The 115343-nt window shown below is 42.7% G+C and carries 103 protein-coding genes, 2 tRNA genes, 1 pseudogene and 1 riboswitch (1 of these 107 running past the window's edge); of the genes and pseudogenes, 41 read left to right on the forward strand and 65 right to left on the reverse strand.

The features are described from left to right. Positions 1 to 250 (forward strand): IS3 family transposase (locus tag B9T26_RS06645; protein ID WP_143222996.1); only part of this gene is annotated, 250 nt, incomplete at its 5' end. Positions 251 to 429: 179 nt separating this feature from the next. Here B9T26_RS06645 and B9T26_RS06650 read toward each other — a convergent pair. After that, a complete protein-coding gene (locus B9T26_RS06650; RefSeq protein WP_086198949.1) occupies positions 430 to 1845 on the reverse strand; it encodes an NAD(P)/FAD-dependent oxidoreductase in 1416 nt (471 codons plus the stop codon). Positions 1846 to 1894: 49 nt separating this feature from the next. Continuing rightward, the gene (locus tag B9T26_RS06655; protein WP_205666410.1) at positions 1895 to 3196 is read right to left on the reverse strand and encodes an APC family permease; all 1302 of its coding nucleotides are present in this window, start codon (positions 3194 to 3196) and stop codon (positions 1895 to 1897) included. A gap of 127 nt (positions 3197 to 3323) precedes the next feature. Between B9T26_RS06655 and B9T26_RS06660 the strand changes: the two genes are divergently transcribed. Continuing rightward, positions 3324 to 3683 carry a helix-turn-helix domain-containing protein gene (locus B9T26_RS06660; RefSeq protein WP_086198951.1) on the forward strand — a complete coding sequence of 120 codons (360 nt, stop codon included), beginning with the start codon at positions 3324 to 3326 and terminating at the stop codon, positions 3681 to 3683. Between the two features lie 308 nt (positions 3684 to 3991). On the opposite strand, the gene B9T26_RS06665 is transcribed toward B9T26_RS06660, so the two are convergent. From B9T26_RS06665 to B9T26_RS06675, 3 genes are read right to left on the reverse strand one after another with little or no spacing between them, the layout of a single operon-like run. After that, positions 3992 to 4384, reverse strand: coding sequence for a DUF4870 family protein (locus B9T26_RS06665; RefSeq protein WP_086198952.1), 393 nt, complete (start codon positions 4382 to 4384; stop codon positions 3992 to 3994). Between the two features lie 29 nt (positions 4385 to 4413). Then, positions 4414 to 5037, reverse strand: coding sequence for a DUF1294 domain-containing protein (locus B9T26_RS06670; RefSeq protein ID WP_086198953.1), 624 nt, complete (start codon positions 5035 to 5037; stop codon positions 4414 to 4416). A 14-nt stretch (positions 5038 to 5051) separates the two neighbouring features. Then, entirely contained in the window at positions 5052 to 6002 is a 951-nt protein-coding gene (locus tag B9T26_RS06675; protein WP_086198954.1) for a homoserine kinase, read from the reverse strand. Between the two features lie 110 nt (positions 6003 to 6112). Between B9T26_RS06675 and hisF the strand changes: the two genes are divergently transcribed. After that, positions 6113 to 6874, forward strand: a complete 762-nt coding sequence (hisF, locus tag B9T26_RS06680) for an imidazole glycerol phosphate synthase subunit HisF (protein WP_319823184.1) — start codon at positions 6113 to 6115, stop codon at positions 6872 to 6874. A gap of 393 nt (positions 6875 to 7267) precedes the next feature. Here hisF and B9T26_RS06685 read toward each other — a convergent pair whose 3' ends face one another. Beyond that, entirely contained in the window at positions 7268 to 7864 is a 597-nt protein-coding gene (locus B9T26_RS06685; protein WP_086198956.1) for a sterol desaturase family protein, read from the reverse strand. A gap of 104 nt (positions 7865 to 7968) precedes the next feature. On the opposite strand from B9T26_RS06685, the gene B9T26_RS06690 reads away from it, so the two are divergent. Next, on the forward strand, positions 7969 to 8970 hold the full coding sequence (locus B9T26_RS06690; protein ID WP_086198957.1) for an AraC family transcriptional regulator: 1002 nt from the start codon (positions 7969 to 7971) through the stop codon (positions 8968 to 8970). A 132-nt stretch (positions 8971 to 9102) separates the two neighbouring features. After that, a pseudogene (gene aqpZ / locus B9T26_RS06695) lies at positions 9103 to 9785 on the forward strand (aquaporin Z). Positions 9786 to 9853: 68 nt separating this feature from the next. Here the strand turns inward: aqpZ and B9T26_RS06700 are convergent. Both B9T26_RS06700 and B9T26_RS06705 read right to left on the reverse strand, forming a co-directional pair. Next, entirely contained in the window at positions 9854 to 10099 is a 246-nt protein-coding gene (locus tag B9T26_RS06700) for a hypothetical protein (protein ID WP_086198958.1), read from the reverse strand. A gap of 69 nt (positions 10100 to 10168) precedes the next feature. Next, positions 10169 to 11284 (reverse strand): DNA/RNA non-specific endonuclease, encoded by a 1116-nt coding sequence (locus B9T26_RS06705; protein ID WP_086198959.1) that lies wholly within the window; start codon positions 11282 to 11284, stop codon positions 10169 to 10171. Positions 11285 to 11539: 255 nt separating this feature from the next. Between B9T26_RS06705 and B9T26_RS15805 the strand changes: the two genes are divergently transcribed. Continuing rightward, on the forward strand, positions 11540 to 12361 hold the full coding sequence (locus B9T26_RS15805; RefSeq protein WP_227518782.1) for a hypothetical protein: 822 nt from the start codon (positions 11540 to 11542) through the stop codon (positions 12359 to 12361). Positions 12362 to 12445: 84 nt separating this feature from the next. Here B9T26_RS15805 and B9T26_RS06715 read toward each other — a convergent pair whose 3' ends face one another. Beyond that, positions 12446 to 14326, reverse strand: a complete 1881-nt coding sequence (locus B9T26_RS06715; RefSeq protein ID WP_086198960.1) for a potassium transporter Kup — start codon at positions 14324 to 14326, stop codon at positions 12446 to 12448. 121 nt (positions 14327 to 14447) lie between these two features. Here B9T26_RS06715 and B9T26_RS06720 point away from each other — a divergent pair. Further along, positions 14448 to 14537 (forward strand) — tRNA-Ser (locus tag B9T26_RS06720). A gap of 259 nt (positions 14538 to 14796) precedes the next feature. On the opposite strand, the gene B9T26_RS06725 is transcribed toward B9T26_RS06720, so the two are convergent. After that, on the reverse strand, positions 14797 to 15057 hold the full coding sequence (locus tag B9T26_RS06725) for a hypothetical protein (RefSeq protein ID WP_086199079.1): 261 nt from the start codon (positions 15055 to 15057) through the stop codon (positions 14797 to 14799). Between the two features lie 106 nt (positions 15058 to 15163). After that, positions 15164 to 15373, reverse strand: coding sequence for a hypothetical protein (locus tag B9T26_RS06730; RefSeq protein WP_086198961.1), 210 nt, complete (start codon positions 15371 to 15373; stop codon positions 15164 to 15166). 395 nt (positions 15374 to 15768) lie between these two features. Here B9T26_RS06730 and B9T26_RS06735 point away from each other — a divergent pair, with 395 nt between their 5' ends. After that, positions 15769 to 15996 carry a hypothetical protein gene (locus tag B9T26_RS06735; RefSeq protein ID WP_086198962.1) on the forward strand — a complete coding sequence of 76 codons (228 nt, stop codon included), beginning with the start codon at positions 15769 to 15771 and terminating at the stop codon, positions 15994 to 15996. 140 nt (positions 15997 to 16136) lie between these two features. Further along, positions 16137 to 16212: transfer RNA gene (locus tag B9T26_RS06740), tRNA-Thr, on the forward strand. Positions 16213 to 16305: 93 nt separating this feature from the next. Here B9T26_RS06740 and B9T26_RS06745 read toward each other — a convergent pair. The 3 genes from B9T26_RS06745 to B9T26_RS06755 form a co-directional block, all read right to left on the reverse strand. Beyond that, positions 16306 to 17127 carry an SAM-dependent methyltransferase gene (locus B9T26_RS06745; RefSeq protein WP_086198963.1) on the reverse strand — a complete coding sequence of 274 codons (822 nt, stop codon included), beginning with the start codon at positions 17125 to 17127 and terminating at the stop codon, positions 16306 to 16308. Positions 17128 to 17130: 3 nt separating this feature from the next. After that, on the reverse strand, positions 17131 to 18429 hold the full coding sequence (locus B9T26_RS06750) for an FAD-dependent oxidoreductase (RefSeq protein WP_205666408.1): 1299 nt from the start codon (positions 18427 to 18429) through the stop codon (positions 17131 to 17133). A 427-nt stretch (positions 18430 to 18856) separates the two neighbouring features. Then, positions 18857 to 19744 (reverse strand): pirin family protein, encoded by an 888-nt coding sequence (locus B9T26_RS06755; RefSeq protein WP_086198964.1) that lies wholly within the window; start codon positions 19742 to 19744, stop codon positions 18857 to 18859. Positions 19745 to 20057: 313 nt separating this feature from the next. On the opposite strand from B9T26_RS06755, the gene ycaC reads away from it, so the two are divergent. Both ycaC and B9T26_RS06765 read left to right on the forward strand, forming a co-directional pair. Continuing rightward, on the forward strand, positions 20058 to 20684 hold the full coding sequence (ycaC, locus tag B9T26_RS06760; RefSeq protein ID WP_086198965.1) for an isochorismate family cysteine hydrolase YcaC: 627 nt from the start codon (positions 20058 to 20060) through the stop codon (positions 20682 to 20684). 124 nt (positions 20685 to 20808) lie between these two features. After that, positions 20809 to 21732: a LysR substrate-binding domain-containing protein gene (locus B9T26_RS06765; RefSeq protein WP_086198966.1), complete on the forward strand. Its 924-nt coding sequence runs from the start codon at positions 20809 to 20811 to the stop codon at positions 21730 to 21732. Between the two features lie 72 nt (positions 21733 to 21804). Here B9T26_RS06765 and ahpC read toward each other — a convergent pair whose 3' ends face one another. Together ahpC and B9T26_RS06775 are read right to left on the reverse strand one after the other, a co-directional pair. Beyond that, complete coding sequence (gene ahpC, locus B9T26_RS06770; RefSeq protein ID WP_086198967.1) at positions 21805 to 22368, reverse strand: alkyl hydroperoxide reductase subunit C; 564 nt, start codon at positions 22366 to 22368, stop codon at positions 21805 to 21807. A gap of 157 nt (positions 22369 to 22525) precedes the next feature. Beyond that, complete coding sequence (locus tag B9T26_RS06775; RefSeq protein ID WP_086199081.1) at positions 22526 to 23158, reverse strand: TetR/AcrR family transcriptional regulator; 633 nt, start codon at positions 23156 to 23158, stop codon at positions 22526 to 22528. 139 nt (positions 23159 to 23297) lie between these two features. On the opposite strand from B9T26_RS06775, the gene B9T26_RS06780 reads away from it, so the two are divergent. After that, a complete protein-coding gene (locus B9T26_RS06780) occupies positions 23298 to 23762 on the forward strand; it encodes a hotdog fold domain-containing protein (RefSeq protein WP_086198968.1) in 465 nt (154 codons plus the stop codon). 78 nt (positions 23763 to 23840) lie between these two features. On the opposite strand, the gene ssb is transcribed toward B9T26_RS06780, so the two are convergent. The 3 genes from ssb to B9T26_RS06795 form a co-directional block, all read right to left on the reverse strand. Beyond that, a complete protein-coding gene (gene ssb, locus B9T26_RS06785) occupies positions 23841 to 24434 on the reverse strand; it encodes a single-stranded DNA-binding protein (RefSeq protein WP_086198969.1) in 594 nt (197 codons plus the stop codon). Positions 24435 to 24485: 51 nt separating this feature from the next. After that, positions 24486 to 25850 carry an MFS transporter gene (locus B9T26_RS06790; protein ID WP_086198970.1) on the reverse strand — a complete coding sequence of 455 codons (1365 nt, stop codon included), beginning with the start codon at positions 25848 to 25850 and terminating at the stop codon, positions 24486 to 24488. Positions 25851 to 25998: 148 nt separating this feature from the next. Continuing rightward, the gene (locus B9T26_RS06795; protein WP_086198971.1) at positions 25999 to 27084 is read right to left on the reverse strand and encodes a DUF475 domain-containing protein; all 1086 of its coding nucleotides are present in this window, start codon (positions 27082 to 27084) and stop codon (positions 25999 to 26001) included. A gap of 234 nt (positions 27085 to 27318) precedes the next feature. On the opposite strand from B9T26_RS06795, the gene tenA reads away from it, so the two are divergent. After that, positions 27319 to 27990 (forward strand): thiaminase II, encoded by a 672-nt coding sequence (gene tenA, locus B9T26_RS06800; RefSeq protein ID WP_086198972.1) that lies wholly within the window; start codon positions 27319 to 27321, stop codon positions 27988 to 27990. A gap of 377 nt (positions 27991 to 28367) precedes the next feature. Here tenA and B9T26_RS06805 read toward each other — a convergent pair whose 3' ends face one another. Both B9T26_RS06805 and B9T26_RS06810 read right to left on the reverse strand, forming a co-directional pair. Then, positions 28368 to 28709, reverse strand: coding sequence for a GlpM family protein (locus B9T26_RS06805; protein WP_086198973.1), 342 nt, complete (start codon positions 28707 to 28709; stop codon positions 28368 to 28370). Positions 28710 to 28769: 60 nt separating this feature from the next. Continuing rightward, positions 28770 to 29126 (reverse strand): DUF1304 domain-containing protein, encoded by a 357-nt coding sequence (locus B9T26_RS06810; protein ID WP_413772762.1) that lies wholly within the window; start codon positions 29124 to 29126, stop codon positions 28770 to 28772. Between the two features lie 244 nt (positions 29127 to 29370). Here B9T26_RS06810 and uvrA point away from each other — a divergent pair, with 244 nt between their 5' ends. Both uvrA and B9T26_RS06820 read left to right on the forward strand, forming a co-directional pair. After that, positions 29371 to 32202: an excinuclease ABC subunit UvrA gene (gene uvrA, locus B9T26_RS06815; RefSeq protein WP_086198974.1), complete on the forward strand. Its 2832-nt coding sequence runs from the start codon at positions 29371 to 29373 to the stop codon at positions 32200 to 32202. A 59-nt stretch (positions 32203 to 32261) separates the two neighbouring features. Continuing rightward, positions 32262 to 33656 carry an anti-phage deoxyguanosine triphosphatase gene (locus B9T26_RS06820; RefSeq protein WP_086198975.1) on the forward strand — a complete coding sequence of 465 codons (1395 nt, stop codon included), beginning with the start codon at positions 32262 to 32264 and terminating at the stop codon, positions 33654 to 33656. Positions 33657 to 33716: 60 nt separating this feature from the next. On the opposite strand, the gene B9T26_RS06825 is transcribed toward B9T26_RS06820, so the two are convergent. Next, positions 33717 to 35420, reverse strand: a complete 1704-nt coding sequence (locus tag B9T26_RS06825; protein ID WP_086198976.1) for a sensor domain-containing diguanylate cyclase — start codon at positions 35418 to 35420, stop codon at positions 33717 to 33719. Positions 35421 to 36801: 1381 nt separating this feature from the next. Between B9T26_RS06825 and omp33-36 the strand changes: the two genes are divergently transcribed. Beyond that, entirely contained in the window at positions 36802 to 37680 is an 879-nt protein-coding gene (omp33-36, locus tag B9T26_RS06830; RefSeq protein ID WP_086198977.1) for a porin Omp33-36, read from the forward strand. Positions 37681 to 37739: 59 nt separating this feature from the next. On the opposite strand, the gene betT is transcribed toward omp33-36, so the two are convergent. The 4 genes from betT to B9T26_RS06850 form a co-directional block, all read right to left on the reverse strand. Beyond that, entirely contained in the window at positions 37740 to 39710 is a 1971-nt protein-coding gene (betT, locus tag B9T26_RS06835) for a choline BCCT transporter BetT (protein ID WP_086198978.1), read from the reverse strand. A gap of 174 nt (positions 39711 to 39884) precedes the next feature. Next, complete coding sequence (locus B9T26_RS06840; protein ID WP_086198979.1) at positions 39885 to 40577, reverse strand: ion channel; 693 nt, start codon at positions 40575 to 40577, stop codon at positions 39885 to 39887. Between the two features lie 193 nt (positions 40578 to 40770). Beyond that, a complete protein-coding gene (locus tag B9T26_RS06845) occupies positions 40771 to 42486 on the reverse strand; it encodes a cation acetate symporter (protein ID WP_086199083.1) in 1716 nt (571 codons plus the stop codon). Positions 42487 to 42490: 4 nt separating this feature from the next. Beyond that, positions 42491 to 42820, reverse strand: a complete 330-nt coding sequence (locus B9T26_RS06850) for a DUF485 domain-containing protein (protein WP_086174667.1) — start codon at positions 42818 to 42820, stop codon at positions 42491 to 42493. A 184-nt stretch (positions 42821 to 43004) separates the two neighbouring features. On the opposite strand from B9T26_RS06850, the gene B9T26_RS06855 reads away from it, so the two are divergent. Together B9T26_RS06855 and B9T26_RS06860 are read left to right on the forward strand one after the other, a co-directional pair. Continuing rightward, entirely contained in the window at positions 43005 to 46496 is a 3492-nt protein-coding gene (locus B9T26_RS06855) for a PAS domain-containing hybrid sensor histidine kinase/response regulator (RefSeq protein WP_086198980.1), read from the forward strand. A gap of 415 nt (positions 46497 to 46911) precedes the next feature. Continuing rightward, the gene (locus B9T26_RS06860; RefSeq protein WP_086198981.1) at positions 46912 to 47679 is read left to right on the forward strand and encodes a hypothetical protein; all 768 of its coding nucleotides are present in this window, start codon (positions 46912 to 46914) and stop codon (positions 47677 to 47679) included. A 96-nt stretch (positions 47680 to 47775) separates the two neighbouring features. Here B9T26_RS06860 and B9T26_RS06865 read toward each other — a convergent pair whose 3' ends face one another. Beyond that, a complete protein-coding gene (locus B9T26_RS06865) occupies positions 47776 to 48426 on the reverse strand; it encodes a response regulator (RefSeq protein WP_086196617.1) in 651 nt (216 codons plus the stop codon). Between the two features lie 376 nt (positions 48427 to 48802). Between B9T26_RS06865 and msuE the strand changes: the two genes are divergently transcribed. The 6 genes from msuE to B9T26_RS06895 all read left to right on the forward strand — a co-directional run bounded on the left by msuE (position 48803) and on the right by B9T26_RS06895 (position 54100). Continuing rightward, positions 48803 to 49537, forward strand: coding sequence for an FMN reductase (gene msuE / locus B9T26_RS06870; protein ID WP_086198982.1), 735 nt, complete (start codon positions 48803 to 48805; stop codon positions 49535 to 49537). Between the two features lie 36 nt (positions 49538 to 49573). After that, positions 49574 to 50680 carry a dimethylsulfone monooxygenase SfnG gene (gene sfnG / locus B9T26_RS06875; protein ID WP_086198983.1) on the forward strand — a complete coding sequence of 369 codons (1107 nt, stop codon included), beginning with the start codon at positions 49574 to 49576 and terminating at the stop codon, positions 50678 to 50680. 382 nt (positions 50681 to 51062) lie between these two features. Next, positions 51063 to 52478 carry a PQQ-dependent sugar dehydrogenase gene (locus tag B9T26_RS06880; protein ID WP_086198984.1) on the forward strand — a complete coding sequence of 472 codons (1416 nt, stop codon included), beginning with the start codon at positions 51063 to 51065 and terminating at the stop codon, positions 52476 to 52478. 814 nt (positions 52479 to 53292) lie between these two features. Further along, positions 53293 to 53508 (forward strand): cold-shock protein, encoded by a 216-nt coding sequence (locus tag B9T26_RS06885; RefSeq protein WP_086198985.1) that lies wholly within the window; start codon positions 53293 to 53295, stop codon positions 53506 to 53508. A 98-nt stretch (positions 53509 to 53606) separates the two neighbouring features. Further along, the gene (locus B9T26_RS06890; RefSeq protein ID WP_086198986.1) at positions 53607 to 53834 is read left to right on the forward strand and encodes a hypothetical protein; all 228 of its coding nucleotides are present in this window, start codon (positions 53607 to 53609) and stop codon (positions 53832 to 53834) included. A 68-nt stretch (positions 53835 to 53902) separates the two neighbouring features. Then, a complete protein-coding gene (locus tag B9T26_RS06895; RefSeq protein ID WP_086198987.1) occupies positions 53903 to 54100 on the forward strand; it encodes a hypothetical protein in 198 nt (65 codons plus the stop codon). Between the two features lie 404 nt (positions 54101 to 54504). Here B9T26_RS06895 and B9T26_RS06900 read toward each other — a convergent pair whose 3' ends face one another. Next, a complete protein-coding gene (locus B9T26_RS06900) occupies positions 54505 to 55686 on the reverse strand; it encodes an acyl-CoA dehydrogenase family protein (protein ID WP_086198988.1) in 1182 nt (393 codons plus the stop codon). A 131-nt stretch (positions 55687 to 55817) separates the two neighbouring features. Then, positions 55818 to 57761: an acetate--CoA ligase gene (acs, locus tag B9T26_RS06905; RefSeq protein WP_086198989.1), complete on the reverse strand. Its 1944-nt coding sequence runs from the start codon at positions 57759 to 57761 to the stop codon at positions 55818 to 55820. A 289-nt stretch (positions 57762 to 58050) separates the two neighbouring features. On the opposite strand from acs, the gene B9T26_RS06910 reads away from it, so the two are divergent. Continuing rightward, a complete protein-coding gene (locus B9T26_RS06910) occupies positions 58051 to 58632 on the forward strand; it encodes a DUF805 domain-containing protein (protein ID WP_086198990.1) in 582 nt (193 codons plus the stop codon). A 110-nt stretch (positions 58633 to 58742) separates the two neighbouring features. Continuing rightward, a complete protein-coding gene (locus B9T26_RS06915) occupies positions 58743 to 59720 on the forward strand; it encodes a mechanosensitive ion channel family protein (RefSeq protein WP_086198991.1) in 978 nt (325 codons plus the stop codon). On the opposite strand, the gene B9T26_RS06920 is transcribed toward B9T26_RS06915, so the two are convergent. The 5 genes from B9T26_RS06920 to prfB all read right to left on the reverse strand — a co-directional run bounded on the left by B9T26_RS06920 (position 59703) and on the right by prfB (position 64762). After that, a complete protein-coding gene (locus B9T26_RS06920) occupies positions 59703 to 60416 on the reverse strand; it encodes a 16S rRNA (uracil(1498)-N(3))-methyltransferase (RefSeq protein WP_086198992.1) in 714 nt (237 codons plus the stop codon). The genes B9T26_RS06915 and B9T26_RS06920 overlap by 18 nt on opposite strands. Before the next feature lie 209 nt (positions 60417 to 60625). After that, positions 60626 to 61906: a 3-deoxy-D-manno-octulosonic acid transferase gene (locus B9T26_RS06925; RefSeq protein ID WP_086198993.1), complete on the reverse strand. Its 1281-nt coding sequence runs from the start codon at positions 61904 to 61906 to the stop codon at positions 60626 to 60628. Positions 61907 to 62015: 109 nt separating this feature from the next. After that, the gene (locus tag B9T26_RS06930; RefSeq protein WP_086198994.1) at positions 62016 to 63092 is read right to left on the reverse strand and encodes an alkene reductase; all 1077 of its coding nucleotides are present in this window, start codon (positions 63090 to 63092) and stop codon (positions 62016 to 62018) included. A 39-nt stretch (positions 63093 to 63131) separates the two neighbouring features. Next, the gene (locus B9T26_RS06935) at positions 63132 to 63434 is read right to left on the reverse strand and encodes an ArsR/SmtB family transcription factor (RefSeq protein WP_086198995.1); all 303 of its coding nucleotides are present in this window, start codon (positions 63432 to 63434) and stop codon (positions 63132 to 63134) included. A 232-nt stretch (positions 63435 to 63666) separates the two neighbouring features. Further along, positions 63667 to 64762, reverse strand: a protein-coding gene (prfB, locus tag B9T26_RS06940; RefSeq protein ID WP_143222999.1) for a peptide chain release factor 2 whose coding sequence is annotated in 2 segments (ribosomal slippage) — positions 63667 to 64689 and positions 64691 to 64762 — 1095 coding nt in all. Because the reading frame shifts where the segments join, the coding sequence is not laid out codon by codon here. A 418-nt stretch (positions 64763 to 65180) separates the two neighbouring features. Here prfB and B9T26_RS06945 point away from each other — a divergent pair. Both B9T26_RS06945 and B9T26_RS06950 read left to right on the forward strand, forming a co-directional pair. Further along, positions 65181 to 65969: a putative porin gene (locus B9T26_RS06945; RefSeq protein ID WP_086198997.1), complete on the forward strand. Its 789-nt coding sequence runs from the start codon at positions 65181 to 65183 to the stop codon at positions 65967 to 65969. A 183-nt stretch (positions 65970 to 66152) separates the two neighbouring features. Continuing rightward, the gene (locus B9T26_RS06950) at positions 66153 to 66953 is read left to right on the forward strand and encodes a putative porin (protein ID WP_086198998.1); all 801 of its coding nucleotides are present in this window, start codon (positions 66153 to 66155) and stop codon (positions 66951 to 66953) included. A 42-nt stretch (positions 66954 to 66995) separates the two neighbouring features. Here B9T26_RS06950 and recJ read toward each other — a convergent pair whose 3' ends face one another. From recJ to B9T26_RS07000, 10 genes are all read right to left on the reverse strand, one after another. Further along, positions 66996 to 68699 carry a single-stranded-DNA-specific exonuclease RecJ gene (recJ, locus tag B9T26_RS06955; protein ID WP_086198999.1) on the reverse strand — a complete coding sequence of 568 codons (1704 nt, stop codon included), beginning with the start codon at positions 68697 to 68699 and terminating at the stop codon, positions 66996 to 66998. After that, complete coding sequence (gene pdxH, locus B9T26_RS06960) at positions 68699 to 69355, reverse strand: pyridoxamine 5'-phosphate oxidase (protein WP_086199000.1); 657 nt, start codon at positions 69353 to 69355, stop codon at positions 68699 to 68701. Before pdxH ends, recJ begins: the two co-directional genes overlap by 1 nt. Before the next feature lie 9 nt (positions 69356 to 69364). Further along, the gene (gene glmM / locus B9T26_RS06965) at positions 69365 to 70696 is read right to left on the reverse strand and encodes a phosphoglucosamine mutase (RefSeq protein ID WP_086199001.1); all 1332 of its coding nucleotides are present in this window, start codon (positions 70694 to 70696) and stop codon (positions 69365 to 69367) included. 125 nt (positions 70697 to 70821) lie between these two features. Beyond that, positions 70822 to 72288 (reverse strand): IMP dehydrogenase, encoded by a 1467-nt coding sequence (gene guaB, locus B9T26_RS06970; protein ID WP_086174690.1) that lies wholly within the window; start codon positions 72286 to 72288, stop codon positions 70822 to 70824. Between the two features lie 173 nt (positions 72289 to 72461). Continuing rightward, a complete protein-coding gene (locus B9T26_RS06975) occupies positions 72462 to 72827 on the reverse strand; it encodes a YkgJ family cysteine cluster protein (protein ID WP_086199002.1) in 366 nt (121 codons plus the stop codon). Positions 72828 to 72923: 96 nt separating this feature from the next. Next, entirely contained in the window at positions 72924 to 73721 is a 798-nt protein-coding gene (locus B9T26_RS06980) for an MBL fold metallo-hydrolase (RefSeq protein ID WP_086199084.1), read from the reverse strand. 179 nt (positions 73722 to 73900) lie between these two features. After that, positions 73901 to 74479 carry a TMEM165/GDT1 family protein gene (locus tag B9T26_RS06985; protein ID WP_086199003.1) on the reverse strand — a complete coding sequence of 193 codons (579 nt, stop codon included), beginning with the start codon at positions 74477 to 74479 and terminating at the stop codon, positions 73901 to 73903. A 75-nt stretch (positions 74480 to 74554) separates the two neighbouring features. Further along, positions 74555 to 74699, reverse strand: a riboswitch (yybP-ykoY riboswitch). Between the two features lie 187 nt (positions 74700 to 74886). Further along, positions 74887 to 76911 carry a 2-oxo acid dehydrogenase subunit E2 gene (locus tag B9T26_RS06990; protein ID WP_086199004.1) on the reverse strand — a complete coding sequence of 675 codons (2025 nt, stop codon included), beginning with the start codon at positions 76909 to 76911 and terminating at the stop codon, positions 74887 to 74889. Positions 76912 to 76913: 2 nt separating this feature from the next. Then, positions 76914 to 79628 (reverse strand): pyruvate dehydrogenase (acetyl-transferring), homodimeric type, encoded by a 2715-nt coding sequence (gene aceE, locus B9T26_RS06995; RefSeq protein ID WP_086199005.1) that lies wholly within the window; start codon positions 79626 to 79628, stop codon positions 76914 to 76916. A 283-nt stretch (positions 79629 to 79911) separates the two neighbouring features. Then, entirely contained in the window at positions 79912 to 80601 is a 690-nt protein-coding gene (locus B9T26_RS07000) for a M23 family metallopeptidase (RefSeq protein ID WP_086199006.1), read from the reverse strand. 107 nt (positions 80602 to 80708) lie between these two features. Here B9T26_RS07000 and B9T26_RS07005 point away from each other — a divergent pair, with 107 nt between their 5' ends. Then, complete coding sequence (locus B9T26_RS07005) at positions 80709 to 81149, forward strand: DUF721 domain-containing protein (RefSeq protein WP_086199007.1); 441 nt, start codon at positions 80709 to 80711, stop codon at positions 81147 to 81149. 97 nt (positions 81150 to 81246) lie between these two features. On the opposite strand, the gene lpxC is transcribed toward B9T26_RS07005, so the two are convergent. From lpxC to gshB, 8 genes are all read right to left on the reverse strand, one after another. Then, a complete protein-coding gene (lpxC, locus tag B9T26_RS07010; protein WP_086199008.1) occupies positions 81247 to 82149 on the reverse strand; it encodes a UDP-3-O-acyl-N-acetylglucosamine deacetylase in 903 nt (300 codons plus the stop codon). Positions 82150 to 82273: 124 nt separating this feature from the next. Next, the gene (gene ftsZ, locus B9T26_RS07015; protein WP_086199009.1) at positions 82274 to 83464 is read right to left on the reverse strand and encodes a cell division protein FtsZ; all 1191 of its coding nucleotides are present in this window, start codon (positions 83462 to 83464) and stop codon (positions 82274 to 82276) included. 159 nt (positions 83465 to 83623) lie between these two features. Further along, positions 83624 to 84886, reverse strand: coding sequence for a cell division protein FtsA (ftsA, locus tag B9T26_RS07020; RefSeq protein WP_086199010.1), 1263 nt, complete (start codon positions 84884 to 84886; stop codon positions 83624 to 83626). A 71-nt stretch (positions 84887 to 84957) separates the two neighbouring features. Further along, a complete protein-coding gene (locus tag B9T26_RS07025) occupies positions 84958 to 85812 on the reverse strand; it encodes a cell division protein FtsQ/DivIB (protein ID WP_086199011.1) in 855 nt (284 codons plus the stop codon). Positions 85813 to 85815: 3 nt separating this feature from the next. Beyond that, complete coding sequence (locus B9T26_RS07030) at positions 85816 to 86745, reverse strand: D-alanine--D-alanine ligase (RefSeq protein ID WP_086199012.1); 930 nt, start codon at positions 86743 to 86745, stop codon at positions 85816 to 85818. Positions 86746 to 86801: 56 nt separating this feature from the next. Next, the gene (gene murC / locus B9T26_RS07035) at positions 86802 to 88250 is read right to left on the reverse strand and encodes a UDP-N-acetylmuramate--L-alanine ligase (protein WP_086199013.1); all 1449 of its coding nucleotides are present in this window, start codon (positions 88248 to 88250) and stop codon (positions 86802 to 86804) included. Between the two features lie 12 nt (positions 88251 to 88262). Next, positions 88263 to 89360 carry an undecaprenyldiphospho-muramoylpentapeptide beta-N-acetylglucosaminyltransferase gene (gene murG, locus B9T26_RS07040; RefSeq protein WP_086199014.1) on the reverse strand — a complete coding sequence of 366 codons (1098 nt, stop codon included), beginning with the start codon at positions 89358 to 89360 and terminating at the stop codon, positions 88263 to 88265. Between the two features lie 335 nt (positions 89361 to 89695). Continuing rightward, the gene (gshB, locus tag B9T26_RS07045; RefSeq protein WP_086199015.1) at positions 89696 to 90640 is read right to left on the reverse strand and encodes a glutathione synthase; all 945 of its coding nucleotides are present in this window, start codon (positions 90638 to 90640) and stop codon (positions 89696 to 89698) included. Between the two features lie 202 nt (positions 90641 to 90842). Here gshB and B9T26_RS07050 point away from each other — a divergent pair, with 202 nt between their 5' ends. Together B9T26_RS07050 and B9T26_RS07055 are read left to right on the forward strand one after the other, a co-directional pair. Next, the gene (locus B9T26_RS07050; protein ID WP_227518783.1) at positions 90843 to 92282 is read left to right on the forward strand and encodes a hypothetical protein; all 1440 of its coding nucleotides are present in this window, start codon (positions 90843 to 90845) and stop codon (positions 92280 to 92282) included. A 98-nt stretch (positions 92283 to 92380) separates the two neighbouring features. Next, the gene (locus tag B9T26_RS07055) at positions 92381 to 92572 is read left to right on the forward strand and encodes a DUF3565 domain-containing protein (RefSeq protein WP_086199016.1); all 192 of its coding nucleotides are present in this window, start codon (positions 92381 to 92383) and stop codon (positions 92570 to 92572) included. A 361-nt stretch (positions 92573 to 92933) separates the two neighbouring features. On the opposite strand, the gene B9T26_RS07060 is transcribed toward B9T26_RS07055, so the two are convergent. Next, positions 92934 to 93401: a MarR family winged helix-turn-helix transcriptional regulator gene (locus B9T26_RS07060; RefSeq protein ID WP_086199017.1), complete on the reverse strand. Its 468-nt coding sequence runs from the start codon at positions 93399 to 93401 to the stop codon at positions 92934 to 92936. A gap of 792 nt (positions 93402 to 94193) precedes the next feature. Then, the gene (gene pyrE / locus B9T26_RS07065; protein ID WP_086199018.1) at positions 94194 to 94844 is read right to left on the reverse strand and encodes an orotate phosphoribosyltransferase; all 651 of its coding nucleotides are present in this window, start codon (positions 94842 to 94844) and stop codon (positions 94194 to 94196) included. Between the two features lie 40 nt (positions 94845 to 94884). Here pyrE and B9T26_RS07070 point away from each other — a divergent pair, with 40 nt between their 5' ends. Then, positions 94885 to 95703: an exodeoxyribonuclease III gene (locus B9T26_RS07070; protein WP_086199019.1), complete on the forward strand. Its 819-nt coding sequence runs from the start codon at positions 94885 to 94887 to the stop codon at positions 95701 to 95703. A gap of 467 nt (positions 95704 to 96170) precedes the next feature. Next, positions 96171 to 96518, forward strand: coding sequence for a Spx/MgsR family RNA polymerase-binding regulatory protein (locus tag B9T26_RS07075; RefSeq protein WP_086199020.1), 348 nt, complete (start codon positions 96171 to 96173; stop codon positions 96516 to 96518). A 75-nt stretch (positions 96519 to 96593) separates the two neighbouring features. Here the strand turns inward: B9T26_RS07075 and B9T26_RS07080 are convergent, their stop codons facing one another. Beyond that, a complete protein-coding gene (locus B9T26_RS07080) occupies positions 96594 to 97031 on the reverse strand; it encodes a DUF2147 domain-containing protein (protein ID WP_086176384.1) in 438 nt (145 codons plus the stop codon). A 155-nt stretch (positions 97032 to 97186) separates the two neighbouring features. On the opposite strand from B9T26_RS07080, the gene B9T26_RS07085 reads away from it, so the two are divergent. After that, positions 97187 to 98098, forward strand: a complete 912-nt coding sequence (locus tag B9T26_RS07085) for an alpha/beta hydrolase (protein WP_086199021.1) — start codon at positions 97187 to 97189, stop codon at positions 98096 to 98098. 83 nt (positions 98099 to 98181) lie between these two features. On the opposite strand, the gene B9T26_RS07090 is transcribed toward B9T26_RS07085, so the two are convergent. Continuing rightward, positions 98182 to 98748, reverse strand: coding sequence for an FMN-dependent NADH-azoreductase (locus B9T26_RS07090; protein WP_086176386.1), 567 nt, complete (start codon positions 98746 to 98748; stop codon positions 98182 to 98184). A gap of 258 nt (positions 98749 to 99006) precedes the next feature. On the opposite strand from B9T26_RS07090, the gene B9T26_RS07095 reads away from it, so the two are divergent. Next, the gene (locus B9T26_RS07095; RefSeq protein ID WP_086199022.1) at positions 99007 to 100206 is read left to right on the forward strand and encodes a GGDEF domain-containing protein; all 1200 of its coding nucleotides are present in this window, start codon (positions 99007 to 99009) and stop codon (positions 100204 to 100206) included. Here B9T26_RS07095 and B9T26_RS07100 read toward each other — a convergent pair. The 5 genes from B9T26_RS07100 to B9T26_RS07120 form a co-directional block, all read right to left on the reverse strand. Further along, positions 100203 to 100883 carry a glutathione S-transferase family protein gene (locus B9T26_RS07100; protein ID WP_086199023.1) on the reverse strand — a complete coding sequence of 227 codons (681 nt, stop codon included), beginning with the start codon at positions 100881 to 100883 and terminating at the stop codon, positions 100203 to 100205. The two genes, B9T26_RS07095 and B9T26_RS07100, sit on opposite strands and share 4 nt — an antisense overlap. Positions 100884 to 100887: 4 nt before the next feature. Further along, positions 100888 to 102738 (reverse strand): protein-disulfide reductase DsbD, encoded by a 1851-nt coding sequence (dsbD, locus tag B9T26_RS07105; RefSeq protein WP_086199024.1) that lies wholly within the window; start codon positions 102736 to 102738, stop codon positions 100888 to 100890. 18 nt (positions 102739 to 102756) lie between these two features. Further along, positions 102757 to 103527 (reverse strand): transporter, encoded by a 771-nt coding sequence (locus B9T26_RS07110; protein ID WP_086199025.1) that lies wholly within the window; start codon positions 103525 to 103527, stop codon positions 102757 to 102759. A 15-nt stretch (positions 103528 to 103542) separates the two neighbouring features. Continuing rightward, a complete protein-coding gene (locus B9T26_RS07115; protein WP_086199026.1) occupies positions 103543 to 104085 on the reverse strand; it encodes an ankyrin repeat domain-containing protein in 543 nt (180 codons plus the stop codon). Between the two features lie 176 nt (positions 104086 to 104261). Then, positions 104262 to 104639: an HPF/RaiA family ribosome-associated protein gene (locus B9T26_RS07120; protein WP_086199027.1), complete on the reverse strand. Its 378-nt coding sequence runs from the start codon at positions 104637 to 104639 to the stop codon at positions 104262 to 104264. Positions 104640 to 105131: 492 nt separating this feature from the next. On the opposite strand from B9T26_RS07120, the gene B9T26_RS07125 reads away from it, so the two are divergent. Both B9T26_RS07125 and B9T26_RS07130 read left to right on the forward strand, forming a co-directional pair. Then, complete coding sequence (locus B9T26_RS07125; protein WP_086199028.1) at positions 105132 to 105881, forward strand: outer membrane protein OmpK; 750 nt, start codon at positions 105132 to 105134, stop codon at positions 105879 to 105881. A gap of 111 nt (positions 105882 to 105992) precedes the next feature. Next, a complete protein-coding gene (locus tag B9T26_RS07130; protein WP_086199029.1) occupies positions 105993 to 106499 on the forward strand; it encodes a GNAT family N-acetyltransferase in 507 nt (168 codons plus the stop codon). A gap of 57 nt (positions 106500 to 106556) precedes the next feature. On the opposite strand, the gene parE is transcribed toward B9T26_RS07130, so the two are convergent. Together parE and B9T26_RS07140 are read right to left on the reverse strand one after the other, a co-directional pair. Further along, positions 106557 to 108437, reverse strand: coding sequence for a DNA topoisomerase IV subunit B (parE, locus tag B9T26_RS07135; RefSeq protein ID WP_086199030.1), 1881 nt, complete (start codon positions 108435 to 108437; stop codon positions 106557 to 106559). 14 nt (positions 108438 to 108451) lie between these two features. After that, positions 108452 to 109036, reverse strand: coding sequence for a YqiA/YcfP family alpha/beta fold hydrolase (locus B9T26_RS07140; RefSeq protein WP_086199031.1), 585 nt, complete (start codon positions 109034 to 109036; stop codon positions 108452 to 108454). A gap of 248 nt (positions 109037 to 109284) precedes the next feature. On the opposite strand from B9T26_RS07140, the gene B9T26_RS07145 reads away from it, so the two are divergent. Beyond that, entirely contained in the window at positions 109285 to 110616 is a 1332-nt protein-coding gene (locus B9T26_RS07145; protein ID WP_086199032.1) for a hypothetical protein, read from the forward strand. Between the two features lie 61 nt (positions 110617 to 110677). Here the strand turns inward: B9T26_RS07145 and B9T26_RS07150 are convergent, their stop codons facing one another. After that, entirely contained in the window at positions 110678 to 111202 is a 525-nt protein-coding gene (locus B9T26_RS07150; RefSeq protein WP_086199033.1) for a disulfide bond formation protein B, read from the reverse strand. A 21-nt stretch (positions 111203 to 111223) separates the two neighbouring features. Further along, on the reverse strand, positions 111224 to 112801 hold the full coding sequence (gene gshA, locus B9T26_RS07155; protein WP_086199034.1) for a glutamate--cysteine ligase: 1578 nt from the start codon (positions 112799 to 112801) through the stop codon (positions 111224 to 111226). A 225-nt stretch (positions 112802 to 113026) separates the two neighbouring features. Here gshA and B9T26_RS07160 point away from each other — a divergent pair, with 225 nt between their 5' ends. The 3 genes in view from B9T26_RS07160 to B9T26_RS07170 are tightly spaced (at most 50 nt apart) and all read left to right on the forward strand, a layout consistent with a single transcriptional unit that may run on beyond the window. After that, positions 113027 to 113566, forward strand: a complete 540-nt coding sequence (locus tag B9T26_RS07160; protein ID WP_086199035.1) for a DUF924 family protein — start codon at positions 113027 to 113029, stop codon at positions 113564 to 113566. A 50-nt stretch (positions 113567 to 113616) separates the two neighbouring features. After that, entirely contained in the window at positions 113617 to 114168 is a 552-nt protein-coding gene (locus B9T26_RS07165) for a CC0125/CC1285 family lipoprotein (protein WP_086199036.1), read from the forward strand. Between the two features lie 30 nt (positions 114169 to 114198). Beyond that, positions 114199 to 115343 carry the 5' portion of a DUF445 domain-containing protein gene (locus B9T26_RS07170; RefSeq protein ID WP_086199037.1) on the forward strand. Its footprint extends 163 nt past the window's final position, so the window shows 1145 of its 1308 coding nt (coding positions 1-1145); its start codon is at positions 114199 to 114201; its stop codon lies beyond the right edge, outside the window.

The following is a 115343-nucleotide window of genomic DNA, read 5'->3' on the forward strand; positions in this document are numbered from 1 at the left end:
CATGTCTAGACGAGGCAACTGCTGGGATAATGCGGTGACGGAAAGCTTCTTTCATACATTGAAAGGTCATGTGGTACACGGGAGTGTGTTTACTACCCGAAAAGAAGCCAATGCTGTCTTGTTTGAATATATTGAGATTTACTACAATCGAATTAGACGGCATTCTGCAAATGGCTGGTTAAGTCCAGAAGCTTTTGAACAGAATTATTTTAAGAATTTAGAGGGACCGATTGTCCACGATACTGTCTAGGATCACTTTCTTCTTCATATTTCTCTAAAGCAGATCCCCTCCTTCCAAAAGGGGTTAGGGGAGGTCAATTAAAAAACCAATGAGAAATTAGAATTTTTACTGAACATGTTGCCCTCTCCTCAATCCTCTCCCAGAGGGAGAGGAAGAATCCTTCTCCATTTTTGTTAAAGGAATGATATTTAAAACGACACCATCTTCCCCGGATTAATCAATGCACCCAGCCCATAGGCGCTTTTTGCCACTGGAATCACCACGGGTGCCAGTGCACGACCAAATAAAATGTCCTGATGATGAATACGGGTCAGCATATTGAAGTCATCCGCTTTGCCACAGAAATCATCAGCAATCGCCTTACCGATCCGTACCGTTTGCGCCACACCATGACCGCTCCAGCCCTGTACCGCATAGATTGGGAATTTGTTGCCAAACTTGCGGCTATCTGCCGCGCCATTCATGGTCAGGTCAGTGGTTCCGCTCCAGACAAAATCCAGCTCGACACTTTTTAACTGCGGAAACACATGTTGAATCCGGCCCAGTAAATATTGATGGGTTTTTTCAGGATTCCAGCATGAACCTGTCCCCTCACCGCCAAACAGTAAGCGGTTTTGAGATACACCACGGTAATAGTCGATCTGGAATTGTGTGTCATATACCGGTGCATCTGTGGGCAATAATTCTTTTAAATCAACTTCTAATGGAGCAGTAGTACACACATAGGTATAGAACGGAATCGTGGTCTGATTGTTCTTTTGCAGCAGCTTAAAGGAAGCATGATGCACCCCCATCACCACACTTTTACGTGCCTTAATCACTCCACTGGTGGTGGTCACATAAATACCATCTTCCTTTTCTTCTACTGCAGTGACTTCAGTTTGCTCATAGACCTTGCCACCATTTTTACAGAAACCATAAATGAGGCCGCGGTTTAAAGCCAGGGGATGAATATGTCCACCCAGAGCATCTAGCAAACCACCACAATAATTGTCAGAGGCAATGTGTTCTTTCAGCTCATGCTTGCCCACCACTTGAGTGTGGGCCTCGCCCAAAAACTTGCGCGCATCGGCACCTTGGGTTAAACCGACCAGATGCCCTTCGTGTACAGCAGCAGTGATATGTCCACGTTTACGCTGCAATTCGAGCTCATATTTGGCAGCGATTTCGTCAATTAAGGACATCGCTTCGGTTGAGGTAAAGTGCCAGAGTTTTTTGGCATCTTCATGGCTGAAATGTTCAATCATCTCTGCCGCCTCCCAGCGTGCAAGTCCGGGGGTGAGTTGTCCTCCGTTCCGACCTGATGCTGCACTAGCGATGCGGTTTTTTTCCAGCAAAACCGTATCAATGCCTTGTTCTGCTAAATGCAAAGCGGTTGAAGCACCCAGTAACCCCCCACCAATCACCACCACATCACATTCAATATCTGTATCCAAGCTTGAAAATTGGTGCCAGTCGGCTAACGAGCTTTCATAATAATTGGCAGGATGTTCGAAGTCGCCATGTTTAGGATTGATCCAGTTCCACTCTTTGCCGCTCAAGGCATTGCGGCTGGCTTTAAATTCAACATCTGGTACAAACGCAGGTTTTGTCATTTTCATCATGTTTCTCTCCATATTTTAAATTCAATTTTTGAGTGATCTGGGTTCAAACTTAGTAAGCATTGCTGATGACAATGCTTTGCTTTCTGAGTTTTTTATACATGAACAGTAGTACCCCCAAACCTAACCAGATGCAGCCACACGTCAATGCCGACATTTCCAGATTCACCCACAGCCCCATCATCACCATTACAGATAACCAAGGCAGCACCAGGTTAAGCGCGATATTTTTGAAACCGCTACGTTGCTTGTCATGTACATAGAACTTCATAAAGACCGAGAAGTTCACTGCGGTAAAAGCGATCAGTGCACCAAAACTCACCATACTGACCACCGTTGCCAAATCCAGGGCAATCGCAGTCAATGAAATGAAACCGATGGTCAGCACGGCATATAAAGGCGTACCTAGTTTGCGGTGGACTTGCCCAAAGGTGCCTTTATGGAAAATGCCATCACGTCCCATAATATGAATCAGGCGTAATGCACTGGCATGTGTGGCCAGACCTGAAGCGAAGGTATTCATGATTTGTGCACACAGGAATACCGACTGAAACAGCGCCCCACCGACATAAAGCACGATTTCAGGCAAGGCTTCATCCGGATTGTTAAAACGGATATTGCTTGGAAAATACAGTTGAATAAACCAGGATGCGGTCAGGAAAATGATGCCGCCAGCCAGAGTAGTCAGCATCACCGCACGTGGAATGGTCCGTTTCGGATCTCGGGTTTCATGCGACATAGTAGTCACGGCATCAAAGCCCAGAAATGAAAAACACAGGATGGATGCACCTGCAATCAAGGGCATAATGGAACTGTCACCATTGAATAACGGTGCAAGAGTCAGAACATGCTCATAACCTTGTCCCTCACCTACACCGCGAATGACCAGATAGATGAATAGCAGCATCAGCAATAAAGGGGCAACCACAAGAACCAGACTGAGATTGGCAAGAAAATGAATGCGGAAACAGTTAATGAGTGTGACCAGTCCTGCAAACAGCGTGACCCACATCCAGTAAGGTACGCTGGGAATAACCGCTTCCAGATAAATCCCGGCCAGCAAGGCATTCACTAAAGGCAGCAAAATATAGTCGAGCAAGGAACACCAGCCCACAAAAAAGCCAGCTTTGGCCCCGCAAGATTCTGCGGTGTAAGTATAGGCCGAGCCCGATTTTTCAGTTTTCCGGCTAAAGCGTGCATAGCTAAATGCAGTCAGCAACATCGCCAGCAAAGCCAGAATATACGCTAGCGGTACCCGACCATCAGTGATTCCCGAGACAATGCCAAAAGTGTCAAACACCACCATTGGGGTCATATAGGCCACACCAAGGATGACGACTTGCCATAACGACATTTTTTTGAAACAGACTTGCGCTTTCTCCACAGCTGTCACCTGAACATTATTTATTTGAGTTATTTGTTCATTTGCAACGACTATGCCATATAATAAAAAAATAAATATTTAATTCAGGCGTGAGTAAATGCCAAAGTACAGTTTAGAAACTCGAAAAGCAGCCATTCAAATGTATAAAAAAACTGATTACAAAGTTGCGGTATGCAAAGAATTCAACATTTCTCGTGTGACGCTAGATGCATGGATTAAGCTGGAAGAAGAAACCGGAGATTTACTGCCAAAACCGGCCAAAACCCGTGGCGCACCGAGTCATATTAAAGACTGGAATGAATTTCAAGTATTTGTAAAAAATACAAAATTTCAGAATATTAGCGACCTTGTCGCATTATTTGAACAACGTTTTGGCTATACCGTCTCATATGCCGTTCTGGTACGTGCAATTCATGTTTTAGGACTACGCCGTCGTCGTGGTCGGTTTTATTCTTAAATCTAAAACCAGCCAATTTTAAAATAAAAATATAAATTAAATTTATATAAATAACTATACATTAATGTAAAGTTATTTTATTAAAAACATAAGTCATGAATATTAAAAAAGTAAATTTATTAAAATAAAAAGGTAAATTTAAAATATTAAAAATGTAAATAATATTAACTAAAAAAGTACGCTATAAAAATTAAAAAGGTAAACTGTTTTTTATAAAAGAATTAAATCAATGCATCTATTTAAACAGATGATCCATTATAGCGCATAAAAAAGGTGGCTATTGCCACCTTGATTTTTTAGATTCATGCTTATTGATACATCGGCTGATTGTCATTCAAGCGGATAATACCGCGAATTGCACGATACACAATCCAGACCCAGGAAATTCCCATCACCACCAGACAGAACGCACTCGCACCCAAGGCTACCCCGGTAAATACATCTATGTTTTCACCCGTGAAGAACAGGAAAATAAAGGGGATAAAGGCAATAATATTCCAGAACAAATACCACCAAAAGGTACGAATTTGCCAGCTAAAGTGACTTTCAAAAATGGAACCGCGCACGTCATTGCGTTTGATATAGTTAATGACAAGTGCAATCAGGGCAAGCAAGCCACCAGTAAAAATGGCAATGATATACAGGATATAAAGGACTAAAGTGAGGGTGCGGTTGGGATCTTGATCAATAGAATAATTCATTGTTATGCCTTATAAAGTCATTGTTCTCCTTAAAACTTCAGTACATTAAAAGGAGAAATCAGCCATAAAATCAAAAGTATGTTTAAGGCTATAGTACAAAAATAAATCTTTCTAAAGGGTTGTTTTTGTGTTTTATGACGCAGCTTTTCTTGTGCCAGCCATGCTGTCGGCCAGCCCCCCAGAAAAGATAACAGGTGCAGGCTCTGCTCAGGTACACGACGACTGCCCTGTAATGCCGCCTCTTTATCTTGCGCGTACATCCAGTAAGTTATGGCATTAATCACGCTAATAAATAACAACACCATGCCACTTAATAATCCGGCCATGGTAAATACCACCAAAGCCAGAATATAACCAACACAGGCAATTTGCATCGGTTTCAATTTCTGTGCAGATTGATTAGATTTTTTCGGCTTGCTGGTTAATTTTTGTGTTTGCGAGGCTTTAAGATAAGTCACTTGCTGGGCGCGATAACGGCCATCACCATCCAGCAATACCGTATATTCAAGCGCACAACCGACAATCGGCCGTGGCCCCTGACGCATAAAATCCTTGATGTGTAAAAACACGCGATCTTTCGAGGCATCATTCGGCTGAATAAAGCCGTAGCCTTTATCATCAAACCATTCAACTAATCGCCCCTGATCACGCATTTTTATATCCTATCTCAAGCCGTCACAAATTTTAGTCGTTCCACAAGCATATTGCGCATTTCCAAAGGATTTTTCTGAAGAATATCATCTCCAGTACGTCCTTGTTGTGCATTTTTTTGTGCGACTTGTAAACGCATCAGCCAAAAACGCGCTGCTGCCATAGCCAGATAAATTTCCAGGCAGGATTTTTCATCCTGAGTCAGTGGACGTACAGTTTCATAGGCTTCTAAAAAGGCTTGGGCTTTTGCTTCATTTAAATGAACCTCGGGATATTCAGTACAGAAGTCATTTAAGGTAATCGCAATATCAAACAGGAATTCATCTTTGTTGAGTTCGTAAAAATCCAGAATACCTTTTAATTCACTACCCTCAAACAAGGTATTGTCACGGAACAAATCGGAATGAATAAAGCCTTTGGGACGGTTTGGATATACTGCCGTAAGCGCTTCATACAACCCCAGCACTTCACTAAGCAAAATAGAATCTGCCGGATTCAAAGTGGGCTTTAATTCCTTAGCCACTTGCAACCAGTAATCATGGTTACGATATTCGGCACGTTCCAAAGGGAAATCCTGTAAGGCAATATGGATTTTCGCCTGAGCAACGGCAATCGCCTGTGCCTGTTCTAGGGTTGATGGCATGGGATGTTTACCCAGCATGCGTGGCGCAATCTGCGCAGGCTTCTCTTTTAAAGTATGAATGGCCTTGCCCGCATAATTTAATGGCACTGGCACAGCTAAACCCTGTTTACCCAAATGCTCAAGTACCGGAACCAGCTCGCCTGCACCTTGCTCATCCATTTCTTCAAATACGGTCAGTACATATTGCTTTGCATTTTCACAGACTAAAAAATAGTTTGTATTCTGAATACCTCCTTGAATCGGAATCAGCTCAATCACCTCTAATCCATAAGGTGCTGCAAAAGCCTGAACTTCCTGTAAAGTCAAAGTGGTATAAACCGACATAGAAAACCTGCGAAAAAACTTACATAATTTTGATAGAATACCTGCTACTACTACCAAGGTGTAGCACCTTCGTGGCGAAGTTTCATAATCGGCTGTTATTTTTGGAAAAAATTATGCTTGCTAAACGTATTATTCCTTGCCTTGACGTAGATAATGGTCGAGTGGTGAAAGGTGTACAGTTCCTTGATATTCGTGATGCAGGCGACCCGGTTGAAGTGGCTCGCCGTTATAACGAACAAGGTGCCGATGAAATTACCTTCCTGGACATTACCGCAACCTCAAGCGGCCGCGATACCACTTACCGTACCGTTGAACGCATGGCAGAAAGCGTATTTGTACCTTTAACTGTAGGTGGCGGGGTACGTAAAGTTGAAGATATCCGCCTGTTGCTGAATGCCGGTGCCGATAAAGTCAGTATCAACTCGGCTGCGGTATTTAACCCTGAATTTGTTCAGGAAGCTTCGCAACGCTTTGGCGCCCAATGTATTGTGGTCGCGATTGATGCCAAGAAAACCGGTGACAACAAATGGGAAATTTTCACCCATGGTGGCCGTAAACCGACCGGGATTGATGCGATTGAATGGGCAGTGAAAATGGCCGAGTATGGCGCGGGCGAACTTTTAATTACCTCTATGGATGCCGATGGAACCAAAGCCGGTTATGACCTGGCCCTAATGCGTAATATTAATGACCGTGTCACCATTCCAACCATTGCCTCTGGTGGTGTAGGTAACTTGCAGCATTTAGCCGATGGCATTTTAAAAGGCGGTGCCGATGCGGTACTTGCAGCCTCTATTTTCCACTTTGGTCAATATACTATTCCAGAAGCAAAACAATATCTTGCAGCACAAGGGATTGAAATGCGTCTTTAAGTGATGAAGACTTGCTAATCTCAAAAAGAGTGGTTTCCCCACTCTTTTTTATTTATAGATGAACTTTTTTATAGATGAACTCTGAAATCAAGCCTGCACAAAAATTGCAGATAAAAAAAAGGAGTCTTGAAGACTCCCTATAAACCAAGAAAACTACAGCGCGGTTTCTTGAAATTAACAACAATAAAATGACATATCCAGTGACTCGTCAAGTTAACTAGGCCAACCTGATTTCGAAAACAAATATATAACAAAAAAGTAACAAAAACATTGACCATTAATGCCGAAAATATTGACAAATTGCGACAAAACCTCAGCAGTCGTGACTTCTGGCTATTTTATCGCGATATCTTTCTGAACAATAAAATTGACAATCCATTTACAATAAAGTGATCATTTACCCTGTTTTTCCACCCATTTTGCCGGGAAATAACGCTCAGTTATGCCGTTCAACACCTTGGAAACTGTACGGGGAAGCTGGATTCCTAGAGGGTTTTTCTCCTGCAATTCTGACGATGAAATAACCCGAGTTCCCAGAATGTAATCAAACCAAGGTTTGGTCACGCACCAGTTGGCATCCTGATTGGAATTCATATGATGATCATAATGCCAGGGAATTTTTTTCATGGCCCATTCTGGCTCTAAATGGGCACGGCGGTGAATATAATAATAATTACAGGCACTATATACCGTAGACAGTGCCATACCTTTAGATACGGGATAAAACAGCGTACCAAAAACGCCCGCAACCACCACTAAAGATGCAACTTCATTTTTAGTGCGCCAATTGGTAAGACCTTCGACATAGCCATGGTCATGAAATGCCGTTTTTCTGACTTCGCGATGATGTTCCCAATGCGATTTCATGCTGTCGGGCACAGGACTATAGCGGGGTTTTCCACTACGATGTATGCCATGCAAAATATATTTGTGTGCTACCCATTCAAAACCATTGGCCACCACCAGCCCAACCAAAAAACCTTTCCACATATCTATTTTCTCCCTATTTTATATTGAATATAGGTTATAAAATATGCTAAACATTGACCATAAAATAAAATTTAATTGACAATTACGACAATAAAAAGATCAATATGCCACATTCTAAAGAATACACAGGCTCGGTATATGGTGGACTTGGACATTTGCTTTATGCATACAGCCAAGCCAAGGGCCTTCCCATTTCTGAACGACTTGAAAAGGTTCAGAACTTGGAACGCTTTGACTTTAGTCTTTGGCGCGAGCTATTGACAGAGGTAGACCAACATCTGCAGATCCCGGCATTGGGGCTGGATATTGCCGAATATGTGCAGCCTAAGCATTTAGGTATCATTGCCTATATTGCCCTCTCCTGCAATACCTTGGGGGAAGCCTTATACCGTTATCATGATTTTCATCGGCTGGTCTATGACGGCAGTGCCTTAGAGGTCAGTATACAGGATGAATATCTGGCAATTGGCTGGGGATATATTCCCATACATTTGATTACCCAAGTCTGCCATGAAACTGCTATTGCCTTAATGCTTCAGTTTCTTAAACACTTCATGGAATTTGACGATATTCATCTACATGAAGTGCACTTTGTTCATCCAGCTCCAAAAAATGTGGCCATCTATGAACAATACTTCAATTGCAAAGTCCTGTTTTCACAGCCTAAGGCCCAAATTATTACCCCCATTCATCAGCTGACTAAACCTATACGTCAAGGGGATCAGACCTTGCAGCATTTGCTGATGCAACAAGCCCATGCCCTATTAGATAAGCTGCCCAATTCCACCCAACTCGATCATCGTCTGCAACAAGCCATTCTTATCGGGCTGCAAAAAAACCAGTATCAAATCGAGCCTATTGCCAAACAGTTACATATGTCGGTACGCCAACTGCAACGCCATTTGCAACAACAAGGTACGACTTACCAACAGCGTATACAGGAAGTTCGTCATCTGCTGGCAGAACAATATTTAAAAGACCGACATCTCAACCTGCAAGAAATTGCCTTATTGCTCGGCTATTCCGAGCAAAGTGTCTTCCAGCGTGCGTTTAAGCAGTGGACAAGCATGACACCGCAGCAATGGCGACAACAACAATATGCATAAAGCTGGACCCAGATGGTCATGTGAATGTCATGTCTGTTCATCATATTGTGATTAAGAAACAAGTAGTTTCTCAATAAATATAAAATATACTGAATGATTAAAAAAAATAAATAGCAGCATCTGGAGAATAAAATGAATAGATACCTTGCCGAATTGGTTGGAACATTCTAGTTAGTCTTTGGTGGTTGCGGCAGTGCCATACTTGCAACAGCCTTTCCTGACTTGGGCATTGGCTTTGCCGGTGTGTCCTTGGCTTTCGGCCTGACAGGAGTGTATGCCTTAGGTCATATTTCAAGGGGTCATTTCAACCCTGCAGTGAGTGTAGGCTTATGGTTCGGTGGTCGTTTTGATGCCAAACACCTGATTCCTTATATTATTTCTCAAGTGATCGGCGCGTCTTTAGCTGGGCTGGTATTGTATCTGATCATACAGGGGTTTAGGCCGGTTTTTCCGGTACAGCAGGCTTTGCCAGTAATGGTTTTGCCGAGTTATCGCCTGGGCACTATTCCATGACTTCGGCACTGATCATTGAAATTGTATTGACTGCATTTTTCCTGATTGTGATTATGGGTTCTACGGATCAACGTGCACCGGCAGCTTTTGCACCGATTGCCATTGGTCTGGCTCTAACCCTGATTCATTTAATCAGTATTCCAGTGACCAATACCTCGGTAAACCCAGCACGCAGTACCGGTGTGGCCTTTTTTGCACAAACTGCCGCATTAAGCCAACTCTGGTTATTCTGGGTAGCCCCTATTTTTGGTGCAATTCTGGGTGCACTCATTTATAAAGTGGTTGCCCCTGAAAAAGACTAAAAATTCTAATCATAAAAAAGCTCACATCAGTGAGCTTTTTTATGTTCCACATGGAACATGAATGCTGCTTATAAGAATGGATTTTCAATTTCCTGTTGATCTTGACGATCAATTTTTTCCGGAAGATTGGGTTCATTTTCCAAAGCACTGACCACGGCATTGACATAATTCTGCAAGGCTTTAGCGGCCTCTAAACCGGTCTGATCTTTGGTAAGCTGCAAATTGCCATAAATACTGACACAGTCTTCTTGGTTTTCTAAGGTTAAGTCGTGAATAGCGTGCGATTCGTTACCATTTACAAAAGGCTTGAACATTGTATTCTCACTGATCGTTGTTGTTATTTAAAAAGTAGGATGATTACCATCATCCTACCTAAAAAAAGCTTATTTCAACAACTGCAAAATGTACTGTAAAAGTCCTTCAATCAATTGTTTAACAATCGCATCTTGGGTATTTGGGTCGATAGTAGGCGTACTGTTCTTGCTCTCACCCGATGCTGCTTGAGTTGAAGAATTTGGGCTAACCGATGAAGATTTAAACTGTTTTTGCAAAGCAGTCAGCTGATCGGTACTCACTTCCTCAGCACATTGGCTTTCTGCATCCCAATGTGAATAAGTGATCTGTTTATTGGCTTTCACAGCCGTTGCGGTTAATGGCAAATTATAAGTATTGCGCTTTTGGTCTTCGGTTAACTGCGGGAAAATATTAATTCCAGTGAGATCTTCCAAAGCACATATACTGATCACCTGTACTTTTGGTGCAGTATCCTTGAGGGTATTGTCGGCATAGTAGACACCTGCCGCCCCGGTTTTAGGTATGTAGATGGCTTTGTAGGTCGCTGTTGGAACAATCACGCCCTTACCAATCATCTTTAGCTTTTTAGCCGAATATACCGGACCAGTAACAAGATAAACATCCTGCTTTTGCTTGGTCACAATGGCACGAGTCGCCTCTTCTAACTCTCGCCACACCTGCTGATTATTCTTCGGTGCCTGTGGCACCATGTTGGCCAATGAGAAGCTGTCAAACTGCGCCGCTTTATTTGGCATATCGGCATTCGGTGCCATGTGCCCGCGGTCATAGCCTGATGCTTTGTAATCTGACAGGGTTGCCCGATGTTCCGCTTTTACGCTGCTTTCTTCATGGAAGCTGTCTTCACGTGGAATTTTTTGGCTCAAGCGCTGCGGAGTCAAGGCTTCAGCTACCCATAACGGGGTTTTGGATACCCCCGAGTACATCACATTAAAACCGTTAAAACACAGCGGATAGGTATTTTTATTCAGGCTTTCTTTGGCCAAATAAGGCGGAATATCACGATAAAACTGGTCCAGACAAGCCGAGTTTGATGAAGAGGGTAAGGAGACCAGCTGTTGAATTTTTTCCTGTCCAAAGGCAATTGCAAAACTGCTGGTCGCGACTACGCCCAAAATAATTTTTAAACTATTCTGATTTAAAATTTGCATCAAAGATTGACCAGTTTTACGTTTCTTAATTGCCATTGTTAGACCAACACCCATTTTTCACGAGCTTAACAAGCAGGGAAAATGAAGTATATGTAGCAAAATTTATTTGCTTAACATTTAGGCTGAAATTGGTTAACAAAAGCACAGTTGTTGTAACAGTATGTCTAATTTTCTAAAGCTTTTCTAACAAGTCTTAATAGCTTTACGTATGTTTGATTGAAAAACCGATCATGCTTATGACAAGGTAAAAATACGCAAAAATTCTAGATAATTATTTCTACGGAGTATTTTATGCATTTTAAGCTTTTAGGTTTGAGTCTAGTTACAGGAATGATGAGTGCAACGGCATTCGCAGAACCCGCCATTCAACCGGGTGATACTTTAGAAAGTCTATCTCAAGTCAAAGTTAACACTACGGTCAATGGTCAAGCCGGTTCCATTCAAGATTTAGTGGCCAGCGGTCAAATCCGTATTGTTGATGCAGGCCAAGTTGCTGCTGAACCTAACCCAGCTGGTGCTGAAACCGAATTGCAAAGCAATGCTGCTGCGGATACCACTGCAGCCCAAGCCGCTCCACAAACTGCCGAGCTCAATACCACAGCACAAAATGCTGAGGCCACCCAAGCTGCATCTGAAACCGAAGCGCAAACCACCTCCGCTTCAGATGCAACTGCAGCTCAAGGTACTGAGATGAATACCGCGGCACAGGCCGTTGACCCAACTATAGAACAGGCAAATGCACCTGCTACCGAGCAAACCGCTCAGGCTGCACCTGAAAATGTAGATCCAATGCAACCAAATACCGAATTGGCAGCACAACAGGCAGAGCAAGGTGCTGGTCAAGAGATCGCAGCTGCACCAGTCAGTGAGTCTCCTGCTGATGCACGACAAGTGAATGCAGCGAATATGCCTCAAGCAGATGTAACCAATCAATCTGCTGCTTTAGTACCGGCAGACACTACTGAAGCGAATGCACCCCAAGAAGCCTTTGCAGCAACACCTGAAGCTACACAGCCAACTGACGCAGTACAGGCAGCTCCTGAAACCGATGCTACAGATGCACCAGTCAATGCATCTCCTGAAGCGCCAGTGACTGAAGCAACAGAGAACTAATCACACTCTTTTTCAGGCTTTCATCCTCCAAATAAAAAACCAAGGCTTTTCCACCTTGGTTTTTTATTGCCTATCAAATTTGATCTAAATTTCGATCTGGCTGCCCAGCTCAACGACACGATTGGGTGGAATTTGATAAAAATCACTCACCGGACTGGTATTGCGCTGCATCGAAATAAACAGCTTTTCACGCCATGGCGACAAGCCCTCGCCCACCGTATGAATTAGTCGATCACGGGAAATAAAGAAGCTCATTTGCATCATGTCAAATTCAAAACCCAGCTCCTGATAAGCCTGTTCTAGCGCTTCAGGAATGTTAGGTTGATCTTTAAAACCGTAATACAGTGAAATACGATAGAAACGGTTATCCAGTTTTTCAATTTTACTGCGTTCTTCCTGTGCCACATAAGGAATATCACGCGTATTCACGGTGACCATAATATTGAGTTCGTGCAGAACCTTATTATGCTTAATATTATGCAACATGGCATGCGGCACAATATTCGGGGTTCCGGTCAGGAATACGGCTGCTCCTGGAACAAATTGTGTTTCAGCACTCATGCCTATACTTTTGATAAACAGATCGATCGGCAAGGCATCTTTTTCCAAACGCGCCAGTAAGATTTCCCGCCCGGCTTTCCAGGTCATCAGAATGGTATATACCGCAGCGCCGATCAGAATTGGCACCCATCCTCCAGAAATGATTTTCAATGAGGTTGAGGCCACAAAGATCAAATCAATCAACAGGAATGGCACGGCAAACAACAACACTTTCCATACCGGCCAACGCCAAAAACCATAGGCCAGGAATGAAATTAAAATGGTACCGCAGAGCATGGTCATGGTGACAGCAACGCCATAAGCACTGGCCAGATTGGCACTGTTCTCAAATAATAAAATCAAGATGACCACAGAGATAAACAGCACCCAGTTAATGAACGGCAAATAAATTTGTCCCTGTTCAACATCCGAGGTGTGATGCACGGTTAAGCGGGGTAGGTAGCGCAACTGAATGGCCTGATTGGTCATGGAAAAAACGCCAGTGATCACGGCTTGCGAGGCAATCACTGCTGCCGCGGTTGCCAGGCCAATCATCGGGTATAATGCCCAGCCGGGAACCAGCATATAGAACGGATTTGCAATCGCATCCGGGTTACGCAGTAATAATGCCCCTTGTCCTGCGTAGTTCAAAAGCAGACAAGGCAGGACAATAATGAACCAGGCCAGACGAATCGGTAAGCGGCCAAAATGCCCCATATCCGCATAGAGCGCTTCCCCACCGGTCATGGTCAGAATCACCGCTCCCATGGTCAGGAAAGCCACATAGGGCTGATGCACCACAAAATTAAACGCCCAGTGTGGACTGATCATGGTCAATACAAATGGGGTCTGAATAATGCTCCATATACCCACGGCACCAATGGATAAAAACCACGCCAGGGTTAAAGGGCCAAAGAATTTGCCCATGGTGGCGGTACCATGCCGCTGAATAATAAACAGACCAGTTAAAATTCCAATGGCCAAAGGCATGAGCCATTGGTTAAACATCGGTGTTGCAATACTTAAACCTTCAATTGCCGATAACACAGAAATAGCAGGAGTAATAATGCCATCGCCAAAAAATAACGAAGCACCGATAAAACCCAATGCAATCAGATAAATTTTCTTGTTGTCAGCAATACGTGTGGTACGCAGGTTCAATGCCAGTAATGACATAATCCCGCCTTCACCATTGTTATCTGCACGCATAATGATGGTGACGTATTTGAAACTGATCGTCAGCATGATGCACCAAAAAATCAGTGACAAAATTCCAAGGACTGATGCTTCAGTAATAGCGAGATGCGCAGTCAGGAAACATTGTCGAAGGGCGTACAATGGACTGGTGCCAATGTCCCCAAATACCACCCCAAGCGCTGCAAGGGTAATCACAGGCAAGGCGGCTTTTTGTGCAGTACTTTGCATATTTCGTCTTCGTTTTAGACACTATTTTTTCGCAATCATATCACTGAGCAAAAACTTTTGCTCTAAATCAATTGTTTCAACTTGGCAGAGGGGGTTTTTTTCGCTATTATCGCGCTCCAATGGTGAGGTGTCCGAGTGGCTGAAGGAGCACGCCTGGAAAGTGTGTATACGTTTGCGCGTATCGAGGGTTCGAATCCCTCTCTCACCGCCATATTGAAAAGAACTGCAATCTAAAGCAGTGAAGAAAGGCTTAAATCTAAAGGGTTTAAGCCTTTTTTGTTGTCTTACCCTATTAAACAAAATACTTAAAACTGTTTGATATCATTCATTAATGTTTGAATTTTTAGTGAAATAGTTAGTAAGTTAGCCGCTGAAATTCTCCAGATACAGTTGATCAAATCACGACCATTGCTGTGGGAAAAAGTGAACTGAAAAAACAGGTATGTCTATTTCAGCGCATTTTGAACCGTTTATTTATGTTCAAAATATTTCAGACATCCTTGAAAAAACTCCTCATTGAAATTCATGGATGGATCATCTTTGTCATCATCGCATTGATCTACCGACTTGAGATTATCTTGTGCATAGCGATAACCATAATACTGCTCTGTACCTTCCTGAAAGCCGCCAAATTCCTCCTGCTGCCTAGTGGATTGGAAATAAAGAAATGCGGCGATTGCAATAATGCTGAGTATCACCAAAGTCAGGATACTTTTGATTTTTTTTGACATTGTATTGATACTCCCCATGCATACTGATCATAAAAATACGCCATGCTTTTTGAAAAATATTCAAATGCTCCACCTTATAAATTCCATGGTTTAAGCTACATGAAAGTTATTTCTGTTGTCTGACCGGATTCTCCGGTTCCTCATTCGGTTGTTTTTGCGGATTCGGCCGTTTTTGTGGATTTGAACTTGTAAGATGTTGATCAGGTTGGTCAGGTTGAGGACTGGGCTGATCGGGTTGTTCCTGCACGTCAGGATGTTGAATAGCAGGTGCTGGCCGTTTCTGTTGGTCAGGCTGAGAATTATCTTGATGAACCATGATCTGCCCCCTCTGCTTCTAGCATTTATGACTCACTATCACAGTCCTAATCTACGCCTTAATTTTTATTATCCAATACCGCATCTGTTTCAATTCCCCCTCAATGTAAACCCATATATTTATAGATGATTGATCTTCAACACCAGCTATAGCACGGCATTCACATACATTACCAAAAACCTGATGACTCGCATGATCCATTCACATGTGCTTACCAAGCAATGAGGTATCTTCGAGGATTTTTGCATGAAAATTCAGCGCAAATAACTATTGAAAAATGATTCTATAAATGCAATATTTCCATCATAACAATCATATAACCTTATAACAGAGCCCTGAACCCAATTATAAAAGCGTATTGAACACATAGAGAAAACTGCTATTCGGGAGTGAATATGAATACCAGCACTAATTATGTTAAACAGATCAAGAATGCTAAACGTGGCGGTTATACTCCAACTCTTGCAAAGGATATTAATAAGCATAAAATTCAAAAAGCGATTCGTCTGATTGAACAGTGGCGAAAACTTGCCAATGAACTTAAACCACAAATGCAAATTGATATGGCTTTAACCCTGGAAGAATGTGCTCAAGACCTGGATCAGATTTTAAGGAGCAAATAGTCGGCGCACTTGAAACAGCATATGAATTTGAATGGTGAAAATAGCGGGTGATTGAACATATCCAAATCAATTCACCCTATTCAACCGCTCATTTTTTGGCTTGCGTTTTCAACAAAATTCGCTATTATTCTCTGCACGTTGCCGGCATAGCTCAGTTGGTAGAGCAACTGACTTGTAATCAGTAGGTCCACAGTTCGAATCCGTGTGCCGGCACCATTTTATACTTAGCCTCGCTTTTTTAGTGAGGCTTTGTTGTTTTTAGATGATGATTTTTAAAACTAAAACCTAGAATATTCAACAGCCGATTCTTTAGGGTTTGTGCGCCGTGATTTGCACATATTTGACCAGACCATCTACATACAGCTTGTGGCATAGTTTTGCAGTCATACGAATTTTAAAGGCATCCAGATCGGAATTGTGCTGGGGTATTTGCTGAATGTAATTTGCAAAGCCCTTCAAAACGGCAGGCGATAAATCCCGAATGGTTATATCGGTAAAAGAATGCTGCCGGAATGTCTGTTCTAATCCTGATGCCGTCATTAAATTATCTAAATGCACATCGGCAGCTTTTAACAGCCATTTATATTTCTGCTTTTGCACTGCGCTTAAATTCAGCCATTGCTCGGACAACATTAAATAATGCATACCCAAGCGGCCTTTTGCATTTAATACCGGGCTAACGGCATAAAGAAATGAATTTAAATTACAATGATAAGCAGCATCGATACACAGCACCACATCAAAGTTCTGCTTGAAAGGAATCTGGTTTAAATTTAAAAATGATTGCTGATAAATGGCAGCAAGTTTAGGAAGATGCTGTTGAATTTGCTGCACGCAGCTGGATTGTAACTCTACTGCTTCAATATGCCGAACCTGATAGTGCTGTTGCCAGTGCAACAGACTTGCCCCCTGCCCACAGCCTAGGTCCAGCAAACAGTCATTTGCATTTAAAGCGACCGCTTGCGCCAATTGATCTGCCAATTGGGCACAAGCTTCAGGATAGGAGGATGTTACATCCTCCCAATAGCCCAGATTGCTCCAGGCGAGTTCGGCATTATCCCCTAACTGTTTTGCATTAATCGCGTATTTATGTTTTGGAAACTGCTGACGAATCGCTTGAAGCCATTTCATGTATTAGTAGCCGAGTTGTGGGGCAACCTCAACTTTAGGTTTTAATCCTGCAAACGGCAATGGTGCACCTAAAATTTCCGCAATATTCATTGCTGAAGTCACTGCCGATTCTAAAAGTGGCAAACCGTCACAAGACCAAGAGCCACAATAGTACACTTTACGGTTTAGATCTTTATGACGTTCTTGCAGCTCTTTATTTAACGCCACTGTTTGTGAGTCCACCACAGCACGAGTTAACGTAACGCTAGAAATGATTTTTTTAGGATCAATATCAGTGACCGGTTGCCAGGTTTGAAATACCGGCGATTTGCCGACCAAGCTTGGCTCAACCGAATTCAGCCATACGGTAAACTGTTGACGGGTAAATTTACGGTCCATCATATAACTGAGTACAGCCCAATCTTTACGTTTGGGTGGCATGACGGTTTGGTCAGTGTGAATCACCAATTGACCCTGTTCAAATTTAAATTGCTTTAACAGTGCAATATCGTCTGCAAATTGTTCATTATTTAAAAATGTTTCAATTTTATTGGTCGGTGTTGCCACAATGACACGATCAAAAATGCGTTGTTCACCCGATGCATTTTCAACTACAACCCCCTGGTCTTGTTCTTTGACTTGGGTAATGGCAGAAGTGTTATGAATTTCAATGCCTTCAATCAGCTTGTCGACCAGTGCCGGAGTACCGCCCTGTAAACGTAGCAAGGCATCGCCATCAGTCAATTGACGCAAGAACGTCAATAAAGGTTTTGCCGGCCATTCGCCAATGGTTTTCGGGTTACAGGTACAAATGGTATAAAGCACTGGCATCACTGCGCCATGCCAGAACACTTCTTCAATATCATTATTATTAATAAATTCAGCCAGAGTAATATCCTGGTTCTTTGATTTGAAGAATCGAGTGATGGCCGCTTTCAGTTGCAACATGCCTTTGACCAGGCGCCAACCGTATTGTTGCAGTCCTTTCCGGTTATTAATAATCGGGAAATTACCAATACGGCTGCGTGATGTGGTCAGCCAGGTTTCGATGCGGTCTTCAAACAACCAGCTGCATGCCATATAAGTACGAACAGGAAAAGTGGGTATACCCAAATAGGTCGCCAAACTCAGGGTATTTTTCCACAAATGCGGATTCATGACGCGTAAGGGCGCATCAATCAGGCCACCTTCGAATTTAATGCTATGGCTATCCATACCACGACCAGGTAGCGCTTCAAAAATAGTGATGCTATGACCTGCATCTTTAAGAATTCTTGCGGTAGCTAGCCCAGCCATGCCACTGCCAATAACTGCAATATCCAAAATTATTATCCGTCAGTTACACATAAGATTATTGAAATTATGAACCAAGCCTGCTTAAAAGGTGGTATTAAAATATTCCAGAATGTATCTTTTTAACAAAACTCATCATGATGTATATGTAGCCGATATTTTCATTTATTTAAACCGATAACAATTCCGAATAAATACAAGAAATAATTAAATTTATTTCCACATAAAAAATAAAAACCCTTTAAAAAAAGCACTATATATTAACCAATTTTATAACAAACGTTTTACAAAATCCTCCAAAATTATTATGATAGGTAAAGTAAAAACCTGATAACTCCATTACATTTTCATCAGCCACAACTATACAAATATGCTGACAACAACAAAATTCAGTTCGCAAAAAAGCCCTTAAATTTTTAAGGGCTTCTTTTTTAAGGCCTAGATTTAAAAACCAGGCTTAAGCCAGCACCGGTATTTCACCAAACTTGCCGCTATTAAAATCATTAAATGCTTGAATGATTTCATCTTTACTATTCATGACAAAGGGGCCATAACCTTGAATAGGCTCATTCAGTGGCTGGCCGGTCAGCAGCAGAAATTTACTGTCAGTCAGGGCTTCCAGCTGAATCTCTGCCTCGCCGTCTTTGGCAAACATCACAATAGAACTGTCCTGAACATGATGTGTGCCATTCAGTTGCATTTCACCTGCCAGTACCACCAGCAGCACATTGTGGTCGACCGGCACATGAATATGCTGCACATGCTCTGCCTTCAGTTCACCATCCCAGACATTCACCGGACTATGGGTTGCAGCGGGACCAACATGCTCTGCCTGATCGTCCATATAGCGGCCGGCAATCACCCGGATATGCCCTGCACCGTGTTCCAGCTCAATCACAGGAATGTCTTGTGCTGCAATGGCCTGATATTTAGGTGCGGTCATTTTGTCGGCTGCTGGCAAATTCACCCAAAGCTGGACCATTTCAAACAGGCCACCATTTTGAGCAAAATCTGGTGAATGAAACTCTTCATGCACCAAACCTGCACCGGCAGTCATCCATTGCACATCGCCGCTTTGAATGGTGCCACCGCCGCCGGCTGAATCTTTGTGGCTGACTTCGCCTTGATAAGCAATAGTCACGGTTTCAAAACCGCGATGCGGATGCGAACCGACACCATGCTGCTGCGTCGTCGGACTAAAATGATAGGGTGCAGCATAATCCAACAGTAAAAATGGACTAATCGCCTGGCCTAGGCGGTCATAGGAAAACAGGTTTTTGACCGGAAAGCCATCTCCGACCCAATGCATATTTTGATTGCGATAAACACCAATGACTTTTTTCATCTTTTAACTCCTATATTCTCGATAGGATGAACATGGACTTATGCTAGTGCTTTTATCGGTCTGGATATATAGCGATATCCATACACAGTGTCCTATAAACAAGATAAAATGATTTTATAAAGCGACATCTCCGCTTAAACCGTTAAAAAAAATGCTCTTATTTATAATTATCCTATTTTTATGATTAATCTTCTCGTAATCAACACTTCTATTGTCCCATTTTCACACTTAGCATAATAAACATCACGACATCACCACACTTCTAGTTTAGGTTGATGTCAGTATGTTTTTCATCACAACGAGGAATAGAAAAATGGGCAAACCTTATATTCGTTTAGATAAAGATAATGCAGCGGTTCTTCTGGTCGATCATCAAACCGGTCTGTTATCCCTGGTACGCGACATCGATCCTGACAAATTTAAAAATAACGTACTGGCACTTGCCGCAGCAGCCAAATATTTCAATCTTCCGACCATTTTAACCACCAGTTTTGAGCAGGGCCCCAATGGTCCCTTGGTTCCTGAACTGAAGGAAATGTTCCCGGATGCACCGTATATTGCCCGTCCAGGTCAAATTAATGCCTGGGACAATGAAGACTTTGTTAAAGCAGTTAAAGCAACAGGCAAAAAGCAGTTGATTATTGCCGGTGTGGTGACAGAAGTCTGCGTGGCTTTCCCTGCACTTTCAGCGCTTGAAGAAGATTTTGAAGTTTTTGTGATTACCGATGCATCCGGCACCTTTAACCACTTAACCCGTGATTCTGCCTGGGACCGCATGTCCAATGCCGGTGCGCAACTGATGACCTGGTTTGGGGCTGCCTGTGAATTGCATCGTGACTGGCGTAATGATGTTGAAGGTTTGGGTGCATTGTTCTCGAATCATATCCCTGATTATCGCAACCTGATCAACAGCTATAACCAGCACAGTGGTCAAAAATAATCATGGTCTTTTAAAATAAGCGGTCTTCGGATCGCTTTCTTGTTTTTGCAGTTGTATCCTATCGTTTATCCATTTGATTTTCAGATAGAATGATAAGGATCTAACCCTGTTCTGAGCGTGATGTATGCATTCATTTGATGATTATTATTACTTTTTCCTGGTGGTCAAACACGGCGGATTTAGTGCAGCAAGTGAAGCCAGCAATATCACCAAATCAAAACTCAGCCGCCGCATTTTAGATCTGGAAAGCCAGTTTAATGTCAACCTGATTCAACGCTCCACCCGTCATTTCAAGGTGACGGCACTGGGACAGGAATTTTATGAGGAATGCTGTAAAGTCATTGCTCAGGTGGAATGTGCCAATAATGTCTTGCTGAAACAAAAAAGTGAGCCACAAGGCCTGATCAAAATCAGCTGCCCTGCGCTGATGATGCAGTTTCAAATTCGCACTTTACTCAATCAATTTCTCAAAGATTATCCCAAGGTACAGATTGAACTGGAGCTGACCAGCCGCCGAGTTGACCTAATTCATGATGATATTGACCTGGCGATTCGTACCAATTTTCAGGCCAATGAAGATTCCAGTTTAATTGTCCGTGACGTGATTAAAACCACGCATTGTCTGGTGGCCAGTCCGGAACTGTTACAGGGACGGAAAATCCAGAATTTTACCGAACTGCATGACTTTCCCAGTGTAGTGCTCGGTACGCAAAAATCACAATATTACTGGCATTTGCACAATCGCGAACATGATGAAGCCATAGATATTCCGCTACAACCGCGGATCAAAAGCAATGATCTGGCAGGCGTGTATTATGCGGTACGTGACGGTTTAGGCATTGCCGACCTGCCCTATTTAGCTGTTGAACAGGAGATTCAACAAGGCCAACTGATTCATGTGTTACCGGAATGGTGCTCGAATTTAGGTATGGTGCAACTGGTGTATGCCTCGCGTAAAGGCCAGCGCCTGGTGATGGAAAAACTGATTGATTACTTGATTGAAGGTTTAAGGGATTTAGCCAAAGATCACCTCGGCTATATGGCTTAATTTTCATCCCCTAAAAATAAAAAATCCAGAACTGAAGTCCTGGATTTTTTGGGAGATCATCTCGATATGAGATTAGATTTTACCAATCAGGTCGATTGAAGGAGCAAGGGTCGCATCACCTTCTTTCCATTTTGCCGGGCAAACTTCACCTGGGTGTGCATGGACGTATTGTGCTGCTTTGACCTTACGTAGAAGTTCTTGCGCATCACGACCAATACCGCCAGCGTTAATTTCGATAATCTGGATTTTGCCTTCCGGGTCAATCACGAAAGTACCACGGTCAGCCAGGCCTTCAGCTTCGATTAATACTTCAAAGTTTTTCGCCAAAGTCCAGGTTGGGTCGCCGACCATTGCATACTGGATTTTTTTGATTTCTTCAGAAGAATCGTGCCAAGCTTTGTGGGTGAAATGTGTGTCCGTTGATACTGAATAAATTTCTACGCCCATTTTTTGGAATTCAGCATAGTTATCCGCCAAATCGCCTAATTCTGTTGGACAAACGAAAGTGAAATCTGCAGGATAGAAGAACACCACTGACCATTTCCCGATCATGTCTTGTTCAGACACTTGAATGAATTCGCCATTTTTATACGCTGTTGCGTTGAATGGTTTCACTGCAGTATTAATTAAACTCATCAGATATTCCTCTAGCTCGTTTCTGGGATTGCTTATCTTGTGAAGCTAGAATACGAAAATTATCAAAATAGGTAAAACCGTACTTTTTTATAAAAATTATCGGATTTTTAGATTTAACAATTCTATCCTGTTTTACTGTTTAATTGCCGTATCCGATTTAAGCTTGAGAAGAAAACTGCACAATGGATTGCCAGGCGGCATCAATCAAGGCCTGCTTATATGCACTTGGATTAGTACTGACTTTGTGCGACAACCAGGCTCGACAATAACTTTCAGTTGCACCCAGCATTAAAGACAACAGCAATTCACGCGGAATTTTTGCAAGTTGCGCAAGCTCTTCATCAGGCTGCTTTTTCAACCAGTCAAATACCGCCTGATTACGTTGCTGGTTTTGAACGGCAACTGCGGCATGCTGTTCTGCACCTAAACCCATGCGCGCCATAAACAGGAACCGGGCAAAATCGGGGTTCTGCACCACCCAATCGATATATTGGCCAATGATGACAGTCACACCCTGTTGCACGTCTTGAGCTTGCTGTAAGGCTGCTGTGCGCTGCTGCATCTGATCTTGCAAGGCCGCACTAAACAGGGCTCCCACCATGCCTTCCTTGTTTTTAAAATGATGATAAATCGCACCTACACTACTGTCAGCACGCGCACGAATCATTTCAATGCTGCTGGCTTCAATACCGAATTCAGCAAAGCAATCCAGGGCATGTTGCAGCAAAATACGCTTCAGTTCGGCACGGCGTCCGGGATAAATACGCTGGAGTAAATCGGCTTGCTGCATATTCATATGCTTCGATACATGATGAGACCAGGCAAAATCATAGACCATTTTTTATCAAAAAGCAGTCAGTTGTGCCACATAACAGAATAATATTCTGTATTAGAATAATACTCTGCGAACTAAAATATGGACAATTCTGATGAGCCAAGCACTAAAAGTATGGAAAGCCTTAGAAAATAAACCGGCAGGCAAATGGACATTTTCGAAAATGCTGTGCTTAAAAGCCCCTTATTTCAGCAGTATTTCTCCGCTGTTTGAAAGACTGGAATCGGAATACTGCGAAATCAAGATGAAAAAGCACCGCGCTGTGCTGAATCATCTGGGCACGGTACATGCCATTGCCATGTGCAATATGGCAGAGCTTGCCGGAGGAACCATGACCGATGCCACCGTACCTGCTACGCATCGCTGGATACCCAAAGGCATGCAGGTGGAATATCTGAAAAAAGCCAACACCGATTTAATTGCAGTTGCCACACCGTTGCAAGCCCATTTCCCGTGGAATGCAGGCAGTGATTATCTGGTGCAGGTTGAAGTCAAAGACACGGCTCAGCAGGTTGTGTTCCGTGCCGTTATCACCATGTGGGTTTCTGCCAAGAAATAAAAATTACTAATCATTTGCCCATTAAAAAACCCTCCGCAAGGGGAGGGTTTTGAAGACGACTTGCCGTTTTAATTGCGATTAAAACGGTAGATCATCATCTAAATCTGCCGGTGCAGCCGCTGCTGGCGCTGGTGCAGGCTGTTGTTTTGGCGCAAAACCACCTGGGTTGTTGTTGCCATAACCACTACCCTGATTGTTTTGGTTGTTGTAACCACCTTGGTTAGCACCGCCATAACCGCCTTGGTTATTGTTGTTATTGTTATAGCCGCCACCTTGGTTATTGTTAAAACGGGGTTGGTTAAAACCGCCGTTGTCTGCACCTTGTTCACCTTGCTGACGGTTGCTGTCCAGCATTTGCATTTGTTCACCACGAATTTCCGTAGTGTAACGTTCTTGACCGCTTTGATCTGTCCACTGACGGGTACGCAATGAACCTTCAATATAAACTTTAGAACCCTTACGTAGATATTGCTGTGCAATTTCACCTAGGCGGTTATGTAACACAATACGATGCCACTCAGTTTGCTCTTTACGCTCACCGGTATTTTTGTCAGTCCACGAATCACTCGTTGCAATCGAAAACTGAGTAAGAGAACCACCATTTGGAAAGGTTTTTGTTTCAGGATCTTTACCTAAAGTTCCAACTAAAATAACTTTATTAACACCACGCATCAGACGTACACTTCCTATTTATTTCTGTATTTTACTTTATAAGAGTTATGCTTAAATGGCTACCTCTTTACCCAACAACTGCGTTAAATCTTGTCGCGCAGCTTCATCTATAAGCTGTTTATCAATTTTAACATAAGCAAATTGCTGATCGGGCATTACCACAACCTCTTCAATACCACGAATTGCCAAAAGTTGAGAAGTCCACTCATCCGTTTGTTTCGCCTCTGGTAAAGGCAATACCAATGAGGAAAGATAACGAGGCTGGGCTAAACCAAAGCTGATCAATAACCAGACAATTGCGAGTGCTGCCAAGATACTCCAACCCACTGAAGTATTATTGAGTAACAAGAGTTGACCACCAATCATGCCACCAAAAAATGCACCTAAAAACTGGCTACTGGCATTGACACCCATGGCAGTTGCCTTGGACTGAATCGGGGCAGATTTGGATAGCCACGATGGCAATAAAGCTTCCATCACGTTAAAAGCAATAAAGAAGCATCCCAAACCTAGCAGTAAAATATATTTGGACTCATAACCAAAAATCAGTACCAGCAAGCCTAAAATAATACCGCCAATCGCAGTCAGGAAAATACCGCGCATTTTGCGATATTTTTCCGCCAAAATAATGCTCGGGAAGGCAAAAAATAAGCTAATGATCAGCAGTGGCAAATACACCAGACCATGACTGGCCAATGGAATATCGGCGAACTGAATCAGTTGTGAAGGCATATATACAAACATCGCGGTGAGCAATAAATGCAGCGCAAATACCGAAACATGCAAGCGGTTTAAATCGCCCATTTTCAGCACCTGTTTCAGTTGCGCGAGATAACCTTGCTGGTAATTTTTATGATGACGGGTCACTTTCGGAACCAAAAGCAACATCGAGATTGCTGCCAGCCCCATAATGGTCGTGACCCAAAACAGGCCGGAAATTCCCACCAGACTGGTGAGCCAAGGCCCCAGACTGAATGCCACCATGAACGATACGCCAATACTCATACCCATCACAGCCATGGCTTTGCTGCGCTGTTCTTCACGGGTCACATCGGCCAATAATGCCATGACTACAGCAGAAACCGCACCACCACCGGCAATGGCACGACCTACAATTACGCCATAAATGGTTTCAGACATTGCGGCAATTGCACCACCCAAAGCAAACAGCAACAAGCCCAGAATGACCAGAGGCTTACGGCTAAAGCGGTCTGCCAGCAAACTAAATGGAATTTGTAAAATGGCCTGCGTTAAACCATACACCCCGACCGCCAAACCAATCAGCGCAGGTGTAGCCCCTTGATATGACTGTCCTGCTACTGAAAATACAGGAATAATCATGAACAGGCCCAACATACGCAGTGCAAAAATACTGCTTAAGGCAAAGGTTGAACGGCGTTCTAAAGCATTCATCATATCAATTGGCTTGGATCTATAAGTTTCATTTCGATGGATTATCCTACAACATTCATTGTTACAGATGCTGATTTTCAGGAATAAACCACCATAAAAAAAGGGCACATTTTCATGCGCCCCTATTGTACTCGGTTTTCTTAAAAAACGATTAACCGATTCGTTCTTGACGTTTGCTATATTGAATGGAAGCAATGACCGCCCACACAATAAAGGCTACACCAATTAAACCGGTGACCACTTCCGGTATATGTACACCTGTACCACTGGCCAGCATAATGAAGGCTAAGGCACCAATGGCATAATGCGCGCCGTGCTCAAGGTAAATGTAGGCATCCAAAGTACCTTTTTCCACCAGATAAATGGTCATGGAACGCACGAACATCGCACCAATCGCAAGACCGAGCATAATGATGACTACATCCGAAGTAATCGCAAAAGCACCAATTACCCCATCAAAACTGAACGATGCATCCAGCACTTCCAGATAAATAAAACCGCCAAAACCGGCTTTAATCACGCCTGTTGCAGCGCCACTGGCATCATGACCGACCGCATTACCTTGTTCATCAATTTCAGGTTCACCGCCTAACAGGTGGCTCAGTACTTGAACCCCAATGTAGATCACAATCCCCCAGATACCGGCCATAGTTACGGCTAGACGTGTGGCTTCTTCTACATTTGCTGCCATAATCAGCAAACCAATTAAAGCCAGGAATACTGACATTGCAGGTACGTTGGCCAGATTAGACAAACGCGCTTCAAGCCATCTGAACCAGTGGGTATCTTTTTCGCTATCCAGAAAGAAATTCAGAAACACCAGCAACAGGAATGCGCCACCAAAGGCTGCAATTTCCGCATGATGAGCCATGAGCTTTTCGGAATAGCTGATTGGATCATTCAGCGCCATTTTCACGACTTCCATCATGCCCATGTCGGCAGTCACGGCAACAATCACAATCGGGAAGACTAAACGCATGCCGAATACAGCAATAACAATACCGACGGTTAAGAAAATCATTTTCCAGAAATGATCCCAACCGCGTAGTACCGAGGCGTTGACCACAGCATTATCGAAAGAAAGTGACACTTCCATGACTGCTAAAATGGCAGTAATGGTGAGCGCCGTGAACATGGTCTTTAAACCTGCTTCCGGGCCATGCGTAAAGCCCCAGTATGCAGATATAGCCAGACACACGATCGTAAAAATGATTGAGAAACCAAAATGTTTCATCATGATAGATCGACCTATAGATATTTATATCGAGTAAATTCAGTAAAACTTAAAAATAGAAGCTTAAGATTTTATGCGCATAATTATGACGGCTTTTTGATATTTATCCAAAGTTCTTCGTATGATTTTTTTTGGGTACAAATACACTATTTTTTCTGCTGCATATCTTGAGCTGAAAACTCTTGTTATAGTCCCGCTTTCTGTAAATTCTTCTTTTAATATCGACAGGATGATGACATGAGCTTTTCTCAAGATGTATGGCAGCGAAATTTAGCTTTATATCAAAAAACTTTAGGCCTGCCATTTAACCAGCAACTTGCTCAAGGCACATTGAATAAAGATGTATTCAGCCATTATGTCATTCAGGATGCCCATTATTTACTAGCTTATGGCCGTGCGCTTGCAGTCTGTGCAGCAAAAGCCTTTACCGCTGAAGATGTAATTCAGTTTGCCGATGCCGCCAAGATTGCCATTGTGGTTGAACGCAGCCTGCATGATGACTTTATGCAGGAATTTGCCATCAGCAAAGATGAGTTTAGAACCACGCCACTGACTCTGGCTTGTCATCATTACACTTCATTTTTAACGGCCACGGCTTGGTCAGAAAGCTATCCGGTGGTACTGGCTTCATTACTGCCGTGTTTCTGGATTTATGCCGAAGTGGGTAAAGCCATTGTCGATCATTCCGTGCCAAATAACCCTTATCAGGCATGGATCGATACCTATTCAGGTGAAGAATTTAATCAGGCAGTTCGTAACGTGATTGAGACGGTTGATAGAGTGGCCGCTCGTTGCGATGCAGATACTCTGGAGAAAATGCATCATGCCTATACTACGGCGGCTAAACTGGAATGGCTGTTCTGGGATAGTGCCTATGATCAACGCCAGTGGTTGGGTTTGGATGAATAGACTTCTGTTATAAGTCATTTCTCAATCACTACAAGTTTCTCCTAACACCAAAATAGAAAATAAATTTAGCAAGTATTTGATTCATGAGTGTGGCATGGATGCCACACGTTTCCCATCTCTTGCGCTGCATTTTAAAGCAGTGCTTAAAACTAGCTCAGGATGTCGTGTATGGGAAACAAAAGGTTTTTCTTGAGGACTCAAAATATATTTTGAGATCCTCATTTTGACCTCTCAAAAGTAGAGGTAATGCCTACGCAAAGGCATAAAAATTGAATCAGTTAAATGAGGCAGTGCTGATTTTTAAAAATCTAATATTGAACGTTTTGTGATTTTTACAAGTTAGCTAATTACTAATCATAAAAATGGATTGTTTGTTTTTAATTCTGAAACATCTGCCAGCCATAAATCAGCCCTGCCGCAGCCACAATCCAGCAAAACGTAGCCACGCCCAAACACGACCACATCGACATCTTGGTTGCCAGTACATAGACCATCAACAAGTAGAAGGCATAGGGAATCAAAGACCATAAACCGAATAAGGCAGTTTTCTGTAAAGCTGCCGCACCCTGCTGCTGTGACACAATCACATGGGCAATCAGGGCAAAAGTCGGAAATAACGGCACCAAGCCTGCAATATAAAAAGCTTTACTCTTGGAAAGTATGGAAATTAGCAGCACTACAACAGCGCCCAAGATACATTTCAAAAATAAAGACAACATATGCAAATAGATCCAACAGACAAAGGTTTTATGCCATAAATTCTATGCCAATCTGTCCATTTACAGGACATTTAACGCAATCAATGCAAGCAAGGCAGGTAGCGCCTGAATATAAATAATCTTTTTACCCACTGTGATGCCACCATAAATGCCTGCAACCAATACACAGCCCAAAAAGAAATTTGCCAATGCCGCGGCATAGGTTTCAGGTGCAAGCAGCGACCAGATCAGTCCTGCCGCTAAAAAGCCATTATAAAGCCCCTGATTTTGCGCCAGCAGCTTGGTTAGTTTTGCCTTTTCTAGGGTATTGCCAAAGGCTTTCATGCCTAGCGGCTTATCCCAAAGAAACATTTCCAGAATTAAAAAATAAAGATGTAATAGCGCAATCAAGGCAATCAAAACTTTTGTAATAATCATGAGATTTCCATTTTTTATTCTTTACAGGGTATTTTACATTTTAACGATGAATCGGTCGAAATACTGAATTTCAATATCTAAATGTATGACTTACAGGTACAGAGAAGAGCCATTCCCATGCATTCAGTTTAAATCCTTAAACAATCCGTCACAGTCTGACGTTTTATTTTTATTAAATACAGCTTGAACATTTTTCATGCGCTATCATATATAAGTTTTTTGATGAATTTTCTAGGATCATTGCATGAGCCAAAGTCACATCCGTATTCGAGGTGCACGTACCCATAACTTAAAAAATGTGTCTCTCGATATTCCACGCGACAAGTTTGTGGTGATTACGGGGCTTTCGGGTTCAGGTAAATCATCCCTTGCCTTTGATACCTTATATGCCGAAGGTCAGCGCCGTTATGTGGAATCACTTTCTGCCTATGCACGCCAGTTCCTTTCGCAAATGGAAAAACCTGAAGTCGACTCGATTGAAGGTTTAAGTCCCGCGATTGCCATCGAGCAGAAATCGACCAGCCATAACCCGCGTTCAACTGTGGGAACAATCACGGAAATTTACGACTATTTACGTCTGCTGTATGCACGTGTGGGTACGCCCTATTGCCCTGAGCATGATTTACCCATGGTGGCACAAACCGTATCGGAAATGGTGGATGCGGTTAAAAGTCTGGAAGAAGGTACCGCTTTAATGCTACTTGCGCCAGTGGTGCGTGAGCGTAAAGGCGAATACAGCAACCTGTTTGAACAGCTGCAAAGTCAGGGTTTTGTGCGTGCCCGTGTCGATGGCGAAATTATTGAAATTGATACGCCGCCCGAACTGGACAAAAAGAAAAAGCACACCATTGAAGTGGTGGTTGACCGCTTTAAAGTCCGTGATGACTTGGGCAATCGCATCGCTGAATCATTCGAAACCGCGCTGCGTTTAGGCGGCGATATTGCCATTTTGGCCTGGATGAAGGGCGAGCAACCTGAACGGGTATTCTCAGCCAAGCACTCCTGCCCTGAATGTGACCGTGCCGTAGCGGAACTGGAACCACGTTTATTTTCATTCAACAACCCTTTCGGTGCCTGCCCGGTCTGTGATGGCTTGGGAACCCGTAGCCATTTCAGCGCCGACAAACTGATTCCGAATACTGACGTTTCGATTAGCCAGGGTGCAATTCGTGGCTGGGACAGACAGCGTCCTTATTACTACAGCATGATTGAAAAAGTCGCGGCACATTTTGGTTTTTCTTTAGATACGCCATGGCATGAACTGGATGCCGATACCAAAAAGAAATTTCTTTACGGTACAGGCAAAGAAAAAGTCGACTTAAGTTATGTCGATGAACGCGGTCGCAAACACAATCGTGTGCAACCTTTTGAAGGCATTTTGCCGCATCTGGAACGTCGCTATCGTGAAACAGAAAGTAACTATGTCCGTGATGATTTGGCCCAGTATCTTTCCAATGCCGCCTGTGATGCCTGTGGCGGTTCACGACTGAATGAAATTTCCCGCAATGTCCGGGTTAAAGACAAGACCATCGCCCAGATTACAAAAATGTCGATTGGGGATGCCGAAAGCTATTATCAGGATTTAAACCTTGAAGGTGCCAAAGGTGAAATTGCCGACAAGATTTTTAAGGAAATCCGGGAACGTCTGCACTTCCTTGTTTCAGTGGGTTTGAACTACTTAAGCCTTTCGCGTTCTGCCGAAACCTTGTCAGGTGGTGAAGCACAGCGTATCCGTCTGGCTTCACAAATTGGTGCCGGTCTGATGGGCGTAATGTATGTACTGGATGAGCCTTCAATTGGTTTGCATCAACGCGATAATGACCGCCTGCTGGAAACGTTAGTTCGCTTACGCGACTTAGGCAATACCGTACTTGTGGTTGAGCATGATGAAGATGCGATTCGTGCTGCTGACCATATTATTGATATTGGTCCGGGTGCAGGCGTGCATGGTGGATATGTGATTGCCGAAGGGACTTATGACGAGCTGGCGGCCAATGAAAATTCGCTAACGGGTCAATATCTGTCAGGAAAACTCAAAATTGAAGTTCCAAAAAAACGTGTTGAGCCACCCAAACCAGAAGAGCAAATCAAGCTGATGGGTGCTGCTGGCCATAACTTACAGAATGTCGATTTAACCATTCCTTTAGGGGTAATGACCTGTGTGACCGGGGTTTCAGGTTCAGGTAAATCGACACTGATTAACCGTACCCTGTTACCGCTGGCCGCAACGCAATTGAACGGTGCAACCACCCTCACCGCAGAAAAGTTTGATTCGATTGATGGTTTGCAATTTCTCGATAAAGTCGTGGATATTGACCAAAGCCCGATTGGACGTACCCCACGTTCCAACCCTGCGACCTATACCGGACTGTTTACCCCGATTCGTGAATTATTCGCGCAAACACCCGAAGCTAAAGCCCGTGGTTATGCCGCAGGTCGTTTCTCGTTTAACGTGAAAGGCGGTCGCTGTGAAGCCTGTGAAGGTGATGGCATGATCAAGGTGGCTATGCATTTCTTGCCGGATATGTATGTGCCGTGTGATGCCTGTCATGGCAAGCGTTATAACCGCGAAACTTTGGAAGTCGGCTATAAAGGCAAAAACATTTCTGACGTGTTAGAGATGACCGTTGAAGATGCCATGCATTTCTTTGATGCCATTCCGGTGATTCATCGCCGTTTGGAAACCTTGACTCAAGTTGGCTTGGGTTATATCCGTTTAGGTCAGTCAGCGACCACCCTTTCAGGTGGTGAAGCGCAACGTGTGAAACTGGCGCGTGAACTGGCAAAACGGGATACAGGTAAAACCTTGTATGTATTGGATGAACCGACTACGGGTCTGCATTTCCATGACATTGCCAAGTTGCTGGATATTCTGCATCAGCTTCGTGATAAGGGTAATACGATTGTGGTGATTGAGCATAATCTGGATGTGATTAAAACGGCCGACTGGGTGATTGACCTAGGTCCTGAAGGCGGTGCCGGTGGTGGTCAGATTATTGCTGAAGGTACACCTGAAGAAGTGGTGAAATCTAAGGTTTCACATACTGCGAAGTTCTTGAAGCCGTTGTTGAAATAAAACTCAATGTTCAGTTAAGAGTATGTTAAATTAATAATTTCATTTTAATCATACTCTTAATGAACACAGAAATTAAATCATCAGTTTGGGAAGAACGTTTAAGCTATCAAGAAAATTTCCCAAAACCAGATAGTGGTTTTGCTTCACCTTACTCTCAAGATAGAGCTAGAATTATTCATAGTGCTTCCTTCCGTCGTTTACAGGCTAAAACTCAAGTCTTAGGTCTAGGTGATAGTGACTTTTATAGAACACGTTTAACTCATTCAATGGAAGTAGCTCAAATTGGTTCTGGTATTTGTGAAAGACTTAGAAATAAATATGAAGGACAAATGTTTGAAGAATGGATTCCTTCTTTACATTTAATTGAGGCAATCTGTCTAGCACACGATATTGGGCATCCTGCCTTTGGACATGGTGGTGAAATTGCTCTCAATTATTGCATGCAAAATCATGGTGGCTTTGAAGGAAATGGACAAACTTTAAGAATTGTTTCTAGATTAGGTGAGTTCGATTCGAAACATGGTCTAAATTTAACTAGAAGAACAATCTTGGGACTTATTAAATATCCAGCAATATATGAAGATGTGACCAATAACAATTTTAAAAAAATTCAAGAAAAAACAATAAAACTCAACTTAGATTGTTATAAGCCACCCAAATGTATCCATAAAGAAGAATCAAAAATTCTAAAATGGGCATTAGAACCATTTTCTGAAAAAGATAAGACTTTATATCAGTCAATTAAAAAATGTGATATTCAACTTAAAGAAGATTTAAGTAATCAGGCTGATATCAAACACTATAAAACACTTTATAAGTCATTCGATACATCAATTATGGAATTAGCTGATGATATTGCTTATGGCATACATGATTTAGAAGATGCTATTGCTTTAAATTTAATCACTAAAGATTTATGGACTGATCCCAAGAAGGGAGTTCACAATATTCTTGTGCAAAATTTAGATACAAATGCTTTAAAAGTACTTAAGTTAGATTCTGCTGAAAAATTAAGTGACTTACTTTTTGCAGGCGATAAAAATTCAAGGAAACATGCTATTAGTAAACTTGTAAGATTACTGGTACAAAATATCTCAATTCATGAAAATCATAATTTTGAACATCCTCTTTTAAGTTATCAAGCACAATTGCCCGAGAATATAGAAGTAATATTAAAAGCATTAAAAAACTTTGTTTTTAATATTGTTGTTAAATCTCCAGAAGTTCAGTTACTTGAATATAAAGGTCAAAAAATTGTCTTAGAATTATTTGAAGTTTTATACGCAAATCCAGAAAGATTACTACCAAAGAATACTTATGAAGTATTCAAAAACTCGTCCAATCCTTGTCGAGATTTATGCGATTTCATATCCGGTATGACCGATAATTATGCAACAAAAATGTATCAGAAACTTTTTATGCCTTCTATGGGATCTATTTTTGATAAATTGTAAGTTAGAAATACCAACTAGAAGAATACTCATTATATTTAAAATATAATGAGTATTTAAACATCACCCCGCCACTTTATTCTTGCCATTTTCTTTGGCCTGAAACAAAGACTTATCGGCTTTTTCCAGTAATGCCATCCAGGATGCTGCCCCTACCGCAACGCCAGCACTGACAGAAACATGAATATTCTGGTTCAGTTCAGCGATATACAGTTCAGAACCGCCAATCTCTTTAAGAATTTTATTTGCAACACCCCAAGCCTCATCAAAAGTAGTTTGCTCAATTAAAACCAAAAATTCATCACCACCATAACGTACAATTAAATCTGAAGTTCTAACATTAAATTGCAATTTTTCTGCAATCAGCTTAATCACCTCGTCACCCACAATATGCCCAAAAGTATCATTCACATGCTTAAAGTCATCTACATCGAAAATGATTAGGCCGGTTTGTTTCAATTGATTCGGCTTATTTTCCAGATAACGGATATATTCATCTAAAGCTAAACGGTTAGATACACCCGTCAAATTATCCGTATTGGCAATATTTCTGAGCTGAAATTCCAGCGCATCCCGCTGCTGTAGCACGCGCTTTAATTCTTTAAGGGCATTCAATAAGCTGACTGGCTCTGCAGATAATGGTTCCCGTTCGGTCTCTATAACCTGATGCTGGGCCAGCCGAAGAATGGTATTTCTGGCTTTAATTAAAGGTATAAAAACATGATTGCGCGCATGGATCATGGTAAAAATAACCGTTACCAGACAAATCAGCGCCACCAATAAAATTAAAATCAATTTTTGCTGGGCTTGTTTCTTCTGGGTTTGAGCCACCGTAACACTGTAATCCAGAATATAGCGTTGTAGATCGACCACTGTTACAAATTTATCAACCATTGCCTCGGTGAGTTGCGTACCGGTCAATGAATAGGCCTGATTGTGTATACTTTCATTCATCAGGCGAGCAACGATTGGAATGCCTTGGTCTAAAAATTGTGTTTTTACTTGCTGATGCAAAGCTAGATATTCTGGAGTTTTATCCTGTTCGGGCTGTATGGTATTCACTAAAGCCCATAAATAATGGGCCTGATGTTGTGTCTGTAACGACCGCGCCAAGTTATCTTCAGGGATTTGTTCATTAAAAGTCACTGCTGCCATAATATTCGATGCAGTTCGACCCGCCTGATCGCGCAAATCAGCCAAAATTAAAATCAGTGTATAGTAGTCCGAAACTGAAGTTCCTTTAGCTTCAGAATGTACCAATACATTTTCTATAATTCCCTTACAGCTGTCCCACGCCTTAAACATGTGCTGAATCGCCTGATCCAGCTGCCTTGCACTCCGTTCAGATCGAGGCAAGGCACCATAAGCATCGACCGCATTACGACCTTGTGCCAGAGCTGCTTTTAACTGGGAAGATAATGCCTGCGCCTGACCAGTAAAGCCCGCGGCAGCTAAAATTGCACGGGTTTGCTCAATCTGCAAATCAACTTCTTTTCGATAGATCTTTAATTCTTTTAAATTTGCTTCAAGTTCATCGACATTACTCGACATCACCTTATTGGCCGGTGCCCGTTCCCGGGAAACCTTATTGGCTAAATCTGCCACCGCACGAAGCGCAGAAATTTCAGTTAAAGCCTGGTCCGCTTTTTGATAGCTGTGATAACTACTGACAATTAAAGGAACAGATAAAAATAGAAGAGACAGGATGATAATCATCATTGACCAGAACAGTCGCTGGCTGATATGTTCCGAGCGTAATTTATACATAAATTACTGACACCCCAGACAAACCAAATATCCCATCATCGTGACAATCATATTTAAATTATAAATAGATATTTTACATGATTATTACGCAAAATAAGTTAAAATTTAATCAATTTTTTTTAATATTCTCGTCTTATCAAACATTTATCCCATTTTCTTTATCATGTTAAAAATGACGCCCATTCTTAAATTTAGATTTAAGACACAGCCTATACCTACATGGCTGCAGCTAAAGCCCCATGCTTTTCACCATGGCAATTGAAAACTTCGTAAATGGTAAATTGCAGCAGCATAATTATGCCACTCCAGTAAAATAATCCTGATTAATTTCAAAAATTTCGATCCAATAATGAAGTCTTGTTTCTAATAAATCCCACAAATTTATGTTGATAAATTACCTACCAACTTAAATATTATTCCAAATGAGATAAGAAAATATTTACACATGCTACAAATAGGTGCATAATGCACCGCATTAGGGCAAATTAAATATATTCCTCAGCAGATTTTTTAATTTTCCCGAAGATTTTGGCGAAAAACCCCAGTTTTCTTTGAAAATTGGGGTTTTTTATGGGTGAAGCTTAATAAACACTCTAAAAATAACCATGTTTTTGCACCATATTTGTGCATGAAAATTTTATCTATGATGGGCTTTTAAAAATTACGATCTCATGGCTAAAAATAAACTTTAGCTATCGTTTATTATTTTCCATTTCAATTACTGGTTTTGTTTGATCTCAAAAGCCACTGAAATATTTTTTTTAAACAAAAAAAAACCCAACCTTGGGGAAAGTTGGGCATATAAAAACAAAAACTTGTTTATGGAGAATCAGATCATCATCACATTATTTCAATGTAGTATGAATTGATAGATATATTATGTTAAAAATATTAAAATAAGTAAAGCCTATTAAAGCACTATGATTTTAAATTCATCACAATAATGAAATATTTATGTTAAATAAATCACAAAATAAAAAAATCTAGCGGTTGTTTTTTAAACGAAAAATCACTTTTATGTGGTTTTTATTGTTGGAGTCGAGTGAATATTTAAAATTCAATGGATAGTTCACATAATAAAAACACATTTAAATTGAATTTTACGATAATTAATAGAATATTAATCTAATTTTACATTGTAAAACATCTACTGATTTTGCTTCTTGCTAAAAAGATAATTTCTAAAAATTCTCATATTTATTTGTTATGAAAACATTTTTTTTAAGTTTATATAAAAAAAATTCATTTGTATGTTTTTTGTACGTAAAAAATTTAGAGTAAAAGCTAAATAAAATAATGTCCTTTTAGTTCATTGACTTAATGTTTTGTTACAATACAATGCTTACTGTTTAATCCATTTTTAATAGAACTGGTAATTATTATGAAAAAACTCGGTTTAGCCACTGCTTTATTATTAGCCATGACCGGTGCGCAAGCATATCAAGTAGAAGTACAAGGTCAATCTGAGTATATCGACAATACAGTAAATGACAAAAACTTTACTGGTGCTGTACAAGGTACTTATTACTTCAAAAATGTTGACTCTTCTAAAGGTCCATTGGCTGAAGCAGCGTTTTTAAACCAGGCGTCTAATGCTTCTTTAGCATATAACTATGGCGAATACGACGTAGACGCTGAAGGCGATGATTTCGTTTCTCATACTATTGGTGCTAAAGCTGAAGCTTACGTTCCAACTAAAGTTGTTCCTGTATATGCGAGCGCTTCTTACAGCAACACAATTACTGACAACAAAAATGGCCTAGCAGATGACCATGGCGATCGCTATGCCGTAGAACTTGGTGCTGTAGTTGTACCTAACTTCTTGGTTGCTGTTGGTTATACTAGCGCACCTAACCAAGATTCTTATGATGCTTTCAACATCCTTGCTAATGGTGTTGTTAAAGCTGCTCAAGAACAACAAACTATTGGTCGTGACCAAGATGCAATCACTGCACGTACTAAATACGTGGGTGCTATCGACGGTACAAACATGTCAATCGGTTTCGAAACTAACATGTTATTCGCTGAAAGCAATGCTTACGGTTTAAAAACTGATTTATATTTAAACCCGCAATTAAGCGTAGGCGGTTCTTATGCTGAAGCTGGCGGTGCTAATAACCGTAAAGCTTGGGGTGCTAACGTAAACTACTTCATCACTCCAGCAATTGCTGTTGGTGCTGACTACGTTAATGCTAACGCTGAAAACGGTTCAAAATTTGACACTGAAACTGTTGGTGTTAATGCTAAATTCCGCTTCTAATTCAGTTTAGAAAACGAGTCAAAAAGGACGCACATTGCGTCCTTTTTTATTTTCTCGATTTATTCAGATGTTCGAACCAAACTTAAAAAGTGTAAATGGCGTTCATATTGATCAATAATATCTTGTAATAGATCATCTGAAGTCCAATCCATCACATCATAATTCTGACCACCTTCTCTTAAAAAGACTTCCGCTTGATAATAGGTCATTTCATTTGCAGTCATTTCTGGCATAAAGCTCGGTGGAACCGTTTCTCGTGTCACCACTTGGTAGATGAAATTAATTTCATCATGATGATCGACTCTCAATTCTAAGCCATCGGCAATCGAAAGAATGGTCACCGTCAACTTACGCCGTTGAAACTCCTTTTGCACACTTTGAAAAGCCTTGGATACCTCAGTTTCAATATACTGTTTCACCTCCGCTTCAGTATGCGGATAATGCATAATCAAACCCAGACGTTGTTGCCAACTGCGTGGGTTTTGAATCGCTCGAGGAGTAATCCGCGCCTCTTGCAATGCGTTCATTTTGGTGATGTCTAAGCGTAAAGCTTTTAATAACCCCCAACAGATCAGCAGCATAATGAAAGTGAACGGTAAAGCGCTCATCATAGTGGCGGACTGTAAGGCGCCCAGCCCACCTACCAACAGTAGCACAATCGCCAACACTGCCATCAGCACAGTCCAAAACAGTCGCTGCCAGGTCGGAGAGTTTTCAGATTTTGCGGTTAAATAATCGGTTACCAATGCACCCGAATCCGCAGAAGTCACAAAAAACAGCATGACTAAAAATGTTGCCAGCAAACTCATGGCACTGGAAAAAGGCAAGCTGTGTAAGAACTGGAATAGCGCCACCGATGAATCGCGTTGTACCGCCAGAACCAGCGCATGATTGGCTTCATGCAAAATGCTATATAACGCGGCATTCCCCATAAAGCCCATCCAGATCAGGGTAAAGCCCGTCGGAATCAGCAAAACCCCGACAATAAATTCACGAATGCTGCGGCCTTCGGATACCCGGGCAATAAACATCCCCACAAATGGCGACCATGAAATCCACCAAGCCCAGTACATAATGGTCCAGCCGCCAATCCAGCCATTGGGTTGATAGGCATATAAATTAAAGGTCATCGCAAATAAATTCGAGATGTATTGCCCGGCATTTTGAATAGTGGTTTGCAGTAAATAAATAGACGAGCTGGCGAAAAATACGAACAGCAATAAAATCAGTGCCAGAATCAAATTTAATTCAGACAGCCGTTTAATGCCTTTATCCAGTCCAAAAAATACCGAAATGGACGCCATGGCACTGACTACAATAATCAGGACAACTTGCGTACCGGCTGATTGCTGGATTCCAAACAGATAATTCAAGCCTGAATTAATTTGGGTGACCCCAAACCCCAAGGTAGTCGCCACACCAAATACGGTACCAATGGTGGCAAAGGTATCTACTGCATCACCAATCGGACCATAAATTTTCTGGCCAATCATCGGATATAACGCAGAACGGATTTTCAGCGGCAAATTGTGTCGATAAGCAAAATAAGCCAGTGCCAAACCTACGACGGTATAAATCGCCCAGGCATGCAAGCCCCAGTGAAAAAAAGTCACCCGCATAGACTGTTGAGCAGCTTGTATCGTTTCACCCGTACCTTCTGGCGGTGACACATAATGCATGACCGGTTCGGCAACACCAAAGAACATTAGCCCGATCCCCATGCCTGCGGTAAATAACATGGCAAACCATGAAGCATTGCTATAGCTGGGCTGACTATGGTCGGGACCGAGTTTTATTTTGCCCATGTCCGATAGTGCGATATAAATCAGTAAAATAAGAAATATCGCGACCGATAAAACATAGAACCAGCTAAAGGAATCGGTGACCCATTGATTGAGCTGTTGGGTAATCAGATCAAATGAATTCGGTGCTAAAACCACTATTGCAAGGAAGATGACAATAATAGCGACCGTACTTAAAAACACATTTGGATTGACGTTGGCAAACCAGGATGAATTTTTGGAAGGCATATATCCTCCATTTTATATTTTAATTAACGTGACAGACCAACTTGGTCAAATGAAGCATTTATCGAAGATAAATAAAAGACGAGTTAAGTGGAATTAAATAAAAACTCGAGAGCATCATAAATAAATGATACGAACAAAGCAGTTACATTAATGTAACCTATTAAAAAATAAAATCTATTTTTTATTTTTATCCCGATTAGGCAAATGGGCAATGTATTGCAAAGCAATTAAACGTGAAACAATAAGTGCCAAGTACATGACCCCACAAAACATTTGCAGCAATGCCAGTACACGTGCAGGTGCACTCATGGGAATAAGATCAGACAAGCCTGTGGCAGACTGCAAACTAAAGCTCAAGAACAGTAAATCAAGCCAGCTTTGTAGACCGCTGACATTCGGATTCTGAAAACTGTCAGGTACCAAAAGCTGGCAGACATTATATAAAAATGCAAAACCCCAAGCCAAAAGCGTAAAGACTGCACCCGCAGCAAATAGCTCATCGCGGGTTAAATAGCGGTCTTCAAACATATAACGTAACAGACCATAAGTGGCACTAAAATAGGCAGCGGCCTCAAAGCCATGCGCAATAACCTGTATCCAGGGGTTTTCTATGCCTAATAAAATCAGTAAAGAAAAGAATACCGCCCCAACCACAAAACTCAGTCCCAAGAAGGTAAACATTGGGGTTTGTTTAATCACTTTGGCAATGACCAGTAAAACCAATACGCCTAATACCCAGCTTATGGTGCGATAGGTCATGCTGTAATTGACGGCCACCGATACGATTAAAATAATGAATTGTAATGAGAGCAACCAGGCAGAAGGCAATAAGCGGAAAATTTTCCAAACATCAATAATGGCCTGCATTCACAACTCCACAATGTTTCTGTTCTGGTTTATTTGGTGGCTAGCTTTGTTTTCTATGGTTTAACTTAGCATAAACCCCGCTCCCTGCAAGTGACAGATGTGTATAAAATTTCCCATCTTCATACTCACTCTTTGATAAAGTTTTGAGCATAAAAAAAGTCCCTGACGGGACTTTTTTTAAAGTAGTGATCGCTTAGTGGTCTGACGCACCAGAGATACCAATACCTGTTTGTGAACGTACATACTGTGCATCGAAAGCTTTGCGTTCCGCATGCGCACGTGCAGAGCTGTCAGTCACAGAGAACAACCAGCAGCAGAAGAATGATAATGGCATTGCAAAGATTGCTGGACCATTGAATGGGTTGATTGGTGTATCTGAAATTTGCAATGTATCTACCCAAACTGCTTTAGCCAGTACAATCAATACAACCGCAGTTACCAAACCAACTACACCGCCAATCACTGCACCACGAGTGGTCAAACCTTTCCAGAACATTGAAAGTACAAGGATCGGGAAGTTCGCACACGCCGCTACCGAGAATGCCAAACCAACCATGAACGCAACGTTTTGTTTCTCGAACAAGATACCCAAAATCATTGCGAAAATTGCCAAACCTAAAGTTGCAATTTTAGACATGCGTAATTCAGATTCAGGCGTTGTTTGGCCTTTCTTGAATACGTTTGCATACAAGTCATGCGAGATTGCTGAAGCACCAGACAATGTCAAACCAGCCACCACTGCAAGAATGGTTGCGAATGCTACTGCGGAAATGAAGCCCATGAACAAGTCACCGCCAACAGCATCAGCCAAGTGAACTGCAGCCATGTTGTTACCGCCAACAAGTTCTAACTTGCCAGTCACTGCCATTTTCGCAACATCAAGGAATTGCGGGTTGTTTGATACGTAAAGGATCGCACCGAAACCGATGATGAAAGTTAACAGGTAGAAGTAACCAATGAAACCTGTAGCCACAACCACTGACTTACGTGCTTCTTTGGCATCTTTAACGGTAAAGAAACGCATCAAGATATGTGGAAGACCTGCAGTACCAAACATCAATGCCAGACCTAGCGAGATTGCATCAATCGGGTTCGCTGCAAGTTTACCTGGTCCCATGATATTGCCTGCTTCTGCAAGGCTGATTTCATGTACTTTAGAAAATACCTGAATCGATTGTTCAAACATGTTGGTAAAGCTGAAGCCCACACCTTTCATAACCATGAAAGCCATGAAGGTTGCACCTGAAAGTAACATCACCGCTTTGATGATCTGTACCCAAGTGGTTGCCAACATACCGCCAAAAATTACGTAAGCCATCATTAAAAGGCCCACAATCACCACAGCAATGTTGTAGTTCAAACCGAACAGTAATTTGATCAACTGACCTGCACCCACCATCTGAGCAATCAGATAAAAGGCAACAACAACCAAAGAGCTGAGTGCTGCCAAGGTACGTACTGGTTTTTCCTCTAAGCGGAATGAAACCACGTCAGACAAGTTGAATTTACCCAGGTTACGTAAACGCTCTGCCACCAGGAACAATACGATTGGCCAACCTACCATGAAACCGAGTGAGTAAAGTAAACCGTCAAAACCTGAACTGAACACAAGTGCAGAAATACCGAGGAACGAAGCGGCTGACATATAGTCACCGGCAATCGCTAAACCATTCTGGAAACCTGAAATACCGCCACCGGCAGTATAGAAATCTGTAGTACTTGTAGTTTGCTTGGCTGCCCATTTGGTAATAAGCAAAGTGAAGCCCACGAAAATCGCGAACATAATAATCGCATGCCAGTTGGTTGCCTGCTGTTCAGCAGCACCCAAATCCGGACCCGCCATTGCCATACCTGACATCAGTAGTGTAGACGCAGCAACTGCTTGCGCTTTTAATGAATTCCATTTCATCTGATTATTGTCCTTTTTCATGAGTGATTGCTTCAACTTCACGCATTGCTTCTTCATTCAATGCATCAAGTTTATTGTTCGCAATATACGAATAAACGCCACATAAAATAAAAGACAATACAATAATGCCCAAGCCTAGCGGCATTCCCCAAGTTGTGATACCACCACTAAATGAACTCATCAAGAATTCTTTGTTATAACCAACTAAAAGCATAAATCCAACATAAACAATCAACATGATGATTGTTAAAGTCCAACTTAATCTGCTTTTTCTGCTGACCATTTCTTTAAATTTGGGATTCTGTAGAATACGTTCTACTTGTGCCTCATCCATAATCATGCTCCTGTGTGCACCCAGCCATAGGTGAATTTTTTTAATTCGAATTATTTCGTTGTCTAACTTAACAATCTTCTTGGGTTATTGTAATTAATACTTTGGTCGTTAAATTTTGATCAATTAAAGCGGCAAGATTATTAGATAGGGTATCATTACGACATAAATTTACGCTGTAGGCAATATGAACAGTTGGCTCATTATTGGGGTTCTCGCCCTTTATATCGCAATACTTTTTATCTGTGCTTTTTTTGGTGAAAAACATGCGAGTCGATTAAGTACCCGCGGCCGCATGTTACTCTTTAGTCTAACCTTAGGGGTGTATTGCTCCTCCTGGACATTCTATGGTGCAACCGGGGCTGCTGTTCGTGAAGGAATTATCTTTCTTCCCATATACTTAGGTCCCTTAATTTTTGTCTGGGTGGGTTATGATATCTGGCGACGCTTAGGTCGCGTGCGTCAGCATCATGCGATTTCTTCCATTGCAGATTTTGTTGCTGCACGTTATGGCAAAAGCGGTCCTTTGGCATCTTTAGTTACAATTCTTGCAGTGATTGCCATTATTCCCTATCTGGCTTTGCAGCTTAGAGCCATTGCATTGAGTGCTGCAGTGGTTTTGCAACAAAATACCGGCATACAGGGCACCACCAATAGCGTGCTTTTCCTGACTGGGGTTTTAGCCATTTTGGCCATGATTTTCGGCACCCGGCAAATTGCCAATACCGAACAGCATGGCGGCTTAATGCTGGCGGTGGCATTTGAGTCTTTTGTTAAACTGTTTGCCTTGCTGTGTGTGGCATTATTTTTTGTCTTTGATGCCCCCGAAAACTTGGGACAGATTTCCAGTGATGTGGTCGATACCTTTAAACAGGTTCAGCTTTTTGGTGTGCCTGAAACCTTTTGGGTACAAACCTTATTGGCCGCACTGGCTGTAATTTGCTTGCCGCGACAATTCCATGTGGCTGTAGTGGAACTGCGTGATGAAAAGCATATTCGCGGCGCACGTCGCTGGTTTGCCACTTATCTGATTCTGACTACGGTTGCGATTATTCCGATTGCCAGCTGGGCCTTGCATGCAGCACCGCACTTTCTAGCGATTCCTGATGTAGCAGTGCTGTCATTGCCGCTCAGTTATAATCAGGAGTGGTTGACGCTTTTGGCTTTCTTGGGTGGTTTTTCAGCCTCTACCGGGATGCTGCTGGTTTCTTCCGTGGCCCTGTCGATTATGCTCAGTAATGACCTGATTATGCCAGCCTTATGGCGTAGCGGCTTACTTTCACGTCATGACAAACGACTGCCTCTGGTACTGAAATTTACCCGTCGGGTGTGTATTTTAGCCGTCATGCTGCTCGGTTTCTTGTTCTTCCATTTCTTTAATGACATCGACCAGCTTTCGGTATTTGGCCTACTGGCTTTCAGTGCCGTGGCACAATTTGCGCCTGCCTTGATTGGTGGCCTGTATTGGCGAGGTGGCAGTAAACAAGGCGTGTATGCCGGTCTGATTGCCGGCTTTGTCATGTGGGCCTATACCTTGTTATTGCCTACCGTACTGCGCAGCCTGCCGGCTGAATACAGTCATTTTAGCCAGCATTTCCTGCTTGCGGGACCTTTTGGTATTGGCTGGCTACGCCCTGAAGCCCTGTTTGGTTTTCAATCTTTTGCTCCCCTCACCCATGGCGTGACTTGGGCATTGGGTCTGAATATCCTGCTCTATGTCTGGGTGTCGCGGATTTTCCGGCCCAGCATTGCCGAGCAGATTCAGGCGGAAAGTTTTTTCTATTATGAAACCAAACCTTTGCCGACTCAAAGTACCTCAAGTGAAATCAATTATTCCCATCAGGATGTTGCCCGTCTAAAAGTTGGCGATTTAATTACCCTGGCCAAACGGATTACCGGTGAAGGACCTGCGACTCAAGCCTTTCGTCAGTTCTGTGCTCAAAACAACGTGGTGCTGAATGAAAATAGCAGTGCCAATGGCATGTGGTGGCGCTTCACTGAACAATATCTTGCCGGAACCATTGGTGCCGCTTCCGCGCGTACCCTGCTCACCACTGCAATGGTGAATAATGGTCTGGCGTTGGGTCAGGTTGCCAATATTCTGGACCAGGCCTCGCAATGGCAACGTTTTAACCAGAACCTGATCATGACCATGATTGACCATATGACCCAAGGGGTGAGTGTGGTGGATGAAAATATGTGTCTGGTGGCCTGGAACAATCAATACCTTAAACTGTTCGATTATCCCAAAGATATTGTCTATGTCGGCTGTCCGATTTCCGATCTGATCCGTTATAACGCTGAGCGTGGTGAATGTGGTCCCGGCTCGGTAGAAGAACACGTGCGCAAACGGATTCACTGGATGGCTATGGGTAGCGCGCATGAATTTGAACGGATCCGTAAAGATGGCCGTGTCATCCAGATGCGCGGTAATCCGATTGAAGGGGGTGGTTTTGTCACCACCTTTGCCGACATTACTGCCTTCCGTGAAAATGAAGCCGTACTTGAAGCACGGGTACAAGACCGTACCCAGCAGCTGGCCGATGCGCTTTCCGAACAGCAACTGGCACGCGAACAGGCCGACCGTGCCAATATGTCCAAGAGCCGCTTTATTGCCGCTGCCAGTCATGACTTATTACAACCGATGCATGCGGCACGTTTGTTTAGTACAGCTTTAGAACAAAGCGTGCAGTCGGAGGAAGACCGCAAGACCCTGCAACAGCTGGATCGCGCTTTGCATGGTGCAGAAAGCATGTTGTCTGCCCTGCTGGATATTGCCCGTCTGGAAGGCGGTACCATCCAGCCGAAGCGTCAGCCTTATCCATTGCATGACTTATTAAGTGACTTGGAACTGCAATTTAAATCCATTGCAGCTCAGCGCGGCATTAAATTCAGCGTGCATGATGCCCAGTTCTGGATCGATACCGATCCGCAGTGGATTCGCCGGATTATTCAAAACTTTGTCAGCAATGCTTTACGCTATACCGCCAAAGGACGTGTCATTGTCGGCGTGCTGCGTTGTGCCGAAAAACCGCGACATATCCGGATTGGGGTATGGGATACCGGCCCAGGGATTGCCGAAGAACAGCGCATTAAGCTGTTTCAGGAATTTGAGCGCTGCGGCCATACTTCGCCTTGGGGCGAGCAAGGTCTGGGACTCGGCCTGGCCATTGTGCAGCGTATGACCAGCCTGCTGGACTACCCGGTACATGTCTATTCCGAATATGGCAAGGGCTCGTGTTTCATGATTGAAGTGCCAATTGTGGATGCACCAAAAGTAGTGACCGCTCCTGTACAGGCGACGCCGCTGAAAAGCAAGGCTTATAAAATTCTATGTCTGGACAATGATGAAACCATTTTGGAAGGGATGACGACCTTACTGACCAAATGGGGCTATCAAGTGTTTAAGGCGACTGAACCGGAACAGGCTTTGGAGCTGATTCAGCAAGAGAATATTCAGGTGTGGCTGGTCGATCAGCATCTGAATAACAATAAAATTGGACTGGATTTCATTCTGGAAAATCGTCAGGAACAGGTGCCTGTGGCCTTAATTACCGCAGATTCCGATCCTGAATTGCCACAGCAGTTGAAAGAACTGAATATTGTGCTGCTGAAAAAACCGTTAAAACCAGCCTCACTTCGCTCATGGTTATCAGGTTTAAAAATCTCCAATTCTTAACGTGCTGATACCCAATAAAACGCCCATTTCATTAAATTGAAGTGGGCGTTTTAATGTCTAAATCCAGTATTTTTTTAACCAATTAGCAATTTATTTTTTACTTTAGGCAAAACTGCTCAATTTCTTTATTTTAATTGCAATTTTATTGACTAAAAATTACACATTTTTATTTACTATGGCATAGAACATCAAAATTTAAATATACACTTGTATACTTGGTTACAATTTTATATTTATTTAATTTTAAATGATTTTTGATATAAAAAAATGCCTTCTATAACTTTAGTAGTATACCGTTCTGCTAGGCTCTCGCGCATATATAAGAACAAGAAAAGATCAGTTTTTATATTCTAAAAGTCCATTAAAACAAGACGCCAAAGAAGCTGATCATGCTACACATTATAGGAGTCTAAAAATGAATATTTCTGAAACCGGCCTTCATGATCTGGATCAATCGCAACAGTTTTACCGACAATACGGTGCCAATGCCCTATTACCTGAAATTCAGTGGAATGAACTATTTAAGTACAGCAAATTAGATGACACTCATATTCAGGCTTTGGACACTTTGTATCAAAGTGCAGTTCCCCTCGCCTTACAAGTCTTTGCCGATCTGAATTTCGATGTCTTTAGCCCTGCTGCCTATAAACCGCAAGGCCTAGGATTATTTGAACGACTTGCAGAACAGGAAGACAAACTGGTTCAATCCCTGCAAACCGAGTCTCTGGATTTAAGCGATAGCGTACGCCATCAAATCTGGAGCATGCTGTTACGCGGCGGTGCAGTGCTGGTGTTTAAGGCCTGGCTGGGTAAAGTCAAAACCGATGACAATGTTTTAGACACCACCCAGTTTGATGAATTATCCGATCTGCTGTTTATTAAAACCCCACCCTTAGATCTGGCCAACCATTTGGGTGTTAATCCTCAGGCCAATGAAGATCATATTTTCCTGCTCTATGGCAATGATGTTTATCTGGACCGTTTTAACAGTCTGGAAACCGCAGCCTTATTTGTCGATCTGGGCGTCTATGATGCTGCATTTTTAAGTTTGCGCGATGACAGCGTGGCTGAATATCTGAAAGAAAAAGCATACGTGTCGCAGGAACAGATTGATGATCTACAATGTGCGTTAAATCCATTATTCTGCACCGATCACACCCCTAAACAAAGTTGTGTGGCCTAATGTAAAGCACCAAATGCTTTAACTTTTAAAATCATTGCTCACAAAAAAAGGCACTTTTATCAAGTGCCTTTTTCGTTCAATGCTGTATTCAGCAGATTACATTTTCTTTTCTTCAATATTCAAAGCGCTAATCGCCAATACTGCCTGAGTACGGTTTTGCACGTTCAGTTTACGGAAAATTGCCGTCACATGTGCCTTAATGGTCGCTTCAGAAACATCCAGTTCATAAGCAATCTGTTTATTCAGCAGGCCTTCCGCCACCATCATCAAGACACGGAATTGTTGCGGTGTCAGTGACTGAATACGTTCTGCCAGTGCAGTTTCATCTGCCGCACGCGGATCAAAATTCATGTTGGCAGGTAAATTTGGCGGCAACCAGATTTCCCCTTCCAATACCTGACGGATCGCTTCACCAATATGGCTCGGATGTGCTGATTTCGGAATATAACCCATCGCACCATGGGCAATCGCACGTTGAATAATCGACACTTCTTCATGCGCAGAAACCACAATAATCGGAATCGATGGATATTGTGCACGAACATGCACCAAAGCCGAAAAGCCCGAAGCTCCCGGTAAATTGAGATCCAGTAGAACCAGATCTGGTTCCGGCCCATTATCTAAGCGTTCATAAAACTCATTTACTGCAGCTGTTTCCTGAATTTGCGCTTGCGGCAAGCTGTAACGAACGGCTTGAATCAAGGCATGACGAAACAGTGGATGATCATCAACGATTAAAATATTCATAAGCAGCATGAAAGATCTTGTGCACATTAAGGGCTATTCTAACCACACAAGCGCTATTAAGGATATGCAATCAATAACTTTTTTCATCCAATACCATATTATTTTATCAAAAAACTACTTTTTCGAAGGTTTTTCGAAAAATCATCAAACCTAATCATATTTTGGTATAAATTTTATCGGCCAGCTCAAATTGCTTATTAATAATCAATATAAATATAAAAATCAAAATATTAAAAGAAATAGAAGTACATTTTAATGACATTTTTCTTTATATCTTAAAATAAGATAACTTTTCTTTATTTGCTTATTTTACAGAATATGCCTGCTGTTGATTAATAAACACATTCCGAGATTTTATGTTTTAGGTTATTCGAAAATGTCTATTTTAAATGCGCAAAAACCATTGAATATTGTTGCTGTATCTGGTGGATTAAACAATCCGTCTAAAACCGAAGCGTTGGTACAAGCCATTATTGATGAGCTAGCTGAAGCAACCCCAATTCATGTTCACTTTATTAAATTCAGCGAAATCGGTTCTTTACTTGGCGGTGCAATTTACCGTAACCAGTTGCCACAACGTGTACAGGATGATTTGGCAGCAGTTGAAGCGGCAGATGCCCTGATTGTCGGCACACCGGTTTACCGTGCCTCATTTACCGGTTTGTTCAAACATTTCTTTGATTTTGTAGAACAGACTGCACTGGTCGATGTTCCGGTACTGCTTGCCGCATCGGGTGGCAGTGAGCGTCATGCCTTGGTGCTTGAACATCAATTGCGTCCATTGTTCAGCTTCTTCCAGGCACAAACTTTACCGATTGGTGTCTATGCAACCGACAGAGACTTTACTCCTGAATATACCATTCACAGTGAACTGCTGCGTGACCGTATTACCCTCGCTGTAGCGCGTGCATTGCCAATCCTTGAATGGGCACCTGCCAAAGGCCAACGTGCTGAAGTGGTAAAAGAGAAATCTCAGCAAGCCAACCAGAACCTAGGCATCAACAAGCAAATTGAACAGGAAGAAGTGCTTCCTTCTGCTGCAGTACCTAGTCTGGATGCTGCCGAAGCGCGCCTGCACAGCAAAAAAGCACCGAAGTCACAGGTAGCTTAACACGGTTATAAAAATTACATCCTGAGGGTATGCAAAATGTCGCGACAAGATAAAAACATTACATTTGCTTATTGGGTACCAAACGTCAGCGGTGGTTTGGTGGTCAGTGATATTGAACAGCGTACAGACTGGAGTTATGACTATAACGTGCGTCTGGCGCAAGCCGCGGAAAAAAGTGGCTTTGAATATGCTTTAACCCAGATTCGTTTTACTGCCAGTTATAACGCGGAAAACCAGCACGAATCTGTCAGCTTCAGTCATGGCCTGTTGGCGAAGACTGAAAAACTCAAAGTGATCGCTGCGATTTTACCGGGTCCGTGGAAACCGGCACTTGCTGCAAAGCAATTGGCGACTATTGACCATCTGACCAATGGCCGTATTGCCATTAACGTGGTCAGTGGCTGGTTCCGTGGCGAATTTGATGCCATTGGCGAAGAATGGCCGGAACATGACCAGCGTTATGCACGTTCTGAGGAATTCATTCGCAGCTTAAAAGGTGTCTGGACGCAAGATCATTTCAATTTTGATGGCAAGTTCTATCAGTTCAAGGACTATACCCTGTCGCCAAAACCGGTGCAAAAACCGCATATTGAAATCTTCCAGGGCGGTAGCTCACGTGCAGCGCGCGATATGGCATCGCGTGTATCGGACTGGTATTTTACCAACGGCAATACCCCGGAAGAGCTGAAAAAGCAGATTGATGATATCCGTGAAAAAGCCAAAGCCAATAACCATACCGTGAAAATTGGGGTCAATGCCTTTGTGATTGCCCGTGATACTGAAGAAGAAGCGCAAGCCGTGCTGCAGGAAATTGTGGCCAAGGCCAATGTTCAGGCAGTGAAATCTTTTGGTGATGCTACCCGTGAAGCCGGTGCTGCAACAGCAGAGGGCGAAGGTAACTGGGCAAAATCGACCTTTGAAGATCTGGTGCAGTACAACGATGGCTTTAAGACCAATTTAATTGGTACACCGCAGCAAATTGCGAAACGTATAGTTGAACTGAAAGCAGTCGGTGTGGATCTGGTTTTGTCCGGCTTCTTGCATTTTATTGAAGAAGTTGAATATTTTGGACAAAAAGTGTTGCCATTGGTTCGTGAACTGGAAGCGCAACAGCTCGCTGTTGTTACGCCTAAGTCTGCTTAATCTCGGTAATCAAACAGACTGTACATGAACAAAAACAATAATAATCAAATGGCTTCTCCAATTTTCCCTCGAGGCTCGGCTTGAGGGATTTTTTTTGCTTGTATAGCATAAATTTTGAGCTCAATAAAAGATAGATAGATTCTTGCCATCCTTTCTAGTCCATCGACTGTATCTATAGCCAGACTTGTTAAAGTTTTTAGCGCTTTCTTTAAGCTAATCTGCTGCTACTTAATCATGATCAGGATGATGATTCGGATTGATACTTTGTGGCTAAAAAAGCAATAACCAATCGGCAACCAGAAAAAACAAGAACAGCATGGTGGCTACTTAAACTAACTTTTAAAGTAAGGTGATAGCGGCAAAAAATAAGCTGGAAATAAAGATGTCTGCTCAACTTTTACTGCCCATTGCGGGCTCTGCCATTGTATTGGCACTCACCGGATGTGCATCACCATCCAAGTCTCCCATTACAGACGGTTATGGTCCCGAGCCGCATCTGCCTGAACCCAAATCAAGTTTGTTTCCTACAGTCAATATCGCCCCTGCCACGGGCTGGCCTGCGGGTAGCATGCCCACCCCCGCTGCGGGTTTGCAAGTGCAAGCCTTTGCCAAAGAACTTGAGCATCCGCGTTGGTTATATGTATTGCCGAATGGCGATGTGCTGGTGGCTGAAACTGATGCACCGCCCAAGCCGGATGACAGCAAGGGGATTAAAGGTAAAATCATGAAACTGCTAATGAAACGTGCCGGGTCATCGCATCCGAGTGCCAACCGTATTAGCTTACTGCGTGATAACAATGGCGATGGCGTGGCTGACCAGAAAACCGTGTTTCTACAAAACCTAAACTCTCCATTTGGCATGGCGCTGGTTGGCAATATGCTGTACGTGGCCAATACCGACTCGCTCATGCGCTTTCCTTACCAACAAGGTGCAACCCGAATTACAGCAAGCGGTAGCAAAGTACTGGATTTACCCGGTGGCCCCCTGAATCACCATTGGACCAAAAACGTGATTGCCAATCCTGCGGGCAACAAACTCTATATTACTATCGGTTCAAACAGTAACGTGGCGGAAAATGGTATCGACAAAGAAGCGGGACGCGCACTGATTATGGAATTTGATATTGCCAGTGGCAAAGCACGGCCATTTGCCGCAGGGCTGCGCAATCCCAATGGCATGGACTGGCAACCGCAAAGTGGCATGCTCTGGACAGTCGTGAATGAGCGGGATGAAATTGGCAATGACCTGGTGCCCGATTACCTGACTTCGGTCAAAGACGGTGCTTTTTATGGCTGGCCCTATAGTTATTATGGCCAGCATGTAGACACGCGGGTGAAACCACAAAACCCTGAACTGGTCGCACGTGCCATTAAGCCTGACTATGCACTCGGTAGCCATACCGCCTCCTTAGGCTTGGCATTTTATACTGCCGAATTAATGCCGCAATACCGTGGTGGTGCGCTGATTGGTCAGCATGGTTCATGGAACCGTAAGCCGTATAGTGGTTATAAAGTGATTTTTGTGCCATTTCGAAATGGTCAGCCTTCAGGTCTTCCACAAGATGTATTAAGCGGTTTTTTAAATGATCAAGGTGATGCGCGAGGACGGCCTGTTGGGGTAGCGGTTGATTTTTCAGGGGCAATATTGGTCGCCGATGATGTCGGTAATATGATTTGGCGTGTATCACCTATGGGTGCAATGATTGATCACCGGCCAATCAATAAAACGATTAGCCCTGCTTCTGCTGGCCCAAAGCCTGTGAGTTCACCACCTGCCGGAGAACAGGCAGCAAAGTAATCGTGGCTGAATAAAATAATATAAAAAAGCCCGGCATCCTGCCGGGCTTTTTCGTATGGGTTGGTTAAGCATGACTCCTGTCTTGCTTCACGATCCTGGTGTATGAACGTTTTATTGTTGTTTTATGTTCCGGAACTTCCTGTTCCTGTATGACTTCATCATAGGAAAAAAATCTGCCTGCGCCCATCCGCAAAATCCTTAAATTGATGTGCGCCAAAGCGTACAGAGCCGGTGAATTTTTATCCCAAGAGTTGTCCTTAGAATTTGTAGATTTTTCTGGCACAGCGACTATTAAGAAATCAGCAAAACTGCAAAATTAACTATTTTTTAATAAAATTATTGGCAAGAGATTTTATGTTAAATAAAACCTAAAACATTACAAAAGCTGTTTGCATATGGGAAAGAAACATCATTCCTAAAATTAGAACACCCAATATTATTACTATGAAACGATACAATCGCATTCATTTATTGGATTTAAAAAAATTTTTTATTCGAGCAGATTAAACGTATTTAATAGGAATCACAATTAAAGAACAATAATATGTTATTGAATTAATTTATTTTTTATTGAATATGGATGTTTTATAAGAAAAATAAATATATATATTTAAAAACTTGATTATTTCTATTTTTAGTGTATATTTAACTTAACTAGAAAAAAGTCTTGTTTCGGTAAATCTTCTTTAAGTATCGCAGTTTTAGTCATAATCCTTCGTTTTTTTCAGATTTTAAGTCTCATTCTTTATTATTTCAAAGTTATAATCAGTCAATAAAATGACTAAAAAATTATTAAAAATTAGTAGGATATATTATGTCAAACTCAAATGTTGTTAAAGGTACTGTAAAGTGGTTCAACGAAACTAAAGGTTTTGGTTTTATTCAACCAGAATCAGGTCCAGACGTTTTTGCTCATTTCAGCGAAATCGCGAATTCAGGTTTCAAAACCTTATTCGAAGGCCAGCAAGTTGAATTCAGTGTAGCTCAAGGTCAAAAAGGACCGAATGCTGTAAATATTGTTGCTATCTAAGTAATAATAGGCAGTAATAAAAAGCACTCACGAGTGCTTTTTATTACTTTAAAATTTGTTTTCCAAATTGTAAAAATCTCTAAAAAATAGGATATAAGTTGTTAAGAACAAATGATTTAATTGCAAAATCTAAAAATGGTACTGAAATTATTGTTTCATTAATTCCCCTCAATAAAATGCAAAATACACGTCAAGGTTTAAAAAGAGTCGAAGTGGGTAAAAGAGTTCTTCTTTCATCTGGAATCGAGGTTGATTTAAATTTGGATGGCCGTACATTTTACACTTCTCTAAATCAGTTATTTAAATTAAACCATAAAGTTGTTTAGATATAAAATTATAAAAATCAATAATTTAGGTTGATTTTTCCCACTACAATTTTATTAAAGGTATATATATGTTTAAACAGAGTCTCAGCGTGAAAGATCAGTTTGGGGTTAAACACTCTATTCAAGCAACAGTGGATCATCAGTTTGCCAATACGCAATCTCATTCGAATATAAAACATATCACCGTTGATGGTGAAGATATTCGACCTAGTTTTGAAATGCTTTTTCAAAGTACTTTAAGTGGAAAAATTTTTAAAATTATATAAATAATAATTTGTGTTAGATCATTCCTTGTTAGCCAAAGATAACCTAGATTCAATTTTAGAAAGTAAAAAACTAGCATCTCATTGGAACTAAACCTTTATTTGTATGTATCAAAGTACCTGCTGGAAAGCCTGTACTTATTTTATGATGTAAGGTGATTAACTTCTCTTTTATCTGTTTATATTTTTAATTTGACGATTAGACAATTGTTCTAAAATTAACATCATACACTTTATATGAAATTCAAAATTATTTTTATGAATCATAAATTTAATTAACAATAAAAACCTCATTCTTATAAATGAGACTTTTATAAAATGATTTTCACGTTCCACATTTTTTCTTTATGTCTAGATCTAGACATAAAGAAAAGCCTCCTAATAGGAGGCTTTTTTGAATATTCAGATTAGGAATAAAAACTCGGATCAGGCACTTTAGCCGTTAACACCCACTCCCCAATTTCCTGATATTTATAATCAATCGGATCATGCAACGTCTGGGTACGGACATTGCGCCAGAAACGGTCTAAGTTTAATTTGGCTGTGGTGGCACGCGCACCCATCACCTGGAAAATATTTTGCGTCACAAATAGCGAAGTATTGGTCGCTGCGATTTTGGCAGTGGCAATTGAAATGCTCACTTCACCGCGTTGCTCGGCTGTTAAATCCTCGCCAATCTCCCAGGCTTTCTGTAGTGTCTCTACCGCCTTATTTGCCAGTAAACGCACCCCTTCCAGCTGTACATAAAACTCGGCAAAGTGTTTTTGCGTAAACGGATCATTGACGGCATTTTCAGCCAAAGATTTGGACCAGGCTTTTTGGCTCTGTACGGTTTGTCTGGCAGTTTCAAAAGCACCTTCGGCTACCCCTAAAAACAGGTGTACAAAAATCAGTTGCGCAATCAGCGGACGTAAACTCGAATATGGCGTACTGAGTGGTCCTGGATTGAGCAATAACTCATCTTTCTGAATTTTGACCTGCTCAAAATGACTGGTGCCGCTGTCGGTTTGGCGTTGTCCCATATTGTTCCAGTCGCCTAAAAAACTCACCCCTTCACGTGCGGTCGGAATCACCCCTATCAGCAATTTGCCTTCATCGTTATAGCCCGAACATATCAAGATGTCGGAATCCCTCGAACCTGAACAAAAGCTTTTATCGCCATGAAACACATATTCGGTTTCCGAAATTTTTGTCGCTGTAGTTCGACGGTCTAATGGATTTAAGGTATTGCCCCAAAACAGGTTATCAGAAGCTGTTTGTTCAAACCATTTGCCATATTGTTCAGGCTGTGAAAACAGTTGCACCGTTGCAATCAGTAAATGGTGAAAACCATAAACATGTGCAACTGAACTATCGACCTGAGCAATGGTTCGAATGGTTTGAAAAACCGTTTTCCAGTCTGCGCCTTGACCTCCATATTGGGTTGGAATGGAAAGTCCCAGTAAACCACTTTGACGAATCAAATCACGTTCAAATTTAGGGTTTCCACCTTGCTTGTCGCGTTCTGCGGCAGTGGTTGCAAACTGTTTCGCCAGTTGTTGAGCAATCTGTAATGGATTTGAATTTAAAAGCGGGGATGAGGCATTCATAATCGTATCTATATATTTCTATGTTTTCAGCTTAGCAGATGATGTTTTGCTGCTTTATCTGAATGCCTGCAGTCCTTATACATAAAATAAAAATACCGCCTGAACATGCAGACGGTATTTTTATCAATTGCCTATTTTTCGGGATAGACTGTCGCAATCAGATTGTCTACCACCTGTGGGTCGGCCAAGGTTGAGGTATCTCCCAATGTGTCCAGTTCATTAGCGGCAATTTTTCTTAATATACGGCGCATGATTTTACCGGAACGGGTTTTCGGTAAGGCCGGAGCCCAATGCAAGGCATCCGGTGTAGCAACAGGCCCTAATACCTTACGCACCCAATTAATCAGTTCCTTACGCAGCTCTTCAGATTCATCAAAATCGGCCTGTAAGGTCACAAATGCACAGATGCCCTGACCTTTAATCTCATGCGGCATACCGACTACCGCGGCTTCGGCAACATGCTCATGCGCCACCAGGGCACTTTCCACTTCTGCGGTACCTAAACGGTGACCGGAAACATTTAGCACGTCGTCTACCCGTCCGGTAATCCAGTAATAGCCATCCTTGTCACGGCGGGCACCATCTCCGGTGAAATAACTTCCAGGATAAGTCGAGAAATAGGCTTCGATAAACCTTTCAGGATCGCCCCAGATGGTACGCATCTGCCCCGGCCAGGAATCCTTGATGATCAGGTTACCTTCCGCTTCGCCTTCGAGTTCCTTGCCTTCGGCATCGACAATGGCCGGTTGTATGCCAAACAATGGTCGAGTCGCAGAACCCGGTTTTAAATCCGTTGCACCCGGCAAAGGAGAAATCAGGATTCCGCCTGTTTCGGTTTGCCACCAGGTATCGACAATTGGACAACGGCTTTCACCAACAACGGTGTAATACCAGTTCCAGGCTTCCGGATTGATGGGTTCGCCCACCGAACCGATTAAACGCAAGCTGCTACGGTCGCTTTCACGGACAAAGGCATCGCCTTCACGCATCATGGCACGAATGGCTGTGGGTGCCGTATAGAGGATGGTGACATTGTGCTTGTCGACAATATGTCCGGTACGTGCCCAGGTCGGATATTGCGGCACACCTTCAAACATCACCGTGGTAGTGCCGTTGGATAATGGACCATAGAGTACATAAGAATGCCCGGTAATCCAGCCCACATCGGCGGTACACCAGAACACATCATCCTGCTTGATATCAAACACTTCGCGGAAAGTGGAATTCACATAAGTCAGATAACCACCAGTGGTATGCAGTACTCCTTTCGGCTTGCCGGTCGAACCTGAGGTATACAGAATAAATAAAGGATCTTCGGCATTCATCGGTTCAGGCGGGCAGATTTCATTCACCGACATGATTTCCATGTGATACCACAGATCACGTCCTTCCTTCAGCTCAATCGGATTACCGGTACGGTGCACCACCATCACATTTTGAACGGATTCGGTTCCCTGCACTTTCAGTGCCGCGTCAACATTTTCTTTCAGTGGAATCGGCTTGCCACCGCGCATGCCTGAATCGGCGGTAATCACCATTTTTGCTTGGCTGTCTTCAATTCGGCTGGCCAGTGAATCAGGTGAAAAACCGCCAAAAACCACACAATGCACCGCGCCAATTCGGGCACAAGCCAGCATGGAAATGGCAGCTTCCGAGATCATGGGCATATACAGCACCACACGGTCGCCTTTGCTCACCCCATGTTTTTTTAATACATTGGCAAAACGGCAGACTTCGTCGTGCAGTTCTTTAAAGGAAATGATTTTATGTCGTGAAGGATGGTCCCCTTCCCAGATAATCGCTGGCTTATGGGGATGTTCTTTTAAATGCCGATCGAGACAGTTGCTACTGAGGTTCAACTGGCCATCGGCGAACCATTCAATCTTGAAATTGTCCTTGTCGAAACTGGTATTTTTGACCTGGGTAAAAGGTTTAATCCAGTCCAGTTTTTTAGCCTGTTCAGCCCAATATTCATCAGGCTGCTCGATGGATTTCTGATAACGCTCGAAATATTCAGACTCATTGGTGCGAGCGGTTTTTTTAAATTCTTCTGGTACAGGATAGATCTCATTCATTTTTACTTCCTTGATATTATTCATCTCATCACGAGATGCTATGCCGCGTTATTGCTTTTATTGACTGCATCTTCACAGTATGACGATTATTTTTCAACCGCTTCAATCATGCTTTGGTCGTAGTTTATTTATACAATTTAAAACACATACCCCTTATCGTATTCAATCAAAAATATGGTTTTATTCGTATCTGATCTGTTCATTTAATCTTATAATTTAAGCAGAAGATGCTCTTTTTAACTTTTTAAAATACAACATTTTCTTATCTACATCTTAACTGGAAAAGCGTATGAATCCGCAAGACTCCTCCCCCTTTTTTTCCCGATCTCAACCGGCCAAGGCAGATAATCCGCTTTCTCCAGAAGGGCGTTTCGGTCGTTTGAGTTCTATTGGCTGGTATGGGTTCGTGCATTTAATTGCTTTTTTTGCCACCATTGCCTTCAGTCTGGCGCTGGGCATTTTTAATGTGCATACCCTGTCTATGAGCAATCAGTTTATCAATGCTCTGACAGGAATAGCCGGACTAGGCTTTGTCGTGATACTGGTGCTGTATGTGTATTTCTTGATGGTGATTACGGTACGCCGCCTGCATGACCTGAACCGTAGTGGCTGGCTGATCTTGCTGTTTTTGCTGCCACTGGTGAATATTTTTATGGGACTGTATCTGCTTTTGGGTTCGGGCAGCAAAGGCATCAACAACTATGGCTTGCCGCGTGAAACACCAGTCTGGGAAAAAATATTGGCCTGGTTGATGATTATCATCACCATCTTAAGTTTCCTGGCTTCCGGCAGTATAGTTTCTTATATGTTCGGTACTGGTGACCTTGAAGTTCCTCCACAAGTGATTCAAAAAGGTACCCAGTATTTTTAAGGCCGATTGACATTTTTTGACAAAACGACTGGGAATGCTACGCATTGTTGGTTAATTTTTTGATCAGTTTCAGGCAAAATACCGGCCAATGATCATAATCCGGAATATCTGTGGCTGAACAAAACAATGCCTTGAATGATGTAACTCAAGGCACATCTCAACTCTTGCAAGAAGCAACCGAAAAAACCGCACAAACCGTGCTCGAACATACGGCAAAGTATAACGATGCCTATTCGACCATCGATAAATTTGTCGAAGCATTCTGGCAACGTTTGCCTTACATCTGTATTGCACTGGTGGTTTTCACCATTTTCTATTTACTGTCAAAACTGTTTAAATTTTTTGTCCGTAAAGCCTTGGCCGACCGCAGCTATACCAAACAGAATCTGGTCCTTGTTCTCAACCGGGTCGGTAGTTCAGCCATTATCTTCTTTGGCTTCTTGATTGCGATGGTGATTTCCATCCCGGGCTTTACTCCAGGTCAGCTGATGAGTGCCTTGGGGATTGGTTCGGTTGCGATCGGTTTCGCATTCAAGGACATCTTCCAGAACCTGCTATCCGGTATTTTGATTTTACTGGGTGAACCGTTCCAGATTGGTGATGACATCATTGTCTCTGGCATGGAAGGTACGGTAGAAGATATTCAGATTCGTGCAACATTTTTACGCTCACCGGATGGCCGCCGTATCGTAATTCCAAACGCAACGGTTTATACCAGTGCAGTCACGGTAAATACCGCTTATCAGCGTCGCCGCTGTGAATTTGTGGTGGGTATTGGCTATGAAGATGATATCCAGAAAGCCAAAAGCATTATCATGAGTATTCTGGACAAAGACCCAACCATTTTGAGCCAACCAGGTTTTGCAGTGAACGTGAATGCCCTGGCAGATTTCTCGATTAACCTGAATGTGCGCTGGTGGGTCGATACCACTGAAACAACTACTGCTGCTTCCATCAGTGAAGTTCAGGAACATGTGATTCAAGGTTTTGCTGAACACAACATTTCTATTCCTTACCCGGTACAGGAAGTGAAAATGTATCGTGGTAGTAGTGATGCTGAAGTGACTGAATCAGCTCGCGCTAAATAAGCGCCCGAGTACGTAGGGAATTACGGTTTCGGTTCGAATAATACGGTTGCCTAAGCTCACTGCCTGGCAGCCGTTTTTTATCAGTAAATCCACTTCATAGGGAATAAAACCGCCTTCTGGCCCAATCACAATGCTACATGGATGATCAATCGCAAACGGCATTTTGATGTCTACATAAGGATGGGCCACATAAGCCGGGCATTGCGCAGTAATTAAATCGGGTAAGACATCTTCTACAAAAGGCTTAAAGCGTTTATAGATTTCAATTTTTGGCGCAATGGTATCGCCAGCCTGTTCCAGACCCAGCGTTACATATTGATCCAGCTGCTGTAAAAATGGCGTTTGCCAATAGCTTTTATCCACCCGATAACTATGCAATAGAATAATTTTTCCCACCCCCAAGGTGACGCTATCCATAATCAGGCGGCGCAGCACTTTTGGACGCGGCATGGCGACAATTAAAGTGACTGGCAATTTTGCCGGAACCATTTCTTCTTTGATGGGTTTTAATTTTATGGCGTGTTCTGTCACTTCCACAATTTCTGTGAGATAGCGTTTTCCTTCCCGAATCCCGACTTTTAGCGTATCTCCAACTTGAATATCAACATGGGTGCGTAAATGTTCAAGCTGACGCTTGGCACTAATCGTCCAGATTTCAGATTCGGTTTGGCGTGGGTCAAGAAGGACGATGTTCATAGAATCCAGTATTTTAAAAAATATGCAATCATTCGATACGCGGAAGGCGACAGGGATGTCGCCCGCAGTGCTGAGGTACAGGATGTACCTTCAGCACTGCAAAAGATTTTTGCTACTTTTAATCTTTTAAAAGTAGAAAATACCTATACGAAAAAATAAAAACTTAACCGGGCTTTTGAGGTCGTGAATGCTTTGATCTGAGATTATTTTTAAAGATACCGGTCAATCACTGCAATATGCTTTGCTAAAGAACCTTTGTTCTGCAACATGATTTTTTGCGCATGCTGGTTCAGCTGTTCTGCAGCGCTGTGATTATTTAACAGTTCAATTAAAATTTCAGCCGCTTGCTGTGCATCGTTTACGACTTTCACGCCGTCTACCGCGACAAACTCATCCACAATAGTCTGGAAGTTAAAGTAATTTTTACCCAAAACCGTCGGCACATTTAGCGCAATCGGCTCTAAGATGTTATGCCCGCCACCCGGTTCATTCAACGAACCACCCACAAAGCAGACTTGGCTTAAAGCGTACCATAGCCACATCTCGCCCATCGAATCGGCTAAATAGACTTGCGTATCAGGCTGAATGGATTCACCTAAGCTGCGACGTTGAGTGTTTAGCTCTAAATTTTGTGCAATTTGAAAAACTTCATTAAAACGTTCCGGATGACGTGGTACCACAATCACCACAATCTCTGGATGTTGCGTAAGATAAGGCTTTAACGCGTTTAGTAATTTTTGTTCTTCTGGCGCATGTGTGCTGGCAATAGTAATAATTTTACGTGCTGCTAAATTCCAGTCCTGTTTCAGTTGCTCAGCTTGCTGAATAAAGCTTTCCGGTGCATGAATATCAAACTTGATACTGCCCAGTACCTGACTTTTATTTTCAGACATACCTAAAGATAGGTAACGTTGCAGAGTCGCTTGGTCTTGAGCCAGCAAGCTATCCAAACCATTCAACATGCCCTGGCTAAGCCCTTGAACCTTACTGTAGCCTTGGGCGGATTTTTCTGAAAGACGGGCATTAATCAGCAAACAGGGCACTTTAAATTGCTGCGCCTGATCAATTAAATTCGGCCAGATTTCAGTTTCGACCAAGGCCAATATTTTAGGCTGATATTTTTGATAAAAAGCCTGCAGCAAATGTTTCTGATCGGCAGGTAAATACACCGCCTGAAATAAATGCTCATAAGGTGCTTTTAAAAACAGAGACTTGGCACGAGCCTGACCGGTCTTGGTGGTATTGGTCACCAAAACGGGATAACCCAATTTTAAATAATGTTCAATTAAAGGCTGCGCGGCATTGGTCTCGCCTACCGACACCACATGAAACCAAAGCGCATGCAGATTTTTAGGTGTCTGAAAAGGACCAAAGCGCTCGAGGCATTCTTGTTGTAATTGCTCCATATTCAACGCACGTTTTTTGATCCGCCATTGATACAATGGTTTTATGATTGATAGTGCTGCGTTGTACCAAAAAGGAGTAGCCAAACAAGTTGCCTCAAAGAATGTTTAATCGGCAAAATATAACAGAGCAGCCTTCATATGTTAATGAATTCTGCTCTGTAGCATGATTTATTCTGCCTGGAGAAGCCTAAGCTTAGCTTTCAGCCAACTGCTTATTTAACAATGGATAGTCGATATAGCCTGCTGCCACATCGGTTCCAATCATGTTTTCCAGCTTCAATTCATTCAGTGCTTCATCTTCTACCAAACGCTCAAACAGGTCAGGATTGGCAATATAGGCTTTACCAAACGATACCGCTTCCGCTTTGCCTGAGCTCAATAATTCAAGCGCATCTTCACGGCTTAAACGCATATTGGCAATATACGGGACACCATTTGAACGTGCTTTCATTTCCAGACTGATGCTGTCTTCTGCCAAGTATTCACGGGTAAAGAAGAAGGCAATTTTACGCTGACCCAACTGTTCCAGCACATAGCCAAAGGTTTCTTGTGGATTGGCATCGCCCATATCATGCTCATCGCCACGCGGTGCCAAATGCACGCCGACACGACCAGCGCCCCAGACTTCAATCAGGGCATCCACCACTTCAAGCAAGAAACGCGCACGGTTTTCAACCGAACCACCATAAAGATCTGTACGTTTATTGGTTGAAGTTTGCAAGAATTGGTCAATCAGATAACCATTGGCAGCATGCAATTCCACACCGTCGAAACCCGCAGCTTTGGCACGAATAGCAGACTGTTTATATTGCTCGGTAATCGCTTGAATTTCAGAGATTTCCAATGGACGAGGTATTACATATTCACGTTTTGGACGCAGCAGGCTGACATAGCCGGCCTGTTGTACGGCACTTGCTGAAACTGGTGTTTCACCAGCTAAAAGATCAGGATGGGATACACGTCCCACATGCCACAATTGCGCCACAATCAAACCGTCTTTGGCATGAACTGCATCTGTAACCAGTTTCCAGCCTTCTACCTGTGCATCGGTAAATAAGCCCGGAGTTTTTTCATAACCATTGGCTTCTTCTGAAATCACCGTTGCTTCAGAGATAATTAAACCTGCGCTGGCACGCTGTGCATAATATTCAGCCATCATCGCGGTTGGTACACGGTCAACGGTGGCACGGCTACGCGTCAAAGGTGCCATCACCACGCGGTTTTTAAGTTTAAGCTCACCGAATTGAATTGGTGTTGAAAAATCTGTCATCAAGCAATCCTCTTACAGCTTGCCCGGACCGATTGAAGTCTAAAGTGCATGCTGTAAATGTTGTAAAAATTCCTGTATCAGTGCCTCATTACGAGAAAAATAAGACCATTGCCCATATTTGGTCACCTGAATCAGTCCTGCCTGTTGCAACACCGATAAATGATTCGACATGGTCGATTGGGAAATATCCGCGATTTTTTCGATATGCCCCGCACATACGCCACGACTAAAATCATCTCCACACTCTTCAGTGGAAATGAAACGCTTAGGTTCTTTTAAACATTGCAGAATCTGGCGTCTAATCGGGTTGGCTAAGGCTTTATAAATCGCTTCTGTGTCCATCTCATTTCACTCATATTGATGATCAGCACCTTAGCAAAAATCATTATATCGGATTTATTCGATATTAATATCGAAAATTATCGATATTATGAGTCATTTTGTAAATTGCTGTAATCTTGTACGACTTCAGATCATTCTAGCATTGTCTGATCAAGCTGTTTTATGCATGCGCATCAGCAAATTTTAAAGTTAAAAAAACAGAGGACCGGCCTCTGTTTTTCAAGCAATAAACTTATAGGCCCTGTTTTAAACTGGCTTCAATAAATTTATCCAGGTCACCATCCAGTACTGCACCCGTATTCGAGCTTTCCACACTGGTACGCAAGTCTTTAATACGTGAGTCATCCAGTACGTATGAACGAATCTGGCTACCCCAACCGATATCGGACTTGGTATCTTCCAGTGCCTGCGCAGCATCGGTACGCTTTTTCATCTCTAATTCATAGAGTTTGGCACGTAACTGTTTCCACGCATGATCACGGTTGGCATGTTGTGAACGCTGGTTCTGACACGCCACCACAATCCCTGTTGGTGCATGGGTTAAACGTACCGCAGAATCGGTTTTGTTAATATGCTGACCACCCGCACCCGATGCACGGTAAGTATCGGTACGGACATCTGCCGGATTGATGTCAATTTCAATGTTGTCATCAATTTCAGGTGATACAAAAACTGCCGAGAATGAAGTATGACGACGGTTACCCGAGTCAAATGGTGATTTACGCACTAAACGGTGAACACCGGATTCGGTACGCAACCAGCCATAGGCATACTCGCCTTCAACACGGATTGTTGCAGATTTAATACCCGCAACATCCCCGTCAGATTCTTCCATCAATTCTGCTTTAAAGCCGTGGCGTTCAATCCAGCGCATATACATACGAAGCAGCATGGAAGCCCAGTCCTGCGCTTCTGTACCACCCGAACCGGCCTGAATTTCCACATAGCACGGGTTCGGATCCATTGGGTTACTGAACATACGACGGAATTCAAGTTTTGCCAGTTCCGATTCAGACGCGTCCAATTCTGCTTGTACATCTTCAAGCAAGCTTTCGTCGTCTGCTTCAACCGCTAAATCAAGCAACGCTTGCGCATCTTCAAGCTGAGAGGCTAAACCTTCTAGAACGTTGATGACGTTTTCAAGCTCGCCTTTTTCTTTGGCCATGGCTTGAGCACGACTTTGGTCATTCCAGATCGCAGGATCTTCCAGTTCACGCAGAACCTCTTCTAAACGCTCTTTTTTCAGATCGTAGTCAAAGATACCCCCGTAATGTTAGACCACGGTCGTTTAAGTCTTTTAATTGGTTTAGATAAGGATTAATTTCCACGTGAATTACTCTCAATCAGAATATTAGGCTTAAATAGCCGGCAATTATAACACAGAGCATGGATGCAGTTTAGCGCGCTTTAATTCAATAACAATTGAGCAAATAGTGAATAAAAACAGCTGTTCAAAAACACTTACTTTGTAGGGTATTTTTAAGATTCAAATCATTTTTATGTTACAAAATACTCGGTTTTTTATGTAAAAAACGTCTAAACTCATAAAAACTCCATAATTTTAATAAAACAAAACATTTGAATAATTATTTTTATTTCAATAACTTAAATTATTAAAATTACATAACATTACGTTGGAAACATTTCTGTAACCCTAGATGGATTGACCTAAGTTTGTTTTGGTCTAGACTGAAAGTTGTAACAAAAAATGTATTATTTTTAACCAAAATTTGAGGGGTAGTATCCATGAAAAAATTAGCCATTGCTTCAGCACTTCTTTCTGCTCTAGCAGTTACAGGTACAGCCAATGCCTACCAAGCCGAAGTCGGTGCAGCAGCAGCTTATATTGATCCAGACAATGGCAGCTCAGGTAGTGCTTTCGGTGTAGATGGTACTTATTACTTTAACCCCGTTCAAACTCGTAATGCGCCACTTGCAGAAGCAGCATTCCTTGACCGTGCCAGCAACGTTAATGCGCACGCAACATTTGCTGATCGTGGTGACGTAGATGACAACACTTATGGTGTAGGTGCTGAAGTCTATGTTCCAAACTCAGATTTTTATATTGGTGGTGATGTAAGCCGTAACAATACTGAATACCGTGATGTATTAGGTCAAAAGTATGACTTCGATACGACTTATTATTCTGCTGAAGTCGGTTACCTTCCAGCACCAGGCTTGCTCATTGCTGCGGGTGTGAAAGGTTGGGACAACGACAATGACGATGGTGTAGATCCAACACTTCGTGCCAAATACGTGACTCAACTCAGCAATGGTAAAGACATCAACCTTGAAGCAGGTGCATCATTTGGTGATCTAGATGAGTTCAATCTTGCTGCCGATTACTTCATCGATAAAACACTCAGCGTTGGTGCTGACTACTACAACAACGACTTAACTGATCAAAATGAATTTGGCATTAATGCCCGTAAATTCTTTACTGAGCAAGTAAGTCTTGAAGGTCGAGTTGGTTTCGGTGAAGTGGGTAATAACGACTACAACTCATTCGGTGTAGCTGCCAAATACCGCTTCTAAGCACTTCTTAAATTAAATAATTTTCATGAAATGGCCCATCTTCGGATGGGTCATTTTTTTGTTCTGAAATAAAGCATTGAGATAAAAAATGCACATTGACTGTGCGATTATTTAATATACAATTTGTTACAACTATAAGATAAAACTATACAGAATCACTTTTATAACGATGGGGAAAATTAAATGCTTAAAAAAATTGCTCTTGCTACAGCACTTCTTGCTGGTCTGGGAACTGCTCACGCTTACCAAGCTGAAATTAATGGGGGCTATGAAAATACTGATATTGATAATGTAGGTGATTTAGATACTTTCTTTATCAATGGTAAATATTATCTAAATGGAGCTCAAGTTAAAGGGGCACCTCTAGCTGAAGCTGCTTTTATGAGTAAAGCTAGTAATATTGGTTTAGGTTATGCCAATGCAAGTGGCGATGGGGATGAAGACATTGATGTAATGGGCATTAGCGGAGAATTCTATATTCCAAATACACAATTTTATGTAAGTGGCGCACTTAATAAAGTCGATTTTGCAGATGAAGATAATACCGGCTATGCCCTAGAACTAGGCTATTTACCAATTAATGGTTTACTGGTTGCTGCTGGTATTGCAAAAGAAAATGTTGATCCTGTTCAAGTTGCGAATTATGGTTTCACAACAAACTTTTTAAATGCATTAACTGTAGGTGAAGATACAGCTGTTTCTTTACGTGCAAAATATGTGACTCAAATTGGTAATCATTTTGCCAACTTTGAAGGCTTAACTTATTTTGGAGATGAAACTGCATATCGTCTAGGTGCAGACCTTTACCTCGATCCTACACTGAGTGTTGGTATTTCCTTCGCTGACTCAACTATTGAAGATTCGGATACCATTTTCAGTATTCGTGGTCAGAAATTCTTTACTCCAGCCATTGCTGCAGGTATTAATTACACGACTACTGATGGTGCGGACTCTTTTGGAATCAACGGTACTTTCCGCTTCTAAGCTTTAAGATTAAAAACAAAAACCGCTCAATTGAGCGGTTTTTTATTGTTCCAAATGGATCACGCGTAGCTGTAAGCTGACGTTGCCATTAAATTCATTTTTATCTATTTCATAGACCAGTCGTACACTGCCCTGCATGGCATCAAATTCAAATTTGTCTCGCGCATTAAAGGCAATGGCTTCTACAATTTGACCATTTTGCAAAGCCAGACGCAGCTTTAAATGCATTTCTTTCAGCCAGCGATAATCCAGAACCTTGAATACCCCTTCAAAAATCGGCGATGGGAATTTTTGTCCCCAAGGGGTTAAATTTTGCAGAAAATCGACGGTTTCAATATGAAAATGTTCTGTCGGTAATTCGCCATCGGTCCATAAAGTGGCGTGAAACAGTGACTCATCCATGTTTGAGATTAAAGCTTCAAAGGCCTGCTTAAATTCATCAAAATGCTGTTTTTGAATGGTCAAACCCGCAGCAGCGGCATGTCCGCCAAAATGACTGACCAAATGCGGATACTGTTCGGCAATCATTTCAATGGCATCACGTATATGCACACCTTCTATGGAGCGGGCCGAGCCTTTAATATGAATGCCGTCTTCATCTGCCGCAAAAACAATACTGGGACGGTGAAACTGTTCTTTCAGGCGACCGGCCACAATACCAATCACCCCCTGATGCCAATGTGGTTCAAACAGAATTAACGCAGCAGGCAAATGCTCTTGATCCAGCTCGAGCTGGGTAAGTTCAGATAAAGCTTCTTGCTTCATCTGGGTCTCGACCTGACGGCGTTCAGTGTTTAACTGATTTAATTGTTGAGCCAAGGGATAGGCTGTTTGCAGATCGGCAGCCAGCAGACACTCAATGCCAATATCCATGGTTTCCATACGTCCGGCGGCATTAATACGCGGACCAAGCACGAAACCCAGATCTTGAGCCTTTAAGGAGGCAGGATCACGCCCGGCGATATCCAGTAATGCACTAATCCCTGCACGACACTGATTTTGCTGAATACGCTTTACCCCAGCATCGACCAAAATGCGATTGTTATAATCCAGGCTTGCAACATCGGCATAAGTCCCCAGTGCAACCAAGTCCAAATATTGGGCAACTTTAGCAGTGGACTTGCCTAATTGACTGCGATAACTGGATAAATTAGCGAGCAGGTAAAATGCCACCCCTACTCCAGCCAAAGCTTTGCTGGGGAATTCACAGCCCAACTGGTTCGGATTGACCACAGCTTCTGCTTTAGGGGTTTCTTTGGTAGTTAAGTGATGATCGGTAATAATCACCTGCATACCATGCGCTTGAGCCTGTTCCACCCCGGTATGGCTGGAAATGCCATTATCTACTGTAATTAACAAATCTGGCTGAAAAGTTTTAAAAGCCAAATCGGCAATTTTAGGTGTTAAACCATAGCCATATTTAAAACGGTCCGGTACCAGATACTGAACATCAGCCCCCATATCCCGCAGCGCTAGAATCATCAACGCCGTGCTGGTGGCACCATCGGCATCATAATCACCGACAATCACAATTTTCTTTTGCTGATCAATGGCTAAGTCAATCAGCAGAATCGCTTGCTCTAAACCTTTCATGGTCGGCGCTAAAAGATGCTTCAATTTCAGTTCTAGTTCTTGTTCTGATTGCACACCGCGGCGCGCTAATATTTGCGCAATAAACGGCGACACGCCCTGAAAGTTTTCAGGGCGTGTAATAAACGGTCGTTGCTGAATCAGTGTTTTTGGCATTAAGGCATGAGTCTTTGTAATTTCCACTTAGTGTCGATTCTTTCATAACTCAAGCGGTCATGTAAACGGTTTGGACGACCTTGCCAGAACTCATAATAATCTGGCGTTAAGCGATAGCCGCCCCAGAATACCGGTTTAGCCAGAACAGCTTTGTCATTGACCTGATTGTGCAAAATTTGAAAACGCGACTGTAATTCTTCACGGCTGGCAATCACTCCGCTTTGCGGGGTACTGATATGCGCTGCAATCTGGCTATCGCGTGGGCGTTTATGATAATACTCGGTCGATTCTTCTAAAGAGATTTTCTCAACCCGGCCACCAACACGGATTTGACGTTCTTGCTCCGGCCAATAGAACAGCAATTCGGCATAAGGATTTTCTGCCAAATCCAGGCCTTTTTGGCTGTCGTAATTGGTATAAAAATCATAACCTGCTTCAGTCGCACCACGTAACAATACGGTACGCACATGCGGACGGCCTTGTGCATTGGCAGTTGCCAATGACATGGCATAGGGTTCATGCAGTTTCGCTTCTAAAGCATGGTTAAACCAATTTAAGAATTGCTCATGCGGGTTTTCAGTCACATGAGTTTCATCTAATTCCCCTTTTTGGTAACTTAAGCGCAGTTCGCTTAAGTCTTTAATCACATCATTCATATGCTTACCTTAAGCTGCATTGGCACGTACACAATCTGCAAGCTGATTGGCCAAATCGGTCACTTCCTGAAGATTGTCGCCTTCTACCATCACTCGAATGACCGGCTCTGTTCCTGATTTACGAATCAGTAAACGACCACGGCCCTTCAATTGTTCTGCAGCCTGATCAAATTCAGCCACCAATGCCGGCACAGAATACGGATCAAACATTTCCGCCAGACGCACATTGACCAATACATTCGGTAATAGGGTAAAACCTTCAACCAGTTCATGCAGGGCTTTTTGTTGCTCGACCATCACGGTCAATACCTGTAATGCCGCAATAATGGCATCGCCCGTGGTGCTCTTGTCTAAAGTCAGAATATGCCCTGAAGGTTCACCACCAATTACCCAGCCATTTTCATCCAAAGCTTGCAAGACATAACGGTCACCCACGCTGGCACGTACAAATGGAACTTGGGCTTTTTCCAAAGCCAGTTCAAGCGCCATATTGCTCATGACCGTACCGACAATACCCGCAGGTTTGTTTTTACCCTGAGTCGCCAAAATATACAGGATATGGTCGCCAGTGATTTGCTCACCGTTTTTATCCACCATAATTACGCGGTCTGCATCGCCATCAAAGGCAATACCCAAATCTGCCTGATGTTCAAGCACTGCTTTTTGCAGGTTTTCCGGATGGGTTGAACCACAGTCTTGATTGATATTTAAACCATCTGGCTCGTTATAAAGGGCCACAACTTTGGCACCCAGTTCTTTAAATACCGATGGTCCCACGTTATAGGCAGCACCATTGGCACAGTCCACCACAATTTTTAAGTTACTCAGGTCAAAATGGTACGGGAAAGTCGATTTACAGAATTCAATATAACGGCCATTGGCATCTTTCACACGCACACTTTTACCCAGGTTTGCGGTATCTTCAATCTTTAACTCTTTTTCCAGTTCCTGGTTAATCGCATCTTGAATCTCATCGGGCAGTTTCTTGCCTTCGCTAGAGAAGAACTTGATTCCATTATCAAAATAAGGATTATGTGAAGCTGAAATCACAATACCCAGGCTGGCATGTAAAGCACGGGTTAAATGGGCAATTGCAGGCGTAGGTAACGGGCCAAGCAAATGCACATACACGCCCGCCGCATTTAAACCCGCCTGTAATGCAGATTCTAGAATATAGCCCGATAAACGGGTATCTTTACCTAAAACAACAATCGGTTTTTTCTTATTACTGAATTGTTTTAAAACTTTACCTGCAGCAAAACCCAACTTCAGGGCAAATTCAGGTGTAATCGGAAGTTCCCCAAACTTTCCACGAATTCCATCTGTTCCAAAATAACTCATTCTTTACTCACTTCTTATACATGTAGATGGGATTTATCATCCAATTTTAGTCTCAATTACTTTACACCAAAATCAAAAAAGCCGTCATATAAATGACGGCTTTTCCTGACTTTGATTACTAAAAATCAACCAACACGGTAGTTAGGTGCTTCTTTGGTAATAGTCACGTCATGCACATGCGATTCAGACATACCTGCTGCTGTGATTTTCACAAACTTGGCATTTTGACGAAGATCGTTCACGGTAGCAGAACCGGTATAACCCATAGAAGAACGCAGGCCACCCATCATCTGGTGCACAATGTTACCCATAGGGCCTTTGTAAGGTACGCGACCTTCAATACCCTCTGGAACTAATTTTTCAGCGCCGGCTTTAGAGTCTTGGAAATAACGGTCAGCAGACCCTGTTGCACCCGCCATTGCACCCAATGAACCCATACCACGGTAAGCTTTGTAATAACGACCCTGGAAGAATTCAACTTCACCCGGTGCTTCTTCAGTACCAGCCATCAATGAACCGACCATGATGGTGCTTGCACCCGCACCAATTGCTTTGGCCATATCACCAGAGAAACGAATACCACCATCTGCGATCAATGGAATCTGTTCTTTCAATGCATTGGCAACGCTGTCGATGGCGGAGATTTGCGGCATACCAATACCGGCAACAATACGAGTCGTACAGATTGAACCAGGACCGATACCCACTTTCACCGCATCCGCGCCTGCATCAAGAAGTGCAAGAGCAGCATCACCAGTGGCAATGTTACCGCCAATCACCTGAACTTGCGGATAGTTGGCTTTGACCCAACGTACACGTTCAATCACGCCTGCAGAGTGACCATGTGCTGTATCCACAACAATGGCATCTACACCAGCTTCAACCAGTGCTTCCACACGGCTTGGCGTTTCTACACCAGTACCAACTGCGGCACCAACACGTAGACGACCGAGATCATCTTTACAACTGTTTGGATAAAGTTCCGCTTTACGGAAATCAGTGACTGTAATCAAACCTTTCAGTTCGTTGTTGTCACCCACTACCAGTACTTTCTCAATACGATTTTTTTGAAGAAGTGCCTGGATATTTTCTTTTGATTCGTTTTCGCGAACAGTCACGAGACGATCTTGTCCTGTCATGATGTTGCTAACAGGTTGTTCCAGATTGGTTTCGAAACGTGTATCACGACCAGTCACAATACCGACTACTTTGCCATCTTTCACAACAGGGACACCGCTGATGTTGTTGGCTTGAGTGATTGCAATCAGTTCACGAACAGTGGTTTCTGGCGTTACGGTGATAGGATCTTTCACCATACCCGCTTCAAATTTTTTCACACGGCGTACTTCGGCAGCTTGTGCAGCAATATCCATGTTTTTGTGCAAGATACCGATACCGCCATTTTGCGCCATTGCAATTGCCATACGGGATTCAGTCACCGTATCCATAGCTGCTGACACAAGAGGAATATTCAGGTTAATGCCACGAGTAAGGCGTGTCTTTAGAGAGACATCTTTTGGGAGAACAGTAGAGTAGGCAGGGAGTAATAGGACATCATCGAAGGTTAGCGCTTCTTGAACGATGGTCAACATAACAGTCTCACTGGTAATTTCCGTGCGCTATTATAAACAAAAAAAACAGTTTTATTCATGCTAATTTCAAACAGCAATGCAAAATAAATTTACATTGCTGAATATCGGCCAAATTTTTTATTAAAAAACAGTGATTTTAATGCATACGCATGTAAATTTGAGTTGGTGCTCGATTAGCAGACCTGATCAAAATTTTCATCATTGGTCGACTCAAAAGATTCAAGCGGCACAAAGGCAATCATGTTATGCGCCCGTCTTGCCTTATTGCACTGTGCATCGGCAATTTGCACTTCTTTACAAGAGGAACTGCGTGCCTCATACATGCCACAACTGACCTGCTTGCCTATTTCACCGCTCAGGGCAATACAGCGCGGATTTTTTTGATTGGTTCCCGCCATACACGAATACACTGCTGTTACAGGTTCCGTATAGTTTTCGGGCATGACCAGCCCTTCTGCCCAATAAAATGAAACGCGAAAATAGGCGCAGCACGCGCCACAACTTAAACAGGCATCCTGAGTCGGTACTTGAGACAACATTCTTATAAGTTCTCGTCATCTAACATATTTTTTAGTGCGAAAATCTTAAAAAATGTTGCGCTTTAACTCAAGCTTTTTTCATCTATTTAAGATTTATTATTCGGGACAGGTAAATACAGTTTCATCCATTAAATCGACACCGCATTCCAGAGTTTCAATCCAGTCCAGAAATTGATTCACCTGCTCTTTGCCAATGAATGGCGTACCATGCTGCGGCACAATCATTTCTACGTCCATGGTACGAACCATTTGCACCCAGAGACGGATCACTTTATTGCAACACATATAGCGCTGATGGAAGCCTTTCATCTTTGGAATATGCGCAGCAAAATTTTCCAGCGGTTTAGAGGCATCTTCAACCATAGATGCGCCCATATCACCAGAAAACAGAATTTTGGCAATCGGATCATAGAACTGGAAATTACCGACCGAGTGCAGAAAATGCGCCGGAACGGCAACAATGCTCGATTCACCTAGCTGGATCACCTGACCATGGTCAGGTAGCTCGACCAAACGATCAAGCCAGTTCCCTTTCATCCGGTCACTCATGAAAGCCGAATTCAAATGCGGTAAGAAACGCGCCCATAATTTGGATGCCACCACTTTGGCCTCGGTATAGACCAGCCAGCGTGGCATAGAAGTAATAATGTCGGGGTCTTGATGGGATGCCATCACATAATCAAGATTGGTCAAGCGGGTATATTTGTTCAGTTCCATGGTCAGCGGAACATAGGTTAAGTCGCCGCCTGGATCCAGCACTGCTGCACGTTCATGATCGAGGATTAGAAACTGGTTTGCCTGTACACCTTCACCTTTCACTAAACTGGTAAAACTAATACATTTATGCGTACCATTATCAAATAGTACTTGTGATGTGGTGCGATCAAACGCCATACCCATTCCCCAGAATATCGTTTTTAATTAAATTTTTAATTCCTCACAACATATATGGATTTATGGAAATTTACAACAAAATAACATCTTAATATTGGTATATTTATCAGTAAATTGTGCTGCATTTCACAATAAAAAATCCCGACAAAAATGCCAGGATTTTTTAATACTCTTCAAGTTTAAAAGAAATAATGCTGAAGCAGTGCCGCCACACCAATCACTAAAAATACGATTGCACCAATTTTATGAATCAGTGAAATAGGCAGTTTTTCTGCCAGTTTGTTCCCAATAAACACCGCAGGTGCATTGACCAGCATAATGCCCAGTGTGGTTCCCAGCGTCACCCAGCCCACACTGTCAAAGCGCGCGGCAAGTGCTACGGTAGCAATCTGGGTTTTATCGCCAATTTCGGCCAGAAAGAACAACACAAAAGTGGCACCAAATACGCCATATTTTTGCCATTTATTAATACTTTCAGTTTCATCATCCAGTTCATCTGGAATCAGCATCCAGGCAGCCATCCCAATAAAGCCGAGGGAAACAATCCATAACAATACGGTCGGGCTCAGCACAGTGGTAATCCATTGACCCAGGACAGCGGAAACACCATGGTTCACAACGGTCGCCAGAAAAATTGCGATCAGAATAGGGACAGGTTTACGGAAACGCGCAGCCAGCAGCAAAGCCAGCAATTGAGTTTTGTCCCCCATTTCGGACAGGGCAACAACAGCTAAAGAAATCAGAAAGGCTGAAAGCATGATGTATTTCTCTGGCTAGCATATATCAAACCTATGACTCACCCCTCCTGCTAGCCAAATTGTGCAGAGTGGTAAATCAAAGGTCTTGCCAACAAAAAGAAAAACATGATCAAAAGATCATTTGGTTCTTTGCTATGATGACCATGTTCTGTGGAACAATTATGTTGATCATCACCTTTTTACATTGCGTAAAAAGCGGCTACTCCCCAATGAAGTGCATGCATTTTAAGCTGAAAGATAATTTTTTTCAAATAACTTTAAAAATATCATTTTTAAGCTGAGTAATATTGACCGGACTTTACTCACATTTATCTACTTCATATTGATGAACATCTGCATTTCTGCGCATCAAAAGCTTTCACAAAAAAACCCTGCCGAAGCAGGGTTTTATCTACCATAGACTTAAATTAGAGCAATAAGCTACGGATGTCCGCTAACAATTTGGTTAGTTTATGGGTAAAGCGTGCTGCATCTGCGCCATTAATCACACGGTGATCATAAGACAATGACAATGGAAGCATCAATTTAGGATCAAAGCCTGCACCATTCCAAACCGGTTGCATGGTGGCAGGTGAAATACCCAAGATCGCCACCTGAGGCCAGTTCACCAATGGGGTGAATGCAGTACCCCCAATAGAACCCAGGCTGGTAATGGTGAAGTTTGCACCTTGCAAGTCTTTCGGTGACAATTTTTTGTCACGCGCTTTCTTGCTCAGCTCACCCAACTCAACCGCAATTTGCTTAATGGATTTTTGATCGGGATTGCGAAGTACCGGAACGGTTAAACCATCTGGAGTTGCCACAGCAATACCCATATGGATTTCATTACGTAGCAATACCGATTTTTGGTCATCCGCTAAATGGCCGGCAAAATATGGCTCTTCCTTCAACAGATGAGCCACTGCTTTGGCAATGAAAGCCAAAATCGTCAAACTGATACCATCTTGTTTAAACTTGGCTTTGAGCTCGCCGCGCCATGCTTCAAGTTCGGTAATATCTGCCAGGTCAAACTGCGTGACTTGAGGAATGAAGTTATTCAATGACAATTGAGGCACAGATACCTGCTGTAAGCGTGTCATTGCTTTTTCTTCAGTACCGCCAAAAGCACTAAAATCAGGAAGTTTAGGCAAACCAGAAACTGGAGCTACAGCCTGTGCAACAGGAGCTGCTTGCGGAGCTGTCAGACGTGTTTTCACATAGGCAAATACATCTTCTTTCATCAAGCGGTCATGTGTCCCAGATGCTTTTACTTGTGACAACACTACACCCAATTCACGTGCCAGTTTACGTACCGCAGGCCCTGCATATACCTTGGCATTGGCAGCGCTTTGCTCTTGGGTCAGCTTATCAGCCGATTGAACTGGTGCTTGCTCTACAGATGCAGCTGCTTGTGGTGCTGCTGCCGGAGCCGGTGCTGCTTTGGCTGCGGGAGCAGCTTCAGCTTTGGCTGGCTGAGCTACAGCAGCTGCTGCCTGTCCTTCCGCTTCAATGGTCACCAAAGCCACACCTTGTGAGACATTTTGCCCCACTTGTACGTGAATGGCTTTAATCACCCCTGCCGACGGGCTTGGCACTTCAACGGTCGCTTTATCAGATTCAACCACAATAATGCTTTGATCAGCTTCGACCGTGTCACCGACTTGAACTAAAATTTCCGCGACTGCAGCTTTGTCTACACCCAGATCAGGCACAGCTATTTCGATGTCTCCACTTGGTGCAGAGGCTACAGGTGCTTCAACTGCCGTTTCTGCTTTTGCCGCAGTCACAGGTACAGTTTCTGTAGTAGGTGCTGTGCTTTGTACTGCTTCAGCACCAGAAGATGCTGTTTTCACTTTTAGCAGAACCACACCCTCTTTGACTGTGTCACCTTCCCGAATTTCAACGCTCTCAACCGTACCTGAAACGGTACTTGGCACTTCTACAGTGGCTTTATCTGATTCCACCACCACAATGCTTTGATCGACAGCAATTTCATCACCTACCTGAACCAGAATTTCACCAACCAGGGCTTTTTCTACGCCAATGTCAGGTACTTGCACCTCAACCACTGAAGAGCTGCCGGTCGGAGTCTTCGCTGCTGAAACTGCTGGTTGATGGGATGCCAGTTCTTGCATAATTTCTTTATCAGGCAAAGAAGTCGGAGTATTTTCCGAAGTTTTCTGTGAAGCATCTGCTTCCTGGACTTCAGTCGCGCCAGTTGAACCGTCCTCAGCTTCCAGTTCAATCAGCACGGAACCTTCAGAAACCACATCGCCTGCTGCAACCGTAATACTTTTCACGATCCCTGCTGAAGTGCTTGGCACTTCAACAGAGGCTTTATCCGACTCAAGCAACACCAGGCTGTCATCTACAGCAACGCTATCGCCCACTTTCACTAAAATTTCAGCAACGGTGGCTTTATCTACCCCAATATCAGGTGTTTTGATTTGCATGCTTAGTTCTCCTCACCTGATTGTTCTTTATAGTCAGCCACTGCCTGAACTTCAGGGTGTGCTTGAGGTGCCCAAGCGACTGGACGATCAGTATCTAGTTCGAAGCTGGAGATGGCATCTTTCACCAAACGCGCATCAACTTCGCCTTCATCGGCTAGTTTCTTCAAGGTTGCCACTACAATATGCGCGGCATCCACACCGAAGTAACTACGCAAATTGCCACGGGTATCTGAACGGCCGTAACCATCGGTACCCAAGGCTACGAATGGACGGTTGTCTGGAAGATAGGCACGGATCTGTTCGCTGTATGCACGCATATGATCGGTTGCAGAAACCACAATACCGTCAGTATCACGCAATTGTTGTGACACCCAAGATTCCTTCGCTTCTTCAGTCAATGGATGCAGGCGGTTGTATTCTTCACAAGCCATACCATCACGCGCCAATTCGTTGAAGCTTGTTACACTCCACACGTTTGAGTGAATCTGGTATTCATCACGCAAGATTTTCGCTGCTTTAATCACTTCACGAAGAATCACGCCCGAACCCATCAGCTGGACAGTGGCTTTTTCATCTTCTTCAAGCAGATACATACCACGCTTGATGCCTTCTTCCACGCCTTGCGGCATTTCAGGATGCTCATAGTTTTCGTTCATCACGGTCAGGTAATAGAACACGCGTTCCTGATTGACATACATGCGTTGCAAACCATCGTGTACGATGACCGCCAGTTCATAACCGAAACATGGGTCATAAGACACACAGTTTGGAATGGTATTGGCCAGAATGTGCGAATGGCCATCTTGATGCTGCAAACCTTCACCGTTCAATGTGGTACGGCCGGCAGTTGCACCCAGCAAGAAACCTTGAGCCTGTGCATCACCGGCTGCCCATGCGATGTCACCAATACGCTGGAAACCGAACATCGAGTAATACATGTACATTGGAATCATTGGCAGGTTATTGGTTGAATAACTGGTCGCCAACGCTGCCCATGCACTCATCGCGCCGGCTTCATTAATTCCTTCCTGCAACATGTGACCATCTTTGGCTTCACGGTAGTTCATCAGCTGTTCTTGGTCTTCAGGGGTATATTTCTGACCATGTGCAGCATAGATCCCCAGCTGACGGAACATGCCTTCTAAACCAAAGGTTCGTGCTTCATCGGGTACGATTGGCACCACGCGGTCTTTGATTGCTTTTTCTTTCAACAGTGCTGAGATTAAGCGAACCATGACCATCGTGGTTGATTGTTGCTTGCCATTTGAACCTTTGAGTACAGCATCAAATACTGAAAGTTCTGGAATTGCCAAAACTTCACTTTCTTTACGACGCGCTGGTAAATAGCCACCCAATGCTTCACGACGCGCCTTCATATATTTAATTTCAGGCGAATTTTCACTTGGACGGTAGAATGGAACTTCTTCAAGCTGTTCATCGGTAAATGGCAAGTTGAAACGATTACGTACATACTTTAATGATTCAAGCTGCATTTTCTTGATTTGGTGGGTTTTGTTCACCGCTTCAATTTCTTCAGATAAGCCATAACCTTTTACAGTCTTCGCCAGGATCACTGTTGGTTGGCCTGTCGATTTCATCGCTTCAGCATATGCAGCATAGACTTTGTATGGATCGTGACCACCGCGATTTAAGTTATCGATATCTTCGTCGCTTAAATCTTTTACCAATGCTTCTGCTTCTGGGTATTTACCAAAGAAGTGTGCACGCGTATACGCCCCACCTTTTACCTGGTAGCGCTGGTAATCACCATCCACCGCTTCTTCCATCACCGCTTTCAATGCACCGGACTTATCTTTTGCCAGTAACGGATCCCAATGACGACCCCACACGACTTTAATCACGCGCCAGCCGGCACCACGGAATAAAGATTCAAGTTCCTGAATGATTTTACCGTTACCACGTACCGGACCATCGAGACGTTGTAAGTTACAGTTCACAACCCATACCAGGTTGTCTAACTTTTCACGGCCAGCAAGTGAAATCGCACCTGTACTTTCTGGCTCATCCATCTCACCATCGCCGAGGTAAGCCCAGACTTTACGGTCTTCTTCTTTAATCAGGCTGCGGTTCATCAGGTATTTTTGAATATGCGCCTGATAGATTGACATGATCGGCCCCAGACCCATGGATACGGTCGGGAACTGCCAATAATCCGGCATCAAGTACGGATGCGGGTAACTTGGCAAACCATTACCACCGACTTCACGGCGGAAATTATTCAGTTGATCTTCAGTCAAACGGCCTTCAAGGAATGAACGTGCATAAATCCCTGGTGCACAGTGACCTTGGTAATAGATCATATCACCACCAAAGTGGTCGCTATTGGCACGGAAGAAGTGGTTAAAACCAACATCGTACAAGGTTGCAGAAGATGCAAAACTGGCCAAGTGGCCACCCAAATCATCACCGGTTTTATTGGCACGTAACACCATCGCCAAGGCATTCCAGCGAATCAGGGCGCGAATACGACGCTCCATATCCTGATCACCTGGCATAGCCGGTGTTTCATCCACAGAAATGGTATTTAAGTAAGGAGTATTTAGACGCTGAATGGGAACATGCTTGGCAATCGCGCGCTGATAGAGTTTTTCTAATAAAAATGCAGCACGATCTGTACCCATATGTTGTAAAACCGAGTCAAATGCGTCTTGCCATTCTTGGGTTTCTTGCGCGTCGGTATCACCATAGAACGCCATATTTCACCTATTCCTTGAACTTATTTATAGTCTCTATATGTACCATACTTTAGAGAGCATCAGTTATTGCTACAGCTGAATACGGAATAGCACTATTATTTAGATAATAAATACTCATTGACCATTCTTTACGCAATAAAACAAAAAACCGCCAATAAGGGCGGTTTTTTATACAATAACTATTCTCTTGAATGATACTCTTATATTCGAAAGCTCTAACAGCCTTAGAGTTACTCTTTAATGAATATGCAAATACCTGTAGTTCTCAATTGTCGTTATCCACTTATGGCAGCATTGCTAAATAAGGTGATGGATTTTTACGTTGTCCATCTTTGACTACTTCATAGTGTAGATGCGGGCCGGTACAACGACCAGTACAGCCTACATTGGCAATTTGCTCGCCTGCTTCCACACGATCGCCAACACGGGCAATCAAACGGGATGCATGTGCATAGCGGGTTAAATAACCATTGCCGTGATTAATTTCCACGTATTGGCCATAACCGGTACCCCAACCTGACTTAGTCACTACACCCGGGCCAGTCGCATAAATAGGCGTACCACTTGGAGCAGACAGATCTAAACCTGAATGATGTTCAGCTCGACCACCCATGCTACGGCCACCAAAGCTTGAACTCACACGCTTCATGTCTGGAAGAGGATGAGAAACCAACCAAGAGTAAGCACTGCCAGAATAAGTTTTCGAGGAGTTTGAACCGTATTTTTTTGCTAGCGATTCATTGTTTAATTCAATTGCTTTTTCACGTAATTTAACGTTGATTCTGGTGTCAGCAGGAAGATCAATGTCATTTGATTCTGCATAAGACCCTTGAGCCAAAGTACGGGTCAATTGTTCAATGCGATCTACCGATGCATTGTTGGAGCCAGGATTTAATTCGACTAAATCTGCAAAAGCTACAGATGCGGCAGAAGCTGCCAATGAAAACGCTAATAAAATACGTCGCGTATGCATAAAAACCTCTTTTAACTGTTCTTAGTCAATGTCCTTGCGTGATCTCTTCCTTGATATCCACTAAAAGAAGTGCGTAAGATTAAGACACAAATATGTAGGAACAATGTATGTCGGAACCAGTGAACGTCTTTCAACAAACAAGAAAACACTTAAAAACAGGAAACTTTACGTTTCTCTCTACACAAGTTGCTGCATGGCAGAAACTTACAAAACTCATTCAACCGATATTGCCCCAACCAGAGCAATGGCAAGTTGTTTGTTATCAACATGGCATTTTGACGATTACAGGTGCAAATCAAGCAATGATTAGTCAACTGGCATATCTTCAAAAGCAATATATCGCCCAATTGTTACAATTAGCTGAATTTAAAGACTTACAAAAACTGCAAGTACGTTTAAGAATTCAGACGCAAGCCCCTCTAAAACCTCAATCTCTGTCCCGATCCCTTAGTCCAGATACTCAAGACTTACTTCGTGGTGCTGCCGACTTTGTAAGCGATCCTAAGCTTAGCCAAGCTATGCTACGTTTGGCAAGCAATAAAAAGTAACCAATACGGGCATAGCTTTGAATTAATAAAAAAAATATGTGAACTGTTTAACAATTCATTTTGTTATATTATAACACTCGCATTAAAAGACAATGACTTATGTCACACTGACATAAGAAATTGGACATTGAGCAATGTCATCAAATGTTACAATTTCGTAATTACTTGGATCACTTTTAACATTGCGTAATAATTGATTATTTAATGCATGACCGGACTTATAACCATCAAATTTAGCAATAATCTGGTGTCCCAAGAGATATAAATCTCCAACTGCGTCCAGAATTTTGTGACGTACGAATTCATCCGAAAAGCGAAGCCCTTCTTCATTGACCACACCGGTTTCATCCACTCCAATGGCATTGTCCAGACTGGCACCTAATGCCAGATTGTTGGCTTTCAGATAATCCAAATCTTTCATAAAACCGAAAGTTCGAGCTTCACTCACTTCGTAGACAAAAGTTTCGGTAGAAAAATCGATGGTTGCGGACTGATATTCTTTTTTAAATGCCGGATGATCAAAATCGATGGTGAAGTTGAGTTGAAAGCCATCATGAGGATGAAATACCGCGCGTTTATCATCAATGAGCGCTTCAACAGGTTTTAAAATTTTTATAAATTTTTTCGGAGCATCTTGTTCCTGTAATCCACCTTGCATCAGCAAATAGATAAATGGACCTGCACTGCCGTCCATAATTGGAACTTCTGAAGCAGAAACTTCAATAATAAGATTATCGATTCCCAGTCCGGCAATTGCACTCATGACATGTTCAATAGTACCGACTTTGGCATTCTCTTGAACAAGATTAGAACACATGAATGCTTCTTGAATCAGCATGGCATCCGCTGGAATATCCACCGGTGGATTTAAATCGATACGTCGAAATACAATGCCCCCATCCACATGGTGCGGCACAAAGTTAATTAAGACTTTTTGCCCACTATGAAGACCAATACCGCTCGCTTTCACGACACGCTGTAGGGTACGTTGTTTCAACATGTTTTTCTATCATCTGCTCATCAAACCGCTATACGTTAGCATATTTAGCCATTGATAAAAAACAAAAAGGTAGCCTTGTGACTACCTTTTCTGTTGAATTTATGCAGACTGCATAGATTTATCTTTATTTACGTTGCTGATTTTTCAAGTAATCTTGAATACTCATTGGCGTTGGACGTGCTGAACCAACTGCTGGAGATGGTGTGGCTGCGGCCTCATTTTGCTGACGCTGAATGGCTGGCACATCATCATCTTCAACCACAGCATGCGCCACATGATTAGTAGGACGTGTTGCAGACTGTACTGATGGACGTTTAACCGCCTCTGCTGAATCTGCTGAATTACGGGTCAAACCTGTCGCAATCACCGTTACGCTCAATTCATCACGTGCATCCGGATCAAATACCGTACCGTAGAACACCTGACCTTCATCCAGATCGACAATCTGATTGACTACATCGGTAATTTCTTCAATTTCACCAAAAGTCACATCATCACCACCGGTCACGTTAATTAAAATGCCTTTGGCATTCATAATAGTCACGTTATCCAAGAGTGGACTACGAATTGCTTGTTCAGCCGCCTGACGCGCACGGGTTTCACCACGACCTGAACCCACACCCATCATCGCATAACCACGCGTACTCATGGCGGTTTTCAAATCGGCGAAGTCAAGGTTGATATGACCTGGGCGAACGACAAGATCGAAGATACTACGTACCGCATTGAGCAATACATCATCGGCTTTTTTATACGCGTCTTTCATTGAAATATCGCGGAATACTTTAAGCAAACGCTGGTTAGGAATAATGATTAAAGAATCGACATGCGCTTCTAAAGCTTCAATGCCTTTTTCAGCAGACTGTTGACGGCGTTTACCTTCAAAGTTAAATGGCGTAGTGACCACACCTACAGTCAAAATACCCATTTCTTTGGCAATTTCAGCAACTACTGGCGCAGCACCGGTACCTGTACCACCACCCATACCGGCGGTGACGAATACCATGTCGGTACCTTCAAGGTGTTGGCGAATGATTTCACGGCTTTCTTCAGCAGCGGTTTGACCCACTTGAGGATTTGCACCGGCACCCAGACCACGTGTGCTTTGCTCGCCTAACTGAATTTTGAATTGGGCATTCATACGGTCTAAAGCTTGTTTGTCCGTATTGGCGCAAACAAATTTTACCCCTTGAATGTCAGATTCAAGCATATGTTGTACAGCATTACCACCAGCACCACCAACACCAAATACAGTGAAACGGGCTTGACCGTTGCTATCGTTTTGATCATCTTCTAAAAATTCAAATGAGGCCATGACCTTTGGATTTCCTAATTCGTAATTGGCAGTCACTTAAGCCCGTATACTGCCTTGATCTTAATAAAAATTGAGTTTAGGATGCTGCCCAACCTCATGCTTGTCAAGTACAAGCCGTTAGACGTACAACTTCCTTACAATATTCCCAATAAATTTCACTTAAAATATCGATTTTAACTGATTGTTTAATGCTGACCATGCCCGACCTACCCGCTTAAAAACAGTCAGTTTTTCAGGGTCTGTCGCTTCTACAATGGTATCTTGCGTATCACTTTGGCTAAACATCAATAAACCGGCAGCAGTCGTATATTGTGAACGACGTAAAGCAGCTTGATTCTGTTCGTCAGCATGCACTTGTACTGGTGGATTACCCAAATGCGCTGAAACCCCCAACATATGACGTGCCAAATTAACCATGCCTTCAATTTGACTGGCATCACCGGTCAGTACCACACCATGATACAAACCATGAATAGCCCCATTACGCTGTAACTCCTGATGAACCTGAGTCAGAATTTCTTCATAACGCGCAATAATGATTTCCGCCAGTTCAATGCGGCTGATGGTTTGCGGTCCATCAATGCCCTGAAATTGAATCATATGGTCAGGTTTTACCACTTTCAGGTCAACACAGCCATACAACAATTTCAGGCGTTCAGCTTCTTCAGTCGTAGTTTGCAATACTGCAGCAATATCACGGGTGACATGTTCACCACCACGTTGCAAAGTATGCGTCAATGCCAGACGACCATCTAGATACACGGCAATATTGGTGGTACCGGCACCAATATCGACCAAGCATACACCATATTCTTTTTCATCTTTCAGCAAACTGGCTTCAGCAGTCGCCAAACAAGAGACCACCATTTTCTCGACGCCAATATTGGCCCCTTTCAGCGCACGATCCAGATTCTGCATGGTGCTGATTGGCAACATCATGAGCTGATAATGCCCCATCATGCTATGGGCAGACATGCGAATCGGATTTTGCACCCATTCAGCAGAATCGTCCAATTCAAAACCTAAAGGTACCGCACTGACCAGATAATGATCTGAAGTCAGATGACTGGCTTTGGCCAACTCGAGCGCACGGACCACTTCACTTGTTGTAATTGTATGGTCACTATTTTCAATAGGTGTACGACCAGAGGCATAAAAGCTTTTTAATTCTGCACTTGGAATTGAAATCCAAGCGGAATGCACCCGGCATTCAGCCATATCTTCTGCTTCTTGTACGGCATTTTTAATTGCAGTGATGACCTTGTCGAGACTAACAATTTTCCCTTTATTCATGCCTCGGTTACGAGCGGTTGCCATCCCAATCACTTGGATATTGTCTGGCGCATGTACCTTACCAATCAAAACTGAAACTTTGTGTGTCCCAATGTCAATCGCAACAACCGAGGGAACAGCTTCATTCATTATCTACTACTACCATTACGTGTTTAGTTAATTTATGGCCTTAAGCCTCTATTTTATATAAAGCCGCTCAATTATGGCTTTACCATTCTCGCATCTGCAATGGTTGTGTCATCAATCGTTACAACAAAATGACCATTTACAATATTCGGCGGTGCCGAATTCTTCCATTGTATGGCCAATCCATTTCGATAGCGCAAGTCCACTGACGAAATTTTAGCCCAAACTGGTTTTAAATCACTTTGTGCCAGATGACTCAAGCGTTGAAGTTTACCCATGGTCTGATCCTGATCTACAATAATGCGTAAACCTGAATCAAACTGCATGAACCAGGTCATACGTTCTGTTAAATATAATTCTTTTAAACGAACATTGACCGGCAGGAATAACTGATTAATTTCATTGTAACGACGCATCATCATTTTTGACTGAGACGCGGGGCCATGCAGCAAAGGCAATTTCTGGTTATTTTGCGGAACCACTTCTGCAAAAATATCACCACTATCACTCAATAGTCGCCCGGTTCCCCAACGGGCAATGGCATGCCGCGGCATCACTCGCACACGAATTGAATTTGGCCATGCGCGTGAGACCACCACGCGATCGACCCAAGACAACTCTAAAGCCTGATCCCGGATTTGTTCCAGATCAGAAGTAAAATAATTTTCCGTTACTTTGGGTGCTACATGGGTCGTGACCTGGCGATTTTCAGCCTCTGAACGGGTACCCACCACATTCAGTTCTGCCACCCGCGCATCAGTCATGACGCCATACAGACCATATACCCCCACAGCCAATACCACAAGTGCAACCAGCATCAATAACCAGCCACCCAGATTCGTAAGCTTTTCCTTACGTGTAGGTGGCTTATCATGGATGGAGGTAATTGCTGCTCGTTTACGACGCATTGAAGCAGGGAGTTGAGCCATAGTTTAGTGAGCCGCAGCCGTTAAAGTTTGTTCTAAAATAGCCACACACAATTCATCAAAACTATAACCAATAGCTTTGGCAGCCTTTGGTACCAGTGAATGACTGGTCATGCCCGGAACAGTATTCACTTCCAATAACCAGAAGTTGCCCTGTTCATCCTGCATGGCATCAATACGCCCCCAACCACTTGCACCTACGGCCTGGAAAGCACGTAAACACAACGCTTGCAGACGCTTTTCTTCATCTTCGCTTAAGCCGCATGGAATGCCATACTGCACATCATTACGGTTGTATTTGGCTTCATAATCATAGAATGCCACATCTTTTGGTGGTTCCAAGCGAATGATTGGCAAAGCCTGACCATTTAAAATCACAATGGTGAACTCACGGCCAGTGATCCATTTTTCTGCCATCACCACAGCATCATGTTCAGTCGCCTTGGTAATCGCATCGGCAAAGTCTTCTTTACGTTCAACTTTACTCATGCCAATACTTGAGCCTTCATGTACCGGCTTGATAATGAATGGCAGACCGATACTGTCCACAATGGCATCCAGATCAGAATCTTTGGTCACAATGCGATATGGCGCAGTTGGCAGTTCTGAACCTTGCCATACCTGCTTGGTTTTCACCTTGTCCATACCGATAGCAGAACCTTGTACACCGGTACCGGTATAAGGCAGGTTCAACCACTCCAGCGTCCCCTGAATTTGACCATCTTCCCCACCACGACCATGCAGCACAATAAAGGCACGGTCATAGTTGACCAGTTCAGTCACACTGCGTTCTTGAGGATCAAAAGCTTCGGCATTCACCCCCGAGCGTACCAATGCTTCAAGCACCGCCTTACCACTATCTAGAGAAACCTCGCGCTCAGCCGATTTACCACCAAGCAACACGGCAACTTTGCCGAATTTTGAAGCATTTGCCACGTTTATATCCTTAAACTTTATAACTGAACGATCACATTCAAAATCACACAAGGTGATTATTTTAAATACAATTTATTTTGTGCAAGATCAATTGAGATAGCACCCACATTACCTGCGCCTTGCGTTAATAACAAGTCATTTGCCTGTAACACTTTTTGCATCGCATTGGGTAAATTGCCATCTACAGGATCAATTAAAATCGGTTCAACATCACCGCGTAAACGAATGCTGCGTGCCAAGCTACGGCTATCTGCACCCACAATCGGTTTCTCACCCGCAGGATACACTTCTAGCAATAACAATTGGTCAACTTGTGACAATACATCGACGAAGTCATCAAAGCAGTCGCGGGTACGGCTGAAGCGGTGCGGCTGGAACATCATCACCAGGCGACGGTCTGGATGACTTTGACGCGCAGCTTTAATGGTGGCTTCCACTTCTTTAGGATGGTGACCATAGTCATCTACCAGTTTCACATTACCACCTTCCAGCTCAAATTCACCTTGAACCTGAAAGCGACGGCCTACCCCGCTAAAGCCTTCTAATGCACGGCAGATCGCGCCATCAGAAACGCCTTCATCTGTTGCGATACCAATTGCCGCCAAGGCATTCAGTACATTGTGCAAACCAGGCTGATTGACAGTCACACGGAGCGGTTCACGACCTTTACGCAATACGGTAAAGTGAGTACGCATACCGTCCTGATCAACCTCGACAGCACGGATGTCATTATCTTCATTAAAGCCGTAGGTTAAAAGTGGACGGCCAATACGCGGCATAATTTCACGAATGTTGGCATCATCACCACACACCACCGCCAAGCCGTAGAATGGAAGTTTCTGCAAGAACTGTACAAAAGTATCTTTTAAAACATCAAAGCTACCACCATAAGTGTCCATATGATCGGCATCAATATTGGTCACGATGGTTGCCATAGGCTGCAAGTGCAAGAATGAAGCATCGGATTCATCTGCTTCGGCCACGATATAACGACTAGCACCCAGCGCAGCATTCACCCCGGTACGGTTCAGCAAGCCACCGATCACGTAAGTTGGATCAAGATTTTCTTCTGCCAGCATACAAGTCACCAAACTTGTAGTCGTGGTTTTACCATGGGTACCGGCAACAGCAATACCATGACGATAGCGCATCAACTCACCCAGCATTTCTGCACGGCGAACCACTGGAATACGGCTTTCAATGGCAGCCTTAATTTCCGGATTTTCAGGATCAATCGCCGTTGAAACGACCAGTACATTGGCATCTTTGATATTTTCTGCCGCATGGCCGATATAAACCTTGATGCCATTTTCTTCGAGTTGCGCCGTGGTTTTAGATGCTTTGATGTCTGAACCAGACACTTGATAACCTTGGTTCTTCAATACTTCTGCGATGCCACACATCCCTGCACCGCCGATCCCGACAAAATGAATGTGTTTGATACGGCGCATTTCAGGCACTTTGATTAATTTTTTTGCTTGCTCAACAGGACTAGATGGAGACATATATTACTCTAATTACAATTCTTGAATTAAACGAACCACGTGTTGGGTTGCATCTGGTTGAGCCTGTTGACGTGCCTTGACTGCCATTGCAGACAACAATTGGCGATTCATCAACGGGGCTAAAAGTTCTTTTAAACTGTCTGGTGTTAAGGTGCTTTGTGGACAAATTTTTGCAGCACCGCTATTGGCTAAGAATTTGGCATTGGCAGTTTGGTGGTCATCCACCGCGCTTGGTAACGGCACAAAAACCGCTGCCACACCTGCGGTAGCAATTTCAGTGACGGTTAAAGCGCCGGCACGACAAATAATCAAGTCTGCATTGGAATAGGCTTGAGCCATATCTTCAATAAATGGCTGTACCTCGACATTTAATGAAGCCGGTTTATCAACATAGCGTGCTTGCGTGGCATCGGCATGGTTTTGACCACATTGATGATAAACATTCAACGGTACATTCAGCTGTTTTAAGGCTTCCGGTACACGCTCATTCAGCGCCTGTGCACCCAAGGAACCACCAACAATTAAAATACGCAGCGCTAAACCTGCTTTTTCCCGCTCCTGGTAACGCCAGGACGGACTTAAAATATCGGTAATTTCTTTACGTACCGGATTGCCTGTAGTGACTATTTTGGCACTTGCCGGAAAAGTATTGGGAAAAGCCTGACACACGGTTTTTGCGATACGCGATAACTGGGTATTGGTAAAACCGGCAATGGCATTTTGCTCATGAATAAGCACGGGAATACCCAAGGCACGCGCTGCCAGTCCACCCGGGCCTGCAACATAACCGCCAAAACCGGCAACAGCATCGACTTTTAGCTGTTTCATGTAGCGCATGGCACTTAAAGTGGCTTTTAAAATTTTAAAAGGTGCCAATAACTTACGTACTGCACCATTGCCGCGTACACCTTGAATATCAATCTGGTAAATTGGAATATTGTGATTTTTTAATAAGCGGTTTTCCATGCCGGTTGGTGTTGCCAGCCAAGACACTTGAATCCCTTGCTGCTGTAATTCTTTGGCAACAGCAAGTGCTGGAAAAACATGCCCGCCAGTTCCGGCAGCCATCATCATCACATGTTTCGGCTTTGTTTGCGTTGCTTCGGTCACAGTCTAATTCTTCAATTCTAAAATAGGGATAACGAGATTTGATTTTAAGCCAACAATTGTAATCACAAACGCATAACCGTGAAAGGTTATTTACTTTTTTTCAACATGCGTTTCATTGTTTTTTTCTTCAGATTTTAAAGTTTAAACTAGTTTTATTATTAATCGAGCAAAAATATACATTTTTATGCGTTGTTCACCGCATTTTGTGCGCTATTTTTTTTACCCGGTCCATCAATTCGCGCCAATATCTCCCGACCCAAATAAAAAATCGGATAAATAAATAAGACAAATAAAAAGAGCCCCTTCTTAGGAGCTCTGATGGATCAAAATAATGCTTAAGCTTTTATACCCGCTTCCAGAACGGCAAATAAATCGTCGGCAATTGAAGTTCCAAACTGGTTATCAATTTCACGAATACAGGTTGGACTGGTAACATTAATTTCCGTCACGTAATTGCCAATCACATCCAGACCGACAAAAACCAGACCTTTTTCGCGCAAATAAGGTCCTACTTTTGCTGCAATGGCTTTGTCATTTTCAGAAATTGGACGCGCTTGTCCCAAGCCACCTGCTGCCAGATTGCCGCGCACTTCACCATTTTGCGGAATACGGGCCAAGCAGTAAGGTACTGGTTCACCATTTACCATCAGGATACGTTTATCCCCTTCCACAATTTCAGGAATATAACGCTGTGCCATAATCGGGCGGGTACCGTTATTGGTCAGCATTTCAATGGTAGATCCAATATTTATGCCATCTTGATACAAACGGAAAATGCCTGTACCCCCCATGCCATCCAGTGGTTTTACAATCACATCCACCTGTTCTTTCAGAAACTCGCGAATCAAACTTTCATTTGAGGTCACTAAAGTTGGAACCTGAAGTTCAGGAAACTGAGTGGCGAAGAGTTTTTCGTTGCAGTCGCGCAGGCTTTGCGGCTTGTTGATAATCCACGCCCCTTCACGTTCGGCCTGTTCCAGAATATAAGTGGTATACACAAAGTTCATATCGAACGGTGGGTCTTTACGCATCAGTACCACGTCATAAGCCGCGATGGACTCTTTTTTCTTTTCACCTAGCTCAAAATAATGATCGTAATCTTCAAATACTTTAAGTGGTGAAATTAAGCCAAAGGCTTTGCCTTGTTCGATATACAAGTCTTGCTGCAATGCATAAGCCAGTTCATGCCCACGGCGTGATGCTGCCCAGAGCATGGCCATAGAGGAATCTTTTTTCAGGTTTACATTTTCGATGGGATCCATCACAACAAGTACGCGCATATCGATCGGCTCAGGTATTTTTAACTTGAGAAAAGTATAGCGGAGATTGACGCAGATGTTTTCTGATTTTTCGAGATGCTTATCGTCAAGCCATAAAAGCTATTTATGAATTAGAAATCAATTCAATCAATATAAAATTTATTTTTAATTTTCATTAAATTACAGTATCTTGTGCTCAATAAAAAAACAAATTGAACTCAATATGAATCAAACAAAACATTCTTTTCAGTCGGGAATTATTGTTGGGGTAATCGGCAGTTTATCTGTCGTGGGCTTGAGCTATGCCGGACAACATTTCTATCAAGCACATCAAAAACAACAACTGATCCAACATATTGAAGCTCAAAAGCAACAGTTTGTCGCACAATTGAATCAGCAATATTTAAATCAAAGCAAAGATAGCGCACAACAACTGATGATCCTGCTGCGCCAGTCATCCCAAATCCAAAAACAGATTGTGGCCAATTTAAAAGTAGATGACGGCGTAAATTTACATTTTGACCGTATGTTATTGACTGCCGAGATTCAGCCTCACAACAAGATTCCAGCCGAGTTAGCACAGCATAAAATTTTCTATCAACCTCAATTTCAGCATGGACAACCCATCACCATATGGCAATGTTTTTCAACTTTAGCTGATGATCTTCGTCCTAAAGACTGTTTATATCGTCAGGAAGCACCTGAAAGTACCGAGTTATTACGTCAGGCATTGATGGCTGCTGTTTCTGAGACACGCCAAAAATATGATCAAAGCTCAACCCATACTCCACCGATTGAAACCGAATGCAGTAAATTCAAAGCCAAATTACCGCAAGACTTTGATGTCTTTGCTACAGGCGCCTATTCAGGGCGTGACTCACGCTATCAAATTGATGACAGTGGTCACCAAGCCAATGAAATGGATATTTATGTACAGCATAACCGCCCTACTGTGCTGATATTGGGTGCTTATGAACCCGCCATCTGGAATCTAAAATGGGAAGCCAACACCCATATTGTCGGTGTTATTGCAACTGGCTACCATGCCCAACGTGTATTGGGTTTGCCCAATTCGGTGCCTGTTCTGGAAACCACAGCACATAATTCGCAATGCGGCTACAGTTATGTGTCGAATGAAAATGCAGCAACTTTAAATCAGCTGTCGCAAAAAATTCTTCAGAAAGATATTAAAACTGTGGTCGTAGCACAGAATGGACGTGCCAACATTGGCAATATTGGTTTAATCAGTGCCCTAAAATCATCTAATGATAAGACCATTAATGACATTATTGATAAAAGCGCGCCACTGGCAGGTCAGGCAGGCATTGATGATGCCGTTGCAAAAGGTCTACTACGTCAGGCAACGCGGGCAGATATTCAGGCATGGAAAGCGGCTTATAACAGAACAAATAACATCCATACCCCACCTGTTGTGGGCGGTACAGAATCATCTGGAACAGGGATGGAATATGTGCATTTTGACAGCGCCTACGTGGTACTTAAAGAAATGACCATTCCTGCTGGACTTTATGGAGCACACTCAGTAACTCTGTTTGTACCTAAAGGTGTGCCACGTCCTAAAGGCAATCCGGGACATTCTACAATTTATGATATGGGTTCGGGTGGCTGTTACGGTTCAAGTCCCGACTGCCTACGCAACTGATGCCAAAGAGGCTAAAAAGGGATGAAAGTCCCTTTTTAGCCTTGCTAAAATCGATTCCGCATTTTAACGTTTAGATGTGGAGTGTCTTGGAAAGAAAAATGCAGCAAGCGATTATTGGTTTTCACTTAGATGAAGAACAGCATTGGGTTGCAGATTTGGCCTGCGGTCATACTCAGCATGTACGGCATGATCCGCCGTGGCAAAACCGTCCTTGGGTGATCACTGAACAAGGACGGAAAGAAAAGTTGGGAGTGATGTTGGAGTGTAAGAAATGTGAAGACCCAATTTAATGATTTCAAGATAAAGAATAAATCATGAAATATTTATCCAAAATATAATATTACAATCTTATCTAGCCACATTAAAAAAAATGATTTTAATTTTTAAATTGCATAAATTAAAAATGGTTTAAACACCCCAACACAGATGAATTAAATTATTTAAAAATAAAACCAAAATTAAGTACTCCAACCACCCCAATCTTTATTTAATAAAATAATAATTATATTATCTAAAATTAAAAACAACCCCTATTAAATTTTTATTAAAATAATAACTACCAACTCATTTTCAATAAAAAATAAATTATATTTAATCATAAAATAAAAAAAATCATTATTAATTTACTTAAAATCCATTCAGTTCAATTAATTATAAGGGGGCAAGATTTTTAAAAATATGTTTAAGATTATCTAGCATTTTCTCAATTTGTAGCGGTGTTAAACCATCAAAGGATGGTTCTAAAACAATCAGGCTAAGATCATTAATTTTCTGAATCGTTTGTTGTCCTTTATCTGTTAATGATACTCGGGTAATTCGGGCATCATCTTCACAACAATAAGTATTCACTAATCCTTCATCTCTTAAACGATAGATCACTTTAGTGGTGGTCGACATTTTAGAAATCAACATTTCCGATAGATCAGATACGCTAGCTTTATTTTTGGATTTTAATGCCAGTAAGATACGACGGCGTGAATTATCTAAACCATATTTCTTTAATGCATGATCAACGTTTTGTATATATTGAGCATGCACTTGAGTAATCCAGTGATATAGAGAATTTTCTAAATTAAAATCTGCAGAGCCAGATAAAAACTTATTGTATTTTTTTGCCACAACCTCACCTCTTCAAATTTATTAGGACCATTAAAACTATTTTAAAACGCATTCTATTTTATCCTCTCTAATCTTTTTTTACATTTCACCAACTTAATATCTGGCATTCATTATTTAGCTATATACACTCTTTTTAATATTAACTCTCCAATTCTTTTTTCTTCTACGAGCCTATTTTTATAAAAAGAATTAGAGAGTCCAAATTCAGCTACAGTTCCCTTTTATATTTATTTATTGTTATTAGGCAAACTGATTAAATCACTTTAATGGTTAAACGATCTATCACAAAAAATACCATTTTATTTTTTGCAGATGTGTGAAAATGTGACTGAATAAACATTCATTTATTTTGGAAAAATCATCTATTTTCTACAATTTTTAGCCGATTAAAATAAGTCTAAATTGAGTTTATAAATTTTTTTATATTTCTTGCTAACAGTAAAATGCTGTTTAATTTAATATTTTCATATATAAAAATTCTATACTTTTAGAGTATAGAGTTTAGAAAATGGAGGAAAAATAACTTTTCTTTGCTCTCTTACAATATGCATTTTATATAATTTGTTGAATATTCAACAATATATTAGATATCTTTATTGGGACTCAGTTTAAAGCAGAATTTTTGCTCGGAAATATCGAATTTTCAGGGTCGTAAAACTTTAAAAGAGCTAGACATATACGGAGCCTGAGGAAAAGGGAAATTTTCTTTTAAGCTTTTCCCGTCTTAGCGCTGAATAAATTTAAAAGTGATAAAAAGGAAGCCTCAGCTTCCTTTTTGAATCTCAGAATTATTTAGATACCGTATTTCACACGATAGGCTTCCATTTTTGCTAAAGCTTCTTTCTCGCCTTTAGCATCCAGGAAGTCCATCAAATCTTTCATGGTAATTAAAGCGTGAACTGGAATTTCGAGTTCTTTTTGCACTTCCTGAATTGCAGACAATTCGCCTTGACCTTTTTCTTGGCGGTCTAAAGCCACCAATACACCGGCAATTTGCGCACCGGCATTTTTAAGAATAGTCACTACTTCACGGATGGCAGTACCCGCAGTAATCACGTCATCAATGATCCAGACTTTTTTACCTTCCACTGAAGCACCAACCAATACACCGCCTTCACCGTGATCTTTGGCTTCTTTACGGTTAAAGCCCCAAGGTACGCTCACACCATGATTTTGAGACAATGCCACAGCCGTTGCCGCTACAAACGGAATACCTTTATATGCAGGGCCAAAAATCACTTCCACATTTTCACATGTAGTTAATTTTGCAGCATAGCCTGAAGCTAAAAGTGACAAGGCCTCACCATCATTTAACAGACCGGCATTAAAAAAATAAGGACTCACACGACCCGATTTTAAAGTAAACTCACCAAATTTAAGCACACCACGTGATAATGCAAGTTCGATAAAAGCTTGAGGGTTAAATTGAGCTGGCGAGGTCATGAGGTGCTCCAAAATTCATAAATAGAGGTAAGACTTGCGCATGATACCAAAGAGTAGCTATCCAAGTGATCAAAAAATTCTAAGAGTGGTTTCAATTAACGTAAATGGCTTGCGCTCATCAGTGACCAAAGGCTTGCTTGACTGGCTGGAACAGTCAGATGCCGATGTCATTTGTATGCAGGAAAGCCGGATCACCCATGCGCAGTGGACTGAAAAATTTAGACCTGAAGGCTGGTACACGCACCTGTTCCCGGCAGAACGTGCAGGCTATGCCGGTACTGCCATTTATAGCCGCCTGCCTTTTGTCTCTGTGACCAATGGTTTGGGCTTTGAACTGGCCGACTCTCAAGGACGCTTTATTTCTGCCGAATTCGATCTAGGTTTAGACAAGCCTGTATACATCTGTTCACTGTATTTGCCTTCAGGTTCATCGGGTGAAGAAGCCCAGGCCCGTAAAGATCACTTTCTAGATCAATATCAGCACATCTTAAAACAATGGCGAGATGAAGATAAATCCATCATTGTTTGTGGTGATTACAACATTGTGCACAAGCGTATCGATATTAAAAACTGGTCAGGCAACCAGAAATCCTCTGGCTGCTTACCACATGAACGTGCATGGTTAGACCATATTTATGATGACCTTGGCTATGTCGATACTTTCCGTGAAGTACGTCAAGAAGCGGAACTTTATTCATGGTGGTCCAACCGCGGCCAGGCCCGTGCCAAAAACGTCGGTTGGCGCATCGATTATCAGGCCTGCTCACCGGACTGGAAAGCACGTACCGTCAATGCCTGGGTCTATAAAGACAGCTGGTTTAGCGACCATGCACCCGTCATTATTGATTATAAAATCTGATCTAATGCTTATTTGAGTGAACATATGTTCACTCTATACCATCTAAAATCTTACAGCACTTGACGCGTTTGTGTATTTTTATACAAGTGTTTTAAGTGCATTATAGCTTCACGGCAAAGGGATAAGTCAGGATGACTCAAAAGGACAGGACGCCGTAGGATGAAACAAAATAAACAACAGATGTTGCTTATTTTGCAAGGAAGAGACAATGGACGTTGAATTGAGACCCGCATGATCAGGATGATTAAATGCGGGTTTTCTCTATTTTGAGCTAGCCATTTTTTATAATCCCCATAACAACCCAAAAATCAATTTATTCTTCTCTATGCCACTATATTGGCAAATTTCAATGTCAGTTTGATGACATCTGCATTTATTTTCTAATCCTGAATAGTTTAAATTCGCTCTAGAGCTTATGGATGATTTTCGCTAGGCTATTACAGAATAGAAAATGGAATAATTCACTTATGCTTAAAATTTATGGCATCAAAAACTGTAATTCAATGAAAAAAGCCTTCGATCTGCTCAATGAACTCGGGCTTGCTTATGAATTTCACGATTACAAGAAAAACGGCATTGCTGCTGAAACGCTAAAAACATGGCTAGATGCCAAAGGTCAGGAAGTAATTCTCAATAAAAAAGGCACCACTTGGCGCAAATTGAGCGAAACGGAACAACAAGTTGCATTAGCCAGTGAAAACAACCTCATTGAAGCGCTGACTCACCATAACAGCTTGATCAAACGCCCGGTGCTTGAAACAGCTTCAGGTTATATCGTGGGCTTTGATGAAGACGCGTATCGGTCATTAAAATAAGCATACTGCATCACCCAGATTAAAAAAGCCTGACAATGTCAGGCTTTTTTGTTTAATCCATTTGGCTCAGCAAACTTAGTTTGCGCGAATCCAAGTTTGGTTACGACCTAAAACGGATACGCCAATAAAGCCGCGTAATTCTAGCGTTTTACCGCCATTCGCTAGTTCGCCTTTTAATTTGTAAGTTTTGCCAGAAGAAGGGTCAAGAATAGTACCTTCCTCATAGTTTGTGCCACCTACGTTTTTAAGACCGTGAACAATCTTTAAACCTTTTAAAGATTTATTGTGATACGGACCCTCACATTTCTTACATGCCTGTTCTTCGCCCGGCGTCAAAACTTTTTGAATGCTCGCAGACAATGTGCCATTTTTTTGTTCAGTAAATTTTACGATTGCTTTTGGTTGTTTTGTTTTGTCGTCAATCGTTTTCCAAACTGTGCCATTTAAAGGATCAGCAGCATTTGCCAAAACTGTTAATCCGAGCAATCCTAATGCAAGTGCAATTTTTTTCATTTTTTTTCATTCCCTAATCTAGTAGTAGACGGCCTTAGTATTAAAAAGTCACAACAATAATGCAATTTTTGAATGTGACCATATAGTGTAACCTTGTAACTTGTGTTGGTAAATATGCAAACTAAAGCTCCGATAAATAACAAGATGGAAAGAATATGAAAATAGATCCGGTATGGAAACAACTCATTACTGAAAGCTTTTTAAAAACAACCATCCGCACACCAAGTCAATTTAATTTACCGCCAAGTGCGGCACGTTTTGCCATAGAACAAATGTGCCGCTTATTTCCACAGAATAAAGATGTCAGCATTCGCCCTCTTCGTCTTGCCGGCTTGCATGCAGAAGAAATCAAACCAGTAAATGAAGCCACTCAACTCATTTTATATGTTCACGGCGGTGCCTTCTATTTAGGTTCATTAAATACTCATCGGGCATTTTTATCCGACATGGTGGCACGCACCCAAATGCAGGTGATTCATGTGGATTATCCTCTGGCGCCTGAACAGCCCTTTCCTGAAGCCCTGGATGCACTGTTTGATGTGTACAATATTTTGCTCGACCAAGGTATACAGGCCAAAGATATTATTTTGTCCGGTGACTCCTGTGGTGCCAATCTGGCTTTAGCCTTGGCGCTAAAAATTCGGGATGAACAGCTGCCTCAAGTCAGTGGTCTGATGCTGTTGTCACCCTTTTTAGATTTAACCCTGACCAGTGAATCCTTACGCTTCAACCAGAAACATGATGCGCTATTGTCTATTGAAACCTTAGAAACAGGGATTGATTATTACGTACCGAAAGCTATGGATAAATCACATCCTGCTATTTCTCCCCTGTTTGCGGATTTGACCGGATTACCTCCAACGCTGGTACAGGTGGGATCGAAAGAAATTCTATTGGATGATGCGCAGCGCTTTAAAGAAAAAGCAGAGCAGGCCAACGTACAGGTGACATTTAAACTCTATACCGGCATGTGGCACAATTTTCAGATGTTCCATGCCTGGTTTGATGAAGCTAAGCAGGCAATGGCCGATCTGGCTGAATTTGCCCATGCACTCGATCAAAGTTAAATTTAATCGGCGATTAAACCTCTTTCAAAAAAAAGGTCAGCCGAAGCTGACCAAAGAGGAATCATGTATTGGAGAATTGCAAATTACAGGCTTTTTACCTGAGCTAAAGCGCTGGCAATTGCCTGATCTTTTAACTCTGCACCCATATTGACACCTTCAGCACGGATAATTTCCACATCATTCACACCGGTAAAGTTAAATACAGTTTTTAAAAAGCCTTCCTGGAAATCTGCCGGGCTATTTTCACCATACACACCACCACGGCTACTGGCGATATAGGCTTTTTTCTCGCCGGCCAAACCTACAGGACCATTTTCAGTATATTTAAAGGTTTTACCTGCCACACTAATACGGTCAATCCAGGCTTTTAGAGTAGAGGGCAAGCCAAAGTTATACATCGCTGCACCAACGACGACGACATCTGCATCCAGATACTGCTGAATAATTTTTTCACCCAAGGCTGTCTGTTCAGCATCTTGCCCCATCAAAATTTCAGCGGTTAAATGTGGAATGGGCTGTTTTGCCAAATCTAGATATTCTACGCTTGCATCTGCATGCTTGGCTTGCAATTGAGTGACAATCGCCTGACTCAATTGGCGTGAAACAGAAGCATCACCTAAAATACTGGAATCGATATGTAAAACTTTCATGCCTGTTACCTTCATCTCTATTTATTCAATGTAGGCATTTTAATCGCCCAACAAAAATAGAATAATAGGCTTATACACAACACAACGTTCCATATTTAAAACAATAATGATTCAGACTAACTACTCTTGAGACCAGAAAGTACAAAAAACAGGCATTACTATTGCTAAAAAAACGTGCTATGTTGTGAATTATTAAAAATAAATCTACTTAATTCACATTAATTTATGATTTAAAGACCCAAGGATTATATCTATCGAATGAAGCCAATCTTTTCACCGAATCACACCTTCTCGTTCAAAGAAAAAATTGCGAAATACCTGTTAGAAGATGGGGGCGTAATGAACTGGAGTGTCCTGAATAAATGCATTTTGATGCTGATTTTAGGAAGTTCGGTGCATATAATCTGGATTATCTGGAAAATTTTTGTACTTTTATCCCCTGAAGTCTGGCCCTGGGTAAATTTACCCTTGCTCAAACTACAGCTGGAAATGAATATCCTGATTTTGACCATCTTTATTGGGCTGATTTACCCATGTTCGGCATGGCGTAAAAAAGCTTGGGTACAGCAATGGTTACCCTATTTATCCGTGGGTATTTTGGTCATTTCCTTATGTCGTGATGGCTATGTCGTCGGCGTGCTCAGTCCCGCCAGCATGATCACTTACATGAGTCTGGTCACTGTAGGCTTAGTGCTGTTTAACCGTAAAATCGTTTATTGCGCTCTCATCCCCGCTACATTATTTTTATTCGCTTGTGGCTATTTAAGTCTGCAAGGTCAAATCAGTTACGGTCCGTTGTTTCATCTGGACACCATGCCCTACCAGAGTATGTTTTGGGTGCTGACGATGATGTATTTCATCGTACCCATTTTAATTACCTGCCTCATTTTATTTGAAATTTTACTTAGCCAGTGGCGCCACCGAGAAAAACTGATTCAGCATTTAAGTCAGATTGACCCGCTGACCAACGCGCTTAACCGACGCAGCATCAATTACTGCCTGGAAAAACTGGAACGCAAGCCAAGTACAGCTTATGCGTTGGTCTTAATTGACCTCGATCACTTCAAGCGCATTAATGACCAATACGGGCATGATAAAGGCGATGAAACCCTGATCCAGGTCAGTCAAGTTCTGTCACAGATTATTCGGGATAGTGATGTGGTCGGTCGCTTTGGCGGAGAAGAATTTATTCTGATTCTGAATCAGTCTTCTTTGGAACAGGCTCAAATTATTGCCGAGCGTTGTCGTCAGGCCATTCAACAACTTCATTTATGCAGTGATTCCGGGGAAACTATTCCGATTACTGCAAGTTTTGGCATTGCACTATCCAGAAAAACACTGAATTCACAACAATTATTAAGCCAGGCAGATAAGGCGCTGTATGCAGCTAAAGCCTGCGGACGCAATCAGGTCAAATGCTATCAGGAAGAGCTTTTTACTGAACCCAAGCCCTGCTAAAGCGGTTTCTGCTGATACGACTCTAAATAATTCACCCAGGCATCTTCTTGCAATGCAGCATCCAGCCACGCCTTCACGGCCGGCTGTTGCAGCATGGTGTGCATATACTGCTGTGTCGACTCACTGACCGGTAAGGCATAGGTCATTAAACGGGTGACTACCGGGGCATAAAATGCATCGGCAATTGAAAATTCACCACATAAAAAACCGTTCACCTCTGGACGTTCTGACCAGATCTGCTCGATACGGGCCACATCGTCACGTAATGCTGCATCGTCCTGCCATAAACGCTTACCCACATCGGCTAAATGGGCGCGGATATTCATCCCACAGGCGTTGCGCAAAGCGGTAAATCCGCTGTGCATTTCCGCCGCAATACAACGTGCCCGTGCCCGCTGCTTGACATTTTGCGGCCACAAATGCTGATCGGGATGCCGTTCTGCCAGATATTCACAAATCGCCAGTGAATCCCATAACATCAAGTCATGATCGACCAATACCGGCACTTTACCATTCAGGTTAATCGCCAGAACATCCTGTTTAAAAGTACCGGTATTACGCTCCGCCGGAAATGGCAGCATAATTTCTTCAAACGGTAAATTGAAAGCTTTCAGCACCAGCCACGGGCGCATGGACCAGCTGGAATAATTTTTATTGGCAATATAGAGCTGATACATGAAATTATTGTCCTATATGCTGCTGAAACAGATCGAGCTGTTTCAGTAATTCAGTTTCACTAAAAGCACCGGTTAGACGTAAGCCGCGGATTTCTTGTTGTTTTGGATTTAAAAACAAATAAGTCGGTGGCCCTAAAATATCCCATTGATTCAATAAGGCCTGATGCGTTGCATCGTAGTCACTCAAATCCAGCTTAATCAGAAAATAAGGTTCTAAAGCTTGCTGCACTGGTGCCGATTTTAAAACACGATGTTCAATCGGCTGGCAGGCCACACACCAATCTGCATAGACATCAATAATAATGACTTGGTTAGCGGGTACATTGGCGAGGATGTGCTGAAATTCATCGGCAGTTTTCGCCACATGCCAACTGGTTTGGATACTGCTCTGGGTGATAAAGAAACGCTGGCTATGCTGATATTGAGTATAAGCCAAATACGGCACCACCACGAGCAAGGCCAGAATATACAGCCATTTGAATGGAGCTGTTTGCCGTATGATTCGAATGCTTAAATATCCAATGAAAAAGATGCCTAAGCCCAAACTTAACCATTGTAACCAAGCTTCAGAAATTAAGGGACGAATAAAATACAGCGCCAGAGCCAACATGATAAAGGCAAAAAACACCTTAATCTGGTGCATCCACAGCCCTGCTTTAGGCAGCACCCTGGAACCTAATACGCTGGCCAGAAGCAAGGGGGTTCCCATGCCAAAACCCAAGGTGAACAGCAAGATTGCCCCCTGCCACTGACTTTGGGTCTGGGAAATAAATAATAGTGCCCCAGCCAGCGGCGCGGTCATGCAAGGGCCGACCAACAGTGCCGAGATCATTCCCATGATTCCCGCACCAATCAGGCTGCCACCTTTCTGTATCGATTGAGCCTGATCCAGGCGATTGATCCAGCCTTGTGGTAGCCTAATTTCAAATAAACCAAATAAATTCAATGCGAATAAAACAAATAATGCACTAAATGCAATCAAGGTCGAGGGTTGTTGTAGCCAGCGTTGAAAGTTCAGCCCGGCAGATGAGGCGATTAAACCCAAAACGGCATAAACCATGGCCATACTACAAACAAAGACCAGGGCAATCATCCAGGCTTTCAGCCCCTTACTGTCGCGGACAATCAGCGAGGTTAATATGGGTAGCATGGGTAATGAACACGGGGTAAAGGCCAATAAAATGCCTAAACCGAAAAATAGCAATAGGCTATAAAGCAAAGAGCTTTCAGCCAGTTTTTCCGACCACATTTGATCTTTTGCAGTATCTAATGGGACAGGTTTTGCCGTCGATGGGATAGATTGGTCACTATTTTGCTCAGCACTCAACCTTGTTTGACCACTGGCAGAATTGTTTGCAGGTGCTGCAAGATCAAACAAGCGTTTACTGGCTCTGGCCTGATTTTGCAACAGTACCAGGCCGTCAATATCGGTCTGAAACTCAACTGTTTGTGGCGGGTAGCAGATCCGGTCTTGGGCACAACCCTGCCACGTCACCCGATAGGTTTGGGAAGCTTCGGTCGCAATATTAAATTGCACTTGATGAAAATAAACCTGGGTTCGACCATAGTTTTCATCATGCAAATCGGTGGCTTTCGGCAATTTCAAGACCAGCTTTTGTGCCCCTTGCCGAACTTCAAACTTGTGCTGATATAAATAATAACCCTCTGGAATCGTCCAGTTGAGTTGGGCTTCCTGTGTACTGCTGGATTCAACACTAAAAGAAAAAGCATCCTCAGGCGCAAGCAATTGCTCTTGGGCCTGCAGTGTCATGCAACAGAGTAAAATAACACTACAAATCAATCCGTTTATAGCGGAATACAAGCACACGGCAACGTCTTGAAAATGCTTTTTCATATGAATTTTATTTTTTAATTAAAATAGGAATGAAACACCCAAACCTGATTGATAGCTTTTATCTCGACCATTTAAGTCCACACCAATACTGGCATCCATTTGCACACGCTCATTCAGTGCATAGACAAGTCCGGAACCCAGTGCATATTCATAGTGTTGACTTTCGGCTTTACGATAGACCAGTTCAGAAAAACCTGACAATTTATCCGTGATTTTATATTCAATGGTCGGTACTGCAGTCACGGCCCAGTTGCTGTTTTGGACTTCATAACGCATGGTCATGGAAGTCGCAATTAAATCACTATAATCATAAGCCACAGCCGAAGTTAGGCTGTAAATATCATCTTGATTGCTAAAACCATCATTACCAGTTGCCAGAATAGCCTCGGCTAAAATAGCCATAGAAAGCTTTTCATCATCCAGATTAATGGCCTTTTTGATCCCAATGCTGACATCCCCCAGACCGTCTTCTTCAACAGACTGACCTGCCGTTTTGGTTTTTGACCAGGATGGACCTTGCCAGCCCAATTGCAATTCAAGATCCTGAGCTAAACCGGTACGCAATAACATGTCGGCATTTAAGCTGGTATTTTTAACCTTTAGCCCGTTTTCATCTGTGCTTTCCGAGTAGCTTAGGCTTGGTAAACCCTGTTCCCATGCCAGCTGACCGACTGGCGTAATACCTGTACCTATTCCTGTACCCGGACGGTCAAAAGAGAAATCGGCAGCCATCGCATTGATGCTAAAACCTGCTGCAAAAATGAAACTTACTGTTTTTAGGACTGGCATGAGTTGTCTCACTAATTATGTTAATTCTTTGGTCATTTTAGCCCCATAACTACGGAGCAATTCTAAAGTCTGCTTTTCTTCGGCCAAGGCTTCTGACCAGTTTATTTCATCAAAATCACAATCAAAGAATAAATCACTAATGGAAGATAAAATGGTTAGGCCATCTTCATCTTTGCTATTGGGATCTACTTTTTCATCCAATAAACGTTTTACTGCAGGCACACAGGCAGAACTGGCTGCATCCCATAATGGTCCATATAGTTCTTCTGCATCCCATAAATGTAAATTCACTTTGGCTTTAATCAAGGCATCCAAGATGTCCATATGCATAGCCAAATTTTGCTGTTTTTGTTGTTCTGATAAAGGTGAACCTGCCTCATAGGCTTCGCAAATCTGTTCCCACCAGTGAAACAGCCCATCAGACCAGACAGAAATTGCTGGACCTTTTTCCAGATCAATAAAATTAGGATCGAGACCTTCTGCCAAAAGACGTTGCACCTGAGCAAGATCTAGCTCTTCTATTGCCTGTACAAAGACTTGTTGTTGCGCTGTTAACATGGAGAAAGTTCTCTTCAATCATTTTTTGACTATTATGCCGAATAAACTGTCATTTGTTTTAGCTAAATGTATAACGAGTATATTTTTTATTAGTTTTGACTTATCGCGAATAGCGGATAAAAAGCCAATAAAAAAAGCTCCGAAGAGCTTTTTTATCGCTTTAAGCAAAATTTTGCTTAATGATTTACCTCATCCACATCACTGACTTCTGCGGTTTCAGCAAATTCAAGTGGCCCACCACGCGGGTTCTCTATTTTCTCGAATACATGTTCCAAACTGCGTTTTAAACGGTCGATCGCCCCATGGATAGCGGTATCAATATTATGCCCTCGATGATTGACCACCACAGGTTTCAAACCTGCCGGACGCGCTTCAATCATGCAGTTAATGTCATCTGCACCACCTTTGGCACCATTTTCATCGCTAAAATGAACTGAAAAATGGGTAATACGTTCACTATGACGCTGGAATTCTGCATTCAGTTCTGCACGAACATAAGTAATTAAACGATCACTATTTTGGATGTTTTTATCGGTACGGATTTCAATGTTCATATAATTTCATCCTCTTTATTCATCAAATCTTTTTTGTGCAAAACTTCTTATCTTGGCACGTTTAACCTTGCTGTTAAAAACAGCGCTGAGCATCTTCAAATCAGTCTGGAACGAATTCCTCCACATTGAACGATGAACACTTTTAAGTCTGCAGATTCGTGTCCTTATACCTCGAATATAAGGGGCTAAGCGAAGCAGATGCAAGCAGTATTTTGATATTTTTTTAAATTCCTTATAAAGAATAAGTGATTTGACTTTTCCCATTAAATAGTTTGATAAATCTCACATTATTTATTTGAAGCTAAAATTCCTTGTTTATATCGCTTTACCTTTTTTATCAGCATGTATTTTTTGGGTATCAAAGCTGTGTCGTCATTTTGATAAGGAGTGATCTAAGGAAAGAGACTATTTTTTTATCCATTGATCAATTTTGGCTTTATTTTTGTTTAAGAATCTGTATCCTTTGTGTGCTTCTCGGGGGAGATATTTTTGATGAAACTTACACAAACTTTTGCTACATGTGCATTGGCTTCAGCTGCTGCGTTCACACAGGCTTCGCCAGTGGTATGGCAAGACTTCAGCTTGACTGGTCTTTATGGTGATCACTATAAAGTGGGTACTGAAGACCGCACGACCGTGACCGCAGAATATGCAGCTAAACTCAAATACTCTGATGTATTTTTCTTTGTTGACCAACAAGTGGATGGCAATGACGAACAAAATACATATTTCGAGTTAGCGCCACGTTTAAGCTTAGGCGAAGTATCTGGAAAAGACCTCTCTTTTGGTCCAATTAAAGATGTCCTTATTGCGACAACTTGGGAACACAATGCAGGATATGATCAAAACCAAGAGTTTAATAACTTCCTGTACGGTATTGGTTTCGCTTTAGATATTCCATACACACAGTATGCAAATGTGAACTTCTATAAAGTAGATAACGATTCGAAATCAGCTTTCACTAAAGATGATTATCAAATGACGATCACTTATGCAGTTCCGTTTAAACTAGGTTCTGAAGATTTTCTGGTAGATGCCTTCCTGGATTGGTCAACAGCTGAAAAAGGCGCTCAAGCAAGCGAGCTGAACTGGACCAGCCAGTACAAATGGAATGTAGGTAAACATATTTCACCTAAAACTAAATTATATGTTGGTATCGAACACTCAGTTTGGAACAACAAATTTGGTATTCAGGGCGTCGATCAAAATGACGTAAGCGCATTGGTTAAATACCATTTCTAAGCACGTTTGTTTTCCAGCAAAAAAAGCAAGATTTCGGTCTTGCTTTTTTTATGCCTGAGCACCCGTTTTAAGTTTAAAATTTCCTCATCCTTAGCATTTTTTATTTTCCCTATGTCTGTGCAAATTCGACCTGCAGAACTTCAAGATTTAACAGCCATTTTAAATATCTTTAACCAAGAAATTTTAAATGGAACAGCAAATTGGCGTAATCAAGCTTTAAGTCTGGAAGAATATACACAGTGGTATCATCAGTTGCTTCGTGACCAGTTTCCATTATTGGTTGCTGTAGAATCTACAACTCAACGAATTTTAGGCTTTGCAGATTATGGACCGTTTCGAAGTCTCATTGGTTATAAAAATACGGTTGAACATTCAATCTTTATTCATCCAGATTTTCAAGGTTTGGGACTAGGTAAAGCATTAATGCTGAAATTGATCGAACATGCACGGCAGCAGCATCTTCATATCATGATTGCAGCTATTGACGCAGAAAATTCAGGCTCTATCCTGTTACACGAAAAATTAGGTTTTAAACAAACCGGCTATATGCCTGAAGTCGGACAGAAATTTGGGAAATGGCGTGATCTGGTGTTGATGCAATTCAATTTAGATGCATAAAAAAGCCCGCAATATGCGGGCTTTTTTAATATAGAAGTAATGACTTAACTTAAAAAACTAAACTGCCAGATCAGCCAGATTACCTTTCTGTTCTAACCAGTGTTTACGGTCCGATGAGCGTTTTTTTGCCAGTAATTTATCCAGTAGACCCGCGGTAAAATGCGCATCATCCAGATCCAGCTGTACCAGACGGCGGGTATTCGGGTCCATAGTGGTTTCACGTAACTGACTGGCATTCATCTCACCCAGACCTTTAAATCGGGTGATTTGCGGATTCTTGCTTTTACATTTTTTCAGAATGCTTTCCAGCTCGTCTTCATCCAGTGCATAGTGCACATCTTTAGCATCATCGATACGGAATAACGGCGGCATGGCCACAAACAGATGCCCTTCTTCGACCATAGTCGGGAAGTGTTTCACAAACAAGGCACAGAGCAAGGTTGCGATATGCAGACCATCCGAATCGGCATCGGCCAGAATACAGATTTTACCGTAGCGAAGTTCTGACAGGTCATCACTGCCTGGATCAACTCCAATCGCAATGGCAATATCATGCACCTCCTGAGAGCCCAAGACCTCATCAGACGAGACTTCCCAGGTATTCAAGATTTTCCCGCGAATCGGCATGATCGCCTGGAAATTCTTGTCACGTGCCTGCTTGGCAGAACCACCCGCAGAATCCCCTTCCACAATGAAGAGTTCCGATTCTTCCAAAGTATGGCCTACGCAGTCCGCCAGTTTACCCGGTAATGCAGGTCCAGAAACAATCTTCTTACGTTCAACTTTTTTTGCCGCTTTTAAACGGCGACCGGCTTTGGCAATTGCCAATTCGGCCAGTTGCATGGCAATGTCGGAATTTTGATTCAGCCATAGTGCAAAGGCATCTTTGGCGATATTTAGCATAATGCCGGATGCTTCACGGCTCGACAAACGTTCTTTGGTTTGGCCTGAAAATTGCGGTTCCTGAAATTTTAACGACAGGATGTAGTTCACCCCATCCCAGACATCTTCTGCAGACAATTTTAAATTACGTGGCAACAGGTTACGCAGCTCACAAAATTCGCGCATGGCATCGGTCACGCCTGAGCGTAAACCGTTGACGTGGGTACCGCCCTGCGCAGTAGGAATCAGGTTGACATAGCTTTCCTGAATCTGCTCGCCACCTTCGGCATTCCAGCAAATCGCAAATTCGGCACTGGCACGCTCAGCCTCACCACTGGCCACGAAAGCAGGGCTTGGAATGATTTCACGATCTTCAAGCTCATCCATTAAATAGTCAACTAGACCATTTTCAAACTGCCAGCTGATCTTTTCATCATTGATTTGATCAACATAGTTGATCTCTAAGCCTGCTGCCAAAACCGCTTTGGCTTTTAAATTATGTTTTAAGGCTTTTAGCGCAAACTTGGGCGAATCAAAATATTTGGCTTCTGGCCAGAAATGCACTGTGGTCCCAGTCGCACGTTTTGGTGCTTTACCCTCTAACACTTCAAGCGGTGCAACCGGCTCGCCCTGTTCAAAGGCCATTTTATACAGGTTGCCCTGACGCTGAACTTCTACTTCAACACGGGTTGATAACGCGTTTACCACTGAAATGCCCACGCCATGCAAACCGCCGGAAAACTGGTAGTTATCGGTGCTGAATTTACCGCCGGCATGCAGTTTGGTCAGGATGATTTCAATCCCGCTTTGGCCATATTCAGGGTGGATATCCACCGGCATGCCACGGCCATTATCTTCAACCGACAATGAGCCATCTTTATACACCGTGACGGTAATTTTATTGGCATGTCCTGCAAGTGCCTCATCCACAGCATTATCAATGACTTCTTGTGCCAAATGGTTTGGACGAGTGGTATCGGTATACATCCCCGGACGACGACGTACCGGATCTAAACCAGATAAAACTTCAAGTGATTGAGCCGTATATTGAGACACGTTGTACTGCTTCCTTAATTTATACAATCCGATAAAAACTGTAATGCCATCGGTATTTTGTCTGCGAAATTTTCCATCGCATGATTGCCTTTTGCTTCGGTAATCAGCATGGACTGATGCGAAACGTTGCTATAATAGCGCTGTGCCTCACGATAATCCAAAACTTCATCGCCTTGTTGTAATAACACTAAAATTTTGTCTGCATCGTGTACAAATGGCACTGCCATCTGCTCAAGCTGATCCAGATGGGTATGATCCAGCGTCCATTCAGCGCTGACCACATAGGGAATCTGCTCGATGCCAAATAAATCACGAAACAGTTGCCATGGTCGCATAGCGGGATTAATTAAAACAGCCGGTACACCATACTTTGCGACCAGCTGTGTCGCATAAAAGCCGCCCAGACTGCTCCCCACCAGCACCACCCGATCCAATTCCTCAATCATCTTGGCCACCTGTGCCAATGTCTGCTCTGGAGGCAGGTTGAGATCTGGCAGATGAACCTGAACATGATTCAGCTGCTGACAGTAGTCTTTAATTTGCTGTCCTTTTATCGATAAAGCACTGCTTTGAAATCCATGTAAATAAATGATGTTCATAGTTTTTATTGTATCATTGTGAAATTTATACTAGATTTATTTTATACACAAATCTCAGTTATTCATCTGTTTTAATGTAGATAAAATCCGAATTGTCAGACAAAAAAATTAATACCAAGGCTCAATCATCGTTATTGTAAAAGCTGTTCGAGACGAACGATATAAAATGAAAAGCTAAGAATTTATACCGTGATCCCAAGAAAAAATAAAGTGTATGGGAAACATGGTCAAAAAAAGGATAGGATCAAATGCCGAGTTTAACCCCATTGCATGAAACCTATTGTAAATGGGACCGTACACCGCCCAGTCAAGCTGATGTATTAGAAGGTCTCGCACAATTGGTGACCACACGTTTAAGCGACGTGATGCAGGACCTGATCCAGGCGATTCAACGCGAAATTTTAATTAGCGTGTTTGGCATGAGTGAGCAACGCTCGAAAAAAATACAAAAAATTCCTTATATCGACAAACTCTACCAGCTTTCATTCGACACCCTGCTCAATTACGGCAACTATTTACTGGCGCCGAGTTTACGTCAAATTATTGAAAAATATCCAAAATTACATGATAAACCGCTCACACCGGCACTGCACTTTTTAGTCGGCGTGCTCAACGGGGTACTGGGCGATTATTTATTAAAATACCAAAACCCGATGGCACTACCGATGGTGCTGTATGACCATTATGGCGGACTGCAAAAAGGCGACTTGTCCGGTCGTGTGGTGATTTTTGTGCATGGTTTATGTATGTCCCATTTAGAATGGTCTAACCATCAATATGGCGGTATAGGCGAGAAATTGCTGGCACAACGTGACCATAACACCATGCTATACCTAAGTTACAACACCGGGCGTCGTATCTCGGCCAATGGTCGCAGTCTGGCCAACACGCTGGAAGATTTGATTCGTCGTAATCCGCGCATTACCAGTATTGATTTAATCGGACATAGTATGGGCGGTCTGGTCTCGCGCAGTGCCCTGTTTTACGGCAAACAAAACATGTATCAATGGATGCATCTGACTGAAAATCTGGTTTGCCTGGGTTCACCCCATCATGGTGCAGTCTTGGAACGCTTTGGTTTTATTCTGCAAGATAAACTGGGACATTTCCCCTTTGTAAAAATTATCCGGCATATCGTCAATATTCGCAGCAATGGCATTCTGGATTTGCGTTATGGTAGTGTCCGTGATGATGACTGGGAACATAATCATGCCCGGATTGGCGGCATGGATGACAATCGTAAACCGGCACCCTTACCGAAACATATCAATACCTATTTCGTGGCAGGCACCATTGAATATGAAAATAAAAAGAACCGGACCTTAAAGGTACTGGGTGATTATCTAGTGAGTGTTGAAAGTGCTTTAGGCGAACATCCAAATCCGCGTTTTCAACTGAAAGTCCCGGAATCGCATAAAGCGATCTTTTATGGCTTAAGTCATTTTGAAATTAACTATCATTCCAGCGTGGCGGAACAGATCGTGAAATGGTTCTACCCGCCGCAAGATGAACAGATCAAAGAACAGGTACATGAATATCGCATGCAGCTGGAAGACTGGTCTAGGATTGCGCTGACTTAGGCAAACAGCTTAAGCAAACCATAAAAAAGCCAACTTAAAGTTGGCTTTTTTCTACACATCTCTATTTTTTCTTGGCGGCTTTATGGGTTACCAATGGATAGCGACGCAACAGTTGCCACAGGCTAATCAGGGCTAGTACAGCAAAGAAAGCCAATGACCACACCGGAAGGGATTGTCCCAACAAAGTCCAATCGACCTTGGCACATTCACCCGAACCTTTCAGCACCTGCTCAAACACCGACTTTAACGGCAAAGTTTCTACCCAGTAGTCTAAGCCAGGACCACAGCTCGGCACCTGATCGGGCGGCAAATTTTGCAGCCAGACATGACGTGCAGCCACCCCTGCAGACCAGAGTATACTGAGCAGACCCAGCAAGGCATAAAAACGTTTAAATGCGTTTGAAACAGGGTTATGCAGAAAAGCAATCAGCGATATGATCCCCAGCCCAATCAGGCCTATACGCTGAAAAATGCATAGTGGACAAGGCTCTAGCCCTTGTCCATGTTCTAAATACAACGCAAATGCCATTCCAATGACACTGGCTAAAAATAACAAACCACTCACGAAGCGATAACTCCATTGCATGGTAAATCCTCGTATTAATTTTTATCGGTAATCGGCAAGATATTGCTCAAAACTGAGCGTCGTATCCTGTTCCAGTTGTTGTTGTTGCTGCAATGACTGCCCCGCTAAACCATCAAAATAAGCCAAAGTATCCGGGCTTAATTTATGCTGTTCATAAGTTGCTGCGTGTTGTAATGCCATCACACTGCCAAAGCTCCAAGTCCCGCCATGTTCTAAAGTATCGGCAATGACTTGTGCTGACAAGGTTTCATCAACCTCATCAATACGGTCGAGCATCACCGCCAAGGCTGCTGAATACATCTTGGTATTATAGGTGGTATCCAGTAAATCAGCCCAAGGCTGCATTTTCATGACCTGCGCACGCGCCCAATCTTCAATCGGGTGCTTCCCAGCTGCATCCACAATAGCGGCATTTGGCGCACGGCCACGATTGACCACTTCGGCCTGATTATGCTCAATCTGTTCCTGTTCCGGGTCGAGCAAATCCGGGCTATCTTGTACCAGGCAATGCAGTGCCAACACTTCCAGAAATGCCGCCGTGTTTTCATCAATTCCGATCGGGCTATACGGATTGACATCCACTGCGCGCAGTTCAACATAACCGACCCCGCGATTTTTCAGCGCTTGGGATGGGGTTTCTCCTGCCTGAGGCACCTGTTTCGGACGGACCAGGCTGTAGTACTCATTTTCAATTTGCAGTACATGATCATTGATCTGAATCGGTTCACCGTGTTCATCATTTAAGCCTAAACGGCTAAAAGGCGCATAAGGCGTTTTCACGGCTTTCTGCAAACCGTCCAGATAACCTGACAGATTGTTGTAGTGAATACCCAATTGTTTCTGTGCAGAATTTTGATAACCAAAATTGCCCATACGCAATGCAGTCGCATATGGCAAGAACAAGGTACCTTTTAATAAAGGCAATAAATGATGGTCACGCCCGGTCATAAAACATTTACAAACCGAAGGACTGGCCCCGACCAGGAACATCACCAAGGGGGTTAAACGGATAAAGTTACGGATTAAGCCAAAGTAACGGTGACTGCGATAATCCTGCAAACTGAGGCTTTTTAGCGCTTCATCGCTTTCATGTTGTTGCAGTGCTTCAAACACTTGATCTGGAAAGGATAAATTATAATGCACCCCTGAAATGGTTTGCATACGGCGACCATAACGCACCCCTAAACCACGGCGATACAAGGTCTTGAAGCGTCCAATATTGGAGCTGCCGTATTGGGCTAAACGAATATTTTCTTCGTTATCATCCAGCATACACGGCATCGACAAGGGCCACAGTTTTTCATCATTTTCCAGGTGGCGATGTGCAATGGCATGAATATCGGCCAAATAATCGAGTGCTTTTTTAATGCTGTCTTGTGGAGGGGTAATAAACTCCATCAAGGCTTCGGAATAGTCCGTGGTAATGTGCGGATGTGTTAATGCCGACCCCAATGCTTTTGGATGCGCTGCTTGTGATAAAAAGCCATTGCTTTGCATACGCAGGCTTTCACGTTCAATACCACGCAGCATGCCATTAAACAGCGAAGAATCCACCCAAGCTGGTACCACAACTTGAGAGGTCGATTCGGGTTGACTCATTACAATCTCGCTTACCGGAAGATAACTACTAAATAGAACGACTAAAATAAAATCATCAGTTTATATCAGTATAACGTGAATTGGGGCAGTCAAATCATGCCCTGTCTAGTTTTCAAGCAAAACAACAACTTATTTTCTGGCAAATTTTTATCACAAAGTTACTCTATAAGACATCTGAATTTTGTGTTTGTATTGAATAATAAGTGCTAAGGAATTGTAAATATTATGAATTATCCAGATATTTTGGACTTTTGGTTTAATCCTGAAACCCAGCCGCTGTGGTTTGCTAAAAGTGATGATTTTGATGCACTGATCAAGCAAAAATTTCAGGACATTCACCAAAAAGCCGCACATGCCGAACTGTGGTCATGGCGTAAAACTGCTGAAGGCCGGCTGGCAGAAATTATTGTTCTGGATCAATTCTCACGTAACCTGTTTCGGGATCAAGCCCAGGCCTTTGCTCAGGATTCCTTGGCATTAATACTGGCACAAGAAGCCATTAGCCTGGATTTGGATAAACAATTAAGTCCAGAACAACGTGCGTTTTTATACATGCCCTTTATGCACAGTGAATCGAAACTGATTCACGAATTCGCGTTAAAATTATTTCAACGCTTAAATAATCCGATGAATCTGGATTATGAAAAAATGCATAAGGCAATTATTGACCGTTTCGGGCGCTATCCGCATCGCAATGACATTCTGGCGCGTACCTCAACTGCAGAAGAGCTCGAATTTTTAACCCAACCGAACAGTCGTTTCTAACCATTTATTGTGTCTCCTCCCTCGCACAGTAAATTGTATGGAGGTTTAACATGAAGAATAGCATTATATTCAGCATGGTCGTGGCAATGGCCCTGTCAGGCTGTGCAACCACACCTTCCAAACCGCTGACTTTTGACCAGCTGGGACAATTCAGCAATACGCCTTTGAATACGCAAACCTATCGCATCAGTTTTCAGGCCCGTCCCAATATGAGTTTTGGAACTGCAGAAGAAATTACCTTGGTGAAAGCCGCCCAGACCACGGTACAAAACGGATTCCGCTATTTCAAGGTACTGGATGATCCGAGTAACCGTAACCAGCCACCACGTCAGGCAGTGGTCTATTCCAGCCCGATGTATTATCCCTATGGCTATTATCGCCGTTACCCTGGCTTCTGGCCTGACCCGTTTTATGACATGCCGCGCGTGGTGACTATTGACCCGGTACAAGTTTCCTATACCATTGAATGTTATAAAGATCAGAAAAAAGCACCGGATGATGCCTTTGATGCCTATTTGATTTTAAAAACGTTAGGACAAAAGTATGGCCTAAGCCCGAGCGGCCAGGTACTACCGCCACCCGTGCCGAAAACAGCAAAATAACAATAGCCTAGCCACTCACAGGAATCTTGCATGACCACAGCGGAAGCAATCACCACACCGAGTTTGCAACGCAGTAAACGCTTTGCCACCATTGCCTTAATCAGCGCCATTGTGATCTGGTTAATACTCATGCTGGTGGCCAAGCTGATTCCTGAATATGCCTGGCTGATTCATATTTTGATGCTTTCCGCCGAAGCGGGCGTGGTCGGCGGACTAGCAGACTGGTATGCCATTACCGTGCTGTTCCGCAATCCGTTTGGGAAAATGCCAATTCCCAAGTTCCTGCTCGATCACACTGAAATTATTCCGCGCAACAAAGCCCGGATTGCCGAATCCATGGGACGTTTTGTACAGGAAAACTTTTTATCTCCCCAAGTGGTGGAAAGAAGCCTAAAAAGTACCGATCTGAGTCTGGCCATCGGGCAATGGTTGGCAAAACCGGAAAATAACACCCAGGTCACGCAAGTCATTCAACAAACCGTACCGAAGATTTTTGAATTTATTGGTCAGGAACAGATTGGAAATTTTATTCAAAACAATAGCGTGCAATGGGTGCGCAATACGCGGGTCAATACGCTGGCCAGTGAAATGCTGCGCGCAGTCCTGGAAAATGACTTTCATCAGGATGTGTTACAGCGTGGACTCGATTTGGCCCATGGCTGGATGGTGTCGCACCCTGAGCAGGCACGGGAGCTGAGCCGCCAACTGTTCAAAGAATTAGGCGTATGGAAACTGGCCAAAGGTGCCAGCTGGATTGGGATTGATGTGCAGCAACGCACCATCGATTCACTGATTGAACGGGTGGAATCCATGCTGGCCGATCCGCAGCATCCCTGGCGGCAAAAAATTGAACAGATGGGCCAGCAGCTGATGCTGGAACTGGCCGATAATGAAAGTGAGGCCAGTGAGCGTTTAAATCGTAGCAAAGATGCCCTGCTGGATAGTCCACAGGTACTGAATTTTATCAGTGGTGCGGTAGTCATTCTCTGTGATGCCATCAAGGCCGATTTACTCAAGGCAGATTCAGGTATTGCGCAAAACCTGCGTGTTGCGATTCAACAGCTCGGGGAAAATATCATGTCCAATCCGGCAGTACGTCAATTGCTGAATGAACGAATGAGTGGACTTGCCGTCAATTTAAGTGATCAATACAGTGAAAAAGTGATCCGTTTTAT

This window comes from Acinetobacter sp. ANC 4169, assembly GCF_002135355.1.
Taxonomy (GTDB): Bacteria; Pseudomonadota; Gammaproteobacteria; order Pseudomonadales; family Moraxellaceae; genus Acinetobacter.

What these genes read in the sequence shown, in the direction of transcription:
- B9T26_RS07120 (WP_086199027.1), bottom strand. Translation starts at nt 104,639, where the DNA reads ATGAACATTGAAATCCGTACCGATAAAAACATCCAAAATAGTGATCGT.
- B9T26_RS07130 (WP_086199029.1), top strand. Translation starts at nt 105,993, where the DNA reads ATGTCTGTGCAAATTCGACCTGCAGAACTTCAAGATTTAACAGCCATT.
- B9T26_RS06775 (WP_086199081.1), bottom strand. Translation starts at nt 23,158, where the DNA reads ATGCAGCAAGCCGATTTACTCCAGCGTATTTATCCCGGACGCCGTGCC.
- B9T26_RS07025 (WP_086199011.1), bottom strand. Translation starts at nt 85,812, where the DNA reads ATGGCTCAACTCCCTGCTTCAATGCGTCGTAAACGAGCAGCAATTACC.
- B9T26_RS06705 (WP_086198959.1), bottom strand. Translation starts at nt 11,284, where the DNA reads ATGGCAATTAAGAAACGTAAAACTGGTCAATCTTTGATGCAAATTTTA.
- B9T26_RS07095 (WP_086199022.1), top strand. Translation starts at nt 99,007, where the DNA reads ATGAAGCCAATCTTTTCACCGAATCACACCTTCTCGTTCAAAGAAAAA.
- gshA (WP_086199034.1), bottom strand. Translation starts at nt 112,801, where the DNA reads ATGAGTCAACCCGAATCGACCTCTCAAGTTGTGGTACCAGCTTGGGTG.
- ssb (WP_086198969.1), bottom strand. Translation starts at nt 24,434, where the DNA reads ATGCGTGGTGTTAATAAAGTTATTTTAGTTGGAACTTTAGGTAAAGAT.
- gshB (WP_086199015.1), bottom strand. Translation starts at nt 90,640, where the DNA reads ATGCGCGTACTTGTTGTGATGGATCCCATCGAAAATGTAAACCTGAAA.
- dsbD (WP_086199024.1), bottom strand. Translation starts at nt 102,738, where the DNA reads ATGAAAAAGCATTTTCAAGACGTTGCCGTGTGCTTGTATTCCGCTATA.
- B9T26_RS06685 (WP_086198956.1), bottom strand. Translation starts at nt 7,864, where the DNA reads ATGTGGAAAGGTTTTTTGGTTGGGCTGGTGGTGGCCAATGGTTTTGAA.
- B9T26_RS07090 (WP_086176386.1), bottom strand. Translation starts at nt 98,748, where the DNA reads ATGAAAGTTTTACATATCGATTCCAGTATTTTAGGTGATGCTTCTGTT.
- B9T26_RS06930 (WP_086198994.1), bottom strand. Translation starts at nt 63,092, where the DNA reads ATGACAGATTTTTCAACACCAATTCAATTCGGTGAGCTTAAACTTAAA.
- B9T26_RS07080 (WP_086176384.1), bottom strand. Translation starts at nt 97,031, where the DNA reads ATGAAAAAAATTGCACTTGCATTAGGATTGCTCGGATTAACAGTTTTG.
- B9T26_RS06900 (WP_086198988.1), bottom strand. Translation starts at nt 55,686, where the DNA reads ATGAATGCCTCATCCCCGCTTTTAAATTCAAATCCATTACAGATTGCT.
- recJ (WP_086198999.1), bottom strand. Translation starts at nt 68,699, where the DNA reads ATGCCAAAAACACTGATTCAGCAACGACCGTTTATTACACGCCCTGAA.
- B9T26_RS06975 (WP_086199002.1), bottom strand. Translation starts at nt 72,827, where the DNA reads ATGTTGTCTCAAGTACCGACTCAGGATGCCTGTTTAAGTTGTGGCGCG.
- B9T26_RS07160 (WP_086199035.1), top strand. Translation starts at nt 113,027, where the DNA reads ATGAATTATCCAGATATTTTGGACTTTTGGTTTAATCCTGAAACCCAG.
- B9T26_RS06865 (WP_086196617.1), bottom strand. Translation starts at nt 48,426, where the DNA reads ATGAATATTTTAATCGTTGATGATCATCCACTGTTTCGTCATGCCTTG.
- lpxC (WP_086199008.1), bottom strand. Translation starts at nt 82,149, where the DNA reads ATGTTGAAACAACGTACCCTACAGCGTGTCGTGAAAGCGAGCGGTATT.
- B9T26_RS07125 (WP_086199028.1), top strand. Translation starts at nt 105,132, where the DNA reads ATGAAACTTACACAAACTTTTGCTACATGTGCATTGGCTTCAGCTGCT.
- B9T26_RS06655 (WP_205666410.1), bottom strand. Translation starts at nt 3,196, where the DNA reads ATGTCGTTATGGCAAGTCGTCATCCTTGGTGTGGCCTATATGACCCCA.
- B9T26_RS07165 (WP_086199036.1), top strand. Translation starts at nt 113,617, where the DNA reads ATGAAGAATAGCATTATATTCAGCATGGTCGTGGCAATGGCCCTGTCA.
- B9T26_RS06755 (WP_086198964.1), bottom strand. Translation starts at nt 19,744, where the DNA reads ATGAAAAAAGTCATTGGTGTTTATCGCAATCAAAATATGCATTGGGTC.
- B9T26_RS06945 (WP_086198997.1), top strand. Translation starts at nt 65,181, where the DNA reads ATGAAAAAATTAGCCATTGCTTCAGCACTTCTTTCTGCTCTAGCAGTT.
- B9T26_RS06805 (WP_086198973.1), bottom strand. Translation starts at nt 28,709, where the DNA reads ATGTTGTCTTTATTTTTGAAATGTATCTTGGGCGCTGTTGTAGTGCTG.
- B9T26_RS06990 (WP_086199004.1), bottom strand. Translation starts at nt 76,911, where the DNA reads ATGCAAATCAAAACACCTGATATTGGGGTAGATAAAGCCACCGTTGCT.
- B9T26_RS07140 (WP_086199031.1), bottom strand. Translation starts at nt 109,036, where the DNA reads ATGAACATCATTTATTTACATGGATTTCAAAGCAGTGCTTTATCGATA.
- B9T26_RS06810 (WP_413772762.1), bottom strand. Translation starts at nt 29,126, where the DNA reads ATGATTATTACAAAAGTTTTGATTGCCTTGATTGCGCTATTACATCTT.
- B9T26_RS06855 (WP_086198980.1), top strand. Translation starts at nt 43,005, where the DNA reads ATGAACAGTTGGCTCATTATTGGGGTTCTCGCCCTTTATATCGCAATA.
- B9T26_RS06850 (WP_086174667.1), bottom strand. Translation starts at nt 42,820, where the DNA reads ATGGATGAGGCACAAGTAGAACGTATTCTACAGAATCCCAAATTTAAA.
- B9T26_RS06980 (WP_086199084.1), bottom strand. Translation starts at nt 73,721, where the DNA reads ATGGCGTTTGATCGCACCACATCACAAGTACTATTTGATAATGGTACG.
- B9T26_RS07005 (WP_086199007.1), top strand. Translation starts at nt 80,709, where the DNA reads ATGTCGGAACCAGTGAACGTCTTTCAACAAACAAGAAAACACTTAAAA.
- B9T26_RS07055 (WP_086199016.1), top strand. Translation starts at nt 92,381, where the DNA reads ATGCAGCAAGCGATTATTGGTTTTCACTTAGATGAAGAACAGCATTGG.
- B9T26_RS07110 (WP_086199025.1), bottom strand. Translation starts at nt 103,527, where the DNA reads ATGCCAGTCCTAAAAACAGTAAGTTTCATTTTTGCAGCAGGTTTTAGC.
- B9T26_RS06780 (WP_086198968.1), top strand. Translation starts at nt 23,298, where the DNA reads ATGAGCCAAGCACTAAAAGTATGGAAAGCCTTAGAAAATAAACCGGCA.
- B9T26_RS06950 (WP_086198998.1), top strand. Translation starts at nt 66,153, where the DNA reads ATGCTTAAAAAAATTGCTCTTGCTACAGCACTTCTTGCTGGTCTGGGA.
- B9T26_RS06665 (WP_086198952.1), bottom strand. Translation starts at nt 4,384, where the DNA reads ATGAATTATTCTATTGATCAAGATCCCAACCGCACCCTCACTTTAGTC.
- B9T26_RS06745 (WP_086198963.1), bottom strand. Translation starts at nt 17,127, where the DNA reads ATGAAATGGCTTCAAGCGATTCGTCAGCAGTTTCCAAAACATAAATAC.
- B9T26_RS06880 (WP_086198984.1), top strand. Translation starts at nt 51,063, where the DNA reads ATGTCTGCTCAACTTTTACTGCCCATTGCGGGCTCTGCCATTGTATTG.
- B9T26_RS07150 (WP_086199033.1), bottom strand. Translation starts at nt 111,202, where the DNA reads ATGCAATGGAGTTATCGCTTCGTGAGTGGTTTGTTATTTTTAGCCAGT.
- B9T26_RS06700 (WP_086198958.1), bottom strand. Translation starts at nt 10,099, where the DNA reads ATGTTCAAGCCTTTTGTAAATGGTAACGAATCGCACGCTATTCACGAC.
- B9T26_RS07050 (WP_227518783.1), top strand. Translation starts at nt 90,843, where the DNA reads ATGAATCAAACAAAACATTCTTTTCAGTCGGGAATTATTGTTGGGGTA.
- glmM (WP_086199001.1), bottom strand. Translation starts at nt 70,696, where the DNA reads ATGAGTTATTTTGGAACAGATGGAATTCGTGGAAAGTTTGGGGAACTT.
- B9T26_RS06715 (WP_086198960.1), bottom strand. Translation starts at nt 14,326, where the DNA reads ATGCAAAGTACTGCACAAAAAGCCGCCTTGCCTGTGATTACCCTTGCA.
- B9T26_RS06670 (WP_086198953.1), bottom strand. Translation starts at nt 5,037, where the DNA reads ATGCGTGATCAGGGGCGATTAGTTGAATGGTTTGATGATAAAGGCTAC.
- ahpC (WP_086198967.1), bottom strand. Translation starts at nt 22,368, where the DNA reads ATGAGTTTAATTAATACTGCAGTGAAACCATTCAACGCAACAGCGTAT.
- B9T26_RS07000 (WP_086199006.1), bottom strand. Translation starts at nt 80,601, where the DNA reads ATGCATACGCGACGTATTTTATTAGCGTTTTCATTGGCAGCTTCTGCC.
- msuE (WP_086198982.1), top strand. Translation starts at nt 48,803, where the DNA reads ATGTCTATTTTAAATGCGCAAAAACCATTGAATATTGTTGCTGTATCT.
- B9T26_RS15805 (WP_227518782.1), top strand. Translation starts at nt 11,540, where the DNA reads ATGCATTTTAAGCTTTTAGGTTTGAGTCTAGTTACAGGAATGATGAGT.
- B9T26_RS06820 (WP_086198975.1), top strand. Translation starts at nt 32,262, where the DNA reads ATGAACACAGAAATTAAATCATCAGTTTGGGAAGAACGTTTAAGCTAT.
- B9T26_RS06825 (WP_086198976.1), bottom strand. Translation starts at nt 35,420, where the DNA reads ATGTATAAATTACGCTCGGAACATATCAGCCAGCGACTGTTCTGGTCA.
- B9T26_RS06690 (WP_086198957.1), top strand. Translation starts at nt 7,969, where the DNA reads ATGCCACATTCTAAAGAATACACAGGCTCGGTATATGGTGGACTTGGA.
- B9T26_RS06840 (WP_086198979.1), bottom strand. Translation starts at nt 40,577, where the DNA reads ATGCAGGCCATTATTGATGTTTGGAAAATTTTCCGCTTATTGCCTTCT.
- B9T26_RS06860 (WP_086198981.1), top strand. Translation starts at nt 46,912, where the DNA reads ATGAATATTTCTGAAACCGGCCTTCATGATCTGGATCAATCGCAACAG.
- ftsZ (WP_086199009.1), bottom strand. Translation starts at nt 83,464, where the DNA reads ATGGCCTCATTTGAATTTTTAGAAGATGATCAAAACGATAGCAACGGT.
- B9T26_RS06765 (WP_086198966.1), top strand. Translation starts at nt 20,809, where the DNA reads ATGCATTCATTTGATGATTATTATTACTTTTTCCTGGTGGTCAAACAC.
- B9T26_RS07100 (WP_086199023.1), bottom strand. Translation starts at nt 100,883, where the DNA reads ATGTATCAGCTCTATATTGCCAATAAAAATTATTCCAGCTGGTCCATG.
- pdxH (WP_086199000.1), bottom strand. Translation starts at nt 69,355, where the DNA reads ATGAATGATGTGATTAAAGACTTAAGCGAACTGCGCTTAAGTTACCAA.
- betT (WP_086198978.1), bottom strand. Translation starts at nt 39,710, where the DNA reads ATGCCTTCCAAAAATTCATCCTGGTTTGCCAACGTCAATCCAAATGTG.
- B9T26_RS06790 (WP_086198970.1), bottom strand. Translation starts at nt 25,850, where the DNA reads ATGATGAATGCTTTAGAACGCCGTTCAACCTTTGCCTTAAGCAGTATT.
- guaB (WP_086174690.1), bottom strand. Translation starts at nt 72,288, where the DNA reads ATGTTGACCATCGTTCAAGAAGCGCTAACCTTCGATGATGTCCTATTA.
- murC (WP_086199013.1), bottom strand. Translation starts at nt 88,250, where the DNA reads ATGTCTCCATCTAGTCCTGTTGAGCAAGCAAAAAAATTAATCAAAGTG.
- B9T26_RS07075 (WP_086199020.1), top strand. Translation starts at nt 96,171, where the DNA reads ATGCTTAAAATTTATGGCATCAAAAACTGTAATTCAATGAAAAAAGCC.
- ftsA (WP_086199010.1), bottom strand. Translation starts at nt 84,886, where the DNA reads ATGAATGAAGCTGTTCCCTCGGTTGTTGCGATTGACATTGGGACACAC.
- B9T26_RS06845 (WP_086199083.1), bottom strand. Translation starts at nt 42,486, where the DNA reads ATGAAATGGAATTCATTAAAAGCGCAAGCAGTTGCTGCGTCTACACTA.
- B9T26_RS06650 (WP_086198949.1), bottom strand. Translation starts at nt 1,845, where the DNA reads ATGATGAAAATGACAAAACCTGCGTTTGTACCAGATGTTGAATTTAAA.
- B9T26_RS06730 (WP_086198961.1), bottom strand. Translation starts at nt 15,373, where the DNA reads ATGGTTCATCAAGATAATTCTCAGCCTGACCAACAGAAACGGCCAGCA.
- B9T26_RS07145 (WP_086199032.1), top strand. Translation starts at nt 109,285, where the DNA reads ATGCCGAGTTTAACCCCATTGCATGAAACCTATTGTAAATGGGACCGT.
- B9T26_RS06735 (WP_086198962.1), top strand. Translation starts at nt 15,769, where the DNA reads ATGAATACCAGCACTAATTATGTTAAACAGATCAAGAATGCTAAACGT.
- B9T26_RS06675 (WP_086198954.1), bottom strand. Translation starts at nt 6,002, where the DNA reads ATGTCGGTTTATACCACTTTGACTTTACAGGAAGTTCAGGCTTTTGCA.
- B9T26_RS07085 (WP_086199021.1), top strand. Translation starts at nt 97,187, where the DNA reads ATGAAAATAGATCCGGTATGGAAACAACTCATTACTGAAAGCTTTTTA.
- tenA (WP_086198972.1), top strand. Translation starts at nt 27,319, where the DNA reads ATGAGCTTTTCTCAAGATGTATGGCAGCGAAATTTAGCTTTATATCAA.
- B9T26_RS07115 (WP_086199026.1), bottom strand. Translation starts at nt 104,085, where the DNA reads ATGTTAACAGCGCAACAACAAGTCTTTGTACAGGCAATAGAAGAGCTA.
- pyrE (WP_086199018.1), bottom strand. Translation starts at nt 94,844, where the DNA reads ATGACCTCGCCAGCTCAATTTAACCCTCAAGCTTTTATCGAACTTGCA.
- B9T26_RS06725 (WP_086199079.1), bottom strand. Translation starts at nt 15,057, where the DNA reads ATGTCAAAAAAAATCAAAAGTATCCTGACTTTGGTGATACTCAGCATT.
- B9T26_RS06885 (WP_086198985.1), top strand. Translation starts at nt 53,293, where the DNA reads ATGTCAAACTCAAATGTTGTTAAAGGTACTGTAAAGTGGTTCAACGAA.
- aceE (WP_086199005.1), bottom strand. Translation starts at nt 79,628, where the DNA reads ATGGCGTTCTATGGTGATACCGACGCGCAAGAAACCCAAGAATGGCAA.
- B9T26_RS06910 (WP_086198990.1), top strand. Translation starts at nt 58,051, where the DNA reads ATGAATCCGCAAGACTCCTCCCCCTTTTTTTCCCGATCTCAACCGGCC.
- B9T26_RS06985 (WP_086199003.1), bottom strand. Translation starts at nt 74,479, where the DNA reads ATGCTTTCAGCCTTTCTGATTTCTTTAGCTGTTGTTGCCCTGTCCGAA.
- sfnG (WP_086198983.1), top strand. Translation starts at nt 49,574, where the DNA reads ATGTCGCGACAAGATAAAAACATTACATTTGCTTATTGGGTACCAAAC.
- B9T26_RS06895 (WP_086198987.1), top strand. Translation starts at nt 53,903, where the DNA reads ATGTTTAAACAGAGTCTCAGCGTGAAAGATCAGTTTGGGGTTAAACAC.
- B9T26_RS07070 (WP_086199019.1), top strand. Translation starts at nt 94,885, where the DNA reads ATGATACCAAAGAGTAGCTATCCAAGTGATCAAAAAATTCTAAGAGTG.
- B9T26_RS06660 (WP_086198951.1), top strand. Translation starts at nt 3,324, where the DNA reads ATGCCAAAGTACAGTTTAGAAACTCGAAAAGCAGCCATTCAAATGTAT.
- B9T26_RS06935 (WP_086198995.1), bottom strand. Translation starts at nt 63,434, where the DNA reads ATGGACACAGAAGCGATTTATAAAGCCTTAGCCAACCCGATTAGACGC.
- omp33-36 (WP_086198977.1), top strand. Translation starts at nt 36,802, where the DNA reads ATGAAAAAACTCGGTTTAGCCACTGCTTTATTATTAGCCATGACCGGT.
- B9T26_RS06920 (WP_086198992.1), bottom strand. Translation starts at nt 60,416, where the DNA reads ATGAACATCGTCCTTCTTGACCCACGCCAAACCGAATCTGAAATCTGG.
- ycaC (WP_086198965.1), top strand. Translation starts at nt 20,058, where the DNA reads ATGGGCAAACCTTATATTCGTTTAGATAAAGATAATGCAGCGGTTCTT.
- acs (WP_086198989.1), bottom strand. Translation starts at nt 57,761, where the DNA reads ATGAATGAGATCTATCCTGTACCAGAAGAATTTAAAAAAACCGCTCGC.
- B9T26_RS06795 (WP_086198971.1), bottom strand. Translation starts at nt 27,084, where the DNA reads ATGATGAAACATTTTGGTTTCTCAATCATTTTTACGATCGTGTGTCTG.
- uvrA (WP_086198974.1), top strand. Translation starts at nt 29,371, where the DNA reads ATGAGCCAAAGTCACATCCGTATTCGAGGTGCACGTACCCATAACTTA.